The 111,183-nt window shown below is 72.2% G+C and carries 120 protein-coding genes, 1 tRNA gene and 1 pseudogene (2 of these 122 cut by a window edge); 59 read left to right on the forward strand and 63 right to left on the reverse strand.

Features of this window, described 5'->3' with window-relative positions:
- Together J4709_RS16730 and J4709_RS16735 are read left to right on the forward strand one after the other, a co-directional pair.
- On the forward strand, positions 1–618 hold the 3' portion of the coding sequence (locus tag J4709_RS16730; protein ID WP_208241713.1) for a sensor histidine kinase. Its footprint begins 522 nt before the window's first position; the window shows 618 of its 1,140 coding nt (coding positions 523–1,140); its start codon lies beyond the left edge, outside the window; it ends in the stop codon at positions 616–618.
- Positions 615–1,220 carry a response regulator transcription factor gene (locus tag J4709_RS16735; RefSeq protein ID WP_173095492.1) on the forward strand — a complete coding sequence of 202 codons (606 nt, stop codon included), beginning with the start codon at positions 615–617 and terminating at the stop codon, positions 1,218–1,220. Before J4709_RS16730 ends, J4709_RS16735 begins: the two co-directional genes overlap by 4 nt.
- A gap of 1 nt (position 1,221) precedes the next feature.
- Here the strand turns inward: J4709_RS16735 and J4709_RS16740 are convergent, their stop codons facing one another.
- From J4709_RS16740 to J4709_RS16760, 5 genes are all read right to left on the reverse strand, one after another.
- Positions 1,222–1,911: a class I SAM-dependent methyltransferase gene (locus tag J4709_RS16740; RefSeq protein WP_208241714.1), complete on the reverse strand. Its 690-nt coding sequence runs from the start codon at positions 1,909–1,911 to the stop codon at positions 1,222–1,224.
- Between the two features lie 39 nt (positions 1,912–1,950).
- On the reverse strand, positions 1,951–2,712 hold the full coding sequence (locus J4709_RS16745; protein ID WP_208241716.1) for an SDR family NAD(P)-dependent oxidoreductase: 762 nt from the start codon (positions 2,710–2,712) through the stop codon (positions 1,951–1,953).
- A 116-nt stretch (positions 2,713–2,828) separates the two neighbouring features.
- On the reverse strand, positions 2,829–3,410 hold the full coding sequence (locus J4709_RS16750; RefSeq protein ID WP_208241718.1) for a TetR/AcrR family transcriptional regulator: 582 nt from the start codon (positions 3,408–3,410) through the stop codon (positions 2,829–2,831).
- 39 nt (positions 3,411–3,449) lie between these two features.
- The gene (locus tag J4709_RS16755) at positions 3,450–4,022 is read right to left on the reverse strand and encodes a hypothetical protein (protein WP_208241720.1); all 573 of its coding nucleotides are present in this window, start codon (positions 4,020–4,022) and stop codon (positions 3,450–3,452) included.
- A 198-nt stretch (positions 4,023–4,220) separates the two neighbouring features.
- Entirely contained in the window at positions 4,221–4,946 is a 726-nt protein-coding gene (locus J4709_RS16760; protein WP_208241722.1) for a hypothetical protein, read from the reverse strand.
- Positions 4,947–5,143: 197 nt separating this feature from the next.
- Between J4709_RS16760 and J4709_RS16765 the strand changes: the two genes are divergently transcribed.
- Genes J4709_RS16765 through J4709_RS16775 form a run of 3 tightly spaced genes read left to right on the forward strand, consistent with a single transcriptional unit; the run spans position 5,144 to position 7,907 of the window.
- The gene (locus J4709_RS16765; protein ID WP_208241723.1) at positions 5,144–6,415 is read left to right on the forward strand and encodes a sensor histidine kinase; all 1,272 of its coding nucleotides are present in this window, start codon (positions 5,144–5,146) and stop codon (positions 6,413–6,415) included.
- Entirely contained in the window at positions 6,403–7,050 is a 648-nt protein-coding gene (locus J4709_RS16770) for a response regulator (protein ID WP_208241725.1), read from the forward strand. Before J4709_RS16765 ends, J4709_RS16770 begins: the two co-directional genes overlap by 13 nt.
- A complete protein-coding gene (locus J4709_RS16775; RefSeq protein WP_208241727.1) occupies positions 7,047–7,907 on the forward strand; it encodes a DUF4097 family beta strand repeat-containing protein in 861 nt (286 codons plus the stop codon). Before J4709_RS16770 ends, J4709_RS16775 begins: the two co-directional genes overlap by 4 nt.
- 561 nt (positions 7,908–8,468) lie before the next feature.
- On the opposite strand, the gene J4709_RS16780 is transcribed toward J4709_RS16775, so the two are convergent.
- The 9 genes from J4709_RS16780 to J4709_RS16820 all read right to left on the reverse strand — a co-directional run bounded on the left by J4709_RS16780 (position 8,469) and on the right by J4709_RS16820 (position 15,456).
- Positions 8,469–9,908: a tyrosine-type recombinase/integrase gene (locus J4709_RS16780; protein ID WP_208241730.1), complete on the reverse strand. Its 1,440-nt coding sequence runs from the start codon at positions 9,906–9,908 to the stop codon at positions 8,469–8,471.
- Positions 9,905–10,105, reverse strand: coding sequence for a helix-turn-helix transcriptional regulator (locus tag J4709_RS56150; protein WP_208241732.1), 201 nt, complete (start codon positions 10,103–10,105; stop codon positions 9,905–9,907). The genes J4709_RS16780 and J4709_RS56150 overlap by 4 nt, the downstream gene beginning before the upstream one ends.
- Before the next feature lie 317 nt (positions 10,106–10,422).
- Positions 10,423–10,854, reverse strand: a complete 432-nt coding sequence (locus J4709_RS16790) for a DUF4282 domain-containing protein (protein ID WP_208241734.1) — start codon at positions 10,852–10,854, stop codon at positions 10,423–10,425.
- Positions 10,851–11,072, reverse strand: coding sequence for a hypothetical protein (locus tag J4709_RS16795; protein WP_208241736.1), 222 nt, complete (start codon positions 11,070–11,072; stop codon positions 10,851–10,853). The genes J4709_RS16790 and J4709_RS16795 overlap by 4 nt, the downstream gene beginning before the upstream one ends.
- Positions 11,065–12,567 (reverse strand): replication initiator, encoded by a 1,503-nt coding sequence (locus J4709_RS16800; RefSeq protein WP_208241738.1) that lies wholly within the window; start codon positions 12,565–12,567, stop codon positions 11,065–11,067. Before J4709_RS16800 ends, J4709_RS16795 begins: the two co-directional genes overlap by 8 nt.
- Positions 12,568–12,635: 68 nt before the next feature.
- The gene (locus J4709_RS16805) at positions 12,636–12,947 is read right to left on the reverse strand and encodes a hypothetical protein (protein ID WP_208241740.1); all 312 of its coding nucleotides are present in this window, start codon (positions 12,945–12,947) and stop codon (positions 12,636–12,638) included.
- A 114-nt stretch (positions 12,948–13,061) separates the two neighbouring features.
- Entirely contained in the window at positions 13,062–14,483 is a 1,422-nt protein-coding gene (locus tag J4709_RS55600; protein ID WP_208241742.1) for an FtsK/SpoIIIE domain-containing protein, read from the reverse strand.
- On the reverse strand, positions 14,480–15,094 hold the full coding sequence (locus J4709_RS16815) for a hypothetical protein (RefSeq protein ID WP_208241744.1): 615 nt from the start codon (positions 15,092–15,094) through the stop codon (positions 14,480–14,482). Before J4709_RS16815 ends, J4709_RS55600 begins: the two co-directional genes overlap by 4 nt.
- Positions 15,094–15,456: a hypothetical protein gene (locus J4709_RS16820; protein ID WP_208241746.1), complete on the reverse strand. Its 363-nt coding sequence runs from the start codon at positions 15,454–15,456 to the stop codon at positions 15,094–15,096. The genes J4709_RS16815 and J4709_RS16820 overlap by 1 nt, the downstream gene beginning before the upstream one ends.
- A 113-nt stretch (positions 15,457–15,569) precedes the next feature.
- Here J4709_RS16820 and J4709_RS16825 point away from each other — a divergent pair, with 113 nt between their 5' ends.
- Positions 15,570–16,511, forward strand: a complete 942-nt coding sequence (locus J4709_RS16825; protein WP_208241748.1) for a GntR family transcriptional regulator — start codon at positions 15,570–15,572, stop codon at positions 16,509–16,511.
- Between the two features lie 229 nt (positions 16,512–16,740).
- A complete protein-coding gene (locus J4709_RS16830) occupies positions 16,741–18,138 on the forward strand; it encodes a serine/threonine-protein kinase (protein WP_208241750.1) in 1,398 nt (465 codons plus the stop codon).
- On the opposite strand, the gene J4709_RS16835 is transcribed toward J4709_RS16830, so the two are convergent.
- The 5 genes from J4709_RS16835 to J4709_RS16855 form a co-directional block, all read right to left on the reverse strand.
- Positions 18,071–19,126 carry a DUF418 domain-containing protein gene (locus tag J4709_RS16835; protein ID WP_208241752.1) on the reverse strand — a complete coding sequence of 352 codons (1,056 nt, stop codon included), beginning with the start codon at positions 19,124–19,126 and terminating at the stop codon, positions 18,071–18,073. The genes J4709_RS16830 and J4709_RS16835 overlap by 68 nt on opposite strands.
- Positions 19,127–19,776: 650 nt before the next feature.
- A complete protein-coding gene (locus J4709_RS16840; RefSeq protein WP_208241754.1) occupies positions 19,777–20,187 on the reverse strand; it encodes a hypothetical protein in 411 nt (136 codons plus the stop codon).
- A complete protein-coding gene (locus tag J4709_RS16845) occupies positions 20,174–20,548 on the reverse strand; it encodes a hypothetical protein (protein WP_208241756.1) in 375 nt (124 codons plus the stop codon). Before J4709_RS16845 ends, J4709_RS16840 begins: the two co-directional genes overlap by 14 nt.
- Positions 20,545–20,889 (reverse strand): hypothetical protein, encoded by a 345-nt coding sequence (locus J4709_RS16850; RefSeq protein ID WP_208241759.1) that lies wholly within the window; start codon positions 20,887–20,889, stop codon positions 20,545–20,547. The genes J4709_RS16845 and J4709_RS16850 overlap by 4 nt, the downstream gene beginning before the upstream one ends.
- 104 nt (positions 20,890–20,993) lie before the next feature.
- Positions 20,994–21,419, reverse strand: a complete 426-nt coding sequence (locus J4709_RS16855) for an ATP-binding protein (protein ID WP_208241761.1) — start codon at positions 21,417–21,419, stop codon at positions 20,994–20,996.
- A gap of 249 nt (positions 21,420–21,668) precedes the next feature.
- On the opposite strand from J4709_RS16855, the gene J4709_RS16860 reads away from it, so the two are divergent.
- Positions 21,669–22,505, forward strand: a complete 837-nt coding sequence (locus J4709_RS16860) for a helix-turn-helix domain-containing protein (RefSeq protein ID WP_208241763.1) — start codon at positions 21,669–21,671, stop codon at positions 22,503–22,505.
- A gap of 19 nt (positions 22,506–22,524) precedes the next feature.
- Positions 22,525–22,728, forward strand: a complete 204-nt coding sequence (locus J4709_RS16865; RefSeq protein ID WP_208241765.1) for a DUF397 domain-containing protein — start codon at positions 22,525–22,527, stop codon at positions 22,726–22,728.
- A gap of 373 nt (positions 22,729–23,101) precedes the next feature.
- Here the strand turns inward: J4709_RS16865 and J4709_RS16870 are convergent, their stop codons facing one another.
- Positions 23,102–23,497 (reverse strand): hypothetical protein, encoded by a 396-nt coding sequence (locus J4709_RS16870; protein WP_208241767.1) that lies wholly within the window; start codon positions 23,495–23,497, stop codon positions 23,102–23,104.
- Between the two features lie 621 nt (positions 23,498–24,118).
- Between J4709_RS16870 and J4709_RS16875 the strand changes: the two genes are divergently transcribed.
- The 10 genes from J4709_RS16875 (at position 24,119) to J4709_RS16920 (ending at position 33,125) form a co-directional block, all read left to right on the forward strand.
- Positions 24,119–24,415: a hypothetical protein gene (locus tag J4709_RS16875; RefSeq protein ID WP_208241768.1), complete on the forward strand. Its 297-nt coding sequence runs from the start codon at positions 24,119–24,121 to the stop codon at positions 24,413–24,415.
- Positions 24,416–24,784: 369 nt separating this feature from the next.
- Positions 24,785–25,855, forward strand: coding sequence for a methionine ABC transporter ATP-binding protein (locus J4709_RS16880; RefSeq protein ID WP_208241770.1), 1,071 nt, complete (start codon positions 24,785–24,787; stop codon positions 25,853–25,855).
- Entirely contained in the window at positions 25,852–26,508 is a 657-nt protein-coding gene (locus J4709_RS16885) for a methionine ABC transporter permease (protein ID WP_208241772.1), read from the forward strand. The genes J4709_RS16880 and J4709_RS16885 overlap by 4 nt, the downstream gene beginning before the upstream one ends.
- 32 nt (positions 26,509–26,540) lie before the next feature.
- A complete protein-coding gene (locus J4709_RS16890; RefSeq protein WP_208241774.1) occupies positions 26,541–27,356 on the forward strand; it encodes a MetQ/NlpA family ABC transporter substrate-binding protein in 816 nt (271 codons plus the stop codon).
- Between the two features lie 101 nt (positions 27,357–27,457).
- The gene (locus tag J4709_RS16895; protein ID WP_208241776.1) at positions 27,458–28,429 is read left to right on the forward strand and encodes an STM4015 family protein; all 972 of its coding nucleotides are present in this window, start codon (positions 27,458–27,460) and stop codon (positions 28,427–28,429) included.
- A gap of 22 nt (positions 28,430–28,451) precedes the next feature.
- The gene (locus J4709_RS16900; RefSeq protein WP_208241778.1) at positions 28,452–29,537 is read left to right on the forward strand and encodes an STM4014 family protein; all 1,086 of its coding nucleotides are present in this window, start codon (positions 28,452–28,454) and stop codon (positions 29,535–29,537) included.
- Positions 29,525–30,325, forward strand: a complete 801-nt coding sequence (locus J4709_RS16905; protein WP_208241780.1) for an STM4013/SEN3800 family hydrolase — start codon at positions 29,525–29,527, stop codon at positions 30,323–30,325. Before J4709_RS16900 ends, J4709_RS16905 begins: the two co-directional genes overlap by 13 nt.
- A complete protein-coding gene (locus tag J4709_RS16910) occupies positions 30,322–31,614 on the forward strand; it encodes an STM4012 family radical SAM protein (RefSeq protein ID WP_307801303.1) in 1,293 nt (430 codons plus the stop codon). Before J4709_RS16905 ends, J4709_RS16910 begins: the two co-directional genes overlap by 4 nt.
- A complete protein-coding gene (locus J4709_RS16915) occupies positions 31,614–32,468 on the forward strand; it encodes an STM4011 family radical SAM protein (RefSeq protein ID WP_208241784.1) in 855 nt (284 codons plus the stop codon). Before J4709_RS16910 ends, J4709_RS16915 begins: the two co-directional genes overlap by 1 nt.
- A 270-nt stretch (positions 32,469–32,738) precedes the next feature.
- Entirely contained in the window at positions 32,739–33,125 is a 387-nt protein-coding gene (locus J4709_RS16920) for an ATP-binding protein (protein WP_208241786.1), read from the forward strand.
- Positions 33,126–33,249: 124 nt separating this feature from the next.
- Here J4709_RS16920 and J4709_RS16925 read toward each other — a convergent pair whose 3' ends face one another.
- From J4709_RS16925 to J4709_RS16935, 3 genes are read right to left on the reverse strand one after another with little or no spacing between them, the layout of a single operon-like run.
- A complete protein-coding gene (locus tag J4709_RS16925) occupies positions 33,250–34,401 on the reverse strand; it encodes a DUF6745 domain-containing protein (protein ID WP_208241788.1) in 1,152 nt (383 codons plus the stop codon).
- Positions 34,402–34,412: 11 nt separating this feature from the next.
- Positions 34,413–34,739, reverse strand: a complete 327-nt coding sequence (locus tag J4709_RS16930; protein ID WP_208241791.1) for a DUF8820 family protein — start codon at positions 34,737–34,739, stop codon at positions 34,413–34,415.
- Between the two features lie 55 nt (positions 34,740–34,794).
- Positions 34,795–36,165: a threonine/serine exporter family protein gene (locus tag J4709_RS16935; protein WP_232383619.1), complete on the reverse strand. Its 1,371-nt coding sequence runs from the start codon at positions 36,163–36,165 to the stop codon at positions 34,795–34,797.
- Positions 36,166–36,329: 164 nt separating this feature from the next.
- On the opposite strand from J4709_RS16935, the gene J4709_RS16940 reads away from it, so the two are divergent.
- Positions 36,330–38,423 carry a RecQ family ATP-dependent DNA helicase gene (locus J4709_RS16940; protein ID WP_208241793.1) on the forward strand — a complete coding sequence of 698 codons (2,094 nt, stop codon included), beginning with the start codon at positions 36,330–36,332 and terminating at the stop codon, positions 38,421–38,423.
- Positions 38,424–38,518: 95 nt separating this feature from the next.
- Here J4709_RS16940 and J4709_RS16945 read toward each other — a convergent pair whose 3' ends face one another.
- Together J4709_RS16945 and J4709_RS16950 are read right to left on the reverse strand one after the other, a co-directional pair.
- Positions 38,519–39,424 (reverse strand): quinone oxidoreductase family protein, encoded by a 906-nt coding sequence (locus tag J4709_RS16945; protein ID WP_208241796.1) that lies wholly within the window; start codon positions 39,422–39,424, stop codon positions 38,519–38,521.
- A 741-nt stretch (positions 39,425–40,165) separates the two neighbouring features.
- Positions 40,166–40,387 carry a hypothetical protein gene (locus J4709_RS16950; protein ID WP_208241798.1) on the reverse strand — a complete coding sequence of 74 codons (222 nt, stop codon included), beginning with the start codon at positions 40,385–40,387 and terminating at the stop codon, positions 40,166–40,168.
- A gap of 184 nt (positions 40,388–40,571) precedes the next feature.
- On the opposite strand from J4709_RS16950, the gene J4709_RS16955 reads away from it, so the two are divergent.
- Positions 40,572–41,597, forward strand: coding sequence for a LysR family transcriptional regulator (locus J4709_RS16955; protein ID WP_208241800.1), 1,026 nt, complete (start codon positions 40,572–40,574; stop codon positions 41,595–41,597).
- Positions 41,598–41,781: 184 nt separating this feature from the next.
- Here J4709_RS16955 and J4709_RS16960 read toward each other — a convergent pair whose 3' ends face one another.
- Positions 41,782–42,705: a carbohydrate kinase family protein gene (locus J4709_RS16960; RefSeq protein WP_208241802.1), complete on the reverse strand. Its 924-nt coding sequence runs from the start codon at positions 42,703–42,705 to the stop codon at positions 41,782–41,784.
- 165 nt (positions 42,706–42,870) lie between these two features.
- Between J4709_RS16960 and J4709_RS16965 the strand changes: the two genes are divergently transcribed.
- Positions 42,871–45,324 (forward strand): bifunctional acetate--CoA ligase family protein/GNAT family N-acetyltransferase, encoded by a 2,454-nt coding sequence (locus J4709_RS16965; protein ID WP_208241804.1) that lies wholly within the window; start codon positions 42,871–42,873, stop codon positions 45,322–45,324.
- 18 nt (positions 45,325–45,342) lie between these two features.
- Here the strand turns inward: J4709_RS16965 and J4709_RS16970 are convergent, their stop codons facing one another.
- A complete protein-coding gene (locus J4709_RS16970; RefSeq protein WP_208241806.1) occupies positions 45,343–45,672 on the reverse strand; it encodes a hypothetical protein in 330 nt (109 codons plus the stop codon).
- A gap of 169 nt (positions 45,673–45,841) precedes the next feature.
- Here J4709_RS16970 and J4709_RS16975 point away from each other — a divergent pair, with 169 nt between their 5' ends.
- The 3 genes from J4709_RS16975 to J4709_RS16985 all read left to right on the forward strand — a co-directional run bounded on the left by J4709_RS16975 (position 45,842) and on the right by J4709_RS16985 (position 48,529).
- Entirely contained in the window at positions 45,842–46,423 is a 582-nt protein-coding gene (locus J4709_RS16975) for a DUF5998 family protein (protein ID WP_208241808.1), read from the forward strand.
- Complete coding sequence (locus J4709_RS16980; protein ID WP_208241811.1) at positions 46,420–47,544, forward strand: alkaline phosphatase family protein; 1,125 nt, start codon at positions 46,420–46,422, stop codon at positions 47,542–47,544. The genes J4709_RS16975 and J4709_RS16980 overlap by 4 nt, the downstream gene beginning before the upstream one ends.
- 154 nt (positions 47,545–47,698) lie before the next feature.
- Complete coding sequence (locus J4709_RS16985) at positions 47,699–48,529, forward strand: sulfurtransferase (RefSeq protein WP_307801304.1); 831 nt, start codon at positions 47,699–47,701, stop codon at positions 48,527–48,529.
- Positions 48,530–48,588: 59 nt separating this feature from the next.
- On the opposite strand, the gene J4709_RS16990 is transcribed toward J4709_RS16985, so the two are convergent.
- From J4709_RS16990 to J4709_RS17005, 4 genes are all read right to left on the reverse strand, one after another.
- Positions 48,589–51,180, reverse strand: a complete 2,592-nt coding sequence (locus tag J4709_RS16990; protein WP_307801305.1) for a CHAT domain-containing protein — start codon at positions 51,178–51,180, stop codon at positions 48,589–48,591.
- Complete coding sequence (locus J4709_RS16995) at positions 51,177–51,626, reverse strand: hypothetical protein (protein WP_208241815.1); 450 nt, start codon at positions 51,624–51,626, stop codon at positions 51,177–51,179. Before J4709_RS16995 ends, J4709_RS16990 begins: the two co-directional genes overlap by 4 nt.
- Entirely contained in the window at positions 51,623–52,153 is a 531-nt protein-coding gene (locus J4709_RS17000; protein ID WP_232383620.1) for an RNA polymerase sigma factor, read from the reverse strand. Before J4709_RS17000 ends, J4709_RS16995 begins: the two co-directional genes overlap by 4 nt.
- 100 nt (positions 52,154–52,253) lie before the next feature.
- A complete protein-coding gene (locus J4709_RS17005; protein ID WP_208241819.1) occupies positions 52,254–53,417 on the reverse strand; it encodes a S8 family peptidase in 1,164 nt (387 codons plus the stop codon).
- 285 nt (positions 53,418–53,702) lie between these two features.
- Between J4709_RS17005 and J4709_RS17010 the strand changes: the two genes are divergently transcribed.
- Entirely contained in the window at positions 53,703–54,197 is a 495-nt protein-coding gene (locus J4709_RS17010) for a DUF3145 domain-containing protein (RefSeq protein WP_173095464.1), read from the forward strand.
- A gap of 291 nt (positions 54,198–54,488) precedes the next feature.
- Here J4709_RS17010 and J4709_RS17015 read toward each other — a convergent pair whose 3' ends face one another.
- The 9 genes from J4709_RS17015 to J4709_RS17055 form a co-directional block, all read right to left on the reverse strand.
- Entirely contained in the window at positions 54,489–55,796 is a 1,308-nt protein-coding gene (locus J4709_RS17015) for a beta-ketoacyl-[acyl-carrier-protein] synthase family protein (protein WP_208241821.1), read from the reverse strand.
- A gap of 155 nt (positions 55,797–55,951) precedes the next feature.
- Positions 55,952–56,203: an acyl carrier protein gene (locus J4709_RS17020; protein ID WP_173095462.1), complete on the reverse strand. Its 252-nt coding sequence runs from the start codon at positions 56,201–56,203 to the stop codon at positions 55,952–55,954.
- A gap of 57 nt (positions 56,204–56,260) precedes the next feature.
- Positions 56,261–57,226, reverse strand: coding sequence for a beta-ketoacyl-ACP synthase III (locus J4709_RS17025; RefSeq protein ID WP_208241823.1), 966 nt, complete (start codon positions 57,224–57,226; stop codon positions 56,261–56,263).
- A complete protein-coding gene (locus J4709_RS17030; RefSeq protein WP_208241825.1) occupies positions 57,223–58,137 on the reverse strand; it encodes an ACP S-malonyltransferase in 915 nt (304 codons plus the stop codon). The genes J4709_RS17025 and J4709_RS17030 overlap by 4 nt, the downstream gene beginning before the upstream one ends.
- Positions 58,138–58,228: 91 nt before the next feature.
- Positions 58,229–59,410: a PucR family transcriptional regulator gene (locus J4709_RS17035; protein WP_307801306.1), complete on the reverse strand. Its 1,182-nt coding sequence runs from the start codon at positions 59,408–59,410 to the stop codon at positions 58,229–58,231.
- A gap of 56 nt (positions 59,411–59,466) precedes the next feature.
- On the reverse strand, positions 59,467–60,441 hold the full coding sequence (locus J4709_RS17040; protein ID WP_232383621.1) for an alpha/beta hydrolase: 975 nt from the start codon (positions 60,439–60,441) through the stop codon (positions 59,467–59,469).
- 91 nt (positions 60,442–60,532) lie between these two features.
- A complete protein-coding gene (locus J4709_RS17045; protein ID WP_208241829.1) occupies positions 60,533–61,501 on the reverse strand; it encodes an alpha/beta hydrolase in 969 nt (322 codons plus the stop codon).
- 158 nt (positions 61,502–61,659) lie between these two features.
- Complete coding sequence (locus tag J4709_RS17050; protein WP_208241831.1) at positions 61,660–62,334, reverse strand: response regulator; 675 nt, start codon at positions 62,332–62,334, stop codon at positions 61,660–61,662.
- Positions 62,331–63,677, reverse strand: coding sequence for a sensor histidine kinase (locus J4709_RS17055; protein ID WP_208241833.1), 1,347 nt, complete (start codon positions 63,675–63,677; stop codon positions 62,331–62,333). The genes J4709_RS17050 and J4709_RS17055 overlap by 4 nt, the downstream gene beginning before the upstream one ends.
- A gap of 83 nt (positions 63,678–63,760) precedes the next feature.
- Here J4709_RS17055 and J4709_RS17060 point away from each other — a divergent pair, with 83 nt between their 5' ends.
- Both J4709_RS17060 and J4709_RS17065 read left to right on the forward strand, forming a co-directional pair.
- A complete protein-coding gene (locus J4709_RS17060) occupies positions 63,761–64,786 on the forward strand; it encodes a PHP domain-containing protein (protein WP_208241836.1) in 1,026 nt (341 codons plus the stop codon).
- 73 nt (positions 64,787–64,859) lie between these two features.
- On the forward strand, positions 64,860–65,504 hold the full coding sequence (locus J4709_RS17065) for a hypothetical protein (protein WP_208241838.1): 645 nt from the start codon (positions 64,860–64,862) through the stop codon (positions 65,502–65,504).
- A gap of 25 nt (positions 65,505–65,529) precedes the next feature.
- Here J4709_RS17065 and J4709_RS17070 read toward each other — a convergent pair whose 3' ends face one another.
- A complete protein-coding gene (locus J4709_RS17070; RefSeq protein WP_208241840.1) occupies positions 65,530–66,864 on the reverse strand; it encodes a tannase/feruloyl esterase family alpha/beta hydrolase in 1,335 nt (444 codons plus the stop codon).
- A gap of 286 nt (positions 66,865–67,150) precedes the next feature.
- Between J4709_RS17070 and J4709_RS17075 the strand changes: the two genes are divergently transcribed.
- Genes J4709_RS17075 through J4709_RS17095 form a run of 5 tightly spaced genes read left to right on the forward strand, consistent with a single transcriptional unit; the run spans position 67,151 to position 71,754 of the window.
- Entirely contained in the window at positions 67,151–67,936 is a 786-nt protein-coding gene (locus tag J4709_RS17075; protein WP_208242234.1) for an ABC transporter ATP-binding protein, read from the forward strand.
- Complete coding sequence (locus J4709_RS17080) at positions 67,923–68,627, forward strand: ABC transporter ATP-binding protein (RefSeq protein WP_208241841.1); 705 nt, start codon at positions 67,923–67,925, stop codon at positions 68,625–68,627. The genes J4709_RS17075 and J4709_RS17080 overlap by 14 nt, the downstream gene beginning before the upstream one ends.
- 32 nt (positions 68,628–68,659) lie before the next feature.
- The gene (locus tag J4709_RS17085) at positions 68,660–69,898 is read left to right on the forward strand and encodes an ABC transporter substrate-binding protein (RefSeq protein ID WP_208241842.1); all 1,239 of its coding nucleotides are present in this window, start codon (positions 68,660–68,662) and stop codon (positions 69,896–69,898) included.
- A gap of 11 nt (positions 69,899–69,909) precedes the next feature.
- Positions 69,910–70,770 carry a branched-chain amino acid ABC transporter permease gene (locus J4709_RS17090; protein WP_208241843.1) on the forward strand — a complete coding sequence of 287 codons (861 nt, stop codon included), beginning with the start codon at positions 69,910–69,912 and terminating at the stop codon, positions 70,768–70,770.
- On the forward strand, positions 70,771–71,754 hold the full coding sequence (locus J4709_RS17095; RefSeq protein ID WP_208241844.1) for a branched-chain amino acid ABC transporter permease: 984 nt from the start codon (positions 70,771–70,773) through the stop codon (positions 71,752–71,754). It abuts the gene before it with no gap.
- 61 nt (positions 71,755–71,815) lie between these two features.
- On the opposite strand, the gene J4709_RS17100 is transcribed toward J4709_RS17095, so the two are convergent.
- From J4709_RS17100 to J4709_RS17110, 3 genes are all read right to left on the reverse strand, one after another.
- A complete protein-coding gene (locus J4709_RS17100; RefSeq protein WP_232383622.1) occupies positions 71,816–73,699 on the reverse strand; it encodes a helix-turn-helix domain-containing protein in 1,884 nt (627 codons plus the stop codon).
- Positions 73,700–73,710: 11 nt separating this feature from the next.
- Positions 73,711–74,499, reverse strand: coding sequence for a 3-hydroxybutyrate dehydrogenase (locus tag J4709_RS17105; RefSeq protein ID WP_208241846.1), 789 nt, complete (start codon positions 74,497–74,499; stop codon positions 73,711–73,713).
- Between the two features lie 80 nt (positions 74,500–74,579).
- Positions 74,580–75,617 (reverse strand): SUKH-4 family immunity protein, encoded by a 1,038-nt coding sequence (locus J4709_RS17110; RefSeq protein ID WP_208241847.1) that lies wholly within the window; start codon positions 75,615–75,617, stop codon positions 74,580–74,582.
- Between the two features lie 93 nt (positions 75,618–75,710).
- On the opposite strand from J4709_RS17110, the gene J4709_RS17115 reads away from it, so the two are divergent.
- Positions 75,711–76,661, forward strand: a complete 951-nt coding sequence (locus J4709_RS17115) for an alpha/beta fold hydrolase (RefSeq protein WP_208241848.1) — start codon at positions 75,711–75,713, stop codon at positions 76,659–76,661.
- Here J4709_RS17115 and J4709_RS17120 read toward each other — a convergent pair.
- Genes J4709_RS17120 through J4709_RS17130 form a run of 3 tightly spaced genes read right to left on the reverse strand, consistent with a single transcriptional unit; the run spans position 76,624 to position 79,036 of the window.
- Positions 76,624–77,445: a MerR family transcriptional regulator gene (locus J4709_RS17120; RefSeq protein WP_208241849.1), complete on the reverse strand. Its 822-nt coding sequence runs from the start codon at positions 77,443–77,445 to the stop codon at positions 76,624–76,626. The two genes, J4709_RS17115 and J4709_RS17120, sit on opposite strands and share 38 nt — an antisense overlap.
- Positions 77,446–77,468: 23 nt before the next feature.
- On the reverse strand, positions 77,469–78,230 hold the full coding sequence (locus tag J4709_RS17125) for an ABC transporter permease (protein WP_208241851.1): 762 nt from the start codon (positions 78,228–78,230) through the stop codon (positions 77,469–77,471).
- Complete coding sequence (locus J4709_RS17130) at positions 78,227–79,036, reverse strand: ABC transporter ATP-binding protein (protein ID WP_208241859.1); 810 nt, start codon at positions 79,034–79,036, stop codon at positions 78,227–78,229. The genes J4709_RS17125 and J4709_RS17130 overlap by 4 nt, the downstream gene beginning before the upstream one ends.
- Positions 79,037–79,253: 217 nt before the next feature.
- On the opposite strand from J4709_RS17130, the gene J4709_RS17135 reads away from it, so the two are divergent.
- The 3 genes from J4709_RS17135 (at position 79,254) to J4709_RS17145 (ending at position 81,154) form a co-directional block, all read left to right on the forward strand.
- Positions 79,254–79,964, forward strand: coding sequence for a helix-turn-helix transcriptional regulator (locus J4709_RS17135; RefSeq protein ID WP_208241861.1), 711 nt, complete (start codon positions 79,254–79,256; stop codon positions 79,962–79,964).
- 280 nt (positions 79,965–80,244) lie between these two features.
- Positions 80,245–80,802 carry a DUF3592 domain-containing protein gene (locus J4709_RS17140; RefSeq protein ID WP_208241862.1) on the forward strand — a complete coding sequence of 186 codons (558 nt, stop codon included), beginning with the start codon at positions 80,245–80,247 and terminating at the stop codon, positions 80,800–80,802.
- A gap of 145 nt (positions 80,803–80,947) precedes the next feature.
- Positions 80,948–81,154: a hypothetical protein gene (locus tag J4709_RS17145; RefSeq protein WP_208241863.1), complete on the forward strand. Its 207-nt coding sequence runs from the start codon at positions 80,948–80,950 to the stop codon at positions 81,152–81,154.
- On the opposite strand, the pseudogene J4709_RS17150 reads toward J4709_RS17145, so the two are convergent.
- Positions 81,136–81,303: pseudogene (locus J4709_RS17150) on the reverse strand (DUF397 domain-containing protein); the annotation flags it as partial. The gene J4709_RS17145 and the pseudogene J4709_RS17150 overlap by 19 nt on opposite strands.
- A 623-nt stretch (positions 81,304–81,926) precedes the next feature.
- Between J4709_RS17150 and J4709_RS17155 the strand changes: the two are divergent.
- Positions 81,927–83,180: an HNH endonuclease signature motif containing protein gene (locus J4709_RS17155; RefSeq protein ID WP_208241864.1), complete on the forward strand. Its 1,254-nt coding sequence runs from the start codon at positions 81,927–81,929 to the stop codon at positions 83,178–83,180.
- Positions 83,181–83,356: 176 nt separating this feature from the next.
- Here the strand turns inward: J4709_RS17155 and J4709_RS17160 are convergent, their stop codons facing one another.
- Genes J4709_RS17160 through J4709_RS17185 form a run of 6 tightly spaced genes read right to left on the reverse strand, consistent with a single transcriptional unit; the run spans position 83,357 to position 85,118 of the window.
- The gene (locus J4709_RS17160) at positions 83,357–83,542 is read right to left on the reverse strand and encodes a DUF397 domain-containing protein (protein WP_208241865.1); all 186 of its coding nucleotides are present in this window, start codon (positions 83,540–83,542) and stop codon (positions 83,357–83,359) included.
- A complete protein-coding gene (locus J4709_RS17165) occupies positions 83,539–83,715 on the reverse strand; it encodes a DUF397 domain-containing protein (RefSeq protein WP_208241866.1) in 177 nt (58 codons plus the stop codon). Before J4709_RS17165 ends, J4709_RS17160 begins: the two co-directional genes overlap by 4 nt.
- Complete coding sequence (locus J4709_RS17170) at positions 83,712–83,897, reverse strand: DUF397 domain-containing protein (RefSeq protein ID WP_208241867.1); 186 nt, start codon at positions 83,895–83,897, stop codon at positions 83,712–83,714. Before J4709_RS17170 ends, J4709_RS17165 begins: the two co-directional genes overlap by 4 nt.
- The gene (locus J4709_RS17175; protein WP_208241869.1) at positions 83,894–84,079 is read right to left on the reverse strand and encodes a DUF397 domain-containing protein; all 186 of its coding nucleotides are present in this window, start codon (positions 84,077–84,079) and stop codon (positions 83,894–83,896) included. Before J4709_RS17175 ends, J4709_RS17170 begins: the two co-directional genes overlap by 4 nt.
- Positions 84,076–84,267 (reverse strand): DUF397 domain-containing protein, encoded by a 192-nt coding sequence (locus J4709_RS17180; protein WP_208241871.1) that lies wholly within the window; start codon positions 84,265–84,267, stop codon positions 84,076–84,078. The genes J4709_RS17175 and J4709_RS17180 overlap by 4 nt, the downstream gene beginning before the upstream one ends.
- Positions 84,264–85,118 (reverse strand): helix-turn-helix domain-containing protein, encoded by an 855-nt coding sequence (locus tag J4709_RS17185; protein ID WP_208241873.1) that lies wholly within the window; start codon positions 85,116–85,118, stop codon positions 84,264–84,266. The genes J4709_RS17180 and J4709_RS17185 overlap by 4 nt, the downstream gene beginning before the upstream one ends.
- 131 nt (positions 85,119–85,249) lie before the next feature.
- On the opposite strand from J4709_RS17185, the gene J4709_RS17190 reads away from it, so the two are divergent.
- Both J4709_RS17190 and J4709_RS17195 read left to right on the forward strand, forming a co-directional pair.
- Entirely contained in the window at positions 85,250–85,750 is a 501-nt protein-coding gene (locus tag J4709_RS17190; RefSeq protein ID WP_208241875.1) for an ATP-binding protein, read from the forward strand.
- Positions 85,747–86,118 (forward strand): VOC family protein, encoded by a 372-nt coding sequence (locus J4709_RS17195; RefSeq protein WP_208241877.1) that lies wholly within the window; start codon positions 85,747–85,749, stop codon positions 86,116–86,118. The genes J4709_RS17190 and J4709_RS17195 overlap by 4 nt, the downstream gene beginning before the upstream one ends.
- An 84-nt stretch (positions 86,119–86,202) precedes the next feature.
- Here J4709_RS17195 and aceE read toward each other — a convergent pair whose 3' ends face one another.
- Positions 86,203–88,992 carry a pyruvate dehydrogenase (acetyl-transferring), homodimeric type gene (gene aceE / locus J4709_RS17200; RefSeq protein ID WP_372442102.1) on the reverse strand — a complete coding sequence of 930 codons (2,790 nt, stop codon included), beginning with the start codon at positions 88,990–88,992 and terminating at the stop codon, positions 86,203–86,205.
- Positions 88,993–89,210: 218 nt separating this feature from the next.
- Here aceE and J4709_RS17205 point away from each other — a divergent pair, with 218 nt between their 5' ends.
- The 6 genes from J4709_RS17205 (at position 89,211) to J4709_RS17230 (ending at position 92,798) form a co-directional block, all read left to right on the forward strand.
- Positions 89,211–89,417, forward strand: a complete 207-nt coding sequence (locus tag J4709_RS17205; protein WP_208241879.1) for a DUF1918 domain-containing protein — start codon at positions 89,211–89,213, stop codon at positions 89,415–89,417.
- Positions 89,418–89,492: 75 nt separating this feature from the next.
- Positions 89,493–89,900 carry a secondary thiamine-phosphate synthase enzyme YjbQ gene (locus J4709_RS17210; RefSeq protein WP_208241881.1) on the forward strand — a complete coding sequence of 136 codons (408 nt, stop codon included), beginning with the start codon at positions 89,493–89,495 and terminating at the stop codon, positions 89,898–89,900.
- 264 nt (positions 89,901–90,164) lie between these two features.
- Complete coding sequence (locus J4709_RS17215) at positions 90,165–90,593, forward strand: DUF3052 domain-containing protein (RefSeq protein ID WP_173095428.1); 429 nt, start codon at positions 90,165–90,167, stop codon at positions 90,591–90,593.
- Between the two features lie 144 nt (positions 90,594–90,737).
- Positions 90,738–91,196: a peroxiredoxin gene (locus J4709_RS17220; RefSeq protein WP_208241883.1), complete on the forward strand. Its 459-nt coding sequence runs from the start codon at positions 90,738–90,740 to the stop codon at positions 91,194–91,196.
- Positions 91,197–91,268: 72 nt separating this feature from the next.
- Positions 91,269–91,619 (forward strand): hypothetical protein, encoded by a 351-nt coding sequence (locus tag J4709_RS17225; RefSeq protein WP_208241885.1) that lies wholly within the window; start codon positions 91,269–91,271, stop codon positions 91,617–91,619.
- 120 nt (positions 91,620–91,739) lie between these two features.
- On the forward strand, positions 91,740–92,798 hold the full coding sequence (locus J4709_RS17230) for a potassium channel family protein (protein ID WP_208241886.1): 1,059 nt from the start codon (positions 91,740–91,742) through the stop codon (positions 92,796–92,798).
- Between the two features lie 325 nt (positions 92,799–93,123).
- Here the strand turns inward: J4709_RS17230 and J4709_RS17235 are convergent, their stop codons facing one another.
- On the reverse strand, positions 93,124–94,074 hold the full coding sequence (locus J4709_RS17235; RefSeq protein ID WP_208241887.1) for a phosphoribulokinase: 951 nt from the start codon (positions 94,072–94,074) through the stop codon (positions 93,124–93,126).
- A 182-nt stretch (positions 94,075–94,256) separates the two neighbouring features.
- On the opposite strand from J4709_RS17235, the gene J4709_RS17240 reads away from it, so the two are divergent.
- Both J4709_RS17240 and J4709_RS17245 read left to right on the forward strand, forming a co-directional pair.
- On the forward strand, positions 94,257–94,913 hold the full coding sequence (locus J4709_RS17240; RefSeq protein ID WP_208241888.1) for a response regulator: 657 nt from the start codon (positions 94,257–94,259) through the stop codon (positions 94,911–94,913).
- Complete coding sequence (locus tag J4709_RS17245) at positions 94,910–96,079, forward strand: GAF domain-containing sensor histidine kinase (RefSeq protein WP_307801310.1); 1,170 nt, start codon at positions 94,910–94,912, stop codon at positions 96,077–96,079. The genes J4709_RS17240 and J4709_RS17245 overlap by 4 nt, the downstream gene beginning before the upstream one ends.
- A 67-nt stretch (positions 96,080–96,146) precedes the next feature.
- Here J4709_RS17245 and J4709_RS17250 read toward each other — a convergent pair whose 3' ends face one another.
- Positions 96,147–97,319 carry a saccharopine dehydrogenase family protein gene (locus J4709_RS17250; protein WP_208241889.1) on the reverse strand — a complete coding sequence of 391 codons (1,173 nt, stop codon included), beginning with the start codon at positions 97,317–97,319 and terminating at the stop codon, positions 96,147–96,149.
- A 177-nt stretch (positions 97,320–97,496) separates the two neighbouring features.
- On the opposite strand from J4709_RS17250, the gene J4709_RS17255 reads away from it, so the two are divergent.
- On the forward strand, positions 97,497–97,676 hold the full coding sequence (locus J4709_RS17255; RefSeq protein ID WP_208241890.1) for a hypothetical protein: 180 nt from the start codon (positions 97,497–97,499) through the stop codon (positions 97,674–97,676).
- On the opposite strand, the gene J4709_RS17260 is transcribed toward J4709_RS17255, so the two are convergent.
- Complete coding sequence (locus tag J4709_RS17260; protein WP_208241891.1) at positions 97,639–98,541, reverse strand: LysR family transcriptional regulator; 903 nt, start codon at positions 98,539–98,541, stop codon at positions 97,639–97,641. The two genes, J4709_RS17255 and J4709_RS17260, sit on opposite strands and share 38 nt — an antisense overlap.
- 202 nt (positions 98,542–98,743) lie before the next feature.
- Here J4709_RS17260 and J4709_RS17265 point away from each other — a divergent pair, with 202 nt between their 5' ends.
- The 8 genes from J4709_RS17265 (at position 98,744) to J4709_RS17300 (ending at position 105,062) form a co-directional block, all read left to right on the forward strand.
- Positions 98,744–100,177 (forward strand): form I ribulose bisphosphate carboxylase large subunit, encoded by a 1,434-nt coding sequence (locus J4709_RS17265; RefSeq protein WP_208241892.1) that lies wholly within the window; start codon positions 98,744–98,746, stop codon positions 100,175–100,177.
- 1 nt (position 100,178) lies between these two features.
- Positions 100,179–100,607 (forward strand): ribulose bisphosphate carboxylase small subunit, encoded by a 429-nt coding sequence (locus J4709_RS17270; protein WP_208241894.1) that lies wholly within the window; start codon positions 100,179–100,181, stop codon positions 100,605–100,607.
- Between the two features lie 20 nt (positions 100,608–100,627).
- Complete coding sequence (gene cbbX, locus J4709_RS17275) at positions 100,628–101,575, forward strand: CbbX protein (protein WP_232383623.1); 948 nt, start codon at positions 100,628–100,630, stop codon at positions 101,573–101,575.
- Positions 101,576–101,674: 99 nt separating this feature from the next.
- Positions 101,675–102,583 (forward strand): proteasome assembly chaperone family protein, encoded by a 909-nt coding sequence (locus J4709_RS17280; RefSeq protein WP_208241898.1) that lies wholly within the window; start codon positions 101,675–101,677, stop codon positions 102,581–102,583.
- A 71-nt stretch (positions 102,584–102,654) separates the two neighbouring features.
- Positions 102,655–103,074: a CBS domain-containing protein gene (locus J4709_RS17285; RefSeq protein WP_208241900.1), complete on the forward strand. Its 420-nt coding sequence runs from the start codon at positions 102,655–102,657 to the stop codon at positions 103,072–103,074.
- The gene (locus tag J4709_RS17290; RefSeq protein WP_208241902.1) at positions 103,071–103,718 is read left to right on the forward strand and encodes a dienelactone hydrolase family protein; all 648 of its coding nucleotides are present in this window, start codon (positions 103,071–103,073) and stop codon (positions 103,716–103,718) included. The genes J4709_RS17285 and J4709_RS17290 overlap by 4 nt, the downstream gene beginning before the upstream one ends.
- Positions 103,719–103,750: 32 nt before the next feature.
- A complete protein-coding gene (locus tag J4709_RS17295) occupies positions 103,751–104,932 on the forward strand; it encodes a geranylgeranyl reductase family protein (RefSeq protein WP_208241904.1) in 1,182 nt (393 codons plus the stop codon).
- 55 nt (positions 104,933–104,987) lie between these two features.
- Positions 104,988–105,062, forward strand: a tRNA-Val gene (locus J4709_RS17300).
- Between the two features lie 305 nt (positions 105,063–105,367).
- Here the strand turns inward: J4709_RS17300 and J4709_RS17305 are convergent.
- Both J4709_RS17305 and J4709_RS17310 read right to left on the reverse strand, forming a co-directional pair.
- Positions 105,368–105,742, reverse strand: a complete 375-nt coding sequence (locus J4709_RS17305; protein WP_208241906.1) for a hypothetical protein — start codon at positions 105,740–105,742, stop codon at positions 105,368–105,370.
- 122 nt (positions 105,743–105,864) lie between these two features.
- Positions 105,865–106,650: a GntR family transcriptional regulator gene (locus J4709_RS17310; RefSeq protein WP_208241908.1), complete on the reverse strand. Its 786-nt coding sequence runs from the start codon at positions 106,648–106,650 to the stop codon at positions 105,865–105,867.
- Between the two features lie 80 nt (positions 106,651–106,730).
- Between J4709_RS17310 and J4709_RS17315 the strand changes: the two genes are divergently transcribed.
- Positions 106,731–107,159, forward strand: coding sequence for an NUDIX hydrolase (locus J4709_RS17315; protein WP_208241910.1), 429 nt, complete (start codon positions 106,731–106,733; stop codon positions 107,157–107,159).
- A gap of 1,457 nt (positions 107,160–108,616) precedes the next feature.
- Positions 108,617–108,973, forward strand: coding sequence for a hypothetical protein (locus J4709_RS17320; RefSeq protein WP_208241911.1), 357 nt, complete (start codon positions 108,617–108,619; stop codon positions 108,971–108,973).
- Positions 108,974–109,017: 44 nt separating this feature from the next.
- Here the strand turns inward: J4709_RS17320 and J4709_RS17325 are convergent, their stop codons facing one another.
- From J4709_RS17325 to J4709_RS17335, 3 genes are all read right to left on the reverse strand, one after another.
- Positions 109,018–109,704 carry a DUF899 domain-containing protein gene (locus tag J4709_RS17325; protein WP_232383624.1) on the reverse strand — a complete coding sequence of 229 codons (687 nt, stop codon included), beginning with the start codon at positions 109,702–109,704 and terminating at the stop codon, positions 109,018–109,020.
- A 71-nt stretch (positions 109,705–109,775) separates the two neighbouring features.
- A complete protein-coding gene (locus J4709_RS17330) occupies positions 109,776–110,498 on the reverse strand; it encodes an SDR family NAD(P)-dependent oxidoreductase (protein WP_208241913.1) in 723 nt (240 codons plus the stop codon).
- A gap of 20 nt (positions 110,499–110,518) precedes the next feature.
- A protein-coding gene (locus J4709_RS17335; RefSeq protein ID WP_208241915.1) for an RNA polymerase subunit sigma-70 crosses the window boundary here: on the reverse strand, positions 110,519–111,183 show its 3' portion. The gene runs 304 nt beyond the window's last position; 665 of the gene's 969 nt are visible here — the last part of the coding sequence; its start codon lies beyond the right edge, outside the window; the stop codon is at positions 110,519–110,521.

Raw genomic sequence — 111,183 nt, forward strand, 5'->3', positions numbered from 1 at the left:
GAGGTCGCCCGGTCCGCGGTGGGGGAGGAGCGCCTCCGCTTCGCCCGCGACCTGCACGACGTCCTCGGCCACAGCCTCCAGGCCGTCGCGCTGCGCGCCGAGGTCGCCGAACGCTACCTCGACCGCGACCCGGGCCGCGTCCGCAAGGAGCTCACCGAGATCCAGACGATGGCGCGCGACTCCGTCCGCGACGTCCGCGAGGTCGTCCGCGGCTACCGCGCCACCTCGCTGCGCACCGAGCTCGACGGGATGTCCGCCGTCCTGCGCGCCGCCGGCATCCGCTGCGACCGGCCCGAGGTGTCCCCCGAACTCCCCGCCCACGTGCACGAACCGCTCGGCTGGGTCGCCCGGGAGGCCGCCACCAACGTCCTGCGGCACTCCAGCGCCACGTGGTGCGAGATCACGGTGCGCGCCGACGGCGACCGCGTCCACGTGGAGATCGTCAACGACGGCGCGCCGCGCCGCGCCGCAGCCGGCGACTCCGGCAGCGGCCTGACCGGCCTCGCCGAGCGGATCGCCGCAGCCGGCGGCCGGTTCAGCGCCGGGCCGTCCGGCGACGGCACCTTCCGGGTGACCGCCGCCGTGCCGGCGGCCCCGGCACCGAGGGGAGAGGCATGATCCGCGTCCTGCTGGCCGACGACCACCTGCTGATCAGGGAGGCCCTCGTCCTGCTGCTGGAGACCGAGGACGGGATCGAGGTCGCCGCCGACGTCGGCCGCGGCGACGAGGCCGTCGAGCGCGCCCTCGCCCTCAAGCCCGACGTCGCCGTCCTCGACATCGACATGCCCGGGCTCGACGGCCTCGCCGCCGCCGAGCGCCTCTCCCGCGACCTGCCCGGCTGCCGCCTGGTGATCGTCACCGCGCACGGCCGGCCCGGCAACCTGCGGCGCGCCATGGCGGCCGGCGTCCGCGGCTTCCTCGGCAAGGACGCCCCCGGTTCGCAGCTCGCCCAGGTCATCCGCCAGGTCGCCGCGGGTGCCCGCTACATCGACCCGCAGCTCGCCGCCGACGCCCTCGCCGCCGAGGAGTGCCCGCTCACCCCCCGCGAGCTCGACACCCTGCGCGCCGCCGCCGGCGGCGCCCCCGTCTCCCGCATCGCGCGCGGCCTCGGCCTGTCCGAGGGCACCGTCCGCAACTACCTGTCCGCCGCAGTGACGAAGCTCGGCGTCGACAACCGCCACGCCGCCGTCGCCATCGCCCGCGACAGCGGCTGGCTGTAGTTCAGCGGCGGGCCAGCAGGAGGGAACCGCGCTTGGTCACCGGGAGCGGGGTGCGCAGCCGGGCCGCCGCCTCGGCGGCCTCGGGCCGGGGGACGCGGCGGGCGACCAGGTAGTCGCGGATCGCGGCCCGGTCGGGGAGCGTGATCAGCGGGGCGTCCCAGCGCTCCACCTCCACCTCGCCGAACACCTCGCAGACCCGCGCCGGCGCGTCCTCGGCGTCGAAGGCGGACGGCTCGGGACGCCAGACCGGCGCCAGCTCCGGGCTGTCGGTCCGGCAGACGGCCGAGACCAGCAGGGTCCCGCCCGGCGCGAGGACCCGCCGGGCCTCCCGCAGCGCCGGTCCCGGTTCGTCCAGGTGGCACAGCAGGTTGACCGCGACGGTGGCGTCGAAGGTGCCGTCGCGGAACGGCAGGTGCAGCGCGTCCGCCTGGACGCGCGGCCCCGGATGAGCGTGCAGGAGCGCACCCGAGGCGTCCAGTCCGACCAGCCGGAACGGCGGCGGGTCGGGGAGGGCGCGGCGCAGCGCGCCCTCCCCGCAGCCGATGTCCAGCACCCGGGACGCCCCCGCCGCCAGCAGCTTGGCGGCGACGTGGTCGTGCAGGCTCCGTGCCCCGATCAGGTACCGGCGGGTGACCTGCGCGGCGAGGCGGAACCGCGCGGGGTCGGCGTCGTGATCGGGCGTCAGGGCCATACGGGGAGTCTGCCCAGCGGGGTGCGGGTGGATGCGTCGTCAGGCGGTGGTGCCGCCGTCGATGACCATGTCGTGGCCGACCAGGTAGGCCGACTCGTCGGAGGCCAGCCACAGGACCGCCTCGGCGACCTCGGACGGGTCGCTCGGGCGTCCGATCGGGATCGACGCCTTCAGCCGCGCGTCGCGCTCCGCCCTGCTCTCGCCCGGGCGCAGCGACATGGGGGTGTCGCTGGCGCCGGGGCTGACGGCGTTGACGCGCACCCCGTCGGCGATGTGGTCGATGGCCGCGGTACGCGTCAGCACGCTGACGCCCGCCTTGGACGCGGCGTAGGCGGCCATCCGCGGCCTGCGCCCGTGCGCCCCGATGTTGGACGCGATGTTCACGATCACGCCGCCGCCGTGCGCGCGCATATGGGCGATCTCGTGCTTCATCGACAGGAAGACACCGGTCAGGTTCACATCGATGACCTTGCGCCAGGCATCGTCGTCGATATCGGCGACGGGCCCGACGCCGTCGACGATCCCGGCGTTGTTCACCGCGACGTGCAGGCCCCCGTGGCGGTCCGTGACGGCGGCGACCATGGCGGCGGCGTCGCCGGCGACCGTCACGTCGGCGACCACATGGTCGGCGCGCCCGCCCGCGGCCCGGATCTCCTCGGCGGCCCGCGCGAGGGCGGTCTCGTCGCGGCCGGCCAGGACCACGGTGGCGCCCTCCGCGGCGAAGGCGCGGGCGGTCACGCGGCCGATCACGCCGGCGCCGCCGGTGACCAGGACGACCCGGTCGGTGAAGCGTTCCCTCATGACGACTCCAATTTCTAGAATGAACGGTCTTGAATAAGGGCCGGTGGAACGGCGGCCTCGATGCTCGGGCCGGCACTGTGCCGGTCGGGAGCGGGCCCGTCAGGGTGGGGAGGGGGTCAGGCGAAGAGGGCCCGGGCCTGGCGCGCGGCGTCGCGGACGCGGCCCTCCTCCGCCGGGGCCCGGCCCAGGACGCGCATGCCCTGGAAGATCACCAGCAGCAGCCGGGCGAGGGCGCGCGGATCGGCGTCCGAGGGCAGCTCGCCTTGGGCGCGGGCGCGCGTCAGCGCCGACGTCAGGGACGCCTCCAGGAAGTTCCAGCTCGCCTCCACCAGGCGCGCCGCCTCGGCGTCCCGGGCGGCCAGCTCGACCGCCGTGTTCACCACCAGGCATCCGAGGCGCGGACGGTTCCGGCCGGCGTCCTCGGCGTAGCGGTCGATCAGCGCGCGGACGGCCGGCAGCACCGGGCCCGGCTGCGACAGCGCCTCGGCGATCTTCGGGTCGGTCGTCTCGAGGTAGCGCTCGAACGCCCGCAGGAACAGCTCGTGCTTGCCGCCGAACGTCGCGTAGATGCTCGCGCGGGCGATGCCGAGACGCTCGACGAGGTCGGCCATCGAGGTCGCCTCGTACCCCCGCTCCCAGAACAGCTCCAGCGCGCGCTGCAGCACCGCGTCGGGATCGAACTCCTTGGTCCGCGCCATGGCTTGACCGTAGGGCTATTGGGATCGATCGGTCAAATATCAGGCTTCGGAGCTCGCTGGGACGGCCGGACGGTCGAGGTCCAGCGTGTCCAGCACCGACCCGTCGGCCGCGAGCGCCTCCAGCACCGGCCCGCGCCGGGCCCCCCAGACCACGACGATGTGCCCGTGCGGCGGCACGTCCAGGACGCGCTTGCCCACCCGGACCCGCGCCACCTCGGCGGAGGCCCGCAGCCGCGCCTCGTTCACCCACTTCGCGCCCCACGGCAGCAGCCGGTTGGCGTTCCGGACCGACCGCCCCGTCCCGTACTTGTACAGGTAGCGGCCCATCTCGCCGGACGACCGGCGCACCAGGGGCTCGTAGGGCGCCGAGCCGCCGCCCCCGCCGAGGCCCATCCACTCGCCGTCCCGCCGGTGGAACGTTCTTCCCTCGATGAACGGATCGACGCCGGTCCCGCCCCACTGGTGCAGGAAGGTGACGACGGCGACGTCACCGTCCATGTCGAGGCCGAGCGGCAGGAAGTCCCGTTCCTCGTCGAAGGCGTCAGGGGCGGGATCGGGCATGCCGTCCCGAAGGAGCCGCAGGCACTCCTCATGCACCTCGTGGTCGTTCATGTTCGGGGACCTCTGATCGTGCAGGCAGGGCGAGGGGCCCTCCCGCGAGAGGGCCCCGACGTTCGACTCACTCTAGAGGTCCGGCTCGTCTGGTTTCACCCGTCTGGCGTACTCCCGTTGATGCTTTGCCATCTGTCCTTCATCGCCCCTTCGCTTGCGGCTTCCATGCCCGCGCTCTTCCTCATCTCCTGGGCCTTTTCAGGCATTCGCGGCGGCCGAACGAGCGTCAACGGCGCCGGCGGGCACGCCGAGACCGGCGCCGGCGGGCACGCCGAGACCGGCGCCGGCGGGCAGGCCGAGACCGGTGCTGGCGGGCACGCCGAGACCGGTGTCGGCGGGCAGGACATGATCGGTGTCGGCGGCCGGGTCGAGACGGGTGTCGGCGGCCGGGCCAAGACCAGTGCTAGCGGGCACGCCGAGATCGGTGTCGGCGGGCAGGGCGTGCGCGGGCGTGACGGGACGCAGCGACCGGACGGCGAGTACCGCGCAGGCGCAGGCGAGCGGCAGCTCCAGTCCGGCGGCCAGCGCCACGGCCAGCGCGCGTTCCGCGCCGGGGGCGGAGGTCAGGACGTCGAACCAGGCGTCCATGGTCAGCAGAGCGCCGGTGGCGGCGGCGGTCAGGCCGTGCCGCGGGTCGCGCCGGGCGAGCAGCACGCCGGTGCCCAGCAGCCCGGCGGCCATCAGCGCGTCCAGTCCGATCCAGGCCGTCGACCAGTGCGACACCTGGGTGCTGGACGGCAGCGTCCGGGCGAGCACGAACATCCACGGCACCATGACGACGCCACCGCCGGCCAGCCCCAGAGCGATCCACCGCTCCCACCGGCGGAACGTCCGCGGGCGGGGCAGGGCGGTGCGGGGGAGCATCCGCCGACGCTGGGGCCGGGGGCGGGCGGGGACGGTGAACGGGGCGGTGTTCGCGACCATGACTGGACTCCCTGGTGATCTCGCACCGCTTGCCGGGTGCTGGATCAAGCCTGGCCGCGGACGGGCTCACGATCAGTAGCGCGCCTATCCGAATCGGGGGTGGCGAGATCGTCCGAACGGGGGTGGCACCAGGTTCACCCCCGGACCGGATGTTCGCTGCATGGTGGTGCTCCAACCGGGGCAATACGGTTGCGCTCATGGCATCCATCTCTCCGGCCCAGCGTGCCCTGGCGCACGCTCCGTGGTCGCCGACGGCGTGGCGGGACACCACGTTCGTCGCCTCAGGGGTGCCGCTGCAGTTCGCCGGCTGGGCCGTCCTGTGCGCGGTCTGGCCCTTCTGGGCGCCGGTGGACGTGACACCGATCCTCCTGGTGCTCGCGGGATCGTGCGCCCTGACACTGCGGGCGTTGCGGCCGCTGACGCGCTGGCAGCGGGAGCGCTGCTGGGCGATGCTGGGGCTGTACATCCCGCCCATGCCGGGCTTCGACGACGGCCCCGCGTGGAGGGTGCTGCGGGGCCTCCGCACGCCGGAGGTGTGGCGGGTGCTGCGGTACCACCTGGTCGTCGGGCCGCTCCTGGCGTTCGGCGGACTGGCCGCCATCGGTGCGTGGGCCGGCGGGGCGATCCTCGCTTGCTCCGCGGCGTTCCCCTGGGTACTGCCGGCGTCGAGCGGGCTGAGCTCGGCCGCCGGCCCGCGCGCGATCCAGCTGGCCGTCCTTTCGGTCGTCGGCGTCCTCCTGGTGATCGCGGCGCCGTGGATAGCCGCCGGCGTCCGGCATCTGGACACCCGCGCGGCCGTCGCCCTGCTCGGCCCGGACCGGGCCGAGGAGCTGGAGCGCCGGGTCGAGGACCTGGCCGAGAAGCGCGCCAGCGTCGTGGACGCCGCCGACCTCGAACGCCGCCGCATCGAGCGCGACCTGCACGACGGGGCGCAGCAGCGGCTCGTCTCCCTCGCGCTGAACCTCGGGCTGGCCCGCGAGACCCTCACCGGCGTGCCCGACGAGGCCATGCAGGTGATCGTCGAGGCGCACGAGGAGGCCAAGGAGGCGCTGACCGAACTGCGCAACCTGATCCGCGGGCTGCATCCGGCGGTGCTGGAGGACCGCGGCCTGGACGCCGCGCTGTCGGGCATCGCGGCCCGGGTGCCGCTGGAGGTCAGGCTGCGCGTCGAGGTGGAGCCGCGCGCCGCGTCCACGGTCGAGGCGGTCGCGTACTTCGTCGTGTCCGAGGCGCTCACCAACGTCGCCAAGCACGCGAAGGCGAGCGCGGTGGACGTCGCGGTGCTGCGCCGGGGCGACCGGCTGCTCCTGACCGTCGCCGACGACGGCGTCGGCGGCGCGAACCCCGCCGAAGGGACGGGCCTGACCGGGCTCGCGCGCCGGGTCAGGTCGGTGGACGGTACCTTCCGGATCACCAGCCCCGCCGGGGGGCCGACGACCGTCACCGTGGAGTTGCCGTGCGCATTGTGATCGCCGAGGACTCGGTCCTGCTGCGAGCCGGGCTGATCAAGCTGCTGGAGACCTCGGGGTTCGAGGTGGCGGCGGCGGTCGGGGAGGCGGAGGGGCTGCTGGCCGCCGTGCGCGAGCACCGCCCGGACGCCGCGATCGTCGACGTGCGGATGCCGCCGGGGTTCACCGACGAGGGGGTCCGGGCGGCGCTGGTGATGCGGCGCGAGACGCCCGAGGTCGCCGTCCTGCTGCTGTCGCAGTACGTCGAGGAGCGGTACGCGGCGGACCTGCTGGCGGCCGGCACCACCGGCATCGGCTACCTGCTGAAGGACCGGGTCGCGGACGTGTCGGTGTTCCTGGACGCGCTGCGCCGGGTGGCCGCCGGCGGCACCGCGCTGGACCCGGAGGTCGTCTCGCAGCTGCTCCTGCGCCGTCACAGCGACCCCCTCGACCGGCTCACGCCGCGCGAGAAGGAAGTGCTCGGGCTGATGGCGGAGGGCCGCTCGAACGCGGGGATCGCCGCCGCCCTGGTGGTGAGCGAGAGCGCCGTCGCCAAGCACATCAACAACATCTTCGCCAAGCTCGACCTCCCGCACGCCGAGGGCGACCACCGCCGCGTGCTGGCCGTACTGCGGTTCCTGGACGGAGAGACATGACCGCCACCGAGACGGGCACCGCCGAGACGGGTGCCGCCGGAACGCGGGCCGCCGCGCCGGAGGGCGCGCCGGACCGGCCGCGGCGTCGCGGCATCTGGATCGTCCTCGCGGCCGCGACCGCCGCCGTGGTGGTCGTGCCCGCCTGCCTGGGGATGTGGGGAGGGGAGCTCCGGCGGACCGCCGAGCGCGCCGTCCCGTACCACCATGCGATCAAGGAGTTGCGGATCGACGCCGGGAGCGCCGAGGTGTCGGTCGGGACGGGGCCGGACGGGCAGGCGCGCGTTCACGAGCGGCTGACCTGGGCGCTGCGCAAGCCGGTCGTGAAGGAGACGCTCCAGGGCGACGTGCTGTCGGTCTCCGCGAGGTGCCCGGGGGCGGGCGCCTTCTACTACGGCTTGGAATGCGGAGCCGAGATCAACGTGCAGGTGCCCCCCGGCGTGCGGGTCTCGGCGGCGTCGGGCTCGGGGCAGATCACCGTGCGCGGCGTGCAGGGCGACCTGGACCTGCGGGCCGGGTCGGGCGAGATCAGGGTGGTGGGCTCGCGGGGCGCGCTGCGGGCCCGGGTCGGGTCGGGGACGATCCGCGGCACCGCGCTGGCCTCGCCCGAGGCGCGGGTGACGGTGGGCTCCGGCGAGCTCGACCTCCGCTACGCCGAGCCGCCGCGGCTCGTGGACGTGTCGGCCGCCGCGGGCTCGCTGAAGGTCATCGTGCCGGCGGGGTCGCGCTACCGCGTCCAGGACTGGAACGGGTCGGGTGACGCTCATCTCAACCAGGCGCTCGTCGACGGCCGGTCGGACCGGTTGATCTCGTTCCGCAGCGGGTCGGGCTCGACGTACCTCGACTACCGCGACGACTGACCCGATCCCCGCGAAGGCGCACGCTGAACGGTCTTCCGCCCGGTCGCCGCCCGTCGGCCGGGCGCGCGCGGCGGACCCCTCCCGCCGCGGCGCCGGAGCCCTCCGGGGCGCCCCGCGAGCGGCTGACCGGGGCGTTCGCGACATCGGCGCGATTTGCGTCATCTGTCCCGGGTTGGTTGACTGCTGACATGAGCCTCGTACGTCCGTGCCGTGAGCGCGGCCCGCTGAACCGGCGGGCCATGCGGCGTACGTGCTGCCGGCGAATGTGTGACCGCTGAGGGCCCCTGCCTGAGTCTCGCGCCCCGAAGCGAGCGAACTCCGAGACCCGAGTCGCGCATGAACTTTCAACGCCATCTGCTGAGCCACGCCCCGTATCCCCCCGGTCGGACCTGACCGGCCGCGCGCCCGATCGAGCGCGAGGCCGTCTGCGCCGGCCCGGCCACCTCGGCCGGACCCGTCGAGGACATCGTCGGGCGGCCGTCCCGGACGCGGAAGTGGAACCGCGTTCTGTGGTGAACGTTCAAGGCGCCGCGATCATGGCTGCGACCAGGGGAAACGTGGTCAGGAGCCGCCGTCCGCGCCCTCTTGGCCCGCAGGTGGCCCGCCGTCGGAGTTTTCGCAGGTCAGCGCGTCGCCGTCCGCCAGGGCAGCGTCAACGGCAGCGTTCGCGGCTTGCTCCATGCCGTCGAACCAGTGCGCGTATGTGGTGTAGAGCATCTGTACCGAGTGCCCCAGCCGCCGCGCCACCTCGGTTGCAGGAACGCCGGAGTTGAGCAGCAGGGACGCGTTTCCGTGCCGCAGGTCATACGGCCGCTCCGCCAGCCGGGAGGCCCGCTCGGAGCCGCTCAGAGCGTTCGTGCGCGCCTTGCCCCAGACGCGCCGGTAGGTCTGCCCGGTCACGGGCGCGAAGTCGTCGCCTGCCCAGAACAGCCGCCCATCCGGCGCCGTGCCGTAGCGATCGATGTGCGCCCGCAGGATGCCGACGAGCACGGGAGGAATCGGCACCGGTCGCACCTCACCGGGCGCACGGTGCTTGAGTTCCCGCCGCGCCCACCGGTCCCCGTCTTCCGCCCACGGCGCGGCGACCTCAGGACGGTTGCCCGCCAGCAGCAGCGAGCCCCAGCCCTGACCCGGCAGCGTGCAGTCTTGGACGCACAGCGCCCGCGCCTCACCGGGCCGGGTCCCCGCGTAGTACAGCACCGCGAAGAACGCCGCCAGTTGCCCGCGCGCCGCACTGGCCGCCTCCAGCAGCGCCCGAGCCTGCCGCAGCGACGGCACCCGCCGGGGGTCGATCGCGTCATTGGCCCGACGCCGTTTGGTCTTGACCCCGGTCAGCGGGTTGTCTCCCAGGAGCTTGCCCTCTACCGCGAAGTCCAGCAGCGCGTGAAGCGTGGAGCGCCGAGCCCGGATGCTTGCGTGCGCGAGCCGCTTTCCGTCCAGTCGCAGCGACAGCGCCTCCAGCAGCGCCCGCAGCGTCGCGCGGTCATCCAGGCCCACGACCGGGCCGGAGGAGGCCGCCAGCCACGCCAGCGCCGCGCGGATGTCGTCGGGAGCGTCGCCGATCTCGCCGCCCCCGTCCCACGCCGGAGGCCGCAGCGCGTACTGTGCCAGCGCCCGCCGCAGCACCGCCTCTTCCGGCCGCCGCCGCTTGGCCGCCCGCGTGTCCAGGGTCGCCAGGATGATCGGAACCAGGGAGCGCACCAGCGCCGCCCGGGTAGCGCCCGCAGCCTCCACCCACCGGGAGGCGATGAAGCCCCGCGCGAGGCTGTAGACCGTTTCCGCCGACTGCGACCAGGCCACCGGCTCACCGGTGTCGGAGGAGAACACCGCACCCTCACGAGCCGCCGCCACCAGGCCCGCCCGGTAGGTCTCGCCGAGCGCTTTGGTCAGGTAGGAGCGGGAGAACTGTGCGGAATCGACGCGCCACCGCACTTCCCACGGCTTGCGCCTATTCGCGCGCTTGCGGATCTGCCAGAATTGAACGTCCTGCGCTTTGATCACCGGAGGTTCTCCGTTCCGTTCGTTCCGAGCTTGTGAAGCCATTCTATAAAATCCGCGCGCACAATTCTCAGCTCATTGTTCGGCAGTCGGAACGCTTTCGGGCCGCGCCCAGTGGCGAGCCACCGGTACACCGTCGAGCGGGCTACGTGCAGCTCAGAGGCCATATCGCGGACCGACATAACATCCACCGAAGCCATCGGAAACCACCCCTGAAATTGCACCTACGGGCCAGCCACGGGCCAATAAACGGAAGTCGCCATGCCGGATGATCACGGGCCGGAACCGGCCAATTTGCAGCCGATAATGTCAGCGCATAGCCCTTGACTTTCGACATCCAGGCGGGTGGTTACGGTCAGTGATCGGCCTGCGGTTTGGCCGGCGCCATCCCACAAGCCCCCACCCACCACCCTTAACAAGGAGCCGCTACGCGGCACTCTTGCTTCCCTGTGCGGCCCTGCCCCCGCGTGGTGCGCGCCGTCCCGCAGGCTGAACCACGCACGGGCAGGGCCGCCGCTCATCGCGGGTAGCTCTGCGGTCCCGTAGCCGGACCCGGGGGACGCTGCCATGCCTCAGGCCCCGCCGGAGGCTGCACCGGCCGCGCCGCCGCCCGCCTGGACTCCGCCCGCGTCGGCCCCGGCGGCACGGGACGGGCCGGTTCGACCGGACGCCCACGCGTGAACGCCATGAGCACCCATTCGCAGCCGATCCGGACGACCAAGACCCCCGCGATTCCCGCCGCGATGATGACGGGCGCGCACCACCACCAGCCGCCGCCCATCCAGGTGGACAGACCCCACACCAGCAGCAGCGCCCACAGCGCCCAGAAGGCCACGCACAGCGAGGCGACCACATACAGCACGCTGATCAGGCGGGGCGTGACGAAGCGACGGAACCGCAGGTCTACCAGCCCGGACAGCACCCCGCGACTCTCCCGGGGACCGGTCACGGCGACCACCACCCGCACGAGGACGCCAGCCAGCCCACGCCCAGCAGCACCGCGCCCAGGACCACGCCCGACCACCACAGCCGCGGGAAGCGGTCCCGCAGCGGCACCCGCCACCGGATACGGACCGTAGACCGGCTGCCGCCCCCGCCACCCAAGCCGATGCGCAGCAGGATCGGCACCGCCGCCAGCGCCGCCAGCATCACCACCGCGTCAGTCATCGCGGCCCCCGTCCCCGTCGCGGTCGGGCGGGCGAGCCGTCACGGCCAGGTCCGCCGCATCTCGCGCCGCCGCATGGTCGCGTGCCAGCGTCGCCGCGAGGTCAGCGTCACCCAGCCGCGCCCAGCCCGTACCGAGGTACCGCCAGTCACGCACCAGCACGGCCCCGCCGCCCCCGCGCTCAGCCTCCGCCCACGGATCGGAGTCCCGCCGATTCCGGGTCCGCCACGCCCGCCGCACCGCCCGCAACGTCCCCCGCGTCACCGAGTACCACCGGCTCTTGGTCGCGAAGTGCCCCGCGAAGCCGAGCGCGTGAACGTGTTCGGCCAGCCGCAGGCCCGCGCACTCCGGCCGCCGCGCCAACCGGAAGCACGCCGCCACCAGCAACCCCACGTGCGGGTTGTTCACGCGACGGCTCACGGCCGGGACCGACCGCAGCCCGAACCGGCGCGGAGGCAGCCCGGCGAAGGTGTCCGAAGCCGTCTTGGTCGCGTACTTGGCCAGGTAGCCCGCCGCACGCGCCGGGTCCGCGATCGGGGCGACGTCCAGTTGCGCGCCCCACCGCGCCGCCGCGATCCCCGGCACCGGGCACGGCACCGCCACCCGCCCCGCAGCATCACGGATCGCGTCCGCCAGCGCGGTCACGTCCGCCCAGCCCGGAGGAGCCACCGTCGCCGACCGGTCCCCGTCCGCCACCCCATCCAGACGGATCACCGCGTGCAGGTGCACCGCCCCGCGCCGCTGATACTCCGCCACCTTGACGTAGCTCACCCGCACGACCGACCGCACCGCCCGCACCGAAACCGGCACCCCGGACCGCTCCGACCCGATCCGCGCCAACGCCCGGTAAACGTAGATCATCGTCCGCCGCCACAGCTCCGGCACGGCCGCGTGCCACAGCACGTGAGCGTCATACCGGTAGCAGTCCCAGCACAGCGGACGCCCCACGATTGGATCGTCCGCAGCGTGCCGCGCGTCGCACCATGACCGCATGGCGTGCTCGCAGACCAGCGGCCCCCGCCGCACCCGGCACGGCCCATCAGCCGTCGCCCGATGCACCGCCCCGAAGGACGGCGCCGTGAACGTCGCCAGCACCGCCGGGTGCGTGCCCACGCTCGCCGGGACCGCATCCACCCCGTCCGGCAGGGCAGCATCCCGGCCCCGCAGGCCCGCCGAGACCAGATGCCACGTGTCGCGCCGGTACGTCTCCGCACAGGACGGGCAGATCGCCGCCCGCCGGTCACCGCACGCGAGCAGAAGCGCGCCGTCCGGCTCGCCCGTGCTCGACCACTCCGCCCGAACCTCGCCCGTCCGACCGTCCACCGCCATCGCGCCACCGGTCACCCGCACCGGCCGCGCACAGTGCCCCGTGTGCGCCACCTGACGCGACCACGCCCGCCACTTGTCCGCGTCCGCGACCCGCGCCAGCATCCCCGCCAGCACCCCGCCCGGCACCCCGCCCGGCACACTGCCCGCCGTGCGGCCCGCCAGGTCCACCCGCGCGGGGACCGTGGACGGCAGACCTACGCCCCTCCGGGGTGACCTGCGGTCAGTCCGCCGGCTACTCACGCCGCACCACCCGTACCGGTCCCCGCCGCCGGGTCCACACCCGCGCCCGGGTCCAGCCCGTGACGGCCCCGCGCCTGATGCCCATACACGAACCGGTGCAAGCACCACGACAGCGCATACCAGTCCGCCGAGTCGGGCTCGACCGTAGGAAGCTCGAACGCCCACAACAGGTCCGCCACTTCGCGCACCAGGTCCACCCACGCGTGCCCCTCCGCCCCGGCCGGAGGCGACGCCAGCGGATACACCCGCCCCGCCACCGCCGCCGCGCACGGGCACACCCGTTCCACCAGCTCTTTCGAGATCGTCACTTGCCGCTCCCATCGAGAGAGGGGACCCCACGCAGCCGGGCACGCTGCCGCCAACCCCGCCACGCGAGGCCCCCAGAGGGTTGAAGAAGGAGAGAAGAAGAACCGGCCGCCGGGTCAGACCCAGCCGTCACCGGCCGTCAGCCGACGCAGCGCCGCACCACGCGCCACGATGTCGCGGATCTCGTTGTCGTCCAGGTAGTAGGACTTGCAGCGTCGCGGCATGCTGCCTTCCGCATGCAGCAACCCGACCCCGCGTGTCCGCCGGTCGATGTCGGAGCAGTCGAAACCGTTGCTCGCCATCCCGGCGCCCATGATCGTGTCGGAGGCGTCGCGGGTGTTGCACCGCATTCCCCACCGCAGCGCCACCAGGTCACGCAACGACGTGGGCACCACATCCGATGACGGCTTCTGCGTGGCCAACGCCGCGATGATCCGGGCCGCCCGGCCCCGCGCGACCAGATCCACAGCCAACGAGTTGAAGTGCCGCGCCGCCTTCTTGTCAGTGTGCGCGGTGAAGAACCGCAGCTCATCCACCGGCATCAGGATGATCGGCGCGTCCTGCGGAGCCAGCACCCGCCGCCCCGCCGATTCCAGTAGTTCGTACCTCCTGTCCATTTCCTTGATCAGGTCTTCCATGGTGGAGATCGCTTCGTCGGTGTCGTTGGTGACCAGCCGCGTCATCACCGGCCGCCACATCGCCAGTTCCACGCGCTTGGCGTCGAAACCCCAGATCTCGCAGGTCGGATCCAGGGCCGCCGCCGCCAGCAGCAGCGACAGCGCCGCCGACTTGCCCGCCTCAGGCTCACCGCCCAGAAGGATGTTCTTGCCCTCCAGCCGCATCGTGATCTCATCACCCATGTCATCCACCGCGACCGGGATCGGGTCCCGCAGGCTGCGTTGCCCGCCACCGACCCACGGCCACGGGATCGGGTCCGAGACGTTCGGGTCGCGAGGGTTGGCGAACGGGTCCCGCCGCACCACGTCGACGTAAGCGAAGTCCGCACGGTCCAGGTCACGCACCACCCGCACCTCACGCACCCGCAGCACGGCCGCCACCCGCTCCGCTTCGGCTTCCAGCTCACCGACCGTCGCGCCGCGCGGCACCCGCACCAGAAGTCGGTCACCGGCCGGGACCGTCCGCGCCTTCCGGATGCGCGGGATACGGTCGTTCACCGTGGTCAACGAGGCGTAACGGCACGCGCGGTCCCAGTGCCGCCGCAGCCGACCCCGCCGCCAGACCCGCACGGCCCGATGACGCGTCCATGGGATCAGCGCGACCGACGACGCCAGCCAGCCCGCCGCCAGCAGCCCGCCGAGCCAGCCCCGCGCCAGCCAGCCCGCCACCGCCACGGCCACCAGCACGGCCAGCGCCGCCAGCTCACGCCGCCACAGCCAGCTAGGCCGGACAATCCAGAGCGTGACCGCCGAGCCCGCCGTGAGCCGAGCCCGAACCGGAAGGTCCGGCCGCTGGAGAACCGGAGGAAGGCCGATCTGTCCGGGCGCCTGGACGCTCGACCCGCGCTCAGGACGGGTCACCACGCACCGCCCAGACCGCCGCCGTGCCGGATCCCCGGCAGCCCCTCCGGCCCGGCCGCCGGAGCCTCGCGCCAGTCGCGGCGCGTCTGCTCCATGCCCGCCGTCCGAACCTGCGGGACCGATCCCGTCCGCTGCGCCCACGCCGCCCACGCCTCGCACCGCCGCGTGTCCAGCTCTCGCCATGTCCCGCGCGGCACCAGGTCCGCCAGCATGTCCGCCAGCAGCACCCCGCCCACACCACGGTCCGCGCCCAGCGGGACCCACGCCGAACGGGAGTACCCGCCCACGTGCACCCAGCCGTGCGCCGACACCGGCCCCGGCCCGCCGACCGGGCGACCGTCCGCCAGGCCCGCACCCGCCAGCGCCCCCGACATCAGCGCCGCACCCAGCACCCGACGCCGCCGCCGCTCCGACACCTCGACCAGCCGCAGCCACGACGGCCCCGCCGGTTCGGTCAGCGAGTAGGCGACCCGGAGCGGCCCCGTCGCCGCCAAGGTGAGCACGTACGAGCACTCGCCGTACGGCCACGGGTCCACCGCACCCGCCGCCGCCACCGCGTCCGAGGGCAGTTCCACCGCCGAGCCCCGCAGCCGATCCAGCCAGCCCGCCATCACTCGCCCGCCTTCCCCGCCGACTTGCCCGACGCCGCCGAGCCGCCCGCCGGGCCGCCCGGCATCGCCACCGCCTCCAGCCGCTCCGCCGTCCACCACTGCACGCTGTCGCCCTTGCGGTCGATGGCGTTGAGCACCAGGCCCACCGGCCGCACGAACGTCCCCTGGCTCAGGCCCGGGTCACCGATCAGACCGACCTTGATCGGCGCGCTGCCCAGCCCGTCCATCACCAGCAGCCGCGCCGTGAACAGCGGCTCCCCGTCGTCGTTGGTCCGCAGCGACTTCGTCTCGAAGTCCCGCCGCTGCTCCGGCGCGTCCGCCACGATGAACATGAGCTTGTCCATCTCGATCCGGAACTCCACGTGCACCTCCACACCGTGCTTGGCGCCCTATGCACCACGCTATGTGCACCAAGTTGTGCCACGCGCGACCAGAACGCAAACCTAGGCGCGCAAACCTAGGCGCGCTATGGTTGATGGAGTCGGAGAAATCGCAGCTCAGGCAACCGTGTCAAGCCAAGGAGGTGGCCGCATTGGGCCAGCCGTCAGAGCAAAGCTCAGGGACCACCGACACGACGCACCTGTGGCGCGGCATCCACGATGAGATCGTTCGGGGCATCCTGTCCGGTCAGTACCCGCCGGGCTCGCTGCTGCCATCCAACGCCCAGATCCAGCAGCGATACAGCGTCTCCACGACCACCAGCCGGAGAGTCCTTGCCGAACTCGCCTCCGGTGGATGGGCTATCTCCCAGGGCACTCGCGGTTACATCGCCACGACAGGCCACGACGCCCAGTACAAACTCGGGGACGTCCTCAGAGAGGCGCAGGCCCCGACCGAGGTAGACCCGAACGCGCCCGCCAACACACCACCCGAGGGAGCGGCGCAGCCGGTAACCCCTCAGTGGCAGCAATCTCCGGGGCTCCCTCGCCCGCAGCACACCGTCCCTGTTGGCGGATCGATCCCCGACGTCCTTGCAACAGTGATCGACGTGCGCGTGCGAGCCGAACCGGCACCCGCCGACGTCGCCCATGCGCTTGGTCTTTCGGAGCCGGGAACACCCGTACTGGTTCGTCGTCATGTCCTCGCCGACAGCACCGGCATGACGCCCATCGAGCTTTGGACGGCATTCCTCCCCTACAGCGATCAGGGAGCCCTGTCTCAGCCCGAAGCCCTGACTGAAACGTGGCCGCAGCTTCTTTCTCGCTACTCAGGCGAGCAGGTCACTACCGCCACGAGCCAAGTTGAGGCCCGGCATCCGGACAGCTATGAGGCGTATGCCCTCCGCCTGCCGAGCAATGACATCGTGCTCACCCGCGCCACCACGTACTTGCACGCAAACCAGCCGCTGAGCTTCACCGTCAGCGTGTGGCCTGCGCGTACCACGCGGCTTACCGTCGAAGGCCACCCTGTCGCCTAGGCTGCCCGCCGTGCAGCGGCTTCCCAGGCAGTTGGGGGTGAAGCTGGAATTGCCGCACCGGCGCCGGCCGAACTCCCTACGGTCGCCCCTCCGGGGTGGCTACGCCATTCCGCCGGCCCCGCCCATGCCGCCGACAAGGGGGAAGCCGCAGCCCTTTCCCGTCCGCGATGTCGCCGCTTCCGCGTATGCTCTGTTGCGTCCATCCCAGCGATCACCGGAGACCTACTGCATGCCAGACCGGTTGCAACCTGGCGATCCACTCGAACTCGGCTCGTACCGCCTGCTAGGACGTCTCGGCCAGGGCGGCATGGGCACGGTCTACCTCGGCCAGGACCACACCGGCCGCCAAGTCGCCGTCAAGGTCATTAACCCTGCCCTCGCCAGAAACCCGCACTTTCATCAGCGGTTCCGTCGAGAAGTCGACGCGGCCCGCAAAGTACGCCCTTTCTGCACCGCACCGGTAATCGACGCATCCCTAGACGGCGACCCTCTTTATATCGTCACCGAGTACATACCGGGACCAACGCTTGATGAGGCTGTATCCAACGCAGGCCCCCTACAGGGTTCCGACCTTGCCGGGTTGGCCGTCGGCGTAGCCACCGCGCTAGCCGCCATTCACGACATCGGAATAGTGCACCGTGACTTGAAGCCCTCCAACATTGTTCTTTCCGGCGTAGGCCCACGGGTCATAGATTTCGGAATCGCGAAAGCTTCATCACAAAGCGAACTAACGCAATCTGGCCAACCGATAGGCACTCCGGCCTACCGCGCCCCGGAGCTGCTCACGGGCGGGGCGGTCACCCCGGCATCCGACGTCTACTCGTGGGGTTGTCTGATTGCGTACGCGGGTACGGGCCGCGAACCCGATCATTCAACGTCAAGCGTGCGCGATCTAGATCCCGAGGTTCGCCCGCTCGTTGAGCAGGCCCTCAGCCCAGCCCCGGAAGACCGGCCGTCAGTGCCCGAGCTACTCACCCACCTGACCGGCCGCGCCGCCGATTCGGTCCCACTCCTCACACCCGGCCTGCCGCCGCACCAAACCCCACCAGATATCAGCGAGGCCCCCGCATCAGGCCGCCCCCGCACAAGTCGCCCTCTTGTGAGAGCCGCCGCTCTCGGCGCCATCGCCATTTCCATTGCGCTTGTGGCGTGGATCGCTCTTCCCGCAACTCAATCAGACGAGCCGCACAGTCGCCAATCGCCCTCAGCGGCCAAAGCCACACCGAGCATTTCCCAGCAACAGAGCCAGCCAACCAGTGCGCCGCCTATCGATCCCACGCCCAAAACCGATGTTGCCCCCAACTTCATCGGGCAGTGGAGTGGCGTGATAACTGACTATGACGACGACGAAACCGTCACGTTTTCCGCAGCACTGACGATTAATTCCGGTTATCTCGCAGGGAAGGTCGGCGAAAGTGACTATTCGACTCCTACCTGCCACGGAAACCTCAGGCTCGTGTCCGCCACTGCCTCTAGCATAGTGGTGCGAGAACAGATCACACGGGGAAACTGCACCAAAGAGGTACTCATCACTCTTACCTACAAAGCCCCGCACGTGCTCACGTATCAATACCATTCGGCTCACGGTCGAGGCGTGGGAACACTGCGCGCGAGCGGCGCGAGTTAGGAATAACCGACCACCAGGTCAGGCACCGCCAAACCCACTCAAGCGGGCCGTACACTGCATGTTTGAGCCACATCCAGCTGAACGAGAACTCAACCAGGAAGACCCCGAACCCCACGGCGAATGCCAGCCAGTAATTCGCGGAGGCGTTCAGCTTCGTCAAGTAGTCGGCAGCGTGAATCAGTACGGCCGCGCCGACATAACTTGTCAGTGCCATCCGCCCCGTTGGCGCCAACGCGTACAGCGCTCGGCGTGCACGAGTGCGCAGTAGAACGATAACGCCCAGGACATACGCGGAAGCAGTCGCCAGACCTCCGAATGCAGCCAAGGCGCCATCCGAGGAAATACTTGTCGACACCTGCAAGAAGTTCAGCCCAACGGCAACAACTGAACATGCAGCGAGCAACGACACCGCAAGTGAGCTACTCAACCCGAGCACTATTTCCAATCCCGACTTTTGCAGGCCAAGGCCGAGCAGAAAAGCGCCAGGGATGAGAAGTACCCCGCCGTGCAGCACTGCCGCACCTACAGTTAGACCGGTCCCAGCGGCGAGCACCGGCCACATCGGAAAGAAGGAAGCCGGAAGCAGTGCGGCGATTCCGACCACCCCATACGGAAGGAGAACCTCGTCGGGCTGAAGGGTACGGTCCAGTGCACCGAAAAGAATCAGGAAGCCCAGCCGAGTCACCATCGTAAGGCGCGGGTACTGCGTCCGGCTCCGCGCCTTCTGGAGGAATATCCCGAAGCTCACGCCGAACAGTAGAGAGAAAATGGGGAAGAATCGCTGATGTAGAAGCGTCTCATAGAGCCAGTAGCCGACGCCCTGGTCATGCTGCGTACGAGGACCCGGCATATTCGTGATCTGAACAGTGTTGACCAGCGATATCCCGATCAGGGCGAACCCCCGAAGGATATCGATCTCAACAAAACGCTGATCTCTTCGAGGTTGCTCGACAGAGGCCGCCGCCGAGGGGCCACGTGATATGTGCAACTAGCCTCCTAATGCACCGCTACAGCCGACCCCACCACATCACACCGGCGCCGCACGAGCCACCGTAGGCGCGTCAGCGTGTCACCTCTTCCACGCCCGCACCCCGTCACGACGCGCCGGGACCCTGCTGCAACCTCTGGCTTATCTGCGCGGGCACCTCGCCGCTACCGTCCCAGAGGACGATTTCCTCAGCCCACCCCAGGATCTCACCCATGTCCCAGTAGCCGTTAGACCGTGTGCCATCCTCCGCACTGCACCACAGCCGGATCGCTTCGGCCGCGTACCTCTCCCGACGTACGCGCAGATACCTTGCCGTCACTGACCGCGCCGGATGGAGCACGTACTCACGGGCACGCTGCATTTTGCACCTCTCGCCTAGTCTGCTTGCCTTTCCTGCCAGCTCCGGGCAGCGGCGCCCACCCCTGCACGGGCCGGGCTGGAAGCTGCCCCGGACGGCTGCGCCGGCCGAACTCCCTTCGGTCGCCCCTCCGGGGTGGCCTGCGGCCATATCCGCCGGCCCACCCTCACCACCGAGACCATGGCGCCGCGGCCCTTATCCCCGCACGCCCCTCTACCGCCGTCCGACAACGGCGGTCCCTACGGGCGGGGTGATTCCTCGGGGTCGGATGGATGCCCCGCCCGCAGGGCGCCTACCGGCTGTGCATCCGCTCCGGGTGCTCCTGCTGCCCCAGCGCCTCCCACAGGTGCGCGCGCCCGGTCAGCACCAGATGATGCGCCACCTCCACGGCGTGCTCACCGATCCCCAGATGCACCAGCGCCGTATCCATCAGCGCGACCGCCGGTGACTCGCTGGCAGCCTCACCCGGCCGGGCACGCTCGCCGTCCACCCACTCCTGCCGCAGGCCCTCAGCCCGCACCACAACATGTCGCAGCACCTCACCCATGTACCCGATGACCTCTTGCACCCAGTGCGCCGCGTCCCCCATCTCATCGGGCGTCAACTCCGGCACCACCACTACGGCCGCACGCCCGAGGTCGTGAGCAAGGTCGGCCAGCGCCTCCAACTCCGCCGCCAGCCCCGGACCGCTAGAGGTCATCACCGTTCTCCACCTTCAGCAGGTTCGCGCGGCCGGTCCTCAGCACGTGCAGCGCCACCGTCAGCCCGTCGCAGCCAAGATCCAGGCTGAGCGCGGCCCCCTCCATCAGGGCCATCGTGGACCGGCCCATCCGCTCGATCCCCTCCCGATCGGTGATCTCCTGCACCCTGGCCTGCAACGAGACCAGCGCCGCGCACACCCCATCCAGGCACTCGCACAAGTGCTCCGCCACCAGCCCCGCAGACGCCAAGTCCAAGTGCTCACGGTGCCCCTTGACCAGCCGGGCGATCACGTCCCCCCGGCTCGCGAGCCGTTCTGCCTCTGCGACCATCGTGTCCGTCGCGGTCCTCTTCACCGCGCTCACCGTGCCGCCTCCTTACGCACGTCCGGGAAGGTCTCCGGGTACATCTCGTGCTGCATCAGCGCGGCCACCCGATCAGCCGCCGCCACCGCGTCCCGGCACCCCGCGAACCGGAACCACGGGTCACGGGAAACGTCGAAGTACGCCCACCCGCCACCCGGAACGGCCTTCGCCGTCGCCAGGATCCAGACGTCCTCCTGCGGCCCCCGCGCGAAGAACAACAGCGTCGGAATCGGCAGCGCCGACGACCGGTCCGGGTAGAGCTTCACCCCCCGGTACCCCCGCCGCTCCGACGCCAGCGCCAGCCGCTCCAGATGCCGCACCGCCATGTCAGGCGCCCGCACCGTCCGCCACCACGCCGCGCAACGCGCCAGACGACACCGCGCCAGACGCGGACTCTCGATCACCATTGATCGCCCACCTTCCGACTCTCGACTTCCGCGCACAATCAGCACGCGATCACTGACCACACCCACTTGCCTTGAGGTGGCGTCCGGTCCACCCCGCACCGGACCGACAGCGCCTCCACGAGCGGCAGGCCCCAACCGCCCGTCCCGTCGTCGTGCCCCTCGTCCAGCGCCGCAGCGTCCGGCGACACGTCCACCGGTCCCAGCGGCTTGACCATCGGCAGCGCGTCCGAGCTGTCCCAGACCCCGAGCCGCACCCCGTCCGGCGCCAGCGTGAACTCAACCCGCATCTCCAGGTACGGCGCGTACTCGGCGGCGTTGGCGAGCAGTTCGCCCGCGATCAGTTCCACGTCATCGGCGCGATGCGACAGACCCCAGTCCGCCAGCCGCGACCGCAGCAACGTCCGCACCAGCCCCGCCGACGCCGGAGCCGCCAGCACACACGCGACCAGCGGCACCGGAGCCACCGACGCGCCGTGACGTCCCGCCGCCCCATTTGGCCTACCATCGTCCATTGGGTCCGACCTCCTGCGTCGGATCAAGGCCCCGGAGCCGGTGTGCAACCACCGACCGGGGCCGTTTGCATTTTGCCTGCAACCTGCACTTGCTTCGTGGCAGGCTGTGGCCGTTAGCATGCACCCATCGCACGCGCGCTGCAATATGCACGGCGAGAATAATTTGTACCAACGGAGGTGTTCATGGCAGGGTCTCCGACCATGCGACGGCGACGTCTGGCCGCTGAGCTGCGACGCATACGGACCGAAGCGGGGATGTCGATCACGCAAGCTGTGGCGCGACTTGGTTGGCCGGGATCGAAGCTGTCGCGCATCGAGAACCGACAGATAGGGATCAGTGCGGCCGATGTCCGGAAGCTTCTAGATCTCTACGAGGTGGACGATGATCGGCAGGTTCGGGAACTCGTAGAGCTGGCACGTCGCTCGAAGGAGCGAGGATGGTGGGAGTCCTACACCGCGACCTTGCCGACCGAGACCCGAACGATGATCGGCATCGAGACGGAAGCGTCGTTGATCCGGACCTACTCTCAGGCACTCATCCCCGGTCTGCTCCAGACGCCTGACTACGCACGCGCTGTGATTCGTGCGGCGCGCCCTACCGACTCACAGGAGATCGTCAACGAACGTGTGGAGATCCGTCTAGCTCGTCAGGCGCTCCTTGACGAGAAGGAAGCACCCCAGCTCTGGGTCGTCCTCAACGAAGCGGCGGTCCGGCACGTCGTTGGAAGCAAGGCGATCATGAAAACGCAGCTAGAGAGCCTCATCAAGGAGCGCGAGACGAGCAGCGTCGAACTCCAGATCCTTCCATTCTCCGCTGGAGAGCACCCGGCTATGGTCGGGTCGTTCTGGCTCTACAGCTTCCCCGCCCCGAACGAGATGGGCGCCGTCTACATCGAGACCATGAACAGCGCACTGATCATGGAGGAGCCCCAGGACCTGGACACATACGGCGAAGCGTTCGATCGCCTCCGAGCAGCCGCGCTCTCACCCAAAGACACCCGAGAGCTAGTCCGCTCTCTCGTGGCAGATACGCTCTAGTCATGCGAAGGGAGCACACATGGAGGCTAGGCCAACCACGGTGAAGTGGCGTAAGAGCAGCTATAGCGGCGGTACCGGGGAATGCGTCGAACTGGCCGAGCTTGCAGCGAAGATCGGAGTACGTGACAGCAAGGCCCCGGATGCGGGTTGTCTGTCGTTCAGCCCGGACGTGTGGGCCGCATTCGTCGCTGACGTGCGAAGCGGTCAGTACGACCCGTCTTGAAGTAGTCCCCCCGCTTGTATGCCCCCGCTGCCGTGGTCGGCGGGGGCTCAGTGGTGTGTGAGGGTTTTCCCTACTAGGTCAAGGGCGCGCGCCTTCCGGCGCGCGCTCTCTTGCTGCGGTCGGCTGATGCCTGCGGGGCCGCTGGCGTTCGCGCTTCCCCGTCCGATCCGGCTTCGCCGGATCGGACGCCGTCACCGGCGTCCGATCCGGGGACCGAGACCGCACGGGGCCCCTACCCCATGCGGCTCGTCCCCGTCCGAACGCCGCTCCGGCTCGACCGGCGACCCGGCCGGACGGGTCAGCGCTCCACCAGCATCCCCGCCGTTCTCAGCCTCCCGCGCACGATCCGCGACCGGCAGGCACTAGCGATCCGTCAGGGTGCCATGTCACTGCCCAGGGTGCCCGCCGGCTGCTCCCCATCGCGCGGGGGAAGGTTCAAGCGCCGGACCGCCGAGTTGATCGCATTGCGTGAGCGTCCGAAGTGTTCGGTCAGATCGGTCACCGAGGTACCCGCCGCCCACATCTCGCGGAGCTGGCTTTCCTCCGGCCCCGACCAGGCCCGCCCGTGATTGCGGTGAGCGTTGCGCAGTCGAACCGTACGCGCTTCCGCGCCCCGGTCGATGCTGCGGATGCTCGCCACCGGCACGTTGCAGAGCGCTTCCCCCTGCGCGCCGACCAGGACCAGCCGCGCCGCGTCCACCGTCAGCTCCCGAACCAATGTCCCGTCGAAGTTCTGTTCCTCCTGGAAAATCACCCGTACGCGAGCCATCGCCCCGCCTCCCATGAGCAGCCGTCCCGGACCGCCCCACGTGATACCCGCGCGCCCCGCACCGCAAGCCGACACTTGGCCACCTATGCGCTCAACGCCCCAGTAGGCGCGCATAGTTTCGCTTCTATCGTTCCCAACCAACCCCGACCCCCACCCCTTACAACGACCCGCCTCCGGCGTAGGGCTCTACCCATAAGAGATGTGCGACCCGGTCAGCGCGCTAAACCGCTCCGTCGCAGACCAAGCGGAGTGCCGCCCTTCCAGACCCCCGGACGGCCCGACGAGCGCGCGGCGGCCGGATGCGTCCTTGCCCGGGGACCCCTCCGGCGGGCCGCCCCCCGGCCGATGTCCGGCACCCCCAGGGGCGCCCGGAGCCCCGCAAGGCTAGCGGCCCGCCGCCCCGGGCAAGGCCGCATCCGTCCGCCCACACCTGACCGCCCGCAGCACCACCCACCACCGGCACCGCCCGCCCGTGCCGCTGGACCGGCAGCCGCCACCACCCCACGCACCCACCGCCCAGCACGGAGGGCAGCCGCCGGCACGCTCCCCACCGCGCCCACTTGGCACTCAACCCCACACCGCGCCATCCTGGAACCGCAGCGCGAGGAGGAGACGGACCCGATGAGCGAAGACCTAGCCGCCGTCATCGCCGACCAGCTAAAGCGATCAGGCGAGACCGGCACCGTCTACCACTCGCCCGACGAGCGCGAGCGCCTACGCGCCGCAGGACGCCAAGCCGGACGCCTCCTGAACCGGCCCATCCGCACGTTCGACACCGCCGCCAGGCATCCACGCTGCGACGCCGACCAATGCGGCACCGTCCTTATCGCTTTGGCCGATTGGGGAACCAACCCCCTAGAGCGCCAGCTCAGCGAGACTCGCGCCAACAAGGCCATAGACCGCGCCCTCAGCGAGTGACCAGCACCAACCGCCCCGGGCCATGGCCCGCACATGGCCCGCGAACAGCCAGCACCAGCGGCAACCAGCGCACACCAGTGAGACAAGATCAACACCGCCCGCCCGCCACGGCACGACCAAAGCACCACGTCAACACGCATCCCCCCACATGAACGGGGCGGCACCCGATCTCTCGGATACCGCCCCGCCTAGGCGCCAGTTTTTCTGTGGATAACCGCCCCGCCCGGTGCCGCCCCGCACGGCGTGCCGGGCCCGGCCTCCGCGCGACCGGGCGTCGCAGCATCTGATCGGCTGCGCCCAGGCGCAGCCCCGTCCCACTCCCGCACCGCCTCCGACCAGGGCGGCGCCCGTCCGCACGGATGATTCTCTGTGATTCAGATCGAAAAACTCAGGAAGGTCCACCGCGCCCGCGGTCGCGAGGTGACCGCCGTCGACGGCGTCGACCTGACCGTCGGCGAAGGCGAGGTCTTCGGCGTGCTCGGCCCGAGCGGCGCCGGCAAGAGCACCCTGCTGCGCTGCGTCAACCTGCTGGACCGCCCGGACGAGGGCCGCGTCGTGATCGGCGGGCGCGACCTGCTCGCGCTGCGCGGCGCCGAGCTGCGCCGCGCCCGCCAGGGCATCGGCATGATCCACCAGCACTTCGGCCTGCTCGCGAGCCGCACGGTGGCGGGCAACGTCGCGTTCCCGCTGGAGGTCATGGGCGTCCCGCGCCGCGAGCGCGCCGACCGCGTCGCCGAGCTGCTGGACCTGGTCGGGCTCACCGGCCACGCGAAGGCCTACCCGGCGCAGATCTCCGGCGGGCAGAAGCAGCGCGTCGGCATCGCGCGGGCGCTCGCCGGCCGCCCCAAGGTGCTGCTGTCGGACGAGGCGACCTCCGCGCTCGACCCGGAGACCACCGCCTCGATCCTGGAGCTGCTGCGCGACCTGAACCGCCGCCTCGGGCTCACCGTCCTGCTGATCACGCACGAGATGGACGTGGTCAAGCGCATCTGCGACGCGGCCGCGGTGATGCGCGACGGCCGGTTCACCGAGTCCGGGCCGGTGACCGAGCTGCTGGCGCGTCCCGGGTCCGAGCTGGCGCGCGGGCTGTTCCCGCTGCCGGCCGCCGAGCCCCGCGACGGCACGACCCTCGTCGAGGTGACGTTCGTGGGCGGCGCGACCGACCAGCCGTTCGTGTCGGCGCTGGCCCGCAAGTACTCGCTGGACGTCAACATCCTCGGCGGCGCCGTCGAGACGGTCGGCGGCGAGCGGGTCGGCCGGCTCCAGCTCGAACTGCCGGGCGACCCGTCGGCGAACGCCGCGCAGCTGGCGTTCCTGCGCGAGTCCGGCCTCGCCGTCGAGGTGCGGACGCGCACGTCCGCCGCCGTGGCGCGGCCGTCCCCCGCCCCCGCCCCCGCCCCTGCCCCCGCACCCGCGCCCGCCGAGGAGGACACCCGATGAGCTGGGACGAGGTCATGCCGCTGCTGTGGCCGGCCACCCGGGAGACCCTGTACATGACCCTGGTCGCGACGCTGTTCACGGCGGTGCTCGGGTTGCTGATCGGGGTGCTGCTGGTGGTCACCGACCGGGGCGGGCTGCTGCCCGCGCCGCCGGTCAACAAGGTCCTCGGCGTGGTCGTCAACATCGGCCGGTCGCTGCCGTTCCTGATCCTGATGGTGGCGATCATCCCGTTCACCCGGATCGTGGTCGGCACCAGCATCGGCAACGCCGCCGCGATCGTCCCGCTGACCGTCGGCGCCATCCCGTTCTACGCCCGGCTCGTCGAGATCGCGCTGCGCGAGGTCGACCCCGGCGTGATCGCCGCGGCGGACGCGATGGGCGCGACCCGCCGGCAGCTCGTCGGCAAGGTGCTGCTGCGCGAGGCCCGGCCGGGCCTGGTGTCCGGGCTGACCGTCACCGTGATCGCGCTGATCGGCTACACCGCCATGGCCGGCACGGTCGGCGGCGGCGGGCTCGGCAACCTCGCCGTCACCTACGGCTACGAGCGCTTCGAGACCAAGGTCATGGTCGCGACCGTGCTGCTGCTCGTCGTCCTCGTCCTGATCATCCAGGCGGTGGGGGACCTCGTCGCCCGCCGCCTGTCCCACAAGTGACACCGCCCTCCCCGCACAGAAAGGCACTCCTCGTGCTTCGCAAGCTCACCATCGCCCTTGCCTCCGTCGGCCTGGTCGCGGGCCTGGCGGCCTGCGGCTCCTCGGGCGCGTCCGACGATCCGGACGCCCCGCTGAAGGTCGCGGTCAACCCCGTCCCGCACGGCGACATCCTGAAGTACGTCAAGGACAACCTGGCGGCCAAGGCCGGGCTGAAGCTGGACATCGTGACGTTCGACGACTACCAGCAGCCCAACACCGCGCTGAAGGAGAAGCAGGTCACGGCCAACTACTTCCAGCACGTGCCCTTCATGCAGGAGTACGAGAAGAAGGCCGGGACCAAGCTGACGTTCGTCGCGCCGGTGCACCTCGAGCCGCTCGGCGTGTACTCCAGCAAGGTGAAGAGCCTGCAGGCGCTCCCGCAGAACGCGACCGTGGCGGTGCCGAACGACCCGGCGAACGAGGGGCGCTCCCTGAAGCTGCTCGCCGACAACGGTCTGCTGACGCTCAAGCCGGGCGCGCCCACGAGCGCCACCGAGAAGGACGTCGCGAGCAACCCCAAGCACCTGAAGTTCAAGCCGCTGAAGGCCGCGCAGCTGCCCCGCTCGCTCGACGACGTGGACGCCGCGGTCATCAACGGCAACTACGCGCTTGAGGCGAACCTGTCGCCGGTCAAGGACGCGCTCGCCGCGGAGAAGCCGGAGGGCAACCCCTACGCCAACGGCATCGTCACGCTGCCGGAGAACGCGAACGACCCGCGCGTGAAGAAGCTCGTCCAGCTCCTGCACGGGCCCGAGGTGCGCAAGTACGTGCAGGACAAGTACAAGGGCTCGGTGCTGATGGCGTCCTGAGCGGCGCCGCGGCGCCCTGGGGCGGCGGCGCGCCGAAAGCGGCGCGGTCTGTCGGCCGGTCCTGATAGGACAGGGACCCAACGAACCTGCGAAAGGGACCCATGGGCGTTTATCAGCATCTAGAGGAGTACGCCGGCCTACCGGTGGCCACCTTCGACTGCGAGACGGGGGTGGCCGCCGAGGAGGACGACGACGCGGTCGGCGAGGAGCAGGCCGACGAGGAGCTGCCGCCCGCCGGCGAGGCCGCCTGGTACGTCGGGACGATGTTCGACGAGGAGCCCTTCACCGACACGTTCGCGCGGTTCCTGGAGACCGTCGACACCGCGGAGATCACGGCTCTGATCATCGGCTACTGGGGCGCGTCCTACGACGAGGCCGTCGCCGACCCCGCGGCGCTGCTGTGCGAGAACGCCGCGGCCTTCCCGAAGCTGAAGGCGCTCTTCCTCGGCGACATCACCGGCGAGGAGGCGGAGATCTCGTGGATCGAGCACGGGGACGTCTCACCGCTGTTCGCCGCGTTCCCTGAGCTGGAGCGCTTCGAGATCCGCGGCGCGCAGGGCCTCGTCCTGTCACCGATCAAGAGCGAGCACCTGCGCGTGCTGCGGTTCGAGTCGGGCGGCCTGCCCGCGACGATCGTGCGGGCCGTCGGCGCGAGCGAGCTGCCGAACCTGGAGCGCCTCGACCTGTGGCTCGGGGAGGACAACTACGGCGGCGACGCCACCGTCGCCGACCTGGCCCCGCTGCTGTCCGGCGAACGGCTGCCCGCGCTGCGCCACCTCGGCCTGGAGGACAGCCAGATCCAGGACGAGATCGCGGCGGCGGTCGCGGGCGCGCCCATCGTGGCGCGGCTGGAGACCTTGAGCCTGGCGATGGGCATCCTCACCGACCAGGGCGCCGAGGCGCTGCTGTCCGGGCAGCCCCTCACGCACCTGCGCAAGCTGGACCTGCACCACCATTTCCTGTCCGACGCCATGGTGGAGCGCATGAAGGCCGCGTTCCCCGGGGTCAAGGTCGACCTGAGCGAGCAGGAGAAGCCGGACGGCGAGTGGCACTACATCGCGGTGGCGGAGTGAGCGTGCGCCACACGGTGGGCCGATGAGCTTCGTTGTGGTCGGGACGCCGGGCGACCGGCGTCCCGCGCTGTTCGCCCAGGCGTGCCGGTCGTGCGGCCTGCCAGAGCCGCGGCTCATCGCCTGGACGGACGTCCTGCACGGCGTGGACCTCGCACTGGACTCCGGCGACGTACTCCGCATCGACTCCCCCGGGGAGGATCCGGCGGCGGACGCGCTCCTGCGCGGTCCCGGTGACCCGTCCCGTGTGGGCGGGGGCGCACGCTGGTATTCGACATTCGTCGCAGCGCTGCACCGCATTGAGGGCGCCGCCGCGCGCGCGGGCGCCCGTCTCCTCGGCGACGTCGACGAGATCGCGGTCATGTTCGACAAGCGACGATCGCATGCGCGGATGGCGGCGGCGGGCGTACCCGTTCCGCAGGCGCTCCCACCAGTGCGCTCCTATGAGGAACTGCGCGCGCACATGGACGAGCTGGGGGAGCGGCGGGTCTTCGTCAAGCCGGCGCACAGCTCGTCGGCGTCCGGCGTGGTCGCCTTGCAGGCCGCGCCCGACGGCCGCGTACGGGCCGTCACCTCGGCGGCGATCGGCGAGGCCGGTCTGTTCAACTCACTGCGGGTTCGCGCATACGAGACGGAGCGGGACGTCGCGGCGCTCATCGACGCGCTCGTTCCCGACGGTCTGCATGTTGAGCGGTGGTTGCCGAAGGCGGCACTGGGCGGGAGCGTCTTCGACCTGAGGGTCGTCGTCCTAGGCGGTATCCCCACGCATGTCGTCGTTCGGACCAGCCGCAGCCCCATGACGAACCTGCATCTCGGGGGTGCACGAGGCGACCTGGCGGCAGTGCGGCGCGCGCTCGGGCCGGATGGTTGGCTCCGGGCGCTCGACGTGTGCGCGCGGGCGGCAGCCTGTTTCCCACGAAGCCCGATGGTGGGCGTAGACCTGCTCGTGCTCCAGGGCATGAAGCGGTTCGCCGTGTGCGAGGTCAACGCGTTCGGTGACCTGCTCCCCGGGCTCACGGGCCTGGCCGGCGGCCCGGCCGAAGGGCTGGACACCTACACTGCCCAGGTCAGAGCCGCTTTGCCGGAGATCGCCCCCGCATGTACGACATGAACGAGGTCATCGGCAGCCACGACGTGCTGCTGGTGACCCTCGACACGCTGCGCTACGACGTCGCCGCCGAACTGGCGTCCGTCGGCGAGACGCCCACCCTGGCCTCCGTCCTTCCCGGGGGGGCCTGGGAGCGCCGCCACACGCCCGGCAGCTTCACCTATGCCGCGCACACCGCGATGCTGGCCGGCTTCCTGCCGACGCCCGCCGCCCCCGGCCTGCATCCGCGCCTGTTCGCAGGGGCGTTCCCGGGCAGCGAGACGACCGGCACCGGAACGTGGACGTTCGACGCCGCCGACCTGCCCACCGGGCTCGCGTCCGCCGGCTACCACACGGTCTGCGTCGGCGGCGTCGGCTTCTTCAACAAGCTCACACCGCTAGGCTCCGCGCTTCCGTCGCTGTTCGCCGAGAGCCATTGGGAGCCCGGGTTCGGCGTCGCGGACCCGGCGTCGCTGCCCAACCAGATCGACCGCATCGCCGACGTCATGGCGCGACTGCCCGCCGACCGCCGTCTGTTCCTGCTGCTGAACGTCGCGTCCCTACACCAGCCCAACTGGTTCTACCTGGACGGCGGTACGCGCGCGCACGGGGACACGCGCGCAAGTCATGCCGCTGCCCTCCGCCACGTCGACGCTCATATAGGGCGCTTGTTCGACCTGATGCGCCGTCCTTGTTTCGTCATCGTCTGCTCCGACCACGGGACGGCGTACGGAGAGGACGGCCACACCGGTCACCGCATCGGCCACGAAGTCGTGTGGACCGTTCCGTACGGGGAGTTCGTTCTATCGTGACCACCACCGCCCCCTACCAGGCGTACGTCTACGCCTACCCGCACAAGACCGCCTACCGGCCGCTGACGCCGCAACCCGCATTGCGGCAGGTGTGGTCGGCGGAACCATCGGACGCGCTCTTCCTCTACATGCACGTGCCGTTCTGCGAGATGCGGTGCGGGTTCTGCAACCTCTTCACGCGCACCGGCGCTCCCGAGGAACTGACCGGCGCCTACCTTGACGCTCTCGACCGCCAGGCGACCGCCGTACTGGAGGCACTGGGCGACCGCGCCTCGTTCGCCACCGCGGCCTTCGGTGGCGGCACCCCCACCTACTTCACCGCGGCGGAACTGGAACGGCTCTGCGGCATCGCCGGCAGGTTCGCCGGATTCGGCGAGATCCCGCTGGGAGTGGAGACGTCCCCGGCGACCGCGACCACCGACCGGCTGACGGTGCTCGCCGAGCACGGCACCACCCGCGTCTCCATCGGGGTGCAGAGCTTCATCGACGCGGAGGCCCGCGCCGCCGTGCGCCCGCAGAAGCGCGCGGAGGTGGAGGCCGCGCTCGACCGGATCCGGGCCGTCGGCTTCCCCACGCTCAACATCGACCTCATCTACGGCATCGACGGGCAGACGCCCGCCACGTGGCTGCACTCCCTGGACGCCGCACTGAAATGGCGTCCGGAAGAGCTCTACCTCTATCCGCTCTATGTCCGCCCTCTCACGGGCCTTGGGCGCCGCCCGCAGGAGTGGGACGACCAGCGCCTCACCCTGTACCGGCTCGGCCGTGACCATCTCCTGAGCGAAGGCTATGAGCAGGTCTCGATGCGCATGTTCCGGCTGCCCGACCGGTCGGCCGGCGGCACGGAGTACTGCTGCCAGACCGACGGCATGGTCGGCCTCGGCTGCGGAGCACGCTCCTACACGGCCGGCCTGCATTACTCGTTCGAGTACGCGGTGGAGCAGCGGCACGTCAGGTCCATCATCGACGACTACGTGCGCGAAGAGGACTTCACCACCGCACGGGTCGGATTCGAGCTGGACGAGCGGGAGCAGCGCCGCCGCCATCTCCTCCAGTCGCTTCTCCAAGCGAACGGGCTCGACCGGGGCTCCTACAGGTCCCGCTTCGGTACCGACCCATGCGCCGACTTCGCCACGGGCCTGAAACCGTTCGACGACCTCGGCTGGCTGGAGACGACCGAGACCGCTCTCAAACTGACCCCCGAGGGGCTTGCCCATTCCGACGCCATCGGACCCGGACTGTTCTCGGAAGGCGTGCGGGAACTGATGGCCTCCTACCAGGCGCGCTGATGCAGCACCTCACGATTCTCTACAGGGGTCCGCTCGCCAGCTGTGATTACGACTGCCCCTACTGTCCCTTCGCCAAACGCCGCGACACACCGGAACAGCTGCGCGCGGACCGTGCGGCCCTCGAACGCTTCACCGCATGGGTGGCCGATCAGGAGCACCGTGTGTCGGTGCTTTTCACGCCATGGGGAGAAGGGCTCGTCAGGTCCTGGTATCGGCGGGCCCTCACCGAACTGAGCCGCCTGCCGCACGTCGAGCGCGTCGCGATCCAGACGAACCTCAGCCACCGGGCGTCGTGGACCTCCGAGGCGGACCTGTCAAAGCTCGCTCTATGGGCGACGTACCACCCGGGACAGGTCCCCTATGAGCGCTTCCTTGGAAAATGCCGCGAGCTGACCGAGCGCGGTGTACGGCACAGCGTCGGAATCGTCGGCGAGCCCGAACACCTGGACACGGCGCGCCGCCTCCGCGCCGAACTGCCCGCCGGAACCTATCTGTGGGTCAACGCCGCCGAGGGACGTGCCTACAGCGACGAGGAGGCCGCAGCCTGGACCGTGCTCGACCCGCTGTTCCCGGTCAGTCGCCACCCGCACGCCAGCCGCGGGCTCGCCTGCCGCACGGGCGACACCGTCGTGTCGGTCGACGGCGAGGGCACGGTGCGCCGCTGCCACTTCGTCCCGGCCGTCCTGGGCAACCTCTACGACGGCTCGTTCCGCGACGCCCTCGCCCCGCGCCCTTGCCCGCTGGATAGGTGCGACTGTCACATCGGTTATGTCCACCTGGAGCCTCTCGGCCTCTATGACACGTTCGCCGGCGGCGTCCTGGAACGCATCCCCGCGTTGCTCGGCGAGATGTAGCCGCGAGGTGACCCATCCCTGCGACCTGCCCCGGCGCCCTCGGAGGGCGGGCGTGACGGGCGTCCTGCGGCATCTTGCAATTCTCCGCTCGCCCCGCCACGCTGTGGATGGTCCCGCATGGTCACCACACGGAGCTGAATGACTGCGAACAGTGAACGAATCAGGCGGTGGTCGAGCCGCACGGACGGTCATGGCGTCGGGGAAGGATCCCGTGCACGACCGCCCTGGAGGGCGCATGCTGGCGATAGCAGGCGACCGTTAGGCGATGCCGTGGACTATCTCGAACGCCCCCACTTCATTCTGGCGCTGAAGCCGGCGGACACCTCGGTGCGCGCGGCACGCGACGTGGTCCGCGTCGTCCTGGAGGGCTGGGACCGCCCGGACACGACGGGCGACGTCGAGCTCATCGCGAGCGAGCTCGTCACCAACGCGATCCGTCACGCCGGAACCGTGACCCTGGTGCTGTACCTGCCCGACGACAAGACGGCCATGGTGGAGGTGTGGGACGACAACCCCGACGGCCCCGTCGAGGCCCCGCGCGACATGCAGGCCGAAAGCGGCCGCGGGCTCTTCATCGTCGGAGCGCTGTCCCGCTCATGGGGCTGGCGGCCCACCGAGGAGGGGAAGGTCACCTGGGCGCAGGCCGCGACCCCCTGAGTGGCGGGCATGAGCGGCGGGTGGGAGCGGGCGGGCGCCCCTTGGTGACTGGGGAAGTGCTACCAAGGGGCTCCCGCCACGAGGACGGACGGCGCGGGCCGCCGTAGGCCGCCGTCCAGGGGGCTCAGGTCTGCTTCTGCGGGCGGTAGTCGGCCTCGTCGACGCCGAACGTCCATGCGACGCCCGCGCGCGCGGTGCGGGTGGACGGCGGGACCCGCAGGTAGTAGGTGCGGTGCGTCCCGTCGGGTTCGGGCGTGGAGTTGACCACCTCCACCATGACGACGGGCTCGTCGCCGGGCAGGTCGATCGACCACAGCACGCCGGTCTCGTCCTGGTGCAGGGGCCGCGCGCCCGTCTCCGCCAGGTAGCGGTCGTAGCCGAAGATCTCCAGCATCACCCGGCGCAGTTCCGCGTTCTCCTCCGCGGAGATGCGCCCGGCGGTGAGACCGGTGAGGGAGGCCACGAAGTCGGGCGGGATCGGCATGCCACGCCAGGCGTGCAACGAGAACCCGTCGGGGTAGGCCAGGGCCGGGCCGTCGCCGCGGTGCAGCCGCCCCGGTTCGTCCCGGTGCAGCTCGCAGGGGCGCTCCGACATGATGACCAACCGCTCGTACGGCCACCACCAGCCGGACGAACGAGCGGCCTCCGCCAGGCCCGCGAGAGGCCCGTCCAACCGGCCAACGGACTCGAACAGCGCCAGCCAGGGCGCGTCGTGCTGGCCCAGGACGGCGTCGAGCGTCGCGGAGCGCAGGACGCCCTCGGCCGCGTTCTCCTCCGGCGTCGGCAGCAGGTTGCCCGACTTGGCGGACCGGCCCTGCGCCTGTTCGCCGACGGCGCCGCGCACGCGTGCGACCAGCGACTGGACCTGGTTCCAGAGGAGCCCGCCCGTCTCGCCCCAGGTCCGCGGCCACTGCTCTGGCCCCTGCTCGGAGCAGACCGCCGTTCGCTCGGCCTCCCAGGGCCGGGTCCGCACTTCCGCCAGCACGCTCGCGCCCGCGGGGCCTTCGCCGAGGTCGGCGCGGGCCCGCTCGAGCAGGTCGTCCAATCCGGCCTTCCGCAACGCCGCTTCCTGCCCGCCCAGCACGGCGGCCGCGACGGCCCCGCGCGCGGGGGAGGGCACCCACACGAACCGCTCGGGCGCGGCCAGGCCGGCGGCGGCGTAGGCGGCGGCCACCCCCGCCTCGGCACGCACACGGTCGGCGGGGTCGGTGCGGAAGGCGTCCGCCTGCCAGTCGCCGACCACGAAGTGCGTCTCGCGCCGCGTCTCGGTCACCATGTGCACGCCCCTCAGTCCGCCACGACCCGGACGGTGCCCGGCACGTACTCGCGCTGCCGGATCACCCTGTACCAGCCCTTGGGCAGCGTGATGGCCGCGTGCTCCTCGTGCACGAGCCGGCCACCGGACGGCAGATGCAGGTGGTCGGGAGCGAGCGGGTCGGGGACCCGCAGCAGCGAACCCGGCGCCGAGAGCGCGTGCGCGTGACCGGTGGCCTCGCCCAGCGCCAGCACCATGCGCCCCCTGCCGTCCCGCGGGGACGGCGGCAGGTCCCGGACGGACTGCGGGACCTCGCCCTCGGGCACGGGCAGGATCAGGATGTCTCCCTGTCGGTACATGCGGCGAACGTAACGTCCGCCACCGACATTTCCGGTGGTGCGAGGCGCCTGACGGTCAGAAGCCGCGCGTCCGGCGGGCCGCCGGACGCGCCCAGCGCCCGCCCGCCGTGAGCCCGACGCGCTGGAACGCGCGCACGAGCTCGCCGCCCAGGTTGACGCCGGCGCCCAGCGCGAGGGCCACCGACAGGGCGGTGATGAGGCTCAGCACGCCCGACTGCGGGGACCCGGTGTTCAGCTCGACCATCCCGCGGTAGAGCGCGGTCCCCGGCAGCAGGGGCCCGATGGCCGGCACCACGTACGGCATGACGGGAGCGCCGTGCCGTCGCGCCAGCCAGTTCGCCAGCACACCGACGATGATCGCCGCCACCGCCGAGGCCAGCACGGGGGGAACGTTCCACCCCCGGAGCATCACATAGAGCGTCCAGATGAGCGCCCCGCCGAGAGCCGACGCCAGGAGCACGTCCCGCGGCGCCGCCAGCGACACGGCGAACGTCACCGACACGGCGGCGGCCGCCATCAGCGGGACGGGCTTGAGCGTCGCCGGGGCGGTGGGCAGGTGGCTCACGTCGATCGGCACGTTCAGGTTCACCGCGACGTACACCACCGCGCCGAGACCCGCCACGATGGCCGCGATCATGAAGAAGACCTCCAGCCCGCGCGCGGCCGCGCTGACGAGGTCCCCGGTGATGCCGTCCTGGATGCTGGCCACCAGGGGCCGGCCCGGCAGCAGGGCGAGGATCGCACCGGTGACGATGGTCGAGGCGTGCTGCGGGTTGCCCGCCGCCACCACGATCGCGGCGCCCGCCGCGCCGATGGCGGCGGCCACCGTCAGCTGGAAGAACTCGGCGATGCCGCGGCGGGCGAGGGCGGCGGCGGTGCGGTCGCCCAGCAGCGTCGCGACGAACGCCGTCCCCGCCACCAGCGGCCCGCCGCCGGACAGGACACTGGCCGAGGCGGCGATCAGCCCCAGCGACGCGACGATGAGCCACGCCGGGTAAGGACCGCGCTCCCTCTTCATCTGCGCGAGCTGCTTGTGGGCCTCGTCCAGCTCCAGCATCCCGATGGACGCCTCCTGGACGAGCGCGTGCAGTTTCGTGAGCCGCCAATAGGCGGGCGTACGGCGGCGGATGGCCCGCGCCCCCGTCATCGGCGGCGCGCCCTTGCCGGGGTGGGCCGACACCAGAATGCTGGTGAGCGTCACCTGGACCTCGCACCGGGGGAGCTCATAGGCGACCGCCAGGCCGAGCATCGCCTCGTTCACGCGCTCGGTGGTCTCGCCGCTGGCCAGCAGGAGCTCGCCGACGCGCAGTACGAGGTCGACCGCGCGCGGGTCGACGACCTCGCTCGGCTCGTCCTCGGGGAGTTCGGGCGGCGAGCCGTCCATGAGGACCTGCCACGTCCGCCGCAAGCGTTCCGCCGCGCCCATCCCCCGCCGCTGTCCCTTCCGCCGTGAAATCGATTCGCCGTGAAATCGATCTTCCAGGCAGGCTACCCATGGCGCCGCCCGCGGTCACCGGTGGGTCCTCGGCGGTTTATCCACAGAACGATGTTCTGGTGCGACCGCTCGGCCGCCGCTGATACCAAGGGTGCATGAGCAATCCCGACGGACTCCGCGACGATGCCGAGCGGTGCCTGCGCGCCCTCGCCGGCGAGCACGCCCGGCTCCGCGACGACCAGTGGACGGCGATCAGCGCGCTCGTCGTCGAGCGGCGCCGCGCCCTGGTGGTGCAGCGCACCGGCTGGGGCAAGTCCGCCGTCTACTTCGTGGCGACGCGGCTGCTGCGCGAGCGCGGCGCCGGCCCCACCGTGATCGTCTCACCGCTGCTGGCGCTGATGCGCAACCAGATCGAGGCCGCCGACCGGGCCGGCATCCACGCCCGCACGATCAACTCCGCCAACACCGACGACTGGCGGCGGATCTTCGCCGAGGTCGAGGCCGGCGAGGTCGACGTCCTGCTGGTCAGCCCCGAGCGCCTCAACAACCCCGACTTCCGCGACCTGGTGCTCCCGCAGCTCGCCGCCGGCGCCGGCCTCGTCGTGGTCGACGAGGCGCACTGCATCTCCGACTGGGGGCACGATTTCCGGCCCGACTACCGCCGGCTGCGCACCCTGCTCGCCGAGCTCCCGCCCGGCATCCCCGTCCTCGCCACCACCGCCACCGCCAACGCCCGCGTCACCCAGGACGTCGCCGAGCAGCTCGCCGGGGACGACGCCCTCGTCCTGCGCGGCCCGCTCGAACGCGAGTCCCTCCGCCTCGCCGTCGTCGCCGTGCCCACCGCCGAGCAGCGCATCGCCTGGCTCGGCGAGCACCTGGCGTCCCTGCCGGGCTCGGGCATCATCTACACCCTCACGGTCGCCGCCGCCCACGAGATCACCGGCTACCTCCGCGACCGCGGGCACGAGGTCGCCGTCTACACCGGCCAGACCGAGCCGGCCGAACGCCTCCAGGCCGAACAGGACCTGCAGGGCAACCGCCTCAAGGCGCTCGTCGCCACCAGCGCGCTCGGGATGGGCTTCGACAAGCCCGACCTCGGCTTCATCGTGCACGTCGGCGCCCCGCAGTCCCCGGTCGCCTACTACCAGCAGATCGGGCGCGCGGGGCGCGGCGTCGACCGCGCCGAGGTGATCCTGCTGCCCGGCCGGGAGGACCGCGAGATCTGGGCCTACTTCGCCAGCCTCGCCTTCCCGCCGGAGACCGTCGTCCGCACCACCCTCGACGTCCTGGACGCCGCCGATCGCCCGCTGTCCACCGGCGCGCTCGAACCCCAGGTCGACCTGAGCCGCAACCGCCTCGAGATGATGCTGAAGGTCCTCGACGTCGACGGCGCCGTCCGCCGCGTCAAGGGCGGCTGGACATCCACGGGCCACCCCTGGGCCTACGACCGCGAACGCTACGAGCGCGTCACGTCCGAACGCCGCCGCGAGCAGCAGGCGATGCTCGACTACATCACGACGGCGGCCTGCCGCGAGGAGTTCCTCCGCGGGCAGCTGGACGATCCCGCCGCCGCGCCCTGCGGCCGCTGCGACAACTGCACCGGCGAGCACTGGCCCGCCGACGTCACCGCCGACGGCGCGAACCGGGCCCGCGACCGCCTGCACCGGCCCGGCGTCGACGTCGCACCGCGCCGCATGTGGCCGACCGGCGTCAAGGACGACCTCGGCGTCTCCGGCCGCATCAAGCCCGACCAGCAGGCCGAGACGGGACGCGCCCTCGGCCGGCTGACCGACATCGGCTGGGGCAACCGGCTCCGCGAGCTGTTCGCCGCCGCGGACACCGAGGTCCCCGCCGACATGGTCGACGCCGTCGTCAAGGTCCTCGCCGCCTGGGACTGGCCGGCCCGCCCGACCGGAATCGTCACGATCGGTTCGCGCTCACGCCCTCGCCTCGTCGGCACCCTCGGCCGGCGCATCTCCGAGATCGGCCGCCTGCCCTACCTGGGCGAGATGGTCCCCGTGGGCGAATCCGTCCCGCGCCGTCACAACAGCGCCCAGCGCCTCCGCTCGGTCTGGAACTCGCTGACGCTGCCCGAACCCGTCGCCATCGCGGCCAAGGAGGCGTCCGGCCCCATCCTCCTGATCGACGACCGGATAGAGACCGGATGGACCATGACCGTCGCCACCCGCCTGCTGAAGGAGGCGGGCGCCCAAGCGATCCTCCCGCTCACCCTGGCCACCCCCAACTGATCCCTCCTGCACGAGACCGGCCTCGCCGAAGCGGCCCTCGTCGACCGCCGGCGACCCCTCTCCGCCTCGCGCGAGGCGGAGAGGCCGGGAGGGCGTCAGGGGATGAGGACGATCTTGCCGGAGCCGCGCGCCTCCAGCAGCTCGTGCGCCTGGACGGCCTGGTCCAGGCGCATGCTCTGGGCGGCGGGCGGGGTGATCCGGCCCTGCGCCGCCGCCTCCAGCAGCGTGCGCAGCACCTCCGCGGTCTGGTCCTCCGGGCCGCCCGACAGGAACGGGACGCCGAGGTCGAAGGCGGCCGGGTCGGCGATCGTCACCACGCGGTCCACGCCGCCGCGCAGGGCGATCGCGTCCGGAAGCGCCCCGTGCCCGGCCGCGTCCAGGACCGCGTCCACGCCCTGTGGCGCCAGGTCGCGCACGCGGTCGGCCAGACCCGGGCCGTGGGTGGTCGCGGCCGCCCCCAAGGCCCGCACCCGGTCAAGGTTCGCCGGGCCGGCCGTGCCGATGACGGTCACGCCGTCCGCGACGGCGATCTGCGTCGCGAGGGCGCCCACGGCACCGGACGCGCCGTTGATCAGAAGCGTCTCTCCGCGCCCGGGCTTGAGGGCGCGCAGCGAGCGCAGCGCGGCCTCGCCCGCCACGGGCAGCGCCGCGGCCTGTTCCCAGGTCAGGGCGTCCGGCTTCGCCGCATAGACCGACAGCAGCGCGTAGTCGGCGTACCCGCCGCCGATGGGCCACCCGGCCACGGCGTCGCCCGCCGACACGTCCGTGACCCCGTCGCCGACGGCGTCCACGACGCCGGAGACCTCGGAGCCCAGCGACCGCGGCGCGGCCAGCGGCTCACCGCCCGACATCGAACCCGAACGCACCTTGACGTCGATCGGGTTCACCCCGGCGGCGCGCACGGCCACCCGGACCTGGCCGGGCCCGGGCTCGGGGACGTCGGTCTCCACGACCTTCAGGACGGACGGAGCACCGTACTCGGCGAATCTCACAGCACGCATGGCCGCTCTTCTCTCCTTCGCTCGTGCGAGGGCGCCCCGACCGGACGCTCACCGCCCGTCGATGACAAAGCCGGACGACACGTGACCTGTTCCCCGCAGTCCCCACCCTCCCACCAGCCCCACCGACGAAACGAGCCCGCCTCACAAGACCGACCACGCCGGCCCCGGCAGCAACGCCCAGGATCAACCCCGAACCGGTGAGGCCGGTTTCGAGACCGTGGCGGGGCTGCCCGAGGGGTTGCGGCGGCCTTGCCCTGCTTTGGGTTCTGGCGCCGGCCACGGGCAGTTCTGAGGGGGCGACCCCGGTTAGTCGTGAGGGCGTGGTGGCGGGTGCGGTCGGTTTCGAGGGGCGGCTGCATCGGCTGGAGGCGGGTCACCGGTTGCTGCTCGGCGTCCGCCACTGCAGGTCGCAGGCCTGCAGGGTCGCCTTCAGCGAGGCGTCGCGGCTGGAGGCGTGCGCGACGAGGAACGGCGCGGACTCCAGGCCGGGTGCGGCGGGGTCGCTGGACAGCGAGACGGGCAGGCTCTTTGCCGAGGGGAGAGGAGGCGGGGCTGTGCCTTTCGGAGGGGGTCTTCCGGGGGGCCGGGCCTGTGGGCGGCCCGGCCTTGCCCGCGAGGCGCCGCCCGCGCGCCCCTGTAGGCGCGGGCGGAGCGGATGGACCGGCCCGTGCGCGCGGCCCCGCGCACGGACCGGGGACCGGTCCGGGCGCCGCGGCGGAGAAGGGCCGCGGCGAACCGGGGTCAGTGCGACCGCAGGGGGCGGCCTCCCGCGCCCTCGGGAGCGCCGCCCGCAGGGCGCGGCCGGTGGGTGCGCCGCCCGGCGGGCTCGGCCCGCACGGCCGAGTACACGAGCCGGTCGCCCGGGTGCGGTCCGGCGAGCGAGGGCACGATCGGCACGGCGATCTTCTCCGGCGGGGCGCCGTCGGTCGGCGGGACGGGGTGCGCGGGGGCGGTCGGGGTCACGGTCGGCTTCCTCGGGTACGGGGTGGCAACGGAAGGAAAGTGTTCTAGAGGTTAGAAAACCCTGTCCAGCTGTTTGAGAGAACATCTTGAGATAAGTTGAGCGGGAAATGTCATCATTTCCCGCTCAGATGAACGGACGGCCATTTCGGCGGGGCGAAGGAGCGAGGTAGTAGTGTCCCTCCCCGTGTCATCGACTCTCGACGCGCTCCTCGACTGCCCGCCCGGCCTGCTGGACACCACGTTCGACCAGCTCCGCACGCTGCTGGTGGTCCACGAGACGGGGTCGGCACTGCGCGCCGCGCGGGCGCTCGGGCGGGAGCAGTCCAGCGTCCAGAAGCAGCTGGACACCCTCAACCGCAACAGCCAGGCGCTGTGCGGGGAGGTGCTGACGGTCCGGCAGGGCCGCGGAAAGGACTTTCTGTTCACCCCGACCGGCGAGACGACGGTGGAGCTGGCGCGGACGACCATCGCGAACTGGCTGGAGTCGATCCACTGGAGCCGCCGCCGGCTCGGCCGGATGCTGACGGTCGGCACCACCGAGTTCACGCTGCCGATCGTGTCCCGCGCGTGGGCGCGGGTCTCGGAGGAGTTCCGCCAGCGCGAGGTCGAGTTCAAGGTCGCGCACGTGCGCACGAAGGACCTGTGGTCCCGGCTGGAGACCAAGCAGGTCGACCTGGTGTGCGGGAGCATCGTCAGCACGGCCGAGGGCGACCAGCGGCTGAAGGAGTACGAGGTCATCGAGTACGCGCGCGGCCAGGCGCTGCTGCTCACGAACCTGCCGGAGAGCGAGCTGCCGGACGGGCCGGTCCGCACCAGCCGGCTCGGCCGCGTCCCGCTGGTGCTGCCTCCCGCCGGCCTCGTCGCCGACCTGCTGGCCACCTGGTACGGCCCCGCGTTCCGGGACCGGCTGAACGTCGTCGCCGACATCGACGACGTGCACTACGGGCTGTCGCTGCTGCGCTCCGGCTTCGTCCGCGGCTGCATGATCGTCACCGGTTCGATCGGGCGCGGCATGGCGGGCCGCGACGACCCGGACGCCGCCCCGCTGCGCGCCATCGGCCTGCACGACGACCTCGAGCCGAAGGCCGAGCTGATGACCGGCGCGTTCGTCCGCCGCGCCGACCTGGAGCGCTACGACGCCGGCCACCCGCTGAACCGCCTCTGGGCCGCCGTCCACGAGGACGTGCGCACCTACACCCCCCTCGCCTGACCGGCGAAGCCGGTCGAGAACGGCACGGAAGACTGAAGCCCAGCCGTCGCCACGGGCAGGCACGCGGAGCGAGCGCCGGCGAGCGCAGCGGGCATACCCGACGACTGACAGGCGGTTTCGCGCGAAGCGCTAGCGGAGCGGCGAGACAACCTGTCAGTCGCAACGCGGGCTTGGATGAGCACCTCTACTTGATCTGGTTGTCGACCACGTCGAGGGAGGGGCGGGCGCCGAGGTGCTGGGTGGCCTGGGCGGCGAGCCGGCAGCCGGCGGTGAGGGCGTCGGCGGGCTGCTTGCCGTCCAGCCACGGCGGCAGGAACCCGGCGACGAACCCGTCGCCCGCGCCGGTGCCGTCCACGACCTTCTCGACCGGTTCCGCGGCGACCGTGACGGGCTCGGGGCGGCCGTTGGTGTACCAGAGGGCCCCGTCGGCGCCGACCTTGATGACGACCTGCGGGTACCAGGCGGTGAGCACCTTCGCGGCGGCCGCCGGATTCTCGCGGCCGGTGAGGATCTCGGCCTCCTTGGCGGTGACGATCAGGAGGCGGGCCCCCTGCGTCCACTCCAGGAACGGCTCGGCGCCCATCCGCTTGAGCGGGGAGGACGAGCCGCCGTCGACCGACACCGACATCTGCGCCTGGCGGGCCAGGTCGAGGGCGTGGGTGGCGGCCTTGCGGGAGCCCTCGGTGATCAGCGAGTAGCCGGACATGTGCAGGTGCGTGCCCTGCGAGAACAGGTCCTTGCAGCGCTCGATGTCCTCGGGCAGGAGGGCGGCGTTGGCGCCGGGGTCCGACAGCATGGTGCGGTCGCCCTTGTGGGTGACCATCACCACGCAGGTGCCGGTCGGGCGCTCCTGGTCCATGACGAGGCGGGCGTCGACGCCGTACCCCATCAGCTCCATGTCCCGGTTGCGGCCCGCGATGTCGGAGCCTCGGCGGCCGACGAAGGCGACCTCGATCCCCTCCAGGGCGAGCCAGGACGCGACGTTGGCGCCCGAACCTCCCCCATGGGTCGTCACGGCGGCGGGCGTGTCACTGCCCTTCGCCAAGGGGTACGCGGCACGAGCCACGGTATCTGTCATGAGATCGCCGACCACGACCACGCGCGTCATGGAGTCATCACCTCGATCAACACGGCCCGCGCGAGCGGCATTCAGGGCGTGGAACGACCGTAACAGCTCCGGGCCCCCGATTAGGTCTCGAACGCGCAGCGAAACCCGGGAACGCGGGTTTTTCCTCCGGGTGCCGGCGGCGCCGCGTGCCTTACGCTCGGGTACGTGACCGAGGGTTATCCGGATCAGTGGGAGGCCGACGTCGTCCTGAGCGACGGCGGGACGGCGCATCTGCGGCCCATCCGGAGCGAGGACGGCGACCTCCTGCGGGTCTTCTACGCGCGGCTGTCGCCGGAGTCGATCTACTACCGCTTCTTCTCGCCGCGCCCGTATCTCACGGACCGTGAGGTGGAGCACTTCACCGGGGTGGACTACGACCGGCGTGTCGCGCTGATCGCCACGATCGGCGAGGAGATGGTGGCGGTCGTCCGGTACGACCTGCTGAGCGACCGGCCGGAGACGGCGGAGGTCGCGTTCCTGGTGGAGGACGCCCACCAGGGGCGGGGCCTGGGCGCGGTGCTGCTGGAGCACATCGCGGCGGCGGCGCGGGAGCGCGGGGTGCGCCGGTTCGTGGCGAGCGTGCTGCCGGACAACCGGCGGATGACGCGGGTGTTCCGCGAGGCGGGCTACCGGGCGGAGCAGCGGTTCGAGGAGGGCGTGATCGAGCTCGTCCTGGACCTGGAGCCGACGGAGACGTCCGTGGAGGTGATGGCGGCGCGCGAGCACCGGGCGGAGTCCCGGTCGATCCAGCGGCTGCTGTTCCCGGAGTCGGTGGCGGTGGTCGGGGCGAGCCGGGCGGAGCACAGCGTCGGGCAGACCGTGCTGCGGAACCTGCTGAGCGGGGACTTCACCGGGCCGGTGTATCCGGTGCATCCGACGGCGACGGCGGTGGCGGGGGTGCGGGCGTACGCGTCCGTCCTGGACATTCCCGACGACGTGGACCTCGCGGTGGTCGCGGTGCGCGCCGACACGGTCCGCGAGGTGGTGGAGCAGTGCGCGGGCAAGGGCGTGCGGGGCCTGGTCGTGGTGTCGTCGGGGTTCGGTGAGACGGGCCCGGAGGGACGCGCGGACCAGGAGGAGCTGGTGCGGCTGGCGCGCGCCTACGGGATGCGGGTGGTCGGCCCGAACTGCCTGGGCATCGCCAACACCGACCCGGACGTGCGGCTGAACGCGACGCTGGCGCCGACGATGCCGGGCCGGGGCCCGGTGGGCTTCTTCTCGCAGTCGGGCGCGCTCGGCATCGCGATCCTGCAGCGGACGGCGGAGCGCGGCCTCGGGCTGTCGACGTTCGTGTCCGCGGGGAACCGGGCGGACGTGTCCGGCAACGACCTGATGCAGTACTGGGAGGAGGACCCGGCGACCAAGGCCGTCCTCCTTTACCTGGAGTCGCTGGGGAACCCGCGCAAGTTCGCGCGGCTGGCGCGCCGGCTGGGCCGCCGCAAGCCGATCGTGGCGGTGAAGAGCGGGCGCAGTACACAGGGTGTTCCGATCGGGCACGCGGCGCGCGCGCTGACCCTGCCCGATCACGCGGTCAGTGCGCTGTTCCAGCAGGCGGGCCTGATCCGGGTGGAGGACCTGGCGGAGCTGTTCGACGTGGCGCAGCTGCTGGCCTACCAGCCGCTGCCGTCCGGCGACCGGATCGCGATCATCGACAACTCGGACTCGCTGGGGCTGCTGGCGCAGGACGCGGCGGTCGCCCTGGGCCTGGAGGTCCGGCCGCGCGTCGACCTCGGGCCGCGCGCGGACGCCGACGACTACGAGGCCGCGCTGGCGGGCGCGCTGGCCGACGACTCGGTGGACGCGATCGTGGCGCTGTTCACCCCGCCCACGATCGGCGGGTACGACGTGCGGGTCCCGCAGAAGATCCTGCGGCTGGCGGCGGGCGGCAGCAAGCCGATCGTGGCGACGTACCTGGGGTCGGAGGGCATGCCGGACGATCTGCGGATCACCGGGCCGGACGGGATGGCGGCGGAGGGGTCGGTGCCGTCCTATGCCGCGCCGGAGGACGCCGTGCGCGCGCTGGCCTACGTCATCCAGTACGCGCAGTGGCGGCGGACGCCCCTGGGCCGCCTCCCGGAGCTGGCGGGGACCGACCGCAAGCGCGCGCGGGCGCTGGTCGAGGGATGGCTGGGGTCGGGCGATCCGGTGCGGGCGACGCCGGAGCAGGCCGCTGAGCTGCTCGGCTGCTACGGCATCGCGGTCTCGGCGGACGCGGCGGCCGGGGGAGTGCCGACCCGGGTCGTGACCATGGAGGACCCGTCGTTCGGCGCGGTCGTCTCGTTCGGCCTCGCCGACGAGACCGCCGCGCTCCTGGACGACCGCGCCTACCGGCTCGGGCCGCTCACCGATGTGGAGGCCGCGGAGCTGATCCGGGCGGTCCGGACGGCGCCGCTGCTGCTCGGGCATCGCGGCGCGGAGCCGGTGGACGTCGCGGCCCTGGAGGAGCTGCTGCTGCGGGTGTCCCGGCTCGGGTACGACCTGCCGGAGGTGGCGCGGCTCGAGCTGAACCCGGTCATGGCGGACGCGTCCGGCGTCGCGGTGCGCGACGTCGCCCTCAGCCTGGAGCGGCCGCTCGGGCCGCGCACGGAGCTGGGCCCGCGCCGCCTCCGGCAGTTCTAGGGCCTGCCCTCAAGCGGCCTAGGGCTTGCCGGGCGGCGGGGGCGGGCTCGGCGCCGGGGTCGGCGGGACCGGATCGGGCTCGGGACCGGGCGGAACGGGGTCGGGGTCCGGCGCGGGCGGCGTGGGCTGCGGCGCGGGTCCCGGCGGCGTCGGCTCCGGCGGCGGACCGGGCGGGACCGGGTCGGGCGCGGGCCCGGGCGGGACGGGCCGCGGCGGCTGGGGCCCGGGGCCCGGCATCGGGCCGGGCGGCGGCTCGGTCGGCGGGACCAGCGGTTCCGGTGCGGGGGCCGGGTCCGGTGTCGGCGGGGGCACCGGCTGCGGGGTCGGCAGCGGATCTCTCTCGTCCATGGGACTGACATACCCGCGTGCCCATCGGGTACCCGTGCGGCCCGAGCCCGCCGGGCGCGATCGGGCCGCTACGGAGCGTGCCGGGCGGCCTCTCGCCGCGCCGCTCCGGACCGCTCCGCGCCGCGCCGGGCATGTGCGCGTGGCGCCCCGGACAGGGCAGGATAGGGGCATGAGGGAAACCCGAGCGACCGCTCATGGTTTGCGCACGGCGATCGAGCGCAGCGGCTACTACCCGGCCCTGGTCGCGGACGCGGTCGAGTCGGCCATAGGGGACGAGCGCGTCGCCGCGTACGTCGTGCACCACGAGGCGACGTTCGACCCCGCGATGGAGGTGCGGCGGCACGTGACGGTGCTGGTGCTGTCCGCGTCCCGGCTGCTGGTGTGCCACACCGACGAGCACCCGCCCGGCGAGGGCATGGAGCGCCCGCACGCGTCCACCACGACCGAGGCGGTGAAGCTGGAGCGGGTCCAGTCGGTCGCGGTGACGCGCGTCGTCCCTGACCCGGCCTCGTACGTGCCGGGGGTGCCGCCGACCGAGGTGGTGCTGACGATCGGATGGGGCGCGATCGCGCACATCGACCTGGAGCCCGCGACCTGCGGCGACGAGAACTGCGAGGCCGACCACGGCTACACCGGCAGCGTCACCGCCGACGACCTGTCGCTGCGGGTGAGCGAGGCCGCCGACGGCGCCGACGCCGTCGCGCAGGTGCTGGCCTTCGCCGAGGAGCTGTCCGCGGCGACCGCCCGGTGACCGCGCCGCCGGCGCCGCCCGTCCCGCGGTACGGGTCGGGCGCGCTCGCCGACGTCCCGGTGTCGGTGCTGGCCGCGCTCGGCGTCCCGGACGCGGTGAACGTGCTGGGCCTGCCCGCGCTGCCGCGCGCCTGCGTGCTGCTGGTGGACGGGCTCGGCTGGGAGCAGCTGCGCGCCCACCCGGATGAGGCGCCGTACCTGGCCGCGATGGCCGGCGGCCCGATCACGGCGGGGTTTCCCGCGACGACCGTGACGAGCCTCGCGTCGCTCGGCACCGGCCTGCCGCCCGGCGGGCACGGGCTGCTCGGCCTGCAGGTCGCCGTCCCGGGGACGGGCCGGCTGCTCAACTGCCTGCGCTGGCAGGACGACGCGGTCGATCCGGAGCATTTCCAGCCCGCGCCGACGATCTACCAGCGGGCGGCGGCGGACGGCGTCGCGACCGCGTACGTGTCGCTCGGCCTGTACCGGAACTCGCCGCTCAGCCGGGCCACGGCCCGCGGCGCGGACTACGTGGCCGCCGACAGCCTGGGGCAGCTCGTGGGGCGCGCCGAATGGGCGCTGCGGCGCGGCGACCGGTCGCTGGTGACCCTGTACCACCCGGACCTCGACTCGACCGGGCACAAGTTCGGGGCGGGGTCCGCCGAGTGGCGGCACCAGCTGCGGTTCGTGGACGTCCTCGTGCAGGAGCTCGCCGCGGTCCTGCCCCCGGGCTCGGCGCTGTACGTGACCGCCGACCACGGCATGGTCGACCCGTCCGAGCGGATCGACGCCGACACCGTCCCGGAGTTGGGCGAGGGCGTGGCCCTGCTCGGCGGCGACGCGCGCTGCCGGTACGTCTACAGCGAGCCCGGCGCCCACGAGGACGTCCTCGCCGCGTGGACCGCGCTGGTCGGCGACCGGGCGTGGGTCGTGCCGCGCGCGCGGGCGGTGGCCGGCGGCTGGTTCGGGCCGCTCGCCCCGGGGATGGCCGACCGGATCGGCGACGTGATCGCCGTCCCGCACGGGGATCTGGCGATCGTGGCGTCCGAGCGGGAGCCGTGGCTGAACCGGATGGTCGGCATGCACGGCTCCCTCGCCGCGGCCGAGCAGATCGTCCCGTTGCTGTCGGCGACCCGCCCCTGATCCCGTGCCCCCGGAGGCCCGGCGCTGACCTGGGACGTCGCGGAATCGTTGCTGGTCACGGCGTGTCCCGGGGCCGGTGATGCGTAGGCTGCGGGTTGTGACGAACCCCGCCGAGCCCCTCCTCAATCCGGGCGCCGAAGGTCAAACTGGCGATGTGCACCCTCTCATCGAAGTGCCCGCGCTGGACCGGCTGCTCCGGCAGCAGACCCCGTTGGTCCTGCTGGACGTGCGTTGGCATCTGGCGGGGCCGCCGGGAGTCGACTCCTACCGCAAGGGCCATCTGCCCGGGGCCGTGTTCGTCGACCTGGACCGCGACGTGGCGGGGCCGCCGGGTCCCGCCGGGCGCCATCCGCTGCCCGCGTCCGGGGACTTCGAGGCCGCGATGCGCCGCGCCGGCGTGTCGGGGGACCGGCTCGTCGTGGTCTACGACGACGCCGACTCCATGTCCGCCGCGCGGGTCTGGTGGTCGCTGCGCTACTTCGGCCACGACAGGGTCCGCGTGCTGAACGGCGGCTACCGGGCGTGGACGGAGACGGGCCTCGCGGTCACCACCGACGAGCCGGACGTGAAGCCGGGCGACTTCTTCGCCCGGCCGGGCCGGCTGCCCGTGCTGGACGCCGAGGGGGCCGGGGCGCTGGCGACGGCCGGGGTGCTGCTGGACGCCCGCGCCGCCGAGCGGTACCGCGGCGAGACCGAGCCGGTCGACCCGGTCGCCGGGCACATCCCGGGCGCGCGGAACGCCCCGACGTCGGGGAACGTCGGCGTGGACGGCCGGTTCCTGCCGCCCGGGCTGCTGCGCGAGCGGTTCGCGCAGCTCGGTGCGACCGACGCGCTGGACGTCGGCGCCTACTGCGGGTCCGGGGTGACGGCCGCGCACGAGATCCTCGCCCTGAACCTCGCGGGCATCCCCGCCGCCCTCTATGTCGGGTCGTGGTCGAACTGGGTCGCCGACCCGACCAACCCGGTCGCGACGGGCGACATCTGACCCGCCGTGGGCCAAGGGCCCGTGGTCGCCGGGACGATCCGGCGGCCACGGGCCCTTCGTCATCCCGAGCCGAAGCAGAGGAACCCCGCGACGCCGGGGGAGCGCTCCACGGCGGCGAGCGCGCGCGCCGGCGGCAGTCCCGACGCCAGCCCGGTGTGGAACGCGGCCATGAACCCGGGCGTCGTGGCGTCCCGGACGGGCGCGACGCTGGCGATCACCGTGGCGGCGCCGAGGGCGAGCAGCACGCCCGCCATCCCGACGGCGGCGTCGCCCTCGGCGGACCGGCCGATGTCGCACGCCGACAGCACCACCACGCGGGGCGGCGCCGCGAGGGCGTCCAGGTCGTGCACGGTCAGCGGCCCGTCGGCGAGCCGCAGCAGCGAGAACAGCGCGTTCCCCTCGCGGAACTCGCCGTGCGCGGCGACGTGGGCGAGCGCGGCGCCGTCCAGCGCGTCGCGGACGGCTTCTGCGCGCGCGCCCGGCCCGTCCAGGACGCGTGCGCCGGGGTGCACGCCGAGCAGGGCGGTGATCTCGCGCCCGGCGTGGGCGAGACCGGGGCCCGCGACCAGCACGGTATGACCGCCGGCCGGACGGTCCGCGCGGGCGCGCAGCCAGGCCGCAGCGGACGGGACGACCGTGAACGGGCGTCCCGCGAGCGACGGCAGCGCCGCCCAGGGGAGGCCGTGCAGCGGCCCGGTCGGGGCGATCACCAGGTCGCGGTCGCCCGTGCCGTCTCGCAGGGGCGCCAGCAGCAGCCGGTCGAGCCGTCCGGCGGACTCGGCGACGGCGGTGAGCGCGGCGGGATCGTCGGTGCCCGCGAGCCGGCCCAGCGCGAAGCGGATCACCCCGGCCTCGCGGGCGACGGCGTCACGGTCGCCGAGCCGGTGCCTGCGGGTCCGGCCGCCGGAGACGGTGACCGCGTGGAGTTCGCCGCCGATCGCGACCAGCTCGACGAGGGCGCGGCCGCCGAGCGCCGCGGCGATCTCCGCGGGCTCGGGGGCGTCCGGGCCGGGCGGCCCGCCGGGGCGGCGGCGGGTGTGCGCGCTGACCTTCGCCTCCAGGGCCGCCAGGTCGGCGGCGAGCACGGACGGGACGCCGCCGCGCGCGGCGTCGCAGGTGTGCGCGGCGCTGAGCGCGCGCAGCGTGGCCAGCGCACCGGCCCGCTCGGGATCGGCGGGCGGTCGCAGCCGCGCCGGCCGGGCGATGGCGCGCCGCCGCTCCTCCAGGGCCAGCAGCTCCGCGGCGGACCCGGCGAGCCCGAGCCCGAGCGCGGCCAGCTCGCCGGCGAGGCCAGCCGCGCGGGCCCGCAGGTCCAGCGCGCCGAACGCCTCCGCGTGCCGCGCGGCCGTCTCCAGCCCGGCGCGGACGGCGCCGACCGCGCCCCGCACGTCGCCGCGCGCAGAGCGCTCCAGCGCGGTCGCGTGCCACCCCGCGATCCGGACGGCGGCGGGCCCGTCCGCGTCGCCGGCCCCCGCGAGCAGGTGGCCGGACGGCCTGCCGAGGTCCATCGCGACCCGCGCCGCGATGATGCGGGTCTCGGCCGCCGGCCCGGCCCAGCCGCCGTCGCCGAGCAGGTCGGCCGCCGCGGCGGCGTCGGCCAGCAGCGCCCCGGTCCGCTCGCCGGACTCCCAGCGCGCCTTGATCAGCACCTGCTCGGCGAGCGGGATCCAGCCGAGGCGCTCCTGCCCGGCGAACGCCTCCTGCGCCTGCGCGGCGGTCGCGGCGGCGCGATCCGGGTCGCCGTCCGCGAGCTCCGCGTGCGCGCGCAGCAGGAGGGCGTCCGCGACGTCGCACCGGTAGCCGTGCGTCCGCGACGCGTCCAGGGCCGCGTCGAGCAGTGGGCGCGCCTCCCTCGGCAGGCCCGCCGCGATGAGGGTCTCCGCCTGGTCGAGGCGGCACTGCGCCAGCCGCTCCCCGGCCAAGTGGGGCTCGGCCTCGGCGTAGAGCCGCAGTGCGCGCGGGACGTCCCCGCGCCGCGACACCGCGAACGCCAGGTTCCCCTTGGCCATCGCCGTCTGGTGCCGCAGCCCGGATGCCTCGCCGACCGCGACGGCCTCCGCGAGCGCCTCCTCGGCACCGCCGAAGTCGCCGTGCATCGCCCGCGCGAGGCCGATGTTGTTCAGCAGCCCATTGAGCGCCGCCCGGTCGTTCCCCTGCCGTAGCCCGGCGAGCGCGCGCTCCGCGACCTCATGTGCCTCGGCGACGCGTCCCGCGCGGGCCAGGGCGCACGCCTTGTTGGCGGCCAGCCGGTCCGCCTCCTCACCGCGCAGGACGGTTTCCGCCTCCTCCGCGAGCGCCAACGCCTCGGCGAGGTCACCGCGCGCCGTCAGCAGACCCACCAGGTTCATCCGGACCTTGGCGGCGGCGTACGGGTCGGGACGCGCGTCGCCCGTCCACGAGTCGTCGGAGAACACCGGCCACTCCGCCTCCTCGGCCGGAGCGGCCGTCTCCCGGCCCGTCGCCAGGTCGAGCGCCCGGTAGAGGAACGCCAGCCCCTCCTCCAGACGGCCCAGCTCCTTGCACGCCAGGCCCGCGATCCGCAGCGCCAGGATGTCGTCACCGCGCTCCAGCAGCGTCATCGCGCGGGCGTGCGCCGTCCCCGGGTCGATCGCCGCCAGCCACAGCAGCGCCCGCTCGTCCTCGCCGCTCACACGCGCACCCAGCTGGTGACGACCGACGACCCGTCCGGCAGCCGGAACAGCAGGCTGACCAGCCCCTCCGGCACCCGCGGCAGGCAGAACACCCCGGACGGGCCGGTACGCGCGGCCGGTCCGCCCGCGGGCAGGTCGCGGTGCCGGACGACGATCTCGGCGGCCACCGGCGGGACGAGCCGTCCGGTGATCTCGCGGTGCCGGCCGTCCCCGGCGACCTCGATCTCCACCGACGCCCCCGGACAGCCGAACGCCAGGGACCGCCCCGTCCCGCCGCGCGCCCCCGCCGCCGGACGCGCGCCGCGGTCGTGGTGCAGTTCCGCCAGCGCCGCCGCCGGGGTCCGCCACGCGAGCGCCGAACGCGCCGCCGCGAGCACCCCCGCCGGCACCGGGTCCAGGACGTCGAACGCGGCCCGCGCCCCCGCCATCAGCTCCTCGTCGTTCACGGGACGAGCCTCCGCAGCGCGGACAGGCACCGGGCCCGCGTCGGGCCGACGCTGCCGACCGGGATGCCGAGCGCCGCCGCCAGCTCGGCGTAGCTGGCGGCCTGCGCGAACAGCCGCAGCAGCGTCCGGCAGCGGCCGGGCAGCGCCTCCAGCGCGGCGCCGACGCGGCCGAGCCGGTCCCGGGCCACCGCCACCTCGTCCGGCCCGGACGAGGGGCGCGCGCCGAGCGCCACCGGCGCCAGGTCGCGGGCCCGCCGCCGCAGCACGCCCATGCACTCGTTGCGCGCCGTCGTCGCCAGCCAGCATCCCGCCGCGGCCGGGTCGTCGAGCGCGCCGATCCGTTCCACCAGCCGCAGCCAGCACGTCTGCACCACGTCGCCCGCGTCCGCGTCGCCCAGCCGGTGCGCGCGGGCGATAGACCACAGCAGCCCGCTGTACCGCTCCACCAGCCGCGACCACGCGGCCTCGTCGCCCTCCCGAGCCCGGACCACAAGCTCGCTCGTACCGTCGTCCTGCAAGGCCGCCAAGGGGTCTCCCGCCACGTCATCCGCCGACATCGACGGATCACCCTAAGTGGGAAATCAACAACACTCCGTGCACGGTTACCGCTTCGCCGCCGGACCGTGCTCAAGAACTGATGAGTACGCCGAGGTCCGGGCGGGTGGCGCAGTGCGCCGGATCCAGGACGCGGTCGGCCGCGGACGGCGCGTCCAGGTCCTCCGCTGCCGCGAGCCCCGCGATCCGCCCCGCCACGACGGGCGCGGCGAACGACGTCCCGCTCCACGTCGCATACCCCTCGAACCGGTCCGGATCGGCGCCTCCCGACGGCGGGCGCGGGCCGTCGAACCACACGTGCGTGCTCGCCACGTCCACACCCGGCGCGCACGCGTCCACCCACCAGCCGTAGTTGGAGAACCAGGCCCGGTCGTCCCCGTCGAGCGCCGCGACGGCGACGACCGGTTTCATCGCGGCCGGCCAGAACGGGCGGTCGCACGCGGTGTTCCCCGCGCACGCCACCACGACCGTCCGGCGGCCGAGCGCGGTGATCGCCCTCGCCAGCACCGGGGACGGCCGGTCGTCGAAGGTGTGGCAGCCCAGCGAGACGTTCACCACGTCCGCGCCGCCCGACGCCGCGAGCCGGGTCAGCGCCCGGACGACGTCCAGCTCGTCGCCGACGCCGTCCCCGCCGATGACGCGCAGCGCCCGCAGCGCCGCCGCCGGCGCGTGCCGCAGCACCACGCCCGCGATGAACGTGCCGTGCCCCGCCTGCGCGTCCAGTTCGAGGTCCAGGTCGGCGTCGAGCACCTCCGCCACCTCGTCGCGCTGCTCGCCGAACCACGCGGCGTCCTCCCACCAGGGGTGCGGCGACAGGCCCGTGTCCAGGATCGCGACCGTCACGTCCCGCCGTGCTGGCGCCGCCGTCGGGACGGGCAGCGGCGGCGCCGGGCGCGGCCGGTCGGCCGGGCCGCTCCACCACATCGGCTGCCCGTGGACGAGATGGTTCGGCGACACGCTCAGCGTCCGATGGCGGCCACCACCGGACAACTGCGCCGAAAGCTCGCACACGTCCACCTTCGCCGACGGCCGCAGGCGCAGCCGCGTCGCGCCCGGCTCGTCCTGCCGCGCGTCGCACCACCGCCGCACCAGCCCCTGCGCCGCGTCCGCGTCCCGCCCCGAGACGAGGACCTGGTCGCGACGCACCAGCGTCCGCCGCCCCGGCACCGGCTCCACCACCACCGCGTCGCGGTGCCGCACCAGCAGCCGTTCCAGCCGCGCTTCCTGGTCGAGCATCGGTCCCCTCTCCCGCACCACGGACCCGGCACTCATCGTGCCGGAGTGGGCACGTGAAGTGACCGGTGAACGCGCCGAAACGGCGGCGGCGCCGGGGGCGAGGGCCTACGCTTGACGGCCGAGGCCGGGTGAACGGTGCGCATCGCGTGGTCAAGCGTTCGGCAAACGGTGAAGTCACGGTGGTGCGACCGGGGCCGATGATGCACAATGAGGGACGCGGACGCCGTCTTGGGACGTACGAGGCCGTAGGGGAAGACGAGCCTCGGTACAGATCCAGGAGGTCCGGTGACCGCACGTGGCGTTTTCTACGTCCACTCCGCGCCACCTGCGCTGAGCCCGCACATCGAGTGGGCCGCCGCAGGTGTCCTCGGCGTGCCCGTTTCCCTTGAGTGGGCCGATCAGGCGGCCGCACCGGGGACGCTGCGCGCCGAGCTTCATTGGGAGGGCAGGCCGGGCACCGCCGCGGGGATCACCTCGGCCCTGCGCAACTGGAAACTGGTGCGGTTCGAGGCCACCGAGGACCCGACGCCGGGCAGCGACGGCGTCCGCTACAGCTTCACCCCGTCCCTCGGGGTGTTCAGCGGCGTCATCGGCGCCAACGGCGACATCATGGTGCCCGAGGACCGGCTGCGGTCGGTCATGGCCAATGCCGCCGTCGGCAAGGCGACCCTGGAGCACGAGCTCGACCGGCTCCTCGGCACGCCCTGGGACAACGAGCTGGAGCCCTTCCGGCGCGCCGGCGACGGCGCCCCGGTGCGCTGGCTGCACGCTGCTGTTTAAGCAATCCCGGCCCAAGGGGCTCGCCTGGCGGCTCGCCCCTTGACCGTGCTTGGGCGAGCGCGGCCTCGATTCGCGAGCTGACCGTCGGGGGCTCGCCTTCGGCTTCGCCCCCGACGGTCAGATAACGCGCTCGCGTGCGGGCTGGGGTTTGCTGCCGGGCCGGCTTGGGGCTGCTTCGGCTTGCGCTCGGCGGCAGGGCTCGCCTTCGGCTCGCCCCACCGGACAGATGTGCACAACGGCCCGGCTGGTCCTCTATGGGACTGCCGGGCCGTTGGTGCGCGTGTGGTGGTCTTACAGGGCGCGCTCGAAGGCGACGGAGACGTTGTGGCCGCCGAAGCCGAACGAGTTGTTCAGCGCCGCCGCGGGGCCGTCCGCGAGCTTGCGCGGCTCGTCCCGCACGATGTCCAGGTCGACGTCGTCGTCGAGGTCCTCCAGGTTGGCGACCGCCGGGACGAGGCCGTCGCGCAGCGCGAGGATCGTGAACGCCGACTCCAGCGCGCCGGCGCCGCCCAGCAGGTGCCCGGTCATCGACTTGGTCGCGGTGACGGCCACCTTGGCGGCGGCCTCCTCGCCGAGGCCCGCCTTGATGGAGTTGAGCTCGGCGACGTCGCCGGACGGCGTCGAGGTGGCGTGCGCGTTGATGTGCACGATGTCCTCGGGGCGCAGGCCCGCGTCGGCGAGCGCCCGCTGCATCGCCTTGGCCTGCCCGCCGCCGCTCGGGTCCGGCAGCACGATGTCGTAGGCGTCGTTGGAGTAGCCGCAGCCGGCGGCGACGCCGTGCACGCGGGCGCCGCGGGCGCGCGCGTGCTCCTCGGACTCCAGGATGAGCATGGCGGCGCCCTCGCCGAGCACGAAGCCGTCGCGGTTCTTGTCGTAGGGCCGGGACGCGCGCGCCGGCTCCTCGTTGCGGGTCGACATCGCGCGCATCCGGCCGAACGAGGCCATCTGCAGCGGGTGGATGCACGACTCGGTGCCGCCGCAGATGACGACGTCGGCGCGGCCCGCGCGGATCATGTCGATGGCGTAGCCGACCGCCTCGCCGCTGGACGCGCACGCGCTGACCAGGGCGTGCGAGCCGGCGGTCGCGCCGAACTCGATGCCGACGTGCCCGGACGCGCCGTTCGGCATCAGCATCGGCACGGTGAACGGCGACACCCGCGACCAGCCCTGCTCCTGGAACACCTCGTAGCTGTTCAGCGCGGTGTGCAGGCCGCCGATGCCGCTGGAGACGACCACGCCGAGGCGGTCGCCGTCGACGACGAAACCGCCGGGCACGCCGGCGGGCTCCTCGTTGCGCATCGTCTTGTTGCTGACCGCCGGGGCGAAGCCGGCGTGGGTCCACGCCTCCCGCGCGGCGATCAGCGCGATCGCCTGGTTGCGGTCGAGGCGGCGCAGCGACTGCTTCGGCATGACCTCGGACGGGTCGACCTTCAGCGTGGCGGCGAAACGAACCGGCAGGTCCTCGACGCCCTCCCAGTCCAGGCTGCGGATCCCGGACTCTCCGGCGAGCAGGGCGGACCAGGTCGACGGCAGGTCGCCGCCGAGAGGGGTCGTTGCACCGAGACCGGTCACCACGACTCTGGTCTGGCTCTTGCTCATAGATGCTCCTTGCGGACTGGAGGGGGAGTGGAGGCAGGGCGCGCCCGGCCCGGACCGCCGCCCGGGCCCGTGCGGGCCCGATCCGGACGGCTCGGCGGCGCGCCCTCCCTGCGGCCGGTCCGTGCGAAGCGGCACGGCCCGGCCACCGGCCGGAACTAGCTCTGGAGCTTCTGGACGAAGTTGATGACGTCCTGGACGCTCTTCAGGTTGCGCAGCTCGTCGTCGGGGATCTCGACGCCGAAGCGGTCCTGGGCGGCCACCGCGATCTCCACCATCGACAGCGAGTCGATGTCGAGGTCGTCGATGAAGTTCTTGTCCGGGGTGACCTCGGACTTGTCGATGCCGACGATCTCGTCGATGATCTCGGCGAGGCCGTCCAGGATCTGCTGCTCGGTGGCGACTGCCATGGTTCTGCGTTCTCCTTCGGTGGGTTGGTCCAGAGCCTTGCGGGCAGGCGAGACGGCCTACGGGATCTGGATGACTTGGGCAGCGTAGGACAGTCCGGCACCGAACCCCACCAGGAGGGCGGGGGCGCCGGACGGCACGTCGCCGCGTTCGATCATGCGGGAGAGGGCCAGCGGGATGGAGGCCCCGGAGGTGTTGCCGGAGTGCACGATGTCGTCGGCCACCACCGCGTTGGCGGCCTTCACCTTGCGCGCGATCGCGTTGATGATCCGCAGGTTGGCCTGGTGGGGGACGATGGCGGCGAGGTCGTCGGGGGTGATCCCGGCGCGCTCGCACGCCTCCAGCGCGACCGGCGCGATGGCGGTGGTGGCCCAGCGGAACACCGCCTGGCCCTCCTGCCGGATGAACGAGTGCCGGTCGTCGATGATGATCTTGTCGTAGTCCTCGCCGGCGCTGCCCCACACGACCGGGCCGATGCCGGCCGTGTCGCTGCCGGTGACGACCGCGGCGCCCGCCCCGTCGGCGAAGATGATGCTGGTGGAGCGGTCGGTCCAGTCGATCCACTGGGACATCTTCTCCGACCCGATCACCAGCACGTTGCGGGCGCTGCCGGCGCGGACGGCGGCGCCGGCGGTGCCGAGCGCGTAGCAGAACCCGGCGCAGGCGGCGTTCAGGTCGAACGCGCCGGGCGCGTCGATGCCGAGCCGGTGCGCGACCTGCGGCGCGTGGCCGGGCATCGGCGACTCCGCCGAGCAGGTCGCGAGGATCACCAGGTCGATGTCGGACGGGTCGAGGCCGCTGTTGGCGAGCGCCTTGCCGCCGGCGTGCACGCCGAGCTCGACGATGCCCTCGTCGTCGCCGGCGATCCGCCGCTCCTGGATGCCGACGCGGGTGCGGATCCACTCGTCGTTGGTGTCGACGGTCCGCGACAGCTCGTCGTTGGTGACGATCCGGGCGGGCCGGTAGTCGCCGAACGCCAGGATGCGGGCGCCCGCGGTCGCCTCGGGGATGCGCAGCCCGGTCATGCCGCGTCCGCCTTGATCAGCTCGCGGGCCTTGTCCAGGTCGGCGGGGGTCTTCAGGGCGACCAGCTCGATGCCCTTCAGCTCGCGGCGGGCCAGCCCGACCAGCGTGCCGGCCGGCGGCAGCTCGATGATGCCGGTGACGCCGATCTCCCGCATCGTGGCCATGCACGCGTCCCAGCGGACGGGGGCGCTGACCTGCTCGACGAGCCGCGCCACGAAGTCGGCGCCGGTCGCGACGACGGCGCCGTCCCGGTTCTGCAGCAGCTTCGTGCGGGGGTCGGCGACGGGGGCGCCGGCGGCGAGGCCGCGCAGGACGTCGACGGCGGGGGCCATGTGCTCGGTGTGGAAGGCGCCGGCGACCGACAGCGGCCGCAGCCGCGCCTTCTCCGGCGGCTCGTCGGCGAACCGCGCGAGCTGCTCCATCGTCCCGGCGGCGACGACCTGCCCGGCGCCGTTGACGTTGGCGGGGGTGAGGCCGTGCTTGTCGATCGAGGCGAGCACCTCGTCGGCGTCGCCGCCGAGGACGGCGGTCATGCCGGTCTCGGTGACGGCGGCGGCCTCGGCCATCGCGCGGCCCCGCTCCCGGACGAGCACCAGCGCGGCCTCGGGGGTCAGCACCCCGGAGATCGCCGCGGCGGCCAGCTCGCCGACGCTGTGCCCCGCGACGGCGCCGGGGGCGCCGCCCTCGTAGAGCACCTCGTAGGCGGCGAGCGCGGCGGCGACCAGCAGCGGCTGCGCCACGGCGGTGTCGCGGATCTCCTCGGCGTCGGCGGTCGTCCCGTAGCGGACCAGGTCCAGCCCCGTGACGGCCGACCACCAGGCGAGACGGTCGGCGACTCCGGGTATCTCTAGCCATGGCTGCAGGAAGCCGGGGGTCTGGGCGCCCTGGCCGGGCGATGCGAGGAGGATCACGATGCCCAGCCTCCCGCGAACGCCCCGTTCCTCTCGATGCCGATCGCGACGAAGTTTGGTCGCGACCCTTTGTACGACCCCTACAAGCCCGTTATGCGCGGGGCGGGCGGGCGGCGAAGCGGCCCAGGACGAGGGCGATGCGGAGCGTGAACGCGTTGCGCCCATCGGTGGGCGCGAGGCCCGTCAGCTCGGTGACGCGTCGCAGCCGGTAACGCACCGTGTTGGGGTGCACGAACAGCAGCCGAGCGGTCGCCTCCAGTGACGATCCTTGCTCCAGGTAGGTGGTGAGGGTGTCCAGCAGCGGGGCGCCGGCGGCGAGCATCGGGTTGTAGACACCCTCCACCAGGTAGCGGCGCGCATCGGTGTCGCCGTCGAGGGCCCGCTCGGGCAGCAGTTCGGTCGCGGGCACGGGGCGCGGCGCGTCCGGCCAGCCGGCGGCGGCGCGCAGCCCGGCGACCGCGGCCTGCGCCGACTTGGTGGAGTCGTACAGGTCGCCGACCTTCGGGCCGACGACGACGGGGCCGGGCCCGCACTTGGCGGCGATGGGGCGGGCCGCCTCCATCGGGTCGGCGTCGCCGCCCACGATCACGATGACCCGGTGGCCGTGCACGCCGGCCAGCACGTCGGCGCGGGCGCGCCGCCCGGCCAGCTGCATCTGGTCGATGGTGACCTCGGGCTCCTCGTCCTCGGGCGTGTACCCGGCGATCACCGTGACGGGCTTGGACGTCCAGCCGAGCGCCGCCGCCCAGGAGTGCATGCCGTCGTCGACCTCGCCGCGCAGCACCGCGTTGACGACGAGGGCCTCCAGGCGGGCGTCCCAGGCGGCGCGGGTCTCGGCGGCGCGCGCGTACACCTGCGCGGCGCCGAACGCGACGTCGCGGGTGTAGCGCAGGATGGCCTCGCGGAGCTGGGCCTCGCCGCCGGGCGCGGCCAGCTCGTCCAGCCGGGTCTCCACCACCTCGATGATCACCCGGATCATGTCGATGGTGTGGTGCAGCTTGATGGAGCGCAGCAGCTCGCGGGGCGCGGTGCCGAACACCTCGCCGGCGATGGCGGGCCGGGTCCGCTCGTTGCTCTTGAACCACTCGACGAACGCCGCGATGCCCGCCTGCGCGACCAGCCCGATCCAGGAGCGCTGGTCCGGCGGCATCCGCCGGAACCAGGGGAGCTGCTCCTCCATGCTGGTGAGCGCCGCGGTGCCGAACGTGCCCATCGCCTTCTCCAGGCGCTGGGTGGTCTGCTCGCGGATTTCGGCCTCGCTTGCGGTGTCCACCTCCCCAGGGTGCCACCGAACCGGCGATGTTCCGTCCCGGAGTGAGTGATCCGGCCTCAGCCGCGGACGACGGCGGGGGCGTCGCCGAGGGCGATCTCGGTGAGGTTGCGCAGCGGCAGCGAGCCCGGCGCGAGGTAGTCGCTGTGGCCGCCGGAGCCCGCGGCGAACACCCGGGCGCCGAAGCCGCGGGAGACGGGGTCCGGTCCGAGGCCGAGGCCGAGGATGCGCACGTGCGGGACGTCCTCCATCCAGTCGGTGGAGCCGCGCCCCGCCCAGACGCGGGCGGTGCCGCCGAGGTCGGCGGCCGACCACGCGGTCGTGCCGGGGCTGCCGTACAGGGCGATGTCGGTGACCTGCCGCCATGCCGCCGCGGCGCCGCCGTGGTCGTCGAGCGCGGCGCGCCCGCAGACGACCGAGCCGTAGCTGTGGCACAGCAGCGCGACGTGGGCCGAGGGGTTCGCCCGGCGCATGCCCGAGAGGAAGTGCAGCAGCTCGCCCGCGCCCTCGCCGGCGCGCTGGTCGGTCAGGACGTCGCCGCTGAAGGTCTTGGGGGCGGCGTAGCCGAGCCACGCCACGACGGCCAGCCCCGGGTCGGCGGTGATCGCGTGCGCCCGGGCGTAGACGGCGCGCGCCCCGCCGCCCGGCGTGGACCATGGCCGGTGGCCGCGCTTGTCGAACGCCGTCAGGGTCGTGTCGGCGCCGGGGACGAGCACCGCGATCCGACGCGCGTGCGCGAGGTCGCCGACGACCTCGATGGCCCGTCCGGCACCGCGCGGGTCGAAGTACAGGAACCGGCGGTCGGGCGCCAGGAAGGCGCCCAGCGCGCGCGCCCGGCCGCTGTCGCCGACGCTGCGTGCCGTCCGCAGCGCCTCCTGGATCGACCGGCGCTCGGCGGCGTACCGGACGGCCAGCGTCGCCGGCGCCATCGACGGGACGGCGGCGGGCGCCGCATAGGGGTCGGCGTGCCCGGTCCCGGCGGTGGTGAGCATGAGGGCCGCGATGGAGACGGCGCAGGCCAGCGCCCGTCGCAACCGTCGGGCGCGCCTCGGTGTCGTCTCTGGTGGCGGCGGCATCTCCGGTCTTTCTACCATCCGGGGCCGGGTGCGGGGCCCGGCCGGGGCGTCACCGGGTCACGTCGGCGTCCCTGCCGAGGGCGATCAGGGCGAGGTTGCGGAGGGCGACGGTCCCCGGCTTGAGGTAGGCGCTGTGCGGGCCGGTGCCGGCGTCGAAGCGCCGCGCGCCGAACCCGGGCGCGGCCGGGTCCGCGCCGAAGCCGATCCCGGCGAACCGTACGTTCGGTACGTACTGCATCCAGTCGCCCGTGGCGCGGCCCGCCCACACGCGGGCGGACGTCCCGAGGTCGGACGCCCGGCGCGCGGTGACGCCGGGGCTGCCGAACAGCGCGATCTCGTCCACCGGCGCGGCGGCCAGGTGGGGCACGGCCTTCCCGCAGACCACCGAGCCGTAGCTGTGGCAGAGCAGGGCGATCCGGGCGCGGTCGTTGACGCGGCGGACGCCGGTGAGGAACCGTTCGAGCGCGCGGGCGCCGGCGGCGGCGCGGCCGTCGGTCAGCACCTGCGGGCTGAGCGTCCGCGGCGGCCGGTAGCCGAGCCAGGCGACCACGGCGATCCGCTCGGCGGGCGCGTCCGCGCGCGCCTGCCGGTAGAGGGCGCGGCTGCCGCCGCCGACGAACTTCGCCGAGTCGAAGTTGGTGAGCGCGGTGTCGGCGCCCGGCACCACGACCGCGATCCGGTCGGCGGCGGCCAGGTCGCCGAGGACCTCGACGGCCTGGCCGCGGCCGCGCGGGTCGAACGCCAGGAAGCGGCGGCCCGGCGCGAGGAACGCCGACAGGGCCCGGCGCCGGTCGTGGTCGCGGACCCGCCGCGCCGTCGCCCACGCCTTGGCGATCTCCCCGCCGGTCGCCTGGTAGCGGGCGTCCAGCGTCGCGGCCGACAGCGCGGGGAGCCGCGCCGGGCGCGTGTACGCCTCGGCGGGCCCGGTGGCCGCCGTGGTCGTGGCGGTCACCGCCAGCACGGCGGCGGCCGCGACCGCCCTGGTGCGCCTGCCGGTGGCCGGGTGCCCGCTGCCCATCCGACGTCCTCTCTGGTCAGTGGTGAAGTACTGACCAGGACGCTAGGAACCGGACGCCGTCGCGGGGATCACCCGGCGGTGCGGACTTGCGGCATGCGACCCCGGTATGACGGCCGATACCTTGGCGGGCGGCCCGCCGGGGTACCGCCCGCCGCGCGTCAGTCGCCGGGGCGGACCAGGCCGACCTCGTAGGCGTACACGATCGCCTGCGGCCGGTCGCGGAGCGCGAGCTTCATCAGCACCCGCCCGAAGTGCGTCTTGACGGTCTGCTCGGCGACGACCAGCTTCGCAGCGATCTCCCCGTTGGACAGGCCCCGCGCCACCAGCCCGAGCACCTCGGTCTCCCGCTCGGTGAGGTCCTCCAGCCGCTTGCGGGACGGCGCGCGCGGCCCGCCCAGCCGGGAGAACTCCGCGATCAGCCGCCGGGTGATCGACGGGGACAGCAGCGCGTCGCCCGCCGCCACGATCCGCACCGCGTCGGCGAGCTCGCCGGCCGACGCGTCCTTCAGCAGGAACCCGCTGGCCCCGGCGCGCAGCGCCTCGTAGACGTAGTCGTCCAGGTCGAACGTGGTCAGCATGAGGACTTTCGGCGGGTCGCCGCCGTCCTCGCCGTGCCCGTCGAGGAGCCGCCGGGTCGCCTCCAGGCCGTCCATGACGGGCATCCGGACGTCCATCAGGACGACGTCGGGCCGCAGCTCGGCGACGCGCCGCAGCCCCTCCTCGCCGTTCACCGCCTCGCCGACGACCTCGATGTCGGGCTGGGCGTTCAGCAGCACCCCGAAGCCGGTGCGGACCATGCCCTGGTCGTCGACGATCACCACGCGGACCGTCACGTCGCGGCCCGCGCCTTCACCGGCAGGGTGGCGTTCACGGCGAATCCTCCGTCCTCGGTGGCCCGGGCGGTCACCTCGCCGCCCAGCATGGACACCCGCTCGCGCATCCCCACCAGCCCGTGGCCGGTGCCCCCCGGGGAGGGCGTGGGGACGTGCCCGTCGCCCGGCGGGCCGTTGACGACGCCGAGCCGAAGTATGCCGTCCTCGCGGACCGCCGCGACGGCGACCCGTGATCCGGGCGCGTGCCGCATCGCGTTGCTCAGCGCCTCCTGCAGGATCCGGTACGCGGTGAGCCCGACGCCGGGCGGCAGCCCGTCCAGGTCGCCGCCGAGCCGCGTCGAGACGGCGAGCCCGGCGCCGCGGGCGTGCGCGACCAGCTCGTCCAGCCGTTCGAGGCTGGGCTGCGGCGCGGTCTCGGCGCCGTCCTCGGAGCGCAGGACGCCGAGGATGCGGCGCATCTCGGTGAGCGCGTCGAGGGCGGTCGCGCGGATCTCCGACAGGTCCTTGCGGGTCTCGTCGGGGACGGCCTCGACCTTGTACGGCGCCGCCTCCGCCTGGATCGCGATCATCGACATGTGGTGCGCCACCACGTCGTGCAGTTCCCGGGCGATCCGCTGCCGCTCGGTGAGCACCGCCTCCGCGGCCTGGTGGCGCTTCTCCTGCTCGGCCAGCTCGCGGCGCTGCTCGGCCAGCTGCATCCGGGAGGTGTTGCGCAGCCGCACGGCGTACCCGACGACCAGCGCGAGCAGCAGCAGGACGGACGCGCCGCCCGCGGTCCGGACGTCCTTGATCCACACCCCGGCGAGCGAGAGCAGGCCGACCCCGATGGTGATGTCCCGCGCGCACCGCACCGCGACCGTGTACAGGCACACGATCGCGACGATCGTCCCCGCGGGAATGTAGGGGACGGTCAGCCAGTGGCCGGCCGGGATGACGGCCATCGCCACGAAGCTGATCCGCCAGGCGCCGAGCGGATGCCGGTCGCGCAGCGCCAGCGGCAGCGTCACCGCGATCGACACGATGAGCCGCACCAGCTCGTCCGGGCGGTCCATCGGGACCGGGGGGCCGGGCGGGGCGGGGGGCGGGAAGTGGACGAGCTGCGGCGTCGCCAGCAGCGAGTTCGTCCCGGCGGCGAGCGCGATGGCGAGCGCGACGCCGACCACGTTGACGACGAACCCGTACGGGAGCCGCCCGATCCCGACGTACCGCGTCCAGCGCAGCAGGACGGGCCACGGCCGGTCCGCCGGTACGGGATCGGCCCGCCCGGTCACGGCCGCGGCGAGGACGGACCTGAGCAGGCCGTTCGGCGTGGAGGACGCGTCGTCGTCGTTCTGCCCGGTCATGAGGCCAGGCTAGAGACACCGGAACCGGACCCGTATGGGACCACGGTGCGACATGCACGTCGTACGTGGGTACCGTGCCAGGCGTGGAGCCCGTCGAAGCGCTGCGCCGCATCGCGTTCCTGCTGGAGCGCGCGCATGAGCCGACCTACCGCGTCCGGGCCTTCCGCAAGGCCGCCGATCTGGTCGAGGCGACGTCCCCGGACGCGTTGCGGGACCGGGCGCGCGACGGCACGCTGACCGATCTGCCCGGCATCGGCAAGGTCACGGCTCTCGTCATCGACGAGGCGCTGCGCGGCGAGGCCCCCGTCTACCTGCGGCGGCTGGAGGCCACCGAGGGCGAGCCGCTGGACGAGGCGACCGCCGCGCTGCGCTCGGCGCTGCGCGGCGACCTGCACACCCACAGCGACTGGTCGGACGGCGGGTCGCCGATCCGGGAGATGGCCGAGACGGCCCGTTCGCTGGGCCACGAGTACCTCGCCCTGACCGACCACTCGCCGCGGCTGACCGTCGCGAACGGCCTGTCCGCCGACCGGCTCCGCCGCCAGCTGGACGTCGTCGCCGAGCTGAACGAGGAGCTGGCGCCGTTCCGGATACTCACCGGCATCGAGGTCGACATCCTCGACGACGGCGCCCTCGACCAGGACCCGGACCTGCTCGGCCGGCTGGACGTCGTCGTCGCGAGCGTCCACTCCAAGCTCCGCATGGACCGCGTCGCGATGACGAAGCGCATGGTCGCCGCGGTCGCGAACCCGCGGGTGAACGTCCTCGGGCACTGCACCGGTCGGATCGTGAAGGCGGGCGGGAAGCGCGGCGGGCTGCGCCCCGAGTCGGAGTTCGACGCGGCGCTGGTCTTCGACGCCTGCGCCGCCTACGACGTCGCCGTGGAGATCAACTCGCGCCCGGAGCGCCTCGACCCGCCGAAGCGGCTGCTGCGCCTCGCCGTCGAGGCCGGCTGCCGCTTCTCGATCGACTCCGACGCGCACGCGCCGGGCCAGCTCGACTGGCAGCACTACGGCTGCGAGCGCGCCGCCCGCTGCGGCGTCACGGCCGGCCGGGTGGTCAACACCCTGCCCGCCGACGCGCTCCTCGCCTGGTCACGCGGCGCCTGAGAGCCTCCGCGCGGCGCCCGAAAACCGGACTTTGCCGGTTAGACCGGTCCAAAAGGGCGCTATAACTTTGATCATGAAGTTTCCGTACTCCTACGCATTGGTACTGGCCGCGTGCGCTCTGGCGGCCGGATGCGGCGGAGGGTCGTCCTCCTCTCCGAAGGAGAAGCCCGCGGCCGAGGAGGCGCCGAGCGGTCACCCGATCTCGGCGCCGGACCCCTCGACGACGGCCTCCCCGGTCATCAAGCCCTCCCCGCGCGACGGCGCGCCGCTGATCGAAGAGCTGAAGTACGACCTGCGCGAGCGGACGGTCAAGATGGCCGGGACGCCGGGCCGCACCGGCGCCGCCTGCGACCAGGATTCGGTGGCGGCGACCAAGGGCGCGAAGGTCACCTGCACGGTCACCTACGAGGGGATCAAGGTGACCTGGCCGGTGACGATCCAGGGACCGTCCATGGGCGGGCTGACCCTCGCCTACGACGCCGAGCCCAGCGTCGGGATCATGACGGCGAAGGGCGCCGCCGCCGACTTCTGGGGCAACAACCACGACTCCGGTACCGACCTGCGCTGCGACGACATGCCGGCGGTGAAGCAGGTGCCGCTCGGGCAGAAGACCGGCTACCGCTGCAGCTACCTGACCGAGTCGTCGATCGACGGCAAGCCGCTGCGGGTGCCGCTGGACCTGATCGTGCGGTCCACCGGCCCGTACTTCCGCGCCTGAGCGGGCACCGCGTCGAGCGGCGGCGCTACGAGGCGGCGTTCAGGGAGCAGGTGTTGACGACGTCACCGGTCGCGGGACGCGGCAGTGTCGCGCTCTCAGGCGGCGACTGGTGGCGCGTCGTCCAGGCTTCCAGGGCCGTGAACGCGCTGCGCATGCACGGCAGGAGCGGCCGGAGCCTGTCGGGATAGGTGTCGTAGAGGCCGTCGACGTGGTTGGCGGCCTCTACGCGGTAGTACCGGTAGAGCGCGGACCCGCGCGCGCGGACCATCCTGGAGTAGACGTCCGAGTCGGTGCTGATCGGCAGCAGTGTGTCGTAGGTGCCCTGCAGCGTGATGAGCGGCTTGCGGATGCGGCCGGTGAGCGCGATGCGGGCGACCGCCTTGTGGACGGACCGCGGGCGCGCCGCGTAGTTGTAGTCCGCCTCGTCGCCCGTGTAGGACGGGTCGAACTCCTTGCGGTAGATGGTCTGCGTGAGGTTCCAGTACACCTGGTCATGGAACCGCCAGAGGAACTCCGAGCCCGGGGCCAGACCGGCGTCCAGGAGCGCCTTGTGCGCGGACGGGTCGCCGTTGGCCGCATAGGACGGATAGGCGCGCAGGATCGACGGCAGGTAGGTGAACAGGTTCGGGCCGTCAGTCCGCCACAGGGTGCCTTCGGCGTCGATACCGCCGTCGTACAGCTCGGGATGCTTCTCCAACTGCCAGCGGACGAGGTAGCCCCCGTTGGAGATGCCGGCCGCGTAGGTGCGGCGGGGCGAGCGCCCGTAGTGGCGGGCCACGACCTTCTTGGCGGCGCGGGTGAGCTGGGTGAGCCGGTCGTTCCATTCGACCATCGCGTCCCCGGGGCGCTTCCCGTCCTTGTAGAACTCGGTGCCGCTGTTGCCCTTGTCGGTGGCGGCGTAGGCGTAGCCCTTGGCGAGCGCCCAGTCGGAGATGGTGAAGTCGTTGGCGTACTGGCGGCGGTTGCCGGGCGAGCCGGCGACGACGAGCCCGCCCGTCCAGTGCTCGGGGAGCCGGATGACGAACTGCGCGTCGTGGTTCCAGCCGTTGTTCGTGTTGAACGTCGAGGTGTCCGGGAAGTAGCCGTCGATCTGGACGCCCGGAACGTGCGCGGGGTTCTTCGTCGCCGTGGACTGCAGGCCCGCCCAGTCGGCCGGCACCGTGTGGCCGGACGCGACCGTCCCCGCGGTGGTGAGGTCGTCGAGGCACGCGTCGACCTGCTTCTGTGCGCCCGGGACGTGCACGTTCGGTGCGCAGGCGGGGGCCTGCGCCTGCGCCGGGGCGGCGGCGGTGAGCGCGGCGGCGGTCAGGGTGGCGCCGGTGAGGGCGGTGGCGGTCAGGAGGCTGCGGACCTTCGGCATTCCGGCTCCTTCGGCGGGTCCCCGGTGCGGGGACGGGTGCCGTCATCGTGGTGAGCGCGGACGGGCGCGGCCACGTGCGCGGCCCACATATCCGGGCGCGGCCGCATGTGCCGGCGGCCGTGACCTGCACGTGATGTGGGTCACACCCTTATCGGGCGGCCGGAATGTGGGTGCCTCTCACATGGTCCGGCCTCCGGACGCGATTTAGCGTTCCCGGTCACGGCGACCCGGTGTGGTCCGGGTCACTGATCACCTCGAACAACGCCGAGGAACGCGAGGAGGGCGCATGGCCGGTCCCGTCGGAGGGGCCCCGGTTCTGGCGGCGCGCGGCCTGGTCAGGGAGTTCCGCGGCTTCCGGGCCGTGGACGGCGTCGACCTGGACGTCGCGGAGGGCTCGGTGCACGCGCTGGTGGGGCCGAACGGCGCGGGCAAGACCACGCTGTTCAACCTGCTCACCGGCTTCCTGAAGCCGACGGCGGGCAGCGTGCGGCTCGGCCCGCACGAGCTCGCCGGGCGGAGCCCCGAGCACGTCGCGCGGCTCGGGCTGGCCCGGTCGTTCCAGATCACCAGCCTGTTCGCGGAGCTCACCCCGCTCCAGCACGTCGAGCTGGCGCTGGCCGGCCGGACCGGGCTCGGCTGGCGGTTCTGGCGCTCGGACAAGGCGCTCGGGCGCTTCTCCGATCGCGCCGCCGAACTGCTCGAACAGGTCGGCCTTGACGGGCACGGCGCGACGCCCGCCGGCGCCCTCGCCTACGGCCGCAAGCGCGCGCTGGAGCTGGCGCTCGCCCTCGCCCTCGACCCCAAGGTGCTGCTTCTGGACGAGCCGACCGCCGGGATGGGCGTGGAGGACGTCGACCGCACCGTCCAGCTGATCCGGCGGGTGCGCGAGTCCGGCGACGGGACGCTGACCGTCGTGATGGTGGAGCACAACATGAGCGTCGTCTCCAGCCTCGCCGACCGGGTCACCGTGCTGCAGCAGGGCCGGGTGCTCGTCGAGGGCCCGTACGCCGAGATCCGCCACGACCCGCGCGTCGTCACCGCCTACCTCGGAGACTCCAATGCTGCGCATTGACGGACTGTCGGCCTGGTACGGCGAGGCGCAGGCGCTGCGCGAGGTGTCGCTGCAGGTCGACGAGGGCGAGATCGTCACGCTGGTCGGGCGCAACGGCGCGGGCAAGACCACCCTCCTGCGCTGCCTCATGGGCCTGCACAAGGACGCCAAGGGGACGATCGAGTTCCTCGGGGGCGACGTCACCGGGCTCGGCCCGCACAAGCGGGCCCGCCGCGGCCTCGGCTACGTCCCCGACGACCGCGGCATCTTCGCCACGCTCTCCGTCGAGGAGAACCTCACCCTCCCGCCCGTCGCGCGTCCGGACGACGACCGCGAAGCGTGGTCGCTGGAGCGGGTGTACGAGACGTTCCCGCGGCTGCGCGAGCGGCGCCGCTTCCCCGGGACGAAGCTGTCGGGCGGCGAGCAGCAGATGCTCGCGCTCGCCCGGGTGCTGCGCACCGGCGCCCGGCTGCTGCTGTGCGACGAGCCCACCGAGGGCCTGTCGCCGCTGATCGTCCAGCAGATCGGCGACATCCTCCGCGAGGTCAAGGCGGCCGGCGTGACCGTCCTGCTCATCGAGCAGAACGTGCACTTCGCCGCGACCGTGGCCGACCGGCACCACCTGCTCGCGGAGGGCCGCGTCGTGGAGTCGCTGGACAACGACGAGGTCCTCGCCCGCGAGGGCGAGCTCCTCGAATACCTCGGAATCTGAGAACCACCTCGAAGAACAGCAGGGAGACCCCGATGACACTTGTGCGACGTTCGGCGGCGCTCGCCACCGCCGGAGCGCTGCTGGCCGGCTGCGCGGGCGGACCCGGCGGGGGCGGGGGGAAGATCAGCGACGGCAAGGTGGTCCTCGCCGTCCTCACCGACGAGTCCGGCGTCTACGCCGACCTGTCGGGCAGGAACGCCGTCCAGGCGGTGAAGATGGCCGTCGCGGACTACAAGGCCAAGTACGGCGACAAGGCCGTCGCGAAGAAGATCGAGGTGGTGGACGCCGACCACCAGAACAAGCCGGACATCGCGAACTCCAAGGCGCAGGAGCTGTACGACCGGCAGAAGGCCGACCTGATCGTGGACGTGCCGACCTCGTCGGCCGCCCTCGCCGTCGCGACCGTCGCCAAGAACAAGAAGAAGCTGTTCATCGACGTCGGCGCCGCGTCCACCGAGCTGGAAGGCAAGCAGTGCAACAAGTACACCTTCCACTACGGCTACAACAGCTACATGCTGGCCCACGGGACCGGTAGCGAGGTCACCAAGGACGGCTCTAAGAACTGGTACATCGTCTACCCGGACTACGCGTTCGGGCAGGACATGCAGAAGACGTTCACCGCGGCCGTGAAGGAGAGCGGCGGCACCGTCGTCAAGTCCGACCCGACGCCGTTCCCGAACGACAACTTCTCGACGTTCCTGCTGAAGGCGCCGGGGCTGAAGCCGAAGCCGCAGGTGCTCGGCGCCATGCAGGCGGGCGGCGACCTCGTCAACCTGGTGAAGCAGTACAACGAGTACAAGCTGCGCGACAAGGGCGTCGGGCTCGCGACGGGCCTGATGTTCATCACCGACATCCACTCACTCGGCCCGGACGCGCTCGCCGGCACGCGCTTCACCGACTTCTGGTACTGGAACGCCAACCAGGGCAACCGCGCCTGGGCGGACAAGTTCCAGGCCAAGACGGGCAAGCGCCCGACGGCCGTGCACGCCGCCGACTACTCCGCGGCCCTGCAGTACCTGGAGGCCGTGCAGCGCGGCGGCACCGACAAGTCCGACGGCGTGGTGAAGCAGCTCGAAGGCCACCAGGTCAACGACGTGTTCACCTCGACCGGGACCATCCGGCCGCAGGACCACCTCCTCGTCCACGACGCCTACATCGCGCAGGTGAAGCCGGGCAGCGAGGTCAAGGAGCCCTGGGACTACGAGAAGATCCTCAAGACGATCCCGGCGGCGCAGGCTTTCCAGCAGCCTGACGCGGCCTGCAAGCTGTAGGCGGGCCCGGCGTGCTGCAACAGGCGTTCAACGGGCTGGTGGGCGGGGCGTTCTACGCCCTGCTCGCCCTCGGCCTGGCCGTCATCTTCGGGATGCTCGGCGTCGTCAACTTCGCGCACGGCGCGTTCTACATGCTCGGCGCGTTCGGCTCCTACGTCCTGCTCGACTCGTGGGGCGTGAACTTCTGGGTCGCGCTGCCGCTCGTCCCCGTCGTGCTGGGCGTGGCGGGGACGGTGCTGGAGCGGCTGTTCATCCGCCGCCTCGCGCCGCTCGACCCGCTCTACAACTTCCTGTTCACCTTCGGTCTCGCGCTGATCCTGCAGGACCTGGTCAAGCGGGAGTACGGCGTGCAGTCGCAGCCGTACCCACGGCCGTCCGCGCTGGGCGGCTCCATCGACCTCGGCCTGTTCACCTACCCCGCCTACCAGGTGTTCGTGCTGGCGGTGTCGGTCGTGGTGTGCGCGGCGGTGTGGGTCGTGCTGACCCGCACCCGCGTCGGCATGATCGTCCGGGCGGCGACCGAGCGGCCGGAGCTGACCCGCGCGCTCGGCATCGACGTGGCCCGCTGGGTCACGCCGGTGTTCGGGTTCGGCGTCGCGCTCGCCGGGTTCGCCGGCGTGCTCGCCGCGCCGATGCGGGCGGTCAACCCGCTGATGGGCTCCGACCTGATCATCACCGTGTTCGCCGTGGTGGTGATCGGCGGGCTCGGCTCGGTGTTCGGGTCGGTCGCCGCCGGGTTCGCGGTCGGGATCGTCTCGGCGCTCGGCAACTACTACGTGCCGTCGCTGTCGCAGACGCTCGTGTTCATCCTGATGGCGGCGGTGCTGCTGTGGCGCCCGGCGGGGCTGTTCGGCCGCGAGGAGGCGCTCTAGATGGTCCTGTCCAAACTCGCCGGACGGCCCGTCCTGCTGGTCGTCGGACTGGTCGCGGCGCTCGTGCTGCCGTGGTTCGTGTACCCGCCGGTCGCGATGGACATCGCCTGCTGGGCGCTGTTCGCCGCCGCCGTGGACCTGCTGCTCGGCTTCACCGGGCTGCTGTCGTTCGGGCACGCCGCGTTCTGGGGGTCCGCCGCCTACGCGACGGGCCTGATCGCGGTGCACTCCGGGCTGCCGTTCCCGGTCGCGATCCTCGGCGGCGCGGCGTTCTCGGCGCTGCTCGCCGTCCCGATCGGGTACCTGTCCATCCGGCTGCGCGGCATCTACTTCGCGATGGTCACCCTCGCGTTCGCGCAGATGGTGTACTTCGTCGCCAACCAGTGGCGGGACGTGACGGGCGGGGAGAACGGCCTGCAGGGCATCCCGAGGAACTTCTTCGGCGTCGACCTGTCCGACCCGTTCTTCTTCTACTACGCGGGCCTGCCGTTCATCCTCGCCGGCCTGTTCGTCGCATGGCGGATCGTCCGGTCCCCGTTCGGACGGGTGCTGGTGTCCATCCGCGACAACTCGGCGCGGGCGCGCGCGCTGGGCTACAGCATCGACCGCTACAAGCTGCTGGTGTTCGTCCTGTCGGCGGCACTGTCGGGCCTGGGCGGCGGCCTGTTCGCCGTGGGCCACGGCTTCGCGTCCCTGGACGGCGTCTACTGGACGACGTCCGGGCAGGCCGTGATGATGGTCGTCCTCGGCGGCATCGGCACGCTGTGGGGAGGCGCGATCGGCGCCGCGCTGATCGTGGAGCTGAACGACTACCTCGCCACGGCCGGCTTCCAGGAGACCGGGATCATCACCGGCGCCATCTTCATCGTGGTGGTGCTGGTGTTCCGCCGCGGCGTCTGGGGCACCGCCCGCACCCTGCTGGCGAAACGCACCGCCCGCCACCCCGCGGACCCGGCACCGGCGAAGATCACCACCCCCGTCTGACCACGTTGACTTGCGGCGTGTCGTCCTTAAGGAAGCCCTTTTAAGGACGACACGCCGCAAGTCAACGGGAGAGGCGGTGCAGGCGGAGAGCGAGCTGCAGCTCCAGCGCGCGTTCGGGGGACTGCCAGTCCTCGCCGAGGAGGCGGGCGATGCGGTCCAGGCGCTGGCTGACGGTGTTGACGTGGATGTGCAAGCGCTCGGCCGTCCGGGACAGGCTGCCGCCCGTGCCGAAGTAGGCGTCCAGCGTCCGGACGAGGGCCGTGCCGCGCCGCTCGTCGTAGCCGAGGACGGGCCCCAGCGTGCCGTCGAGAAAGCCCGGGACGTCCCGCCCGTCGCCGATGAGCAGGCCGACGAAGCCCAGCTCGGACGCGCCGGCGCCGTCCCCGCGGCGGCCGAGGGCGAGCAGCGCGTCCGCGCAGCGGCGCGCCTCCAGGTGCGCCCCCGCGATCCCGGACGGGCCGTCCACCGGGCCCGCCGCGCCGACGGTCGCCGGGCGGCCGAGCGAGGCGCCGAGCTCCTTGGCGACCCGGCGGGCCGCCTCGCCCGCCCGCTCGCCCGGCAGCAGCAGGACGATCTCGTCGCCGCGCGCGGCGGCCAGGCCGTGCTCGACCGCCGCGAACGACGACGCCCAGAAGGCGGCGCGCTGCCGGTGGTCGTGCGACTCGTAGCGGGCGCACAGCAGCACGTGCGGCGCGGTCAGGTCGACGTTCACCCGCCGGGCCCGGACGATCAGCGTGTCGGCGTCGGTGCGGCGGCCCGACAGCAGGTCGTCGAGCAGCTCGCCGCGGACGCGGCCCTCCGCCTCGGTCACGCTGCGCTGGAACAGCACCAGCAGCGCGGTCACGAGCGCGGCGCGCTCCAGGATGCGCTGGTCGGCGCCGGACACCTCGTCGGCGGTGCGCAGCACCAGCGTGCCGAGCATCTCGTCGCCGGTCGTCACCGAGGCGATCCACAGGTCCCCGCGCCGGACGGTGCGTCCCTGCGCGCGCGCGGAATGCGCCGACGCCATCACGCCGGACAGCTCCTCGTCGCTCAGGGACGCCGACGCGGCCCCGGTCGTGGCGAGGTGCCGGCCGTCGGCGTCCAGGACGTGCAGCGTCCCGCCGAGCAGCTCGGTGACGACGGCGCCGACGTCCTCGACGCCGCCGCCGCGGACGACCACCGCCGTCATCCGGTCGTGCGCGCGCGCCGCCTGCTCGACGGCCGCGCTGCGCGCCTTGATGACCTCGTTGGCGGCGCTCAGCTCCTCCAACGCGGTCTGCGTCTCCTCCAGCAGGCGGGCGTTGTCGATCGCCACCGCCGCGTGCGCGGCCAGCGAGCCGAGCAGCGCGACCTCCTCCTGGTCGAACGGGCGCTCGCTGCGGTTCGCGGCCGTCAGCACCCCGATCACGCGGCTGCCCAGCCGCATCGGCACGCCGAGGATCGCGACGATGCCCTCCTCGGCCACCGCCGAGTCGATGAACCCGCGGTGCCGGAACTGCTCGTCGCCGAGATAGTGCGCGCTCGTGTACGGCATCGCCGTCTGCGCGACCAGCCCGACCAGGCCCGTCCCCATCGGCAGCCGCAGCCGCCGGAACGCCGCCGACACCGACCCGTCGGTGACCCGCATGTAGGTCTCGCCGCGCTCGTCGTCGTTCAGCGTCAGGTACGCGATGTCGGCGCTCAGCAGCCGCCGGGCGCGCCGCGTGATCGCCTCCAGCACCGCGTCGAGGTCGCGCAGCCCGGCGAGGTCGCCCGCGGTGTCGAACAGCGCGGCGAGCTCGGTCTCCCGGCGGGCGTGCCGCCGCATGATCGCCCGGACCCGCAGCGCGGCGAGCTTCGCCGCCTCCAGTTCGGCCAGCACGGTCGCCGAGGCGCCCTGCGCCCGCGCCTGCACGAGCGGCCCCTCGAACTCGACGGGGGACGCCTCGCGGGCGAGCAGTTCGAGGAAGACGCCGCAGGTCATACGGGCCATTGTCAATGCGACGTCCAGCCGCCGTCGAGAGCGAGGGACGCACCGGTCACCATCGACGCGGCGGGCGAGCACAGGTAGCCGACCAGCGAGGCCACCTCGTCCGGCTCGATCAGCCGCTTCACCGCCGAATGCTCCAGCATGATGCGTTCGACGACCTCGTCCGGGGCCATGCCGTGCGCGCGCGCCTGGTCGGCTATCTGGCCCTCCACCAGCGGCGTCCGCACATAGGACGGGTTGACGCAGTTGGACGTCACACCATGCGGAGCGCCTTCCAGCGCGATCACCTTGGACAGCCCTTCGAGCGCGTGCTTGGCCGTCACATAGGCCACCTTGTACGGCGAGGCCCGCAGCCCGTGCACGGACGAGATGTTGACCACCCGTCCCCAGCCCCGCTCGTACATGCCGGGGAGCGCCTCCCGGGCGAGCCGGAACGGCGCCTCCACCATCAGCCGCTGGATCCGCGCGAACACCTCCGGCGGGAACTCGTGGACCGGCGCCACATGCTGCACGCCCGCGTTGTTGACCAGGATGTCCGCGCCCGCGGCGATGCCGTCCAGCCGGTCGACGTCGGAGAGGTCGGCGAGCAGGGGGGTCCCGCCGATCTCGTCCGCCGCCGCGCGCGCCGCGTCGCCGTCCACGTCCGCCACCACCACGCGGGCGCCCGCCCGGGCCAGCAGCCGCGCGCAGGCACGGCCGATGCCGCTCGCGCCGCCGGTGACCAGGGCCCGTTTCCCCGACAGGTCCAGCGCTTCGGAGGTCCAAGCGGCGGGCCGGGGTGTCACGCTCGTCATGCGCAGAACCTACGAAGCGGCGCCACCTGCTCCCATGTGGCCCCGGCACACAATCCCTTGACGGATGGTATGGGCGGCCCTTACAGCAGGCCGTTCCACATCTGCTCGACGACGAGCGACCACCAGCGGTCCTCGCCGTGGAAGGCGGACGGGTCGACGGCCGCCAGCTGCTCCTGGATCCGCTCCACCATCGCGCCCGCTGCGTACGGGTCGAGCCCCCGCATCCGCTGCCGCCCCCGCGCGAGCAGCGTCAGCGAACGCGCGAGCTCCGCCGGTCCGGTGTTGACGAAGCGGGTCTTCCCGCTGTTCGGGTCCACGGCCCACACGCGGCCGATGATGTGCGGCGGGCCGGCGATCATCACGCTGAACAGGCAGTGGCCGTCGCCGCCGATGCTGACCAGCGCGTCCAGGTTGGCCAGCGCCTGGTCCGACAGCGGGCTGCGCCGCTCCCGCAGCTGCACGGCCGCGGGCTTGGCGGTCCATGCCTGGAAGATGTGCGGCACCTTCGCCGGCAGGCCCGCCTCGGCGAGCGCCGCCGCCTGCGGCGCCGGGACGCGGAGGCGCTCCAGCTCGTCCCGCGGGTAGCGGCGGACGCCGTCCGGGCCGAACGCCGACGCCAGCACGCGGCCGAGCTGCGCGCCGTCCAGCGGGGGAGCCTCCGGCACCGCCGGCACGGGGACGGGCGACGCCGCGGGCGCGGCGGGCTGCCCCATCAGCTGCGCCATCATCGCCGCCTGCTCGGCGTTCGCCGCGACGGCGGCGTCCCGCTCCGCCCTGGTCTCCCCGTAGGGCCGGCCGCACGAGATCTCGGCGTGCGGGAAGGCGAACTCGCGCAGCTGCGCGTCGCAGTAGCAGCCGGGCAGGCGGCACGGCTCGATCTCCGAGTGCGCCGCCGACACGCTCTGCGGGGGCACGCCGAGCCGCTGCAGCTCCTCCCACACCTGCCAGAACGGGGTCGGGAGCCCCGGCCCGGACACCTTGGCCAGGTAGGTCTCCTCGCCGCCCGGGGCCCGGTAGGTGACCGTGAGGGTGTTGCCCGCCCCCACCGCCGGCCGCCCCGGCGCCCCGCCGCCGCCCGGTCCGCCCGGTCCGCCCTGCCCATCGCCGCCGTCGTACATCGGCGTCCTGCTCCTTCGCCTGGTCCGTTCGTAATCGATCTTGAGGAGAGGCTAGCGTTGGGGCGGCATCCGCTGACGGGCGAGAGGGTTCCGATGACCGAGATCACGCATCGCTTCGTCGAGTCGCAGAGCGGACTGCGGATGCACGTCGCCGAGGCGGGGGAGGGCCCGCTCGTCCTGCTCCTGCACGGCTTCCCCGAGTGCTGGTACTCCTGGCGCCACCAGCTCACGGCGCTCGCCGAGGCCGGGTTCCACGCCGTCGCGCCCGACCAGCGCGGCTACGCCCGGACCGGCGGCCCCGCCGATCCCGGTTCTTACTCGATCCTGCACCTGGTGGGGGACGCGGTCGGCCTGATCGAGGCGCTCGGCGAGGGCCGGGCCGTCGTGATCGGGCACGACTGGGGCGCGCCCGTCGCCTGGCACACCGCGCAGATGCGCCCCGACCGGGTCCGCGGCGTCGTCGGGATGTCGGTGCCGTACCGCCCGCGCAGCTCCAAGCCGCCGGTCGCGTCGATGCGGCGGATGTTCGGCGACGGCTTCTACATGGTCCGCTTCCAGGAGCCGGACGCCCCCGAGGCCGAGTTCGACCGCGACCGCGCCGCCGCGTTCCGCCGGATGCTGTACGCCGCGTCCGGCGACGGCCCCGGCACCGCGCTGATCGCGCCGGAGGGCGGCGGCGTCCTGGACACCTGCCCCGACCCGGAGAAGCTCCCCGGCTGGCTCACCGACGACGACATCGCCGCCTACGTCGCCGAGTACGCGGGCAGCGGGTTCACCGGGCCTATCAACTGGTACCGCAACCTCGACCGCAACTGGGAACTCACCGCCGCCTGGCACCGCGCCCAGATCAGCCCGCCCGCCCTCTACATCGCCGGCGACCGCGACCTCGTCGCGACCGGTGCCGCGCACGCCGTCGAGCACCTGGCCGACTTCGTGCCCAACCTGCGCGACACCGTCTGGCTGCCGGGGTGCGGCCACTGGACGCAGCAGGAGCGGCCCGCCGAGGTCAACGACGCCCTGATCGGCTTCCTGCGCGCCCTCTAGCAGGCCGGCCGGGACGCTTCGGGAGCCGCTCCATCCGGGTCCAGCCGTTCCAGCCCCGCTCGCGCATCAGCTCCAGCATCCGCTCCGCCCGCGGATCGGCCTCGAGCGCGAGGGACTCCAGCAGGTCGAACGGCAGGTGGTCGCCGACCGTCGCGCCGAACTCGGCCTGGCCGTCGGCGTACGCCTGCTCGAACAGGCCGGCCATGATGTCGGCGGCCTCCACCAGGAGCCGGTCGTCGCCCGGCTCCCCTTCGATGATCTCCGACAGCACCCGGTAGAGCCGGACGATGCGCGGATCCTCCAGCTGCGCGAACTTCCCGGGCATGAACGCGCGGACGCGGTCGGGCCAGCGGGCCGAGACGAGGATCCACCCGTCCCGCTCGCCCTCCACGATCCGCTCCGACACCCCGAGCCCCCGCAGCCGGTCGAGATAGGAGACGATCTCCGGCGGGAGCACCAGGCCGTCCCCGGCGGCGAGCCGCGCGATCTGCTCGCGGCTGTTCTCCAGCCGTGCGATCTCCTCGCGCAGGCGGTCGTCGATCCGCCGGACGCCCTCGGCGAACGACGCGGAGTCGGCCTCGAGCAGGTGGCCGATCCGCGACAGCGGCACGCCCGCGTCGGCCAGCGTGCGGATCTTGATGAGGGACACGACCGCCGTCGCGCCGTACCGCCGGTACCCCGAGGCGTCCCGCTCCGGCTCGGGCAGCAGCCCGATCTGGTGGTAGTGCCGCACCGCGCGCACCGTCACACCGGCGTACGCGGCCAGTTGCCCGATCGTCAGCATGCTCCGATCCTCCCGCCGCCCCGTCAGGAGATCCTGCGGCGGTAGGTGATGCCGGCGAGCACGTAGGCGACGACGAGGATGCCGGCGCACCAGGCGAGCGCCGTCCACAGGCCGCCGCCGACCGGACGCTGCGCGAGCAGGGCGCGGATCGTGTCGACGATGGACGTCACCGGCTGATGCCGCGCGAACGCGCGGACCGGGCCGGGCATCGTGCCGGTCGGCACGAACGCCGAGCTGATGAACGGCAGGAAGACCAGCGGGTAGGAGAACGCGCCCGCGCCGTCCACGCTCTTCGCGGTGAGGCCGGGGATGACGGCGATCCAGGTCAGCGCGAGGGTGAACAGGACGAGGATGCCCGTCACCGCGAGCCAGGCCCCCGCGCCCGCGCCCGACCGGAAGCCCATGAGCAGCGCGACGCCGATGACGGCCGCCACCGAGACCGCGTTGGCCGCCAGCGAGGTCAGCACGTGCGCCCACAGCACGCCCGACCGCGCGATCGGCATCGACTGGAACCGCTCGAAGATCCCGCTCTGCATGTCCGTGAACAGCCGGAAGGCCGTGTAGGAGATGCCGGACGCGATCGTGATGAGCAGGATGCCGGGGAGCATGTAGTCCACGTACGACGCCGTGCCGGTGCGGATGGCGCCGCCGAACACGTAGACGAACAGCAGCATGATCGCGATCGGTGTGACCGCCGTCGTGATGAGGGTGTCCAGGCTGCGGGTGACGTGCCGCAGGGTCCGTCCGGTGAGGACGGCGGTGTCGCCCAGGAAGTGCGCGGTCATCTCTGCTCCTCGTCCACGGGGGTCCGGCCGTCCGCTCCGACGACCGCGAAGAAGATCTCCTCCAGGGAGGGCTGCTTCTCGACGTACTCGACCTCGGCGGGAGGCAGCAGCCGCCTGAGCCCGTCCAGGGTGTCCTCGACGACGATCCGGCCCTGGTGCAGGATCGCGATCCGGTCGGCGAGCTGCTCGGCCTCGTCCAGGTGCTGGGTGGTCAGCAGCACGGTCGTGCCGCCCTCGGCCAGCTCCTTGACGGCCTGCCACACCTCGATGCGAGCCTCCGGGTCCAGCCCGGTCGTCGGCTCGTCGAGGAAGACGACGGGCGGGTCCCCGATGAGGCTCATCGCGATGTCCAGGCGGCGGCGCATGCCGCCGGAGTACGTCGTGGCCTTCCGGTCGCCCGCCTCGGTCAGCGAGAAGCGCCGCAGTAGGCCGTCGGCGATCCCGCCCGGGTCCTTGAGATGCCGCAGCCGGGCGACCAGGACGAGGTTCTCCCGGCCGCTGAGGATCCCGTCGACCGCCGCGAACTGGCCGGTGAGGCTGATGGACGCGCGCACGTCTGCGGCCTGCGCCGCGACGTCGAACCCGTTGATTCGGGCCGTCCCCGCGTCCGCCTTGAGCAGCGTGGACAGGATCCGCACCACCGTGGTCTTGCCCGCCCCGTTCGAGCCGAGCAGGGCGAAGACGCAGCCCCGCTCCACTTCCAGGTCGACGCCGCGCAGCACGCGCAGCTCCTTGTACGACTTCTCCAGGCCCTGCACGTGGATCGCAGGCCCCTGGCCGCGACCGGCCGCTGGGGGGTTGCTCATGGCGGCAGCATGAAGGGTTGACGCTGCGTCAGGGTCAAGCCGTTGGGGTGCCGGAAGGGGGGGCAATGGTCAGGCCCGCGGGGGCGCGGGAACGGCGTCAGAGGCGACGCCTACGGCGCCAGAGGCGACGCCTACGGCGCCAGAGGCGACGCCTACGGCGTCGGGGGCGACGCCCACGGGGCGTCGGAATGTCGGAGGTGCCGCGTACCGTCGCGGCGTGAACCGCACCGACCGTTTGTACGCCCTCGTGGAGGAACTGCGGGCCTGCGCGCCGCGCCGGGTCAGCGCCCGGGAGCTGGCCGCGCGGTTCGAGGTGAGCGTCCGCACGATCGAGCGCGACATCGGCGCGCTCCAGCAGGGCGGCGTGCCGGTGTACGCCGACGTCGGCCGGGGCGGCGGCTACACGCTGGACAAGAGCCGCACCCTGCCGCCGCTGAACTTCACCCCCGCCGAGGCCGTCGCCGTCGCGATCACCCTCGCCCGCGCGGGCGGCTCGCCGTACTCCCGGTCCGCCCGCACCGCCCTGCACAAGATCGTCGCCGCGATGTCGGCGAACGACGGCGCCGCCGCACGGGAGCTCGCCGACCGCGTCCGCTTCCTGATCCCCGCCGACGGCGACGACGATCCGGCGTCCGTGCCCGCCGTGCTGGAGGAGGCCGTGCTGACCCGCCGGGTCGTCCGCCTCACCTACACCGACCGGACGGGCGCCGAGACCGAACGCGACGTCGAGCCCGTCTCGTTCACCGCGTCCAGCAGAGGCTGGTACCTGACCGCCTGGTGCCGCAAGCGCGGCGGCCGCCGCATCTTCCGCACCGACCGCGTCCGCCGCGCCGCGTTGCTGGAGGAGACCGCCCCGGAACGGCCCGTCGAGGCCATGCACGACGACGTCCCGTCCGACTATGTAGTCCGCCCGCTCGAATTCGTCTGAGAACCCCGCTCGCCCACCCTCCGCAGAGGTGGCCGGCGCGTCTATGCTCCGCTGCTGTGGGGCAATCGAACACTCGGCCGGCAGCAGGGGTCGTCCTGGCCGGCGGCCGCACCCGGGTGTGGGTGGAGCAGGGCGCCCTGCACTGGAAGCGTGGGCGGACGACCGTCGTCGTGCCCGGGACACGGATCCGCAAGGTCGAGGTCGCCGGGAGGTCGCTGGCCGTGCTCCCCTTGCGGACACGGAGGTCGAGGCCCTGACGGTCCGGCACCGCAACGAGACCATGGTCGCCGCGCTCGGCGCGGAGATCGAAGCGATCATCAGCGATCCCCGCCCGTCGGAGGACCCGCAGCCGATATGGCGGCATCCGGTACGAGCGTGGCCCCTGCGCGTTCAGGCCGGTCTGCGTGACCGCGTCCTGCATGGCGGCCCGTGGTGGCGGCGTGCGCTGTGGTACGTGGTCCTGGGGTTTCCCCTGGCCCTCTGGCTGCCGGTGGAACCCCGTCTCCTCGGGCCGGTCGCCTGGCTGCTCCTCCCGGCCGGCGTCGCCTTCCTGCGCCTGTGGGTCGGCATGGCGGAGTTGGACACGCGGTGGGTGATGTGGCGGCGGGGCGTCACCGTGCGCGCCCGATTCGAGAAGGACCCGAACAGCGAGGCCGACCTCGCCTGCGTCGTCCACTTCCGCACGCTCGACGGCCGGGAGGTCACGGCGCACCCGGCGACGCGAGGGTGCCGCGACGAGATCAGATACGACCCCGAGGACCCCTCACGCGTGCTCGCGCCGACCCGCGTGGCCTGGCTGGGGATCGCCCTGGTCGCCTTCATGCTGACCGGTATCTGAGGCGTGGCCCTCAGCGTCCCGGTGGTTCTCTGGCTGATCAGGCTGCTGGCCTTGCCGTTCTGACAGAGCGCACGCCCGTCCGGCCACGGAGCGCACGCTCGTCCGGCCCCCACCGGATTCGTCCGACCGGCGTAACGTCTCGACCATGAGCGAGTCGGAGGAGCCCGTGCTCCACCTGCCGGAAAAGGACAAGCACGGCATCGTCCAGACGCTGTGCGGCCAGTACGTCTCCCCGGACGAGGTCCGTGACGACCCGCGCGAGGCCACCTGCAAGCAATGCGTGGAGATCTGCAGGGACGAGGAACAACGCAGGTTCGACGCGGAGGAAGACCACTACGGCGAATCCCTCTGATCAGCCCCTCCCAGGACGGCGAGGAGAGCGGCAAACCCTCGACGGCTGAGAGTGGGGTGCCCAGCGTCGGGGTTCTTGCTGTCGCGGATGCCGACACGTCCGCCAAGGCCGCCGATCTCGACGCACTCGCCTCCGTGACCGCCGCTGCAACTGCTCTTGTGCTAGCAGGTCGGGGTGGTCATGGCCGCAGGTGAGCGAGGAGGTCGGCGAAGTCGTGGGGGTGAGGGTGGGGGTGTCCGGCGGCGGGGTCAGTGCTGTCGCGGGGGCCGATATCCGCCGAGGTTGGTGTTCTCGACGAAATGCATTTCGGTGCCGCAACTGTAAGTGTGCTGCGGTGGCGGGGTGCGGTGATCGGGCGGGATTTGTGTTCGGTGTTCGGTGTTCGGTGTCATGGCATGAATGGTGAGAGGGGTGTTCGGGTCTTGGGGCGAGATGGTGTTCGGGTGGTGGGGTGGCGCTGGCGTACGGGGCCGCCCCTCCAAAGTCAAGGGCGCCTTCGGCGTCGCTGCGCGATGGACTTCGTCCACCCTTGACTTTGGAGCCTCTGCGGCCCCTGAGGCAGCGTTAGGGGCAGGCTCCGCCTGCCCCGCCCCGGGTCGCGCCACCCCACCACCCCCTTCCGTAAGGGACGAAAGGAGCCGCCAGCCAAGGGATGAAATGGGCAAAGAGTCAGAGTCGGGCAAATTGCCGGGCGGAGTCGGTTGGGAAATCCAACCCTGAAAAATGCCCACTCAGAGGTTCGATTCCCGGTCACGCATGGTATTCTTTATATATGCAATCAGTGACGGTCGAGCTGGGGGCCGCGTCCACCATGGAACTGGTGAACGCGCTCTCGACCATCGCCACTGAACTCGCCACCCGACAAGCCCCCAAATCAGCCGCCGCGTCCCTGGAATTGGCCGAGTCACTGGCAGCCGCCACCGATCTGCAGGAAAGCGCGCTCGCGACTCTCATCGGCCGGGTGGACGCCGCCGGAGAACAGCAGCGGTGGGGATACCCCTCCACTCGCGCATGGCTGCGCTCCAAGCTGGGCATGCGAGAGAGCCGCGCCAAGGAGCGCTTGACGCTCGCGCGGCAGCGGCATCGCCTCCCGGAGGTGGCCAAGCGGCTGGCGGCCGGAGACCTGTCCTACGGCTACGCCACCACCGTCGCCGACTCGGTCGCGCGGCTGGACGACATCGACTGCGCGCAGGCCGAGGCCACGCTGTTGGAGATGGCCGATCAGGGCTTCTCGGCTGGGAAGGTCGCCTCGTTCGGGCAGCGGATCCGTGACGTCATCGCCGAGCGCGACGGTAGTGAGGATGCGCCGGACGAGGATTCCAAGCGCGGGTACGACAAGTCGTGGATCACGACGACACGTTCGCTGGACGGTGGCCGGTACATCAAGGGCTGGCTGAACCCTGAGGACGCCGCGATCTGGGACGGCACCCTCGCGCCGCTCGCCAAGCCGGCCGGGCCCGACGACCGCCGGGACGTGAGCGAGCGCACCGCCGCCGCCCTGTCCAGCGTCCTGTCCGGCGGACACAAGGCCACCAAGGTCACCGTCATCTGCGACCTGGACACCCTCACCGGCGGCAACGCCCCCGCCCGCCTCACCGACGGGACACCGATCCCCGCCGCCCAAGCCCGCCGCATCGCGCTGGCCGCCGGAGTGTCACCCCTGCTCCTCGGACAAGGCAACACCCCGCTCTACCTGGGCTACCGGGAACGGTTCGCCAGCGCAGCCCAACGCCAAGTCCTCGAAACCCTCTACCCCACCTGCGCGGTACGCGAATGCGAAACGCCGGGGACACTGTGCGAAGTGGACCACGTCGGCGGATGGGCACTCGGCAGGTCACCCACCGACATCGATCAACTCGCCCTCACCTGCGGATGGCACAACCGGTTCAAACACACCAGCCCCGACCAGATCCACATCACCAAAGACCCAGACGGGCGCTACGTCTACCGGCTGCTCCCACCACCGGACGCGCATCGGCGGACCGGCAGCGGACCACCCGACCCGACCCTCGACTGGGCCGCATGACAACGCAGCCCGCGCCTCGCATGGCCGCCCGGCATCAGCACAGCCGGGCGGCCGGCATGCCCACACAAGATCGAGGGCCTACGTTCCGCTCCAGTTGCCAGGACGGGCCTGGTCGGCTTAAGACGCCACTTGCGCCGCGAAACCATCGCCCACCCTCGTCCCGCTGCCCTGCCCGATCACGGCTGTGAGGTCATGTGGGTGAGGAGGGCGGCGAAGCCCTGGCGGGTGAGAGCGAGGTGCCCGGCGCCCGGGTTCTTGCTGTCCCGAACACCGATGCCCTCGTCGAGGTCGGCGACCTTGACGCATTCACCTTCATTGGCGCCGCTGTGGCTGCTCTTGCGCCAGTGGGCCGAGGCGGTCACGGCTGTGACGTCATGTGTGCGACGAGCGCGGTGAAGTCGTGGCGGGTGAGGGTGAGGTGTCCGGCGTCGGGGTTCTTGCTGTCGCGGACGCCGACCTGGCCGTCCACGTCGCTGAGTTCGACACAATTGTTCTCGACGCCGCCGCTGTAGGTGCTCTTGCGCCAGCGGATCATGGTCGTGAGGTCAGGTGGGTGAGGAGGGCGGCGAACTCGTGGCGGGTGAGAGTGAGGGGCCCGGCGCCCGGGTTCTTGCTGTCCCGAACACCGATGCCCTCGTCGAGGCTGGCGACCTTGACGCACTCGCCTTCGTCGCCGTCGCTATGGGTGCTCTTGCGCCAGTGGGTCGGGGCGGTCACGGCTGTGACGTCAAGTGTGCGACGAGCGCGGTGAAGTCGTGGCGGGTGAGGGTGAGGTGTCCAGCGTCGGGGTTCTTGCTGTCGCGGACGCCGACCTGGCCGTCCAGGTCGGCGACCTCCACGCACTCGCCTTCGTCGCCGCCGCTGTGGCTGCTTTTGCGCCAGTGGGCCGGGGCGGTCACGGCCGCAGGTGGGTGAGGAGTGCGGCGAACTCGTGGCGGGTGAGGGTGAGGTGTCCGGCGGTGGGGTTCTTGCTGTCGCGGACGCCGACGCGCCCGTCAAGGTCTGCGAGTTCGACGCAGTTGCCTTCGTTGCCGCCGCTGTGGCTGCTCTTACGCCAGGCGGGCTGGATCAATGCGGGAGTGCTCATGATTGCGACGCTATCTCGTCTATCAGCTTCAACGAAGCGGTTCTGCTCAGGGCTGCCGAGAGCAGAAGTTCGAAGGTCTCCTCGTGGGCTGAAACCTCCTCCTCGTCTTCCACGAAGAGGCTTCGGGCGAACTGGTCGACCACGGACACGGTGAGTTGCCCGGGTGGGCGCAGGGAGATGAGAAGGTGCGGGCTGCCGAACCAGAGGTACGCGCTGCCTGTCCTGGGGAGCACGCGCAGGTCCACGTGATCGAGCCGGGCGGCTTCGGCCAGTCGCCGAATTTGTGCGCGCAGGATCGCGGGATCCGCGCCGACCTGGTTGTGGAGGACCGCCTCCGTGATGATCGGCATATAGCGAGGTGGGTCTGGGCGCTCTAGTACCTGCTGGCGAGAGAGCCGGAAATCGACCAGCGTCTTGGCGTTGCGCGGCCGTTTGGCAGGGCCGACGGCGATGAGTTCCTTCGTGTACTCGGGGATTTGGAGAAGCCCGGGGACGATGCTGGGCTCGAAGTTGCGGATTTCGGCGGCGTCCTCTTCCAGGCTGGCCAGGTCCAGGGCGGCGGCGGAGATCCGGTACTCGTACGTCCGCTTCCATGAACCGGGGGTGTGGGTGGCGAGGTGGAGGAGGGATTCGCGGAGGGGGCCGTCCTCGATGGCGTAGAGGTCGAGGAGGTCGCTGAGTTCGTCGGGGGAGATCGTCTGGAGGCCGTTCTCGACCATGCTCATCCAGCCCTGCGAGCGGCCGAAGCGGCGGGCGACGGTGGCGACGGTCAGGTTGTGGCGGTCGCGGGCTTTGCGGAGCGCCGAGCCGATCCGGCGCTGGCGGACGGTGGGGGCGGTACCGGAAGGCATCCTTCAAGAATGTCACTGAGTGTGTTGGATCGGTGACCCGTTGAACGTTCAGTCGGGAAACGTTCAGAGGCGGTGCGGGGGGCCTGGCGAACGGCGAATGTGGCGGGCGTTTCCGAGTCGAGGGGAGGCGCATGATGGGAGCGCCCGAGAACAGAGGGACGGGTCCGGGCGGGCTGGTCGTGGTGGGCGCGCTCACGCTTCCGGGTGTCGGGCGGTCCGTCGGGCACGCGCGGCGGTTCCTGCGGGACATGCTGCCTCCGGACCATCCGGGGCTGGACGACCTGGTCACGGTGGTGAGCGAGCTCGTCTGCAACGCCGTCACGCACACGGTGTCGGGGCGGGTGACGGTGAGCCTGCTGGCCGGGGACGGTCTGCTGCGGCTGGAGGTCGCCGACGAGGGGGGCGGCGGGCGTCCGCGGCTCGGGGCGGAGACGGGCGGGGAGAGCGGGCGGGGGCTGCGGATCGTGGACGCCCTGGCGCGGAGCTGGGGGTTCCGGCCGGACGGGCCGGGGACGGTCGTGTGGGCGGAGTTCGGGTCGGCCGGCCGGAACTTGTTCGGAAACCCCGACAGGGGGCTGTCGCGGGACTCCTCGAACCTGATGCCCACAGCGTTCCAAGGAGGAGACCGATGACCGTTCCCGCTTTCAACACCGTCGCCTGGTTCCAGGTCGGCACCGACGCCCCGGAGGAGGCCCGCCGGTTCTACGGCGAGATGTTCGGCTGGACGTTCTCGGGGGACCCGGACGGCGGCTACGACCTGATCGCCTACCCGGGCGCCGAGGCGCCCGCCGGGGGCGTCTCGCACGAGCCGGACGCGTCCCGCAGCCACGCGATGTTCCTGGTCCTGGTCGAGGACGTCGACGCCGTCTGCGAGCGGACCGTGCAGTGCGGCGGCAAGGTCGCGATGCCCGCGGTGACCGCGCCGAGCGGCCTCACGTTCGCCTACCTGGAGGACACGTCCGGCAACCAGTTCGGTGTCTTCACCCCGCCGGCCTCCTGACCGCCGGCACGACGAGGGGCCCCGGGCGTCCGCCCGGGGCCCCTCGCGCGGGTGATCGCGGCCTACACCTCCGCGATCACCGGCTCAGCTCTCGCCGCCGGTGTTGCTCTCGGCGCTGCCGACACCGCCGGCGAAGACGTCGCTGACCTCGGCGTCGAGGTGGTAGCGGCGGATCGCCTCGGGCAGCGCCTCCGGCTTGATCTCGCCGTGCCGGGCCAGCCGGGTGAGCACCGCGAGGACGATCGACGCGGCGTCCACGTGGAAGAACCGGCGGGCGGCGGCGCGGGTGTCGGAGAACCCGAACCCGTCGGTGCCGAGCGAGGTGAAGTCCCCGTTCACCCATGGCGCGATCTGGTCGGGCACCGCGCGCATGAAGTCCGACACCGCGACGATCGGGCCGGCGACGTTGTCCAGCGTCCGGGTGACGTAGGGGACGCGCTGCTCGGCGTCGGGGTTGAGCAGGTTCTGCTCGTCGCACTCGCGGGCCTCGCGGGCCAGCTCGTTCCACGACGTCGCCGACCACACGTCCGCGGCGACGCCCCAGTCCTCGGCGAGCATCCGCTGGGCCTCCAGCGCCCACCGGCCGCCGACGCCGGACGCGAGGATCTGCGCCCGGGGCGGCTGCCCGTTGCCCGTCGACACCTCCGGCGCCGCGCGGAACCGGTAGAGGCCCTTGAGCAGGCCGTCGACGTCGAGGCCCTCGGGCTCGGCGGGCTGCTGGTAGGGCTCGTTGTAGACGGTGAGGTAGTAGAAGACGTTCTCGCCCTGCGGGTGCTCCTCGGACGTGCCGTACATGCGGCGCAGCGCGTCCTTGGTGATGTGCGCCAGTTCGAACGCCCACGTCGGGTCGTAGTGGACGCAGGCGGGGTTCGCGGCGGCGAGCAGGGGGGAGTGGCCGTCGGCGTGCTGCAGGCCCTCGCCGGTGAGGGTGGTGCGGCCGGCGGTGGCACCGAGCAGGAACCCGCGGCCCATCTGGTCGCCGAGCGCCCACATCTGATCGCCGGTCCGCTGGAACCCGAACATCGAGTAGAAGATGTAGACGGGGATCATGTGTTCGCCGTGCGTGGCGTACGCGGTGCCGGCGGCGATCGTGGAGGCCATCGAGCCGGCCTCGCTGATGCCCTCGTGGAGCATCTGGCCGCTTTCGGCCTCCTTGTAGGACAGCAGCAGCTTGCGGTCCACCGCGTCGTAGGTCTGCCCGTGCGGCGAGTAGATCTTGGACGTGGGGAACAGCGAGTCCATGCCGAACGTCCGGTACTCGTCCGGGGCGATCGGGACGAACCGGGCGCCGAGGTTCTCGTCCTTGATCAGGTCCTTGAGCAGCCGGACGAACGCCATCGTGGTCGCGACGTTCTGCTTGCCGGAGCCCTTGCGCAGCTCGCTGTAGACGGGGTCGCCGGGCAGCTTGAGCGGCTTGGCGCGCACGACGCGCTTCGGCAGGAACCCGCCGAGGGCGGCGCGGCGCTCGCGCATGTACTGGATCTCGTCGGAGTCCTCGCCCGGGTGGTAGTAGGGCGGCAGCGGCGCCTCCAGCGCCGAGTCCGGGATGTCGAGGTACAGGCGGTCCCGGAACTCCTTCAGCTCGGCCTTGGTGAGCTTCTTCATCTGGTGGGTGGCGTTGCGGGCCTCGAAGTCGGACCCGAGCGTCCAGCCCTTGATGGTGTGCGCGAGGATCACGGTCGGCTGGCCGACGTGCTCGCGGGCGGCCTTGAACGCCGCGTACACCTTGCGGTAGTCGTGCCCGCCGCGCGACAGCTTGCGCAGGTCGTCGTCCGGCAGGTGTTGGACGATCTTGCGGAGCCGCGGGTCGGCGCCGAAGAACTTCTCCCGGATGTAGTCGCCGGTCTCCACCGAGAAGGTCTGGAACTGCCCGTCGGGGGTGGTGTTCATCTGGTTGACCAGCACGCCGTCGACGTCCTGGGCGAGCAGCGGGTCCCAGTCGCGGCCCCAGATGACCTTGATGACGTTCCAGCCGGCGCCGCGGAAGAACGACTCCAGCTCCTGGATGATCTTGCCGTTGCCGCGTACCGGGCCGTCCAGCTGCTGGAGGTTGCAGTTGACGACGAAGGTGAGGTTGTCCAGCTCCTCGCGGGCGGCCAGCCCGATCGCGCCGAGCGACTCCGGCTCGCCCATCTCGCCGTCGCCGAGGAACGCCCACACGTGCGAGCGGGAGGTGTCCTTGATCTTGCGGTTGTAGAGGTAGCGGTTGAACCGCGCCTGGTACACCGAGTCGATCGCGGTGAGGCCCATGGAGACGGTGGGGAACTCCCAGAAGTCCGGCATGAGCCGCGGGTGCGGGTAGGACGACAGGCCGCCGCCGGGGTGCGACTGCTCCTGCCGGAACCCGTCGAGCTTCTCCTCCGGCAGCCGTCCCTCCAGGAACGCGCGCGCGTAGATGCCGGGCGCGGCGTGCCCCTGGATGAACACCTGGTCGCCGGACTCGCCGTGGTCCTTGCCGCGGAAGAAGTGGTTGAAGCCGACCTCGTACAGGGACGCGGCGGAGGCGTAGGTGGCGATGTGGCCGCCGACGCCGAGCTCGGGGCGGTTCGCCCGCGACACCATGATCGCCGCGTTCCACCGGATGTAGGCGCGGATGCGGCGCTCGACGTGCTCGTCGCCGGGGAACCAGGGCTCCGACTCCGGCGGGATCGTGTTGATGAAGTCGGTGCTCCGCAGCCCGGGCACCCCGACCTGCAGTTCCCGTGCCCTTTCCAGGAGGCGGAGCATCACGTACCGCGCCCTGCCGCGGCCCTCGGTCTTGATGACCGTGTCCAGCGATTCCAGCCACTCCCGGGTCTCGTCCGGGTTGATGTCCGGCAGCTGGCTCGGCAGGCCGTCGCTGATGATCGAAAAGCGTTGACGTCCGGAAGCCACGGGATCCCCTCTGTGCTTGCCGTCTTTGCTGGTGGGACCGGGTCCGCCGTTCGGCGGGCCGCGGTCCCCGGCGGAGGTGTCCCACCGCCCGGTTTCGTGATCCATCGTCGTCGTTCGTGACGGCTAACGCATCTCTACCAACCGGTAACCATTCTCCCCGGTCAACCGGGGTACGCACCTTTCGAGGAGCCGTTTTTCGACGAGATCGGAGGGGAGCCATGAACGCGCGAATCGGGGACCTGCTGCACGTCCACGGCGCGGTCGTCGGGCAGCACGACCGCGTGGGCGAGATCATCGAGATCCGCGGCGACAGCGGAGGGCCGCCGTACGTGGTCCGGTTCGAGGACGGCCACGAGGCGCTGGTCTACCCGGGGCCGGACGCCGTCGTCGAGTCCCGCGAGGCCGCCCGGCACCCCGTCCGGTAGCGGACGGGGCGCGCCGGGCCCGATCCGCGCGCGCCGGGATGCGTCCGGCGCCGCGGATCGGGTAGACCTGCGATCATGGAGAGCACCGTGGTCCGGGTGACCACCGGTACACAGGAGGTCGTGCACGACATCACGGCCGAGTGCGAGCGGTTCGCCGCCGCAGGCGGCGGGGACGGCCTGCTGCACGTGTTCGTGCCGCACGCCACCGCGGGCATCGCGATCATCGAACTGGGCTCGGGCAGCGACGACGACCTGCTCGCCGCGCTCGGCGACCTGCTCCCGGCCGACGACCGGTGGCGGCACCGGCACGGGTCGCGGGGGCACGGCCGCTCGCACGTCATGCCGGCGCTCGTCCCGCCGTACGCGGCGCTTCCGGTGGTGGACGGCCGGCTCGCGCTCGGGACCTGGCAGTCGGTCGCCCTGGTCGACCTCAACGTGGACAACCCGGACCGGCAGGTCAGGCTGTCCTTTCTGCGGGGATGAACGGGGTGAACGGGGGAACGGTCCTGTCACGGGACCCGGGGACGGCCGCGTGCCGTCACCCTCTGTGGAGGCCCGGTGACGGCGACCGCCGTGATCGGGCCAATGAGCCCACCAAAAGCCGGGAAGACACTTGCGCTAGGGGCCCTCACTTGTGTGGACTGTCCCGCAAACACCGCACGGGTGCGGTAGGCCGCCCGGCACGGGGGCCTGGAAACGAGAAATGCGCGGGACACCGTGCGGACTGACGACAATGGGAGGACTTTCGTGAGCGCGACCGCGGGTCAGGCGCAGTCTGAGCGCAGCCTGGCCGAACGGCTCGGCCTCAAGCCGGGCCAGGTGGTGCAGGAGATCGGCTACGACGACGACGTCGACGAGGAGCTCCGCCGCTCCGTCGAGGCCGTCACGGGGACCGAGCTGGTCGACGAGGACTACGAGGACGTGGTCGACATCGTGCTGCTGTGGTGGCGCGAGGAGGACGGCGACCTGTTCGAGGGCCTGACCGACGCGATGATCCCGCTCACCGGCGGCGGCAACATCTGGTTGCTGACCCCGAAGGCGGGCCGGGACGGGCACGTGGAGCCCAGCGACATCGGCGAGGCCGCGCAGACGGCCGGCCTGTCGCAGACGAGCAGCGTCAGCGCCGCGAAGGAGTGGTCCGGAACGCGGCTGGTCGCGCCGAAGGGCCACAAGTAGCCGCACGGCCCGGTGCCGCCCGCCGCGACGGCGGGCGGCCGGGCCGTCCGGCTCCGGCGGCGGGTGGCAGACTGGGCCCGTCCCCCACGCCCGTGGGGGCGCCCACACCCCCCGCCCGGGCGGGGACGATCCGCGGGAGAGGCTTTGTCGGTTGAGGTAGGCCAGAGCGCACCGGACTTCGAGCTGAAGGACCAGCACGGCACCCCGGTGAAGCTTTCGGACTTCCGGGGCGAGAAGAGCGTCGTCCTGGTGTTCTATCCGCTGGCGTTCAGCGGCGTGTGCACGGGCGAGCTGTGCCAGATCAGGGACGAGCTGCCCACGCTCGGCGGCGACGACGTGCAGGTGCTGGCCGTGTCGGTCGACTCGGTGTTCGCGCTGCGCGCCTGGGCCGAGCAGGAGAAGTACCAGTTCCCGCTGCTGTCGGACTTCTGGCCGCACGGCGGGACGGCGCAGCGCTACGGCGTGTTCGACGAGGAGAAGGGGCTCGCGCTGCGCGGCACCTTCATCATCGACGCGCAGGGCGTGGTCCGCTGGAAGGTCGTGAACGCCATCCCGGACGCACGCGACCTCGACGAGTACCGCAAGGCGCTCGCCGGGCTCTGAGCGAAACGGGCCGGTCCCGGCCGCGCGGCGCGTCCCGCGGCCGGATCCGGCCCCCGCACCCCTGGAGGTGTGATGCCCTGCTTCCGCTGCGGGGCGCGGCAGACCGACCCCGTGCGCGGGGCGAGCCCGTGGAGACGCGGTGTCCGGGCCGACCACCAGGTGCTGGTCTGCCCCGGCTGCCAGACCGCCCACGACTGGGCGGACGGCCTCGACCGCTGCGCGGCCTGCGGGTCCGTCGTGCTGGTCTGCCGGCTCGGCGAGGTCGAGTGCCGCGACTGCGGTCACACCCGGGAGGCGGTTCGCGACGGCCCCCGTCCCGCGGACCTGGTGCCGTCGAGCGCGGCCCCGAGGGACGACCGCGGGCTGTCGGAGGAGGTCGCGGCGGCGCTGAGCCGGGTGCTGAGGCGCGGCCCCGCCGGCTGACCGGGCGGATGGCCGCCTCCGGCCATCGTCCGGCCCGATCACGCACCGTGATCACTTTCCCTGGCATTTTGCGGCATTCAAGACTTGACGGGGTTTTTCGCCTGCTGGCACGCTGCGCGAATGCCGATCATCCTGCTGCGCCTGGCGCACCGCGTCGCGGCGCGGTCCTGGCGCGCGCCGGCCCTGGTGCTGCTCGGGGCGTTCGGCACCGGCTGGCTGCTGATCGCGGTGTTCGAGAAGCCCGGCGCCGAGATCAAGCGGCCGTGGAACTACATCTGGTACTTCTTCGTCAGCGGCACCTCCACCGGTTACGGCGACCTCTACCCGTCCTCGACGGGCGGCCGGATCGGCGGCGTGATCGTGATCGTGGCCGGGCTCACCGCGGGGCTCGTGCTGTTCGCCGAGCTGACGCTCTGGATGGCGAAGGGCAGGACGATGCGGGCCAACGGCCAGGCGCAATTGCATGCCAAGCGGCACATCGTGGTCGTCGGATACGAGCGGGACGGGCTGCGCGCCATCATCACCCAGCTGCGCGCCGATCCCGAGTTCGCCCGTACCCCGGTCGTCACCGTCTTCTGGCCGGGCCAGCTGACCGGTGAGAACCCCGACCCGGAGCTGTACGACGTGATCGCCTTCGACGACACCGCCTACGGGCGGGCGTGCCTGGACGCGGCGCGGACGGTCGTGGTGGTCGGCCGCACCGACGACGAGACCGTGCGGGTGATGCTGGGCGTCTCGGCCTACCTGCGGCGCCACGGCGAGCCGTCCGTGCACCTGCTGGCGGGCGTGCACGACGGCGGCCGCCGGGCCGAGATCACCGAGGCGCTCGCCCTCGTCGGCCCGGACATCGAGCCGGTCGACATCGACGACCCCGCCGTGGTCGCCGTCGCGATCCGCAATCCCGGCGTCGCCGCGATCTACCACAATCTCGCCAGCACGCTCGACGCCGACGGCACTCTCTACCGCGTGGACGTCCCCGACGGCGCCGGCGAGTGGCCCCGCCTGGACGTGGCGATCTTCCTCCTGCGCCGCGGCAGCACCCTGCTCGCCGTCGGCGAGTCGCACCGGCCGAACGCCCGCTTCCGGCTGACGTCCGACCCGGGCGAGATGGTCCGCGGCGGCCAGTCCCTGGCGGTCGTCGCCCCCGACCGCCCCCAGATCCCCTGGCAAGAGCTGTAGCCCCGCCTTCAGCCAGCACCCCGCCCGCACTGGACCGTCCTTAACCCTCGCCGTCATGGACCGAAACGTTGCGATCGCGTGCGAAGCCAGGTTCGAGCTTGCGAGAACCTGATCGCGCAGCGAGCCCCTGGGCGAGCCGGAGCGATGCAGCGATCGCCGCATTGCCCGCCGAAGGAAGGCGCTCCAGCGCCTGACGCCAAAGGCAATGCAAAGGCTGGGAGAGCGCCCCTCGCGCCCGCTGGGGGCGCTCTCCCGGCCGCCGCGGTGCGCGCGGCCCGAGGCACAGGTCCGAGCCTCGGGGCCTCCCCGCGCGCCCGCGGGGTCTCTAGGCCGCCTGGCGGTGGTCGGCGTCGAGCAGGTGGTAGAGCAGCAGCAGCTGGGTGATGGCCAGCGGGTCGCTGGTGGCGGCGTCGCCGAGGCGGCCGAGGGCGTCGGGGTCGGGCAGGACCTCTCCCGCGCGCGCGCCGAGCCGCTCCCAGATGGCCTTCTTCACGACCTGGGACTCCTCGGGCGAGACGTAGCCGTGGACGTGCAGGGCGTCGACGGGGCGGCCGTCGTCGTCGCGGTGCAGCCGCAGGTGCAGGAGCTTGTCGGCGTCGCCGGGGGTGCCCTCCAGGACGTCGGCGAGCTCGGGGTGGTCGATCGTCGGGCGCAGCAGCAGCTCGGCCGACAGGGGCGTGCCGGGTGGGTCGAGGCGGCCGGCGACGGGCGCGAACCGCACCACGATGTCGGCGTACTTGCGCTGCGGCCGGATGTAGGCGGCGCTCTCCGGCTCGCGGCGGGCGAGTTCGGCCATGACCTGCTCGGGGCTGTAGCCGCGCTTGTCGCAGTCGCGGCGGACCTTCCAGGAGTGCCGGAGCGGCTCGGGCGGGTCCAGGTAGACGGTGATGTCGAAGCACGCGCGGGCGAGCCGGGTGTGGAGGGGGAGCAGGCCCTCGACGATCACGAAGTCGCGCGGCTCGACGAGTTCCGGCCGGACGAGCTCGCCGGTGGCGTGGTCGTAGACGGGCTTCAGGATCGGCTCGCCCATCGACAGCAGCTGGAGGTGCTGCTCCATGACGTCGATGTGGTTGCAGTCGGGGTGCAGCGCCGTGAACGGCTTGCCGGCCCGTTCGGCGCGGTCGTAGCGGTGGTAGTCGTCGACGCAGACCGCCGTCATCCGGTCGGCCCCCAGGCACCGCACAAGCCCCCTGGTCAGTGTGGTCTTGCCCGCCGCGCTGTCCCCGGCGATGGCGAGCATGACGGGGCGGCGGCCCGCCCCGCGCGCCCGGAGCATATGCACGATCCGATGGGGCACCTGGCTCCTCCGTCCTGCGGAATCCGGTTTTCGACTGGGAGAGTAGGCCGGTCGCGCGGCGGCGGCGTCCCCCGGTCGGGGGAGAGCGGGGGTGAAGTGGGCGGGAGGCCCGGCCCCGCCGGGGCTACTGGTGAGTAGCTTGGGGTTGTTATCGTGCCGGAATGGGCGCCCCCGTACGCGTCGTCCTGGTGGACGACCACGAGATGATCCTCGCCGGACTGCAGGCGATGCTGGCCGGGTTCGCGGGCCGGGTGCGCGTCGTCGGGCAGGCCGGGACGGGGGCGGAGGCCACCCGGCTGGTCACCATGCTGCGGCCCGACGTCGTCCTGCTGGACGTGCGGCTCGGCCCGGAGAGCGGCCTCGACCTGTGCCGGCTGCTCACCGGCCGCGTCCCGGAGGCGCGGGTGGTGTTCCTGTCGGTCTACGACGACGAGCAGTACGTCTTCGAGGCGCTGCGCGCCGGGGCGGGCGGCTACCTGCTGAAACGGGTGGACGGCCCGGAGCTGGTGCGGCGCCTGGAGGAGGTCGCGCAGGGCGAGACGGTCGTCGACCCGACGCTCGCCGGCCGGATGGCGGTGACGGCGGCGCGGCTGACCCGCGGCGAGTTCTGGCCCGGCGCGAACCGCGGGCTCACACAGCGCGAGAGCGAGGTGCTGTCGCTGCTGGTCGGCGGGCTGTCGAACAAGGCGATCGCGGCCCGGCTGGTGCTGAGCGAGGAGACGGTGAAGAGCCACCTGCGGGCGCTGTACCGCAAGCTCGAGGTGACCGATAGGTCCGCGGCGATCGCGGTCGCGCTGCGCGAGGGGCTGTTCCGGTGACGGCGTCGCCGCCCGCTCCGGCGGAGCTGCTCGCCGGGCGCGGCAACGACCTGCTCGTCCGGATCGTGGCTGTGGCCTGCTCGGACCGGGAGCTGCCACGGATGGCCGAGGAACTGGCAGGGCTGGTCGTCCGCTCGGCGCGCGCGCTGACGTTCTGTGACGTGTACGTACTGGACGACGAGGAGCGCGCGCTCGAATGGTCGGGCCCGGCCGTCCCGCTGGGGGAGGGTGACGTCGGCTGGGTCGCCGCGCACGGCCGCGCCCGCGCGCACACGGACGGACGAGGCGTCGCGGTCCCCGTCCGCAGCGGGAACACCACGATCGCGGTGGTGGACGTCCGGTCCGCGGGCCCGTGCCCGGACGACGACGTCGCGCTGGTGACCGCGCTGGCGGAGCTGTTCGCGCCGGTGCTGTGCTCGTGCCGGCGGCTGCGGGCGGCCCGGGAGCGCGAGCACGCCGCCGAGCGGTTCGCCGAGCGGGCCGTGGAGGCGCAGGAGGCCGAGCGGTCCCGGCTGAGCCGGGAGATCCACGACGGGATCGCGCAGCGGCTGGCCAGCCTGGGCTTCCACCTGTCGGCGGCCGAGCGGGCGCTGCCCGAGCACCACCCGGAGGGGCTCGCGCAGATCATGGTCGCGCGGAAGCTGTGCGAGCTGGCGGCGGCGGAGACGCGGGCGGCGATCGGCGGGCTGCGGCCGCCGGTGCTGGACGACCTCGGCCTGTCGGCGGCGCTGGCGACGCTCGCCCGCGAGGCGGGCGACGGCCCGGGGCCGTCCGGCGTGATCGACGTCAGCGTGACCGTGGAGGGCGAGCTGGAGGAGGAACTGCCCGACCACGTGCAGACCGCGCTGTACCGGATCGCCCAGGAGGCGGTCGGCAACAGCCTGCGGCACGCGTCGGCGACCTGCGTGGACCTGCTGCTGGAGCACGCGACCGACCGCGTCCTGCTGAAGGTCACCGACGACGGCACGGGGTTCTCCGTACGCGACGTGTTCGCGCAGGGCGCGCGCGCGGAGCGGACCCGGCGCACCGACTCCTACGGCCTGCGCGGCATGCGGGAACGCGCCGAGCTACTGGGCGGTCGCGTCACCGTCACCAGCCGTCCCGGGGTCGGCACGACCGTCGAGGCGGTCATCCCCGTCCCCGGCGCCGCCCGCCGAACGCGTTGACTTGCGGCGTGTCGGCCTTAAGCGGCGGCTTTTAAGGCCGACACGCCGCAAGTCAACGGAGGCGGGGCTAGGTGAGGACGCGGAAGGTGATCCCGGCGGCGGTGAGCCTGGCGATCAGCGCGTCGCCCATCGCGGCGGCCGTGGTGACCTGCCCGGACGTCTTCGGCAGGTCGTCGTGGACGAGGCACAGCGCGGACTGCGCGAGCATCTTCGCGGTCTCGCCGTAGCCCGGGTCGCCGCCCGCGACCTCGGTCACGACCCGCTTCCCGCCGCCCTCGCCGACGAACTTCACGCTGAACCAGTTGCGGGCGCGCCGCTCGGCGGACGGCCCCTCGCCCGGCGCGCGGAGCCGCAGCAGCAGCGACCGGGTTGGCGGTAGCTGCGCGAGCGCGAGCAGGGCGCCGGAGCCGACCGCCATCCCGGCGGCCGTGGGCAGCCGCTTGACCGCGAGGTAGTGGCCGTAGGAGAAGTCCGGGCCGTACCGGTCGAGGGCGGCGGCGGAGCGGGTGACGATCTGCGGGTCGATGGTCGGCAGCGGGAGCGTCCAGCCGCCCCCGACGCGCGCCTTCGGCGCGGGCCGCCGGGAGATCCGGACCTTCCGGCCCTCCGGCCGGCCCTCGGCGCGGCGCCGCTCGCGCTCGGCGCGCATCATGCCGGTCATGTCGGCGAAGATGCCGACCGCGGAGGCGATCGTGCCGCCCGACGCGTCGCCGTGCACGCGCAGGAACCCCTCGACGTGCAGCGGGACGCCCTCGGGCAGCTGCTTCACGGTGAAGTAGGCGCCGAGGTCGTGCGGGATCGAGTCGAAGCCGCAGGCGTGGATGATGCGGGCGCCGCTGCGGACCGCCTCGTCGTGGTACTTGAGGTACATCCGGTCGACGAAGGTCGGCTCGCCGGTGAGGTCGACGTAGTCGGTCCCGGCGCGCGCGCACGCCGCGACGAGGGGCTCGCCGTACTGGACGTACGGGCCGACCGTCGTGATGACGACCTTGGCCGACCGCGCCATCTCCTCGACGGAGGACGGGTCGGAGGTGTCGGCGTGCAGCAGCGGGAGGTCGGCGCAGGCGGGGTCGATCGCGGCGGCGCGGTCGCGGACGGCCGCGAGCTTGGCCTGGTTGCGGCCGGCCAGCGCCCAGCGGGTGCCCGGGTCGGCGTGCGCGGCCAGGTACTCGGCGGTCAGGGCGCCGGTGAACCCGGTGGCGCCGAACAGCACGATGTCGTACGGGCGGTCGGTGGTCATGGCTGCGCCTCTCCCGGTCCCGGGGCACGGATCTGTACCGAACCCGATTCTGTCCTGTCGGCGGCCCGTCGGGGGCCCGCCCCGCCGTCGATGTGAGCGACTGCACTCCAAACGCGGCAGGCGCCTTTCATTCCCGCGTATGCCCTAGTCTTGGTCCCTACGAGGGGAGATGGTGGCGTGATCGGGCTCGCCGTGGCGATGGACGCGGTCGCCACGATCTCCCTGTGCTGGGCGCTGGCCGGCGTGCTGCGACCCGCGCTGGTGCCCGGCGGCGGCGACGGCGGGCGGTCCGTGGCGGTCGCGCTCATCGGCGTCAGCCTCATCCTGCTGTCGGTACCCCTGTGGAGCCTGCCCTAGCCGGGGGCAGCCAGCCCGGCGCGTCCAGCAGGTGCCGGACGAACAGCAGCGTCGTCGGAGTCGGCACGGCGCCCGCCACCGCGTGCCATGGGCGGTCGAGCGGCATCCCGGGCGCGTCGATCGCCACCAGCCGTCCCGCGGCCAGCTCGGCGCCGACCGCGTCCCGCGACACCAGCGCGACCCCGAGCCCGGCCGCCGCGCCCGCGATCACCGCGCCGTTCGAGCCGAGGACGAGCCGGGGCGGCGCGACCTCCAGCTCGGCCAGGTAGGCGTCCGCGGACGCCCGCGTCCCCGACCCGGGCTCGCGCATCACCCACGGCGTGCGGGCGGGCGCGAACCCGTCCGCGACGTCCGGCGCGCCGACCACGACCAGCTCGTTCGGACGCGTCGCCAGCACGGTCGCGGCGGCGTCGGCCGGCGGACGGCCCGCCAGCACGAGGTCGGCCTCGTGCGCGGCCAGGCTGCTCCACACCTGCCGCCGATGCCCGACCTCCAGGGTCAGCTCGACGTCGGGCCAGCGCGTCCGGAACGAGGCGAGCAGCTCGGGAAGGATCTGGTCGGCGGCCGTCGTCACCGCCGCCAGCCGCAGCGGCCCGCGGCCGGGATCGGCCGCGCCGCGCGCCGCCGCCCGCCCCTCCTCCAGCAGCCCGAGCACCTGCCGCGCGTACCCCGCGTAGACGGTCCCGGCCGGGGTCAGCCGGACGCCGCGCCCCACCCGCCGGACGAGCGGGACGCCCAGGTCACGCGTCAGCGCGGACACCGCCGCCGACACCGCCGACTCCGTCACGTACAGCCGCAGCGCCGCCGCCCGCACGGACCCGGTGTCGGCGAGCGCGACGAACGTCCGCAGCCGTGCCTCCGTCACGTCCGGCCTCCTGATTCAAGCGAATACTTGATGGTCACCGTAGAACACTTGATGGACAGCGCAAGTGTCGGAAGGCGAAGCTCGAGCCGTCACGGTTCCACGTGGCCGGGACGCGGCGCTCCGGCCCCATTCCCCTGGGCATGCCGTCCTTTCGCGGGACGGAGCCGCCGCGTCCCGCCTCCCACGCGAAGGAGAGCGGCGGATGAGTTCGGGCAGATGGTCGGCGGGCGTGATCCCCTATGCGGAGATGGGCTACTGGAAGCCCGACTACGAGCCGAAGGACAGCGACGTCCTCGCCGCGTTCCGGATCACGCCGCAGCCGGGCGTCCCGCCGGAGGAGGCCGGCGCGGCCGTCGCGGGGGAGTCGTCCACCGCCACCTGGACGGTCGTGTGGACCGACCGGCTCACCTCGTACGAGAACTACCAGGCCAAGTGCTACAGGGTGGAGCCCGTCCCGGGCCAGGAGAACCAGTTCATCGCCTACATCGCCTACGACCTCGACCTGTTCGAGGAGGGGTCGATCGCGAACCTGACGTCGTCCATCATCGGGAACGTCTTCGGGTTCAAGGCGCTGAAGGCGCTGCGCCTTGAGGACATGCGGATCCCGACCCACTACGTCAAGACGTTCCAGGGGCCCGCGCACGGCATCGTCATGGAGCGCGAGTACCTGGGCAAGTTCGGGCGCCCGCTGCTCGGCGCGACCGTCAAGCCGAAGCTCGGCCTGTCCGCCCGCAACTACGGGCGCGTCGTCTACGAGGCCCTGCGCGGCGGCCTCGACTTCACCAAGGATGACGAGAACATCAACTCCCAGCCGTTCATGCGCTGGCGCGACCGGTTCCTGTACTGCATGGAGGGCGTGAACCGGGCGCAGGCCGCGACGGGCGAGGTCAAGGGCCACTACCTCAACGTCACCGCCGCGACCATGGAGGACATGTACGAGCGCGCCGAGTTCGCCAAGGACCTCGGCAGCGTCATCGTCATGATCGACCTGACGATCGGCTATACGGCGATCCAGTCGATGGCCAAGTGGGCGCGCCGCAACGGCATGATCCTGCACCTGCACCGCGCCGGGCACTCGACGTACACGCGGCAGAAGAACCACGGCGTGAACTTCCGCGTCATCGCCAAGTGGATGCGGCTCGCCGGCGTCGACCACATCCACGCGGGGACGGTCGTCGGGAAGCTGGAGGGCGACCCGAACAGCGTCCGCGGCTACTACGACACGCTCCGCCTCGACCACGTGGCCGCCGACCCGGTGAAGGGCCTGTACTTCGACCAGGACTGGGCGTCGCTGCCGGGCTGCATGCCGGTCGCGTCCGGCGGCATCCACGCCGGCCAGATGCACCAGCTCCTGCACTACCTCGGCGAGGACTCGATCCTGCAGTTCGGCGGCGGGACGATCGGCCACCCGATGGGCATCGCCGCCGGCGCCACCGCCAACCGCGTCGCGCTCGAAGCGATGATCAAGGCGCGCAACGAGGGCCGCGACTACCTCGCCGAGGGCTCCGACATCCTGCGCGCCGCCGCCAAGAACAGCCGCGAGCTGGACATCGCCCTGTCCACCTGGGGCGACATCACCTTCACCTACGAGTCGACCGACACCCCCGACGTCGTCGAGACCCCTGTGAGCGTGTGACATGCGGATCACCCAAGGCACCTTCTCCTACCTGCCCGAGCTGACCGACGACGAGATCACCAAGCAGATCGCCTACGCCCTCGACCAGGGCTGGCCCTGCTCCGTCGAGTTCACCGACGACCCGCACCCGCGCAACGCCTACTGGGACATGTGGGGGCTGCCCATGTTCGACCTCGCCGACCCCGCCGGCGTCCTGTACGAGGTGAAGGAATGCCGCAAGGCGTACCCGAACCACTACGTCCGGCTGAACGCCTACGACGCGCACTACGGGCGGCAGACCACGGCGCTGCAGTTCATCGTCCAGCGGCCGCCCGTCGAGCCCGGCTTCCGCCTCGACCGCGAGGAGACCTCCGACCGGCGCATCCGCTACACGCTGCACTCCTACGCGACGGACCGTCCCGAAGGCGAGCGCTACGGAGACGCGCGTTGAGCGACCGTCCCGGCTTCGGCATGAGGCCCTCCGAAAACGGCTCCCCGGCGGCCCCACCCCAGGCTCCCGCCGCCGGGGAGCCGGCCCCGCCGGCCCCGCTGCCGCCGGATGCCCGCGTCGACCTCGCGCAGGAGCGCGCCGACTCGCACGCCGACGAGGTCCTCGACGCCCTCGACGCCGAACTCGTCGGCCTCGCCCCGGTGAAGACCCGCATCCGGGAGATCGCCGCGCTGCTGCTCGTGGACCGCGTCCGCGCGCGCTTCGGCATCGACTCCGCACGCCCCAACCTGCACATGTGCTTCACAGGCAGCCCCGGAACCGGCAAGACGACCGTCGCGGTGAGGCTCGCCGAGCTGCTCCACCGGCTCGGCTACATCCGCAAGGGCCACCTGGTCTCCGTCACCCGCGACGACCTCGTAGGCCAGTACGTCGGCCACACCGCGCCGAAGACCAAGGAGGTCCTCAAGCGCGCGATGGGCGGCGTCCTGTTCATCGACGAGGCGTACTACCTGTACCGGGCCGAGAACGAGCGCGACTACGGGCAGGAGGCCATCGAGATCCTCCTGCAGGTCATGGAGAACCAGCGGGACGACCTCGTCGTCGTCTTGGCCGGCTACAAGGACCGGATGGACTCCTTCTTCGCGTCCAACCCCGGTATGAGCTCCCGCATCGCCCACCACATCGACTTCCCCGACTACAAGCCGGACGAGCTGGAGGCGATCGGGCACCTGATGATGCGGCGCGAGGGGTACGTCCTGGCCCCGCAGACCGAACCCGTCTTCCGCGACTACCTGGACAGGCGCCGCGTCCAGCCGCGCTTCGCCAACGCCCGGTCCGTCCGCAACGCGATCGAGCGCGCGCGCCTGCGCCACGCCAACCGGCTCCTCGCCGCCGCAGGCGAGGTCGACCGCGCCGCCCTCACCACCCTCGAACCCGAGGACTTCCTCGCCAGCCGAGTCTTCCTGTGATCCGCGGCACCCCGAATGAGGTCGCGATCACAGTCGGGAAAGGGATTCACCTCTCCATGTCCTAGTGTTAAGACGAGACATGAAGAGGTGGGGGAGAAGTTGCTGAACCCTGAGGATCTGTACGAGCTGGACACCGACCTGCCGGAGATGACCGGCCCGGTGCTGCTGCACAGCCTCGACGGCTTCGTGGACGCCGGATCCACCGGGCAGCTGGTGCGCGAGCACCTGCTGGAGGCCTTGGAGCACCGCGTCATCGCCCGCTTCGACGTCGACTCGCTGATCGACTACCGGGCCCGGCGCCCGACGATGACCTTCGACCGCGACCACTGGGCGTCCTACGACGCGCCCGAGCTGGTGGTGCGGCTGCTCCAGGACGAGGCCGGGAGCCCGTTCCTGATGCTGTCCGGGCCGGAGCCCGACCGGCTCTGGGAGGGCTTCACCCAGTCCGTCCTGCATCTGGTGAAGCGGCTGGACGTGGGGCTGGTCGTCGGGTTCCACGGCATCCCGATGGGCGTGCCGCACACCCGTCCCGTCGGGGTGACCTCGCACGCCACCCGGCCCGAGCTGATCACCCGCAACACCTGGTTCGACAAGGTGCAGGTGCCCGGCAGCGCCGCCGGGCTGCTGGAGCTGCGGCTCGGCGAGGCGGGACGCGACGCGCTCGGCCTGGCGGTGCACGTCCCGCACTACCTGGCCCAGTCCGCCTATCCGGCCGCCGCGGTCGCCGCCCTCGAGCAGATCGTCTCCGCGACCGGGCTGGAGCTGCCGGTCGAGCGGCTTCGCGAGGCCGCCGCCGCCACCGACGCCGACATCGCCGAGCAGGTCGACGGCAACGCCGAGGTGGAGAAGGTCGTGCGGGCGCTGGAGCAGCAGTACGACGCGTTCGCCGGCGCCGCCGAGCGCGACAGCCTGCTCGCCGAGTCCCAGGACATGCCGACCGCCGACGAGCTCGGCGCGCAGTTCGAGCGGTTCCTCGCCGAGCAGGAGGGCCCGGACTCCTCGTCCTGACCCCCGGCCGGAGCGCCGGACATATCCCGGCTTGCGCTGGGTAGGCGAGCCCCCGGAGGGGAGGCGCGCGCATGGCCCAGAGAGTGAACGAAGTGATGACGCCGGTGCCGGTGGCGGTGTCCCCGGACACCACGCTGGTCACCGTCAGCGACCTGATGCGCCGGCACGGCATCGGCGACGTGCTGGTGGTGCACGAGGGGCGCCTGCGGGGGCTGGTCACCGACCGCGACATCGTGGTCCGCGCCGTCGCCGTCCAGCGGGACGTCGGGGACACCACGGTCGGCGACATCTGCAGCACCAACATGGTCACGGTGGCGCCGGAGCAGGACGCCGACGAGGCCGTCCGGCTGATGCGCCGGCACGCCGTCCGGCGGCTGCCGGTCGTGGACGGCGACCGTCCGATCGGGATGGTGTCGATCGGCGACCTCGCGGTGCAGCGCGACGAGCGCTCGGCGCTCGCCGACATCAGCGCCGAACCCCCCAACACATGATCACGCTGAAGCTCGCCGACGCCGAGCTGAACGGCGACCTGGCGATCCCGGACGACCCCGCCGGCATGGTGGTGTTCGCGCACGGCAGCGGCAGCTCCCGGCACAGTCCGCGCAACCGCGCGGTCGCCGAGGGGCTGAACGCCGCTGGGATCGGCACGCTGCTGCTGGACCTGCTCACCGAGCAGGAGGACCAGGTCGACCGGGTCACCGCCGAGCTCCGCTTCGACATCGAGCTGTTGACGATGCGGCTGATCGGCACCGTCGACGCGCTCGCCGAAGGACTGGAGTCCGCACCGCACACCGCCGGCCTGCGGATCGGCCTGTTCGGCGCCAGCACCGGCGCCGCCGCCGCGCTCGCCGCCGCGGCCGCCCGCCCCGACGTCGGCGCCGTCGTGTCGCGGGGCGGCCGTCCCGACCTCGCCGGCCCGTCGCTGCCCCGCGTCCGCGCGCCCGTCCTGCTGATCGTCGGCGGCGCCGACCCGGAGGTGCTGCGCCTCAACGAACAGGCCCGGCAGCGGTTGGACATCGCCGAGCTGCACATCGTCTCCGGCGCGACCCACCTGTTCGAGGAACCGGGCGCACTGGAGGAGGTCACCATGCAGGCCGCCGACTGGTTCAACCGCCACCTCGACCACGGCGCCTGATTCGGAACGGGCCGCCGGGGCACGATGTCGGCATGCCCGACGTCATCGTGGTCGGAGCCGGACCGGCCGGCTCGGCAGCCGCCTGCCACCTCGCCCGCTCCGGACTCGACGTCCGCGTCCTGGAGAAGAGCGCCTTCCCCCGCGAGAAGGTCTGCGGCGACGGCCTCACGCCCCGCGCCGTCCGCGAACTCCACGACCTCGGCGTCGACATCGACGCACCCGGCTGGTTCCGCAACCGCGGCCTCCGCCTGATCGCCGGCGACCGCCTCCTCGAACTGCCCTGGCCCGACACCGGGTACCCGCCCTTCGGCCTGACCCGCACCCGCCACGACTTCGACGACATCCTCGCCCGCCACGCCGTCGCGGCCGGAGCGACCCTCTCGCAGAACACCAAGGTCACCGCCCCCATCCGCGACCGGACGGGCCGCGTCACCGGCGTCCGCACCGACGCCGGCGAGCACCGCGCGCCCATCGTCATCGCCGCCGACGGCGCCTCGTCCCGCCTCTCCGTCGCCCTCGGCCTGCACCCCCGCCGCGACCGCCCCATCGGCACCGCCGCCCGCCGCTACTACCGCAGCCCCCGCCACGACGACCCGTACCTCGAAGCCTGGCTCGACCTCGTCCCCGCCGGATACGGCTGGGTCTTCGGAATGGGCGACGGCACCTGCAACGTCGGCGTCGCCCTCCTCCGCACCGCCCACGCCGACTGCCGCCGCCTCCTGGACGACTGGCTAGCCCGCACACCCCCGGACTGGGGCTTCACCGAAGAGAACGCCACATCCCCCCTCCACGGCGCCGCCCTCCCCATGGGCTACTCCCGCCGCCCCCACTACCTGCCCGGCCTCCTGCTCACCGGCGACTCCGGAGGCATGATCAACCCGTCCAACGGCGAGGGCATCGCCTACGCGCTCGAAGCCGCCCGCATCGCCGCCGAGACCATCACGACCGCCCTCGCCGCCCCCACTCCCGGCCAGCGCGAACGCATCCTCTACACCTACCCGTCCGCGATCCGCCAGGCGAACGGCCGCCCCTTCACCCTCGGCCGCGCCTTCGCCCGCGCCATCGAGAACCCCGCCGTCATGCGCGCCGCCACCCGCGCCGGCATCACCAGCCCGGCCCTGATGCGCTTCGCCCTCAAACTCCTCGGCAACCTCACCGACCCGTCCGCCGACCGCCTCGCCGCCGCCCTCACCCGCCTGGCCCCCGCCTCCTGACCGTTTCGCGCCCGCCCCACCGAACCGGGTACGCTTTCCCGGGTCACGAGCACGCGGGCGCGTAGCTCAGGGGTAGAGCACTCGCCTTACAAGCGAGGAGTCGGCGGTTCGAAACCGTCCGCGCCCACCATCCAAAGACCCCGTTTCCAGATGAGGAAACGGGGTCTCGTGCCATCACCATGCCATTAGCCCGCAGAGAGAGCCCGCACCCTCACCCGGAGGGTCTCGGGAGCCCCGCGTTGACGATCGCATCCCTCAGTCCCTGAGGGCTCGGCGCTTCGACGAGCCGAGGGACACCACGCGCCCAGACCATCGCCCACCATGATCCGGTGGCTTGGCCGTACCAGGCGCAGACACCGGGGAACTCGCGCTCGATCTGCGCAGCGACCGGACGCCCGCTTAAGCCGGCCGGGAGGACGACCCGGACCGCGTCCATTACGAGTCGCCCGAAGAGCCCGAGAACGGCACCGCCAAGACCCGCGCGATCCGTTCCGCTGCCCTATCCGTCTCTGCCGCTGGGCACAACGGCTCCAGCTCCGGTGGAGACTGCCGGGTCGGCCCCGTCCACACCCACAACCACCACAACGCGCCCTCGTGGTGACGGCACAGCACCTCTTGCCGCATGCCCGGATGCATCAACCCCCCACGCGGATCCTCGGGGTCGGGTTCACCGGCCGGGTTGCTCACCCGCACCGCACCGTGCTCGTACACCTGGACGTCCAGGCCCCGCCCCTTCAGCGCCTTCACCAAAGCCAGAGCGGCGGTGCGCCAGGAACCGTCCGGTGCGCATTGCGGGTCGAGATCGTTCACGACTGGGGTCTCCTAGGCGCCGAGAGAGAAGCTGAAGTGACGGGCCGGCCTTCACGAATCACCCCTAGACGTCTAGAGGAGATGTCTGGACGGTGACACAACTCATCTAGACAAGTCAAGCGCTATCGAGCTGGGAGCTCGTAGGAGAGGACGTACGCGTCACTCGACATGATCGTGTCGCAAACCTCGACCGGTCGTCCGGCCTGGTCATAGGCCGTGCGAACCAGGTGGAACACCGGCATCCCGGGCGCGAGCTTCAGCGCCCGGGCCTCATCGCGAAGCGGCATCCGGGCCCGGATCTCCTCGGTGAAGTGGTCAAGGAGGTGGCCGAGCTCCTCCAGGCGGGCGTAGATCCCGCCGGGGCCGCTGTTGGGCTGCGCGATCTGCGAGTCACGAGCGATCGAGGCTGGAATGTACGAGGTGGCCATCTCCACAGGGTGTCCGTTGAGCAGATACCGGCGCGCCCGGACGATGACCAGTTCATCACTCGCGAGGCCAAGCTTCGACGCGACTTCTGGCGATGGCGGGCTCTCCGTAACGGTGATGGAGTCGACCGACGGCTTGCCGCCGGCCTCCTCGGCCTCGGCGATGAAGGCGGCCTTGCCTTTTTCGCGATGATGACGAGCAAAGCGGTCGGAGGCCAGCCTCCGTACTGGTGACCGGGACCGAACAAAGACACCCTTGCCGTGCTCGGCGACGGTCAGCCCCTCGCTCTGCAGAATCTGGAGAGCGTGGCGCACTGTCATCCTGGCCACGTCGTAGTGCGTAATCAGCTGGCTCTCCGAAGGGAGTTTCTCGCCAGGGGAGAGCTCCTTGCTGTCGATTGCCGCCCGCAGATGATCCGCGATCTGCTTGAAGACCGGCCGGTCGCTCGTCGGATCCAGCTCTGGCAACCCCAGCTCACCCACGCGCGGCCAACTCCTCAACTCGTACATACGTGTACTAGCGTTGAGTCTAGTAGCCGGACCTGGCCAGAGGAGCTTACGAAATGCCCGACAGCCGCCACTCCGTCAGCGTGGCGGGGGTCGTCGTCGACGACCAGGGTCGAGCCCTCCTGATCCAGCGCCGCGACAACGGCCACTGGGAGGCGCCCGGTGGCGTCCTGGAGCAGGACGAGGACATCATCACGGGCCTTCGCCGCGAGGTCCAGGAGGAGACCGGCCTGGACGTGACGCCGATCGCCCTGACCGGCGTCTACAAGAACATGACCCGCGGCATCGTGGCCCTGGTCTTCCGTTGCAAGGCCGAGGCCGGCTCCCTCCGAGAGTCCGACGAGACCTCCGCCTTCCGCTGGGTAACCGCCGACGAGGTCGCCGAGCTGGCCGACGAAGCCTTCGCCATTCGAGTCCAAGACGCCTTGGCCGAGCATCCGGCGGTCCCCATCCGCCAACACGACGGCACCCACGTCCTCCACTGAGGAGCTACCGGGCACAGCGCCCGTTTAGAGCGAGATAAGCACCGGGCGGCTCAGACGGATTTACGGTCCCATCGCCAAACCGCTGTGACCTGCCGATTCTCCTCCTGTGCCATCGAAGTTCGGCACGCATTCGGCGAGCCCGCCATCTAGCGGCGCGAAAAGCCATTCCGCGCACATTTCTCAACTTGATCAAACCGGACACTTTTCGCGGCACGTGGTGCAGCGATCCACCTTCACCATCTCGGGGGCGGGATCCGTCCAGGTGCAGCCATACGGAAAGAACGTCCGTGGGATTGAACCACATATTGGCGTGCTGGAGCCAGCGGGTACGGCGTGGGCGAACATCGGGCTGAAACGAACCACCTGTACGTTCTTCCCTTCGCAACCGAGAAGCGGTTGCTCCGGGTCCTTCGGTTTGATTTCCGTGTCGTGCCCGAACCAAGTCTCATACTCCACCGTCTGAGTCTAGATCGGGCAGCCCCTTGGCGCATCGGCCCCCTTGTCTGTCGAACGTCCGCTACGAGTCTCACGGACAAGATAGCGCCGGGTTGGCAAGCTTGGGCACTCGCCGTGGCCGGTTCGGGATGCTCGTTCACGCTAACAGTGAGCAAGCCTCTCGCGTGGATAACTGTCCCGGCTCGCGGAGATACCAGGGTCGTTGCAGCGTCCTGGCACCCTAGTTCACTTGGCTGGAAGTAACCTAGTTGCTCACTGCCGTTTTGCTCCTCCGTATCGCCGTAGGGCTTCTCGAATCTCAGGAGACTTGCGAAGTAGAACGGCGAACTGCTCCGGGTGCTTCTCGGTCAGCTCTTGAAGCCTCTTGCGGGTCCACCACTGGGCAGATGGCTTTCGGTCTCGCGGTGGTCGCTTCTGTCCTGGCGGCGCGGGATTAGCGTTGTCACCCGTAATGAAGCGGGCGCGCTTCCGCGTCCCGTCCTGCCGAAGCTCGTCAGCGTCCACGTGCGTGATGGTACGCAGTTGCGACAATCTCTATGCCAGCGAGGGCGCTTAAGTCCCTGACCTTCTGTTTACGAGCAAGGCCAGGACCGTACGGTAGCTGTCCCCACAAGTCCGCTGACTGGCACCGGGGCATCCCGCCCGCCAAGGTCATCCGGTTCGGCTGCGGCTAGAGCTGACGCCGTGTTGGGCGGGAGGCGGTGTGATTGGGGTGGTGGCTCGGCGTCTGGGGGGCCTGCAAGCGGATGGCCGGACGAGGCCAGTGGGCTTTCTGCGTGCGGGCGTTACGGCAGGTGACGAGGTTCTGGCTGCGTTAAATACCCTCCGTAATTGACGTTCGACGCTCTCCGTTATCGGCTGAGTGCGTTGGGCTATAGATACTCTCTGTGTTTCTAGTGACACTCTTTGTGTTCGCGTCTTTGCCTTCCCGTCGTCTGGCCTTCAGTGCATCTGTGCTGCGAGTGCGGACGGTGGCGGAGAACATCATCGGAGGAGAGCACATGCCGTCCTTGAAGACCACCGCGGTGGCCCTGGCCGTGACCGCTGCGGCGACCTGTCTGGCGTCCGCCGGCGTTGCCAGTGCGCAGAGCGCTGGGGCTCCGGCGCGGGTCGCCGAGCTTCCGGCGGGCTACCAGATCGTGACGCTGCCCAACGCCAACGTCCCCAACTTCCAGCGGCGGACCGTCTACTGCCCGGGCGGCAAGCACGTGCTCGGAGGTGGCGGAGAGGCTCAGGGCAACGGCGCCATCCTCGTCGGGTCGTTCCCGACGCCGGACGGGCGCGGCTGGATCGCGCTCGGCCGCCAGATCGGCTACAACGACGTCGGCATCAGCGTTTACGCGATCTGCGCCGACTGATTTCCCCGGTCCCGGCCGCCTGCGCGGCCGGGACCGGTCCCGTTTCAGGTGTCCTCGCCGTAGTGGGTGGCTATGTCTTTGCTGCTGGGCCAGCGGCTGTAGGTGGGGGACTGGGGCCAGCCTTCGGGGACGTCCTGCCATTCTTCCTGGCGGCCGTACGGGAGGACGTCGATGAGCGGGAACGTGTGGCTGAGCTGCTCAGTGCCGCGGCCGCCGGTGTGCCAGGTGCGGTAGACGGTGTCGCCGTCACGCAGGAAGACGTTGACCGCGAAGCCGCCGCCGGGCGGGGCGCCCACGTCGGTGCCGAACGGGCTGTTCGCCGTGGAGTACCAGGTCATCTTGTTGCCGACCCGGCGCTTGTAGGCGAGGGCCTCGTCGATCGGGCCCTGGGTGACGATGACGAACCGGGCGTCGTAGGCGTCCAGGAACTCCAGCCGGGTGAACTGCGAGGTGAACCCCGTGCAGCCCGGGCACTGCCAGGTCTTGCCGGGGAACCACATGTGGTTGTAGACGATCAGCTGGGGTCTGCCGTCGAAGATGTCGGCGAGGGTGACAGGACCCTCCTCGCCTTCGAGGGTGTACTCGGGCATCTCGACCATCGGCATGCGGCGGCGCTGGGCGGCGATCGCGTCGAGTTCACGGGTCGCGGCCTTCTCGCGGGCGCGCAGGTCGGCGAGGTGGCGTTGCCAGGTCTCGGCGTCGACGACGGGCGGCAGTGCCTTCGCGGTCATGGGCTCCTCCGAGATTCACGGTTCGACGTGCGTACAGGTAGACCGTGTTCGGGGGTGGAAATCATCGGTGGTCAGGAGGATGCCCCTTGCGCGAAGCCGGCGAGTTGGTGTTCGAGGGCCTTGACCGGGCTGCTGTGCCAGCCGGCGGCGATCGCTTCTGCCATCGGGTCCGGGAAGATGTCCTCCTCGTCCTTCTCCAGGCCGTCGAAGATGGCGCGTGCGACGGACTCGGGCGACGCCTTGGGCATCTCCACCCCGCGCGACATGTCGGTGTCCACGATTCCCGTCAGGACGGCGTGCACCGTCACGCCGCGTGCGCCGAGGAGGGTGCGCAGCGACTGCGTCAGGGAGAACGCGGCGGCCTTGGAGATCGAGTAGGCCGGGACCAGCGGGAACGCGGCGAGGCTGTTCACCGACAGGTTGTTGGCGATGGCGCCCTTGGCGTCGGACAACAGGGGCAGGAACGCCTCGACGACGCGGTGGGTGCCATAGAGGTTGACGGCGAAGTGCCTTTCCAGGACGGACAGGTCGGTCAGGTCGTCGTAGATCGCGACCCCGGCGTTGTTGATGAGGAGGTCGAGCGAGTCGACCGCTTCGGCCGCCCGCCGGATCTGCTCCGGGTCCGTGACGTCCAGCGTCAGCGGTGTGACCCGCTCGTCCGGGTGCTGCTGGGGGACGCGCGCGCCGGCGTACACCTGTCGCGCGCCTCTGCGCAGTGCTTCGTCGACCAGTGCACGGCCGATTCCGCGGTTGGCTCCGGTGATCAGTACTGCCTTGTCGGTGATGGTCGGCATGCTGCCGCTCTCCTTCTGTGTCATCGGGTGGTTTCGAGCGCGGGGGCGAGGCCGAACGTCGGGACCAGGCTCGGGTCGTTGAAGGACGTGATCCGGGCGATGCGGCCCCCGATCAGGGTGAGGACCTGGACGCCGTACGCCTCGTAGCGGCCGGCGCCGGAGCGCCGGTGGACGACGCAGGCGGGCTGGCCGTTGGCGCGGCTGGGGGCCATGTGCCATAGGCCCGGTTGCAGGACGCCTGCGGACAGGAATCCCAGCACCGCGTCCCGTCCGGTGAACCAGGTCGGGGTCGGCGGCATCTCCAGTTCGACGTCGGCCCGCAGGAGGTTCACGAGTGCGGTCGCATCGGCCCGCGCGAACGCATCGACGTAGGCGTCGAGCAGCGCGCGGCGGGCGTCCTCGTCGGGCTCGGCGAGGTCTTCCTCGACCGGGCCGGCCTTGGCGAGGCGGGTGCGGGCGCGGCGGAGGGCGCCGTCGACGGCGGCGGACGTGGTGTCGAGCATTTCGGCGACCTCGGCGGTCCGGAACGCCAGCACGTCGCGCAGCGTCAGCACCGCGCGCTGCCGGGCGGGCAGCAGTTGGAGCGCGGCGATGAGGGCGAGCCGCACCCCGGTGCGTCCGGCGACCACGGCCGCCGGGTCGTCGCCGCCCAGCAGCGCGTCCGGTGCGGGCTGGAGCCACGGCA

The sequence above is a fragment of the Actinomadura violacea genome (genome assembly GCF_017573465.1).
Classification (GTDB): Bacteria; Actinomycetota; Actinomycetes; order Streptosporangiales; family Streptosporangiaceae; genus Spirillospora; species Spirillospora violacea.

Coding starts and splice junctions, on each gene's coding strand:
- J4709_RS16735 (WP_173095492.1), top strand. CDS start 615: ATGATCCGCGTCCTGCTGGCCGACGACCACCTGCTGATCAGGGAGGCC.
- J4709_RS16740 (WP_208241714.1), bottom strand. CDS start 1,911: ATGGCCCTGACGCCCGATCACGACGCCGACCCCGCGCGGTTCCGCCTC.
- J4709_RS16745 (WP_208241716.1), bottom strand. CDS start 2,712: ATGAGGGAACGCTTCACCGACCGGGTCGTCCTGGTCACCGGCGGCGCC.
- J4709_RS16750 (WP_208241718.1), bottom strand. CDS start 3,410: ATGGCGCGGACCAAGGAGTTCGATCCCGACGCGGTGCTGCAGCGCGCG.
- J4709_RS16755 (WP_208241720.1), bottom strand. CDS start 4,022: ATGAACGACCACGAGGTGCATGAGGAGTGCCTGCGGCTCCTTCGGGAC.
- J4709_RS16760 (WP_208241722.1), bottom strand. CDS start 4,946: ATGGTCGCGAACACCGCCCCGTTCACCGTCCCCGCCCGCCCCCGGCCC.
- J4709_RS16765 (WP_208241723.1), top strand. CDS start 5,144: ATGGCATCCATCTCTCCGGCCCAGCGTGCCCTGGCGCACGCTCCGTGG.
- J4709_RS16775 (WP_208241727.1), top strand. CDS start 7,047: ATGACCGCCACCGAGACGGGCACCGCCGAGACGGGTGCCGCCGGAACG.
- J4709_RS56150 (WP_208241732.1), bottom strand. CDS start 10,105: ATGGCTTCGGTGGATGTTATGTCGGTCCGCGATATGGCCTCTGAGCTG.
- J4709_RS16795 (WP_208241736.1), bottom strand. CDS start 11,072: ATGACTGACGCGGTGGTGATGCTGGCGGCGCTGGCGGCGGTGCCGATC.
- J4709_RS16815 (WP_208241744.1), bottom strand. CDS start 15,094: ATGGCGGGCTGGCTGGATCGGCTGCGGGGCTCGGCGGTGGAACTGCCC.
- J4709_RS16825 (WP_208241748.1), top strand. CDS start 15,570: ATGGAGTCGGAGAAATCGCAGCTCAGGCAACCGTGTCAAGCCAAGGAG.
- J4709_RS16830 (WP_208241750.1), top strand. CDS start 16,741: ATGCCAGACCGGTTGCAACCTGGCGATCCACTCGAACTCGGCTCGTAC.
- J4709_RS16860 (WP_208241763.1), top strand. CDS start 21,669: ATGCGACGGCGACGTCTGGCCGCTGAGCTGCGACGCATACGGACCGAA.
- J4709_RS16865 (WP_208241765.1), top strand. CDS start 22,525: ATGGAGGCTAGGCCAACCACGGTGAAGTGGCGTAAGAGCAGCTATAGC.
- J4709_RS16870 (WP_208241767.1), bottom strand. CDS start 23,497: ATGGCTCGCGTACGGGTGATTTTCCAGGAGGAACAGAACTTCGACGGG.
- J4709_RS16875 (WP_208241768.1), top strand. CDS start 24,119: ATGAGCGAAGACCTAGCCGCCGTCATCGCCGACCAGCTAAAGCGATCA.
- J4709_RS16885 (WP_208241772.1), top strand. CDS start 25,852: ATGAGCTGGGACGAGGTCATGCCGCTGCTGTGGCCGGCCACCCGGGAG.
- J4709_RS16895 (WP_208241776.1), top strand. CDS start 27,458: ATGGGCGTTTATCAGCATCTAGAGGAGTACGCCGGCCTACCGGTGGCC.
- J4709_RS16900 (WP_208241778.1), top strand. CDS start 28,452: ATGAGCTTCGTTGTGGTCGGGACGCCGGGCGACCGGCGTCCCGCGCTG.
- J4709_RS16905 (WP_208241780.1), top strand. CDS start 29,525: ATGTACGACATGAACGAGGTCATCGGCAGCCACGACGTGCTGCTGGTG.
- J4709_RS16915 (WP_208241784.1), top strand. CDS start 31,614: ATGCAGCACCTCACGATTCTCTACAGGGGTCCGCTCGCCAGCTGTGAT.
- J4709_RS16925 (WP_208241788.1), bottom strand. CDS start 34,401: ATGGTGACCGAGACGCGGCGCGAGACGCACTTCGTGGTCGGCGACTGG.
- J4709_RS16930 (WP_208241791.1), bottom strand. CDS start 34,739: ATGTACCGACAGGGAGACATCCTGATCCTGCCCGTGCCCGAGGGCGAG.
- J4709_RS16935 (WP_232383619.1), bottom strand. CDS start 36,165: ATGGGCGCGGCGGAACGCTTGCGGCGGACGTGGCAGGTCCTCATGGAC.
- J4709_RS16940 (WP_208241793.1), top strand. CDS start 36,330: ATGAGCAATCCCGACGGACTCCGCGACGATGCCGAGCGGTGCCTGCGC.
- J4709_RS16945 (WP_208241796.1), bottom strand. CDS start 39,424: ATGCGTGCTGTGAGATTCGCCGAGTACGGTGCTCCGTCCGTCCTGAAG.
- J4709_RS16960 (WP_208241802.1), bottom strand. CDS start 42,705: ATGACGCGCGTGGTCGTGGTCGGCGATCTCATGACAGATACCGTGGCT.
- J4709_RS16970 (WP_208241806.1), bottom strand. CDS start 45,672: ATGGACGAGAGAGATCCGCTGCCGACCCCGCAGCCGGTGCCCCCGCCG.
- J4709_RS16975 (WP_208241808.1), top strand. CDS start 45,842: ATGAGGGAAACCCGAGCGACCGCTCATGGTTTGCGCACGGCGATCGAG.
- J4709_RS17005 (WP_208241819.1), bottom strand. CDS start 53,417: ATGCTCGACCAGGAAGCGCGGCTGGAACGGCTGCTGGTGCGGCACCGC.
- J4709_RS17015 (WP_208241821.1), bottom strand. CDS start 55,796: ATGAGCAAGAGCCAGACCAGAGTCGTGGTGACCGGTCTCGGTGCAACG.
- J4709_RS17020 (WP_173095462.1), bottom strand. CDS start 56,203: ATGGCAGTCGCCACCGAGCAGCAGATCCTGGACGGCCTCGCCGAGATC.
- J4709_RS17025 (WP_208241823.1), bottom strand. CDS start 57,226: ATGACCGGGCTGCGCATCCCCGAGGCGACCGCGGGCGCCCGCATCCTG.
- J4709_RS17045 (WP_208241829.1), bottom strand. CDS start 61,501: ATGGGCAGCGGGCACCCGGCCACCGGCAGGCGCACCAGGGCGGTCGCG.
- J4709_RS17055 (WP_208241833.1), bottom strand. CDS start 63,677: ATGACCGGGCAGAACGACGACGACGCGTCCTCCACGCCGAACGGCCTG.
- J4709_RS17065 (WP_208241838.1), top strand. CDS start 64,860: ATGAAGTTTCCGTACTCCTACGCATTGGTACTGGCCGCGTGCGCTCTG.
- J4709_RS17070 (WP_208241840.1), bottom strand. CDS start 66,864: ATGCCGAAGGTCCGCAGCCTCCTGACCGCCACCGCCCTCACCGGCGCC.
- J4709_RS17075 (WP_208242234.1), top strand. CDS start 67,151: ATGGCCGGTCCCGTCGGAGGGGCCCCGGTTCTGGCGGCGCGCGGCCTG.
- J4709_RS17080 (WP_208241841.1), top strand. CDS start 67,923: ATGCTGCGCATTGACGGACTGTCGGCCTGGTACGGCGAGGCGCAGGCG.
- J4709_RS17085 (WP_208241842.1), top strand. CDS start 68,660: ATGACACTTGTGCGACGTTCGGCGGCGCTCGCCACCGCCGGAGCGCTG.
- J4709_RS17095 (WP_208241844.1), top strand. CDS start 70,771: ATGGTCCTGTCCAAACTCGCCGGACGGCCCGTCCTGCTGGTCGTCGGA.
- J4709_RS17100 (WP_232383622.1), bottom strand. CDS start 73,699: ATGACCTGCGGCGTCTTCCTCGAACTGCTCGCCCGCGAGGCGTCCCCC.
- J4709_RS17105 (WP_208241846.1), bottom strand. CDS start 74,499: ATGACGAGCGTGACACCCCGGCCCGCCGCTTGGACCTCCGAAGCGCTG.
- J4709_RS17110 (WP_208241847.1), bottom strand. CDS start 75,617: ATGTACGACGGCGGCGATGGGCAGGGCGGACCGGGCGGACCGGGCGGC.
- J4709_RS17115 (WP_208241848.1), top strand. CDS start 75,711: ATGACCGAGATCACGCATCGCTTCGTCGAGTCGCAGAGCGGACTGCGG.
- J4709_RS17120 (WP_208241849.1), bottom strand. CDS start 77,445: ATGCTGACGATCGGGCAACTGGCCGCGTACGCCGGTGTGACGGTGCGC.
- J4709_RS17125 (WP_208241851.1), bottom strand. CDS start 78,230: ATGACCGCGCACTTCCTGGGCGACACCGCCGTCCTCACCGGACGGACC.
- J4709_RS17130 (WP_208241859.1), bottom strand. CDS start 79,036: ATGAGCAACCCCCCAGCGGCCGGTCGCGGCCAGGGGCCTGCGATCCAC.
- J4709_RS17140 (WP_208241862.1), top strand. CDS start 80,245: ATGGTCGCCGCGCTCGGCGCGGAGATCGAAGCGATCATCAGCGATCCC.
- J4709_RS17145 (WP_208241863.1), top strand. CDS start 80,948: ATGAGCGAGTCGGAGGAGCCCGTGCTCCACCTGCCGGAAAAGGACAAG.
- J4709_RS17155 (WP_208241864.1), top strand. CDS start 81,927: ATGCAATCAGTGACGGTCGAGCTGGGGGCCGCGTCCACCATGGAACTG.
- J4709_RS17165 (WP_208241866.1), bottom strand. CDS start 83,715: ATGATCCGCTGGCGCAAGAGCACCTACAGCGGCGGCGTCGAGAACAAT.
- J4709_RS17180 (WP_208241871.1), bottom strand. CDS start 84,267: ATGAGCACTCCCGCATTGATCCAGCCCGCCTGGCGTAAGAGCAGCCAC.
- J4709_RS17185 (WP_208241873.1), bottom strand. CDS start 85,118: ATGCCTTCCGGTACCGCCCCCACCGTCCGCCAGCGCCGGATCGGCTCG.
- J4709_RS17190 (WP_208241875.1), top strand. CDS start 85,250: ATGATGGGAGCGCCCGAGAACAGAGGGACGGGTCCGGGCGGGCTGGTC.
- J4709_RS17195 (WP_208241877.1), top strand. CDS start 85,747: ATGACCGTTCCCGCTTTCAACACCGTCGCCTGGTTCCAGGTCGGCACC.
- J4709_RS17205 (WP_208241879.1), top strand. CDS start 89,211: ATGAACGCGCGAATCGGGGACCTGCTGCACGTCCACGGCGCGGTCGTC.
- J4709_RS17210 (WP_208241881.1), top strand. CDS start 89,493: ATGGAGAGCACCGTGGTCCGGGTGACCACCGGTACACAGGAGGTCGTG.
- J4709_RS17225 (WP_208241885.1), top strand. CDS start 91,269: ATGCCCTGCTTCCGCTGCGGGGCGCGGCAGACCGACCCCGTGCGCGGG.
- J4709_RS17230 (WP_208241886.1), top strand. CDS start 91,740: ATGCCGATCATCCTGCTGCGCCTGGCGCACCGCGTCGCGGCGCGGTCC.
- J4709_RS17235 (WP_208241887.1), bottom strand. CDS start 94,074: ATGCTCCGGGCGCGCGGGGCGGGCCGCCGCCCCGTCATGCTCGCCATC.
- J4709_RS17240 (WP_208241888.1), top strand. CDS start 94,257: ATGGGCGCCCCCGTACGCGTCGTCCTGGTGGACGACCACGAGATGATC.
- J4709_RS17250 (WP_208241889.1), bottom strand. CDS start 97,319: ATGACCACCGACCGCCCGTACGACATCGTGCTGTTCGGCGCCACCGGG.
- J4709_RS17265 (WP_208241892.1), top strand. CDS start 98,744: ATGAGTTCGGGCAGATGGTCGGCGGGCGTGATCCCCTATGCGGAGATG.
- J4709_RS17270 (WP_208241894.1), top strand. CDS start 100,179: ATGCGGATCACCCAAGGCACCTTCTCCTACCTGCCCGAGCTGACCGAC.
- cbbX (WP_232383623.1), top strand. CDS start 100,628: ATGAGGCCCTCCGAAAACGGCTCCCCGGCGGCCCCACCCCAGGCTCCC.
- J4709_RS17285 (WP_208241900.1), top strand. CDS start 102,655: ATGGCCCAGAGAGTGAACGAAGTGATGACGCCGGTGCCGGTGGCGGTG.
- J4709_RS17290 (WP_208241902.1), top strand. CDS start 103,071: ATGATCACGCTGAAGCTCGCCGACGCCGAGCTGAACGGCGACCTGGCG.
- J4709_RS17295 (WP_208241904.1), top strand. CDS start 103,751: ATGCCCGACGTCATCGTGGTCGGAGCCGGACCGGCCGGCTCGGCAGCC.
- J4709_RS17315 (WP_208241910.1), top strand. CDS start 106,731: ATGCCCGACAGCCGCCACTCCGTCAGCGTGGCGGGGGTCGTCGTCGAC.
- J4709_RS17320 (WP_208241911.1), top strand. CDS start 108,617: ATGCCGTCCTTGAAGACCACCGCGGTGGCCCTGGCCGTGACCGCTGCG.
- J4709_RS17325 (WP_232383624.1), bottom strand. CDS start 109,704: ATGACCGCGAAGGCACTGCCGCCCGTCGTCGACGCCGAGACCTGGCAA.
- J4709_RS17330 (WP_208241913.1), bottom strand. CDS start 110,498: ATGCCGACCATCACCGACAAGGCAGTACTGATCACCGGAGCCAACCGC.